The organism is Shewanella sp. GutCb (assembly GCF_002836135.1).
Taxonomy (GTDB): domain Bacteria; phylum Pseudomonadota; class Gammaproteobacteria; order Enterobacterales; family Shewanellaceae; genus Shewanella.
Genome location: NZ_PJBL01000002.1, coordinates 230,686 through 340,320 on the forward strand (window position 1 = coordinate 230,686; position 109,635 = coordinate 340,320).

At 43.1% G+C, this 109,635-nt stretch carries 95 protein-coding genes, 4 tRNA genes and 1 other annotated feature (1 of these 100 only partly in view); of the genes, 29 read left to right on the top strand and 70 right to left on the bottom strand.

Annotated features, from left to right (window positions below):
• Both mutY and CXF86_RS02765 read left to right on the top strand, forming a co-directional pair.
• Positions 1–836, top strand: the 3' portion of a protein-coding gene (mutY, locus tag CXF86_RS02760; RefSeq protein ID WP_101090414.1) for an A/G-specific adenine glycosylase. The gene continues 229 nt to the left of window position 1, outside the view; 836 of the gene's 1,065 nt are visible here — the last part of the coding sequence; the start codon falls outside the window, past its left edge; its stop codon occupies positions 834–836.
• Positions 837–838: 2 nt separating this feature from the next.
• On the top strand, positions 839–1,117 hold the full coding sequence (locus tag CXF86_RS02765) for an oxidative damage protection protein (protein WP_101090415.1): 279 nt from the start codon (positions 839–841) through the stop codon (positions 1,115–1,117).
• Between the two features lie 60 nt (positions 1,118–1,177).
• Here CXF86_RS02765 and CXF86_RS02770 read toward each other — a convergent pair whose 3' ends face one another.
• Both CXF86_RS02770 and CXF86_RS02775 read right to left on the bottom strand, forming a co-directional pair.
• Complete coding sequence (locus CXF86_RS02770) at positions 1,178–1,753, bottom strand: YceI family protein (protein ID WP_101090416.1); 576 nt, start codon at positions 1,751–1,753, stop codon at positions 1,178–1,180.
• 22 nt (positions 1,754–1,775) lie between these two features.
• A complete protein-coding gene (locus CXF86_RS02775) occupies positions 1,776–2,327 on the bottom strand; it encodes a cytochrome b (RefSeq protein ID WP_101090417.1) in 552 nt (183 codons plus the stop codon).
• A 367-nt stretch (positions 2,328–2,694) separates the two neighbouring features.
• On the opposite strand from CXF86_RS02775, the gene CXF86_RS02780 reads away from it, so the two are divergent.
• From CXF86_RS02780 to CXF86_RS02795, 4 genes are all read left to right on the top strand, one after another.
• Positions 2,695–2,770: transfer RNA gene (locus CXF86_RS02780), tRNA-Phe, on the top strand.
• Between the two features lie 52 nt (positions 2,771–2,822).
• A tRNA-Thr gene (locus tag CXF86_RS02785) sits at positions 2,823–2,898 on the top strand.
• 492 nt (positions 2,899–3,390) lie between these two features.
• Positions 3,391–3,466 (top strand) — tRNA-Phe (locus CXF86_RS02790).
• A 39-nt stretch (positions 3,467–3,505) separates the two neighbouring features.
• Positions 3,506–3,581 (top strand) — tRNA-Thr (locus CXF86_RS02795).
• A 496-nt stretch (positions 3,582–4,077) separates the two neighbouring features.
• Here the strand turns inward: CXF86_RS02795 and CXF86_RS02800 are convergent.
• The 5 genes from CXF86_RS02800 to CXF86_RS02820 form a co-directional block, all read right to left on the bottom strand.
• Positions 4,078–5,391, bottom strand: coding sequence for a sugar MFS transporter (locus CXF86_RS02800; RefSeq protein ID WP_101090418.1), 1,314 nt, complete (start codon positions 5,389–5,391; stop codon positions 4,078–4,080).
• A 262-nt stretch (positions 5,392–5,653) separates the two neighbouring features.
• Positions 5,654–6,808 (bottom strand): transmembrane glucosamine N-acetyltransferase NagX, encoded by a 1,155-nt coding sequence (gene nagX / locus CXF86_RS02805; RefSeq protein ID WP_374702316.1) that lies wholly within the window; start codon positions 6,806–6,808, stop codon positions 5,654–5,656.
• Positions 6,809–6,935: 127 nt separating this feature from the next.
• Positions 6,936–8,072 carry an N-acetylglucosamine-6-phosphate deacetylase gene (gene nagA / locus CXF86_RS02810; RefSeq protein ID WP_101090420.1) on the bottom strand — a complete coding sequence of 379 codons (1,137 nt, stop codon included), beginning with the start codon at positions 8,070–8,072 and terminating at the stop codon, positions 6,936–6,938.
• 59 nt (positions 8,073–8,131) lie between these two features.
• Entirely contained in the window at positions 8,132–9,028 is an 897-nt protein-coding gene (nagK, locus tag CXF86_RS02815) for an N-acetylglucosamine kinase (RefSeq protein ID WP_101090421.1), read from the bottom strand.
• Positions 9,029–9,250: 222 nt separating this feature from the next.
• The gene (locus CXF86_RS02820) at positions 9,251–11,914 is read right to left on the bottom strand and encodes a family 20 glycosylhydrolase (RefSeq protein ID WP_101090422.1); all 2,664 of its coding nucleotides are present in this window, start codon (positions 11,912–11,914) and stop codon (positions 9,251–9,253) included.
• Between the two features lie 1,492 nt (positions 11,915–13,406).
• On the opposite strand from CXF86_RS02820, the gene CXF86_RS02825 reads away from it, so the two are divergent.
• Entirely contained in the window at positions 13,407–14,129 is a 723-nt protein-coding gene (locus CXF86_RS02825; protein WP_102038292.1) for a SapC family protein, read from the top strand.
• Positions 14,130–14,191: 62 nt separating this feature from the next.
• On the opposite strand, the gene CXF86_RS02830 is transcribed toward CXF86_RS02825, so the two are convergent.
• Both CXF86_RS02830 and CXF86_RS02835 read right to left on the bottom strand, forming a co-directional pair.
• Positions 14,192–15,718: a tryptophan halogenase family protein gene (locus CXF86_RS02830; protein WP_102038293.1), complete on the bottom strand. Its 1,527-nt coding sequence runs from the start codon at positions 15,716–15,718 to the stop codon at positions 14,192–14,194.
• Positions 15,719–15,880: 162 nt separating this feature from the next.
• Positions 15,881–18,505 carry a TonB-dependent receptor gene (locus CXF86_RS02835; RefSeq protein WP_102038294.1) on the bottom strand — a complete coding sequence of 875 codons (2,625 nt, stop codon included), beginning with the start codon at positions 18,503–18,505 and terminating at the stop codon, positions 15,881–15,883.
• 423 nt (positions 18,506–18,928) lie between these two features.
• Between CXF86_RS02835 and CXF86_RS02840 the strand changes: the two genes are divergently transcribed.
• Positions 18,929–19,945, top strand: coding sequence for a LacI family DNA-binding transcriptional regulator (locus CXF86_RS02840; RefSeq protein ID WP_102038295.1), 1,017 nt, complete (start codon positions 18,929–18,931; stop codon positions 19,943–19,945).
• A 56-nt stretch (positions 19,946–20,001) separates the two neighbouring features.
• Here the strand turns inward: CXF86_RS02840 and CXF86_RS02845 are convergent, their stop codons facing one another.
• Positions 20,002–20,340 carry a P-II family nitrogen regulator gene (locus CXF86_RS02845; RefSeq protein ID WP_102038296.1) on the bottom strand — a complete coding sequence of 113 codons (339 nt, stop codon included), beginning with the start codon at positions 20,338–20,340 and terminating at the stop codon, positions 20,002–20,004.
• A 245-nt stretch (positions 20,341–20,585) separates the two neighbouring features.
• Here CXF86_RS02845 and CXF86_RS02850 point away from each other — a divergent pair, with 245 nt between their 5' ends.
• Positions 20,586–21,098: a GspH/FimT family pseudopilin gene (locus tag CXF86_RS02850; protein ID WP_102038297.1), complete on the top strand. Its 513-nt coding sequence runs from the start codon at positions 20,586–20,588 to the stop codon at positions 21,096–21,098.
• 143 nt (positions 21,099–21,241) lie between these two features.
• A complete protein-coding gene (locus tag CXF86_RS02855; protein ID WP_102038298.1) occupies positions 21,242–21,778 on the top strand; it encodes a GspH/FimT family pseudopilin in 537 nt (178 codons plus the stop codon).
• Positions 21,779–21,822: 44 nt separating this feature from the next.
• Here the strand turns inward: CXF86_RS02855 and CXF86_RS02860 are convergent, their stop codons facing one another.
• From CXF86_RS02860 to murJ, 12 genes are all read right to left on the bottom strand, one after another.
• Positions 21,823–22,122 (bottom strand): TapY2 family type IVa secretion system protein, encoded by a 300-nt coding sequence (locus tag CXF86_RS02860; protein ID WP_219622716.1) that lies wholly within the window; start codon positions 22,120–22,122, stop codon positions 21,823–21,825.
• A complete protein-coding gene (locus CXF86_RS02865) occupies positions 22,122–22,514 on the bottom strand; it encodes a type IV pilin protein (protein ID WP_102038299.1) in 393 nt (130 codons plus the stop codon). Before CXF86_RS02865 ends, CXF86_RS02860 begins: the two co-directional genes overlap by 1 nt.
• A gap of 9 nt (positions 22,515–22,523) precedes the next feature.
• The gene (locus tag CXF86_RS02870) at positions 22,524–26,108 is read right to left on the bottom strand and encodes a pilus assembly protein (protein WP_102038300.1); all 3,585 of its coding nucleotides are present in this window, start codon (positions 26,106–26,108) and stop codon (positions 22,524–22,526) included.
• 5 nt (positions 26,109–26,113) lie between these two features.
• A complete protein-coding gene (locus tag CXF86_RS02875; RefSeq protein ID WP_102038326.1) occupies positions 26,114–26,545 on the bottom strand; it encodes a pilus assembly PilX family protein in 432 nt (143 codons plus the stop codon).
• Positions 26,546–26,561: 16 nt separating this feature from the next.
• Positions 26,562–27,542 (bottom strand): PilW family protein, encoded by a 981-nt coding sequence (locus tag CXF86_RS02880; RefSeq protein ID WP_102038301.1) that lies wholly within the window; start codon positions 27,540–27,542, stop codon positions 26,562–26,564.
• Positions 27,543–27,555: 13 nt separating this feature from the next.
• Positions 27,556–28,107, bottom strand: coding sequence for a type IV pilus modification protein PilV (pilV, locus tag CXF86_RS02885; protein WP_102038302.1), 552 nt, complete (start codon positions 28,105–28,107; stop codon positions 27,556–27,558).
• A 229-nt stretch (positions 28,108–28,336) separates the two neighbouring features.
• Entirely contained in the window at positions 28,337–29,266 is a 930-nt protein-coding gene (gene ispH / locus CXF86_RS02890) for a 4-hydroxy-3-methylbut-2-enyl diphosphate reductase (RefSeq protein ID WP_101090435.1), read from the bottom strand.
• Between the two features lie 2 nt (positions 29,267–29,268).
• Positions 29,269–29,682 (bottom strand): FKBP-type peptidyl-prolyl cis-trans isomerase, encoded by a 414-nt coding sequence (gene fkpB / locus CXF86_RS02895; protein WP_374702317.1) that lies wholly within the window; start codon positions 29,680–29,682, stop codon positions 29,269–29,271.
• Between the two features lie 14 nt (positions 29,683–29,696).
• The gene (lspA, locus tag CXF86_RS02900) at positions 29,697–30,209 is read right to left on the bottom strand and encodes a signal peptidase II (protein WP_101090437.1); all 513 of its coding nucleotides are present in this window, start codon (positions 30,207–30,209) and stop codon (positions 29,697–29,699) included.
• 13 nt (positions 30,210–30,222) lie between these two features.
• Positions 30,223–33,045: an isoleucine--tRNA ligase gene (gene ileS / locus CXF86_RS02905; protein ID WP_101090438.1), complete on the bottom strand. Its 2,823-nt coding sequence runs from the start codon at positions 33,043–33,045 to the stop codon at positions 30,223–30,225.
• Between the two features lie 30 nt (positions 33,046–33,075).
• Positions 33,076–34,011: a bifunctional riboflavin kinase/FAD synthetase gene (ribF, locus tag CXF86_RS02910; RefSeq protein ID WP_101090439.1), complete on the bottom strand. Its 936-nt coding sequence runs from the start codon at positions 34,009–34,011 to the stop codon at positions 33,076–33,078.
• Between the two features lie 65 nt (positions 34,012–34,076).
• Positions 34,077–35,636, bottom strand: a complete 1,560-nt coding sequence (gene murJ, locus CXF86_RS02915) for a murein biosynthesis integral membrane protein MurJ (protein WP_102038304.1) — start codon at positions 35,634–35,636, stop codon at positions 34,077–34,079.
• 257 nt (positions 35,637–35,893) lie between these two features.
• Here murJ and rpsT point away from each other — a divergent pair, with 257 nt between their 5' ends.
• Complete coding sequence (gene rpsT, locus CXF86_RS02920) at positions 35,894–36,160, top strand: 30S ribosomal protein S20 (protein ID WP_101090441.1); 267 nt, start codon at positions 35,894–35,896, stop codon at positions 36,158–36,160.
• A gap of 648 nt (positions 36,161–36,808) precedes the next feature.
• Here rpsT and CXF86_RS02925 read toward each other — a convergent pair.
• Positions 36,809–37,123: an ArsR/SmtB family transcription factor gene (locus CXF86_RS02925; protein WP_101090442.1), complete on the bottom strand. Its 315-nt coding sequence runs from the start codon at positions 37,121–37,123 to the stop codon at positions 36,809–36,811.
• Positions 37,124–37,258: 135 nt separating this feature from the next.
• On the opposite strand from CXF86_RS02925, the gene CXF86_RS02930 reads away from it, so the two are divergent.
• The gene (locus CXF86_RS02930; RefSeq protein ID WP_101090443.1) at positions 37,259–38,659 is read left to right on the top strand and encodes a M28 family metallopeptidase; all 1,401 of its coding nucleotides are present in this window, start codon (positions 37,259–37,261) and stop codon (positions 38,657–38,659) included.
• Between the two features lie 66 nt (positions 38,660–38,725).
• On the opposite strand, the gene yaaA is transcribed toward CXF86_RS02930, so the two are convergent.
• Positions 38,726–39,499 carry a peroxide stress protein YaaA gene (gene yaaA / locus CXF86_RS02935; protein ID WP_101090444.1) on the bottom strand — a complete coding sequence of 258 codons (774 nt, stop codon included), beginning with the start codon at positions 39,497–39,499 and terminating at the stop codon, positions 38,726–38,728.
• 133 nt (positions 39,500–39,632) lie between these two features.
• Positions 39,633–41,075 (bottom strand): alanine/glycine:cation symporter family protein, encoded by a 1,443-nt coding sequence (locus tag CXF86_RS02940; RefSeq protein WP_101090445.1) that lies wholly within the window; start codon positions 41,073–41,075, stop codon positions 39,633–39,635.
• 425 nt (positions 41,076–41,500) lie between these two features.
• On the opposite strand from CXF86_RS02940, the gene CXF86_RS02945 reads away from it, so the two are divergent.
• From CXF86_RS02945 to CXF86_RS02965, 5 genes are all read left to right on the top strand, one after another.
• Positions 41,501–43,867 carry a phosphoketolase family protein gene (locus tag CXF86_RS02945; RefSeq protein WP_101090446.1) on the top strand — a complete coding sequence of 789 codons (2,367 nt, stop codon included), beginning with the start codon at positions 41,501–41,503 and terminating at the stop codon, positions 43,865–43,867.
• A gap of 234 nt (positions 43,868–44,101) precedes the next feature.
• Positions 44,102–45,199 carry an OmpA family protein gene (locus tag CXF86_RS02950; RefSeq protein ID WP_102038305.1) on the top strand — a complete coding sequence of 366 codons (1,098 nt, stop codon included), beginning with the start codon at positions 44,102–44,104 and terminating at the stop codon, positions 45,197–45,199.
• Between the two features lie 371 nt (positions 45,200–45,570).
• Positions 45,571–46,527, top strand: a complete 957-nt coding sequence (gene tal / locus CXF86_RS02955; RefSeq protein ID WP_101090448.1) for a transaldolase — start codon at positions 45,571–45,573, stop codon at positions 46,525–46,527.
• A gap of 18 nt (positions 46,528–46,545) precedes the next feature.
• Positions 46,546–48,183 (top strand): glucose-6-phosphate isomerase, encoded by a 1,638-nt coding sequence (pgi, locus tag CXF86_RS02960; protein WP_102038306.1) that lies wholly within the window; start codon positions 46,546–46,548, stop codon positions 48,181–48,183.
• Positions 48,184–48,417: 234 nt separating this feature from the next.
• Positions 48,418–48,606: a DUF3545 family protein gene (locus tag CXF86_RS02965; protein ID WP_101090450.1), complete on the top strand. Its 189-nt coding sequence runs from the start codon at positions 48,418–48,420 to the stop codon at positions 48,604–48,606.
• Positions 48,607–48,660: 54 nt separating this feature from the next.
• On the opposite strand, the gene CXF86_RS02970 is transcribed toward CXF86_RS02965, so the two are convergent.
• Positions 48,661–49,200, bottom strand: coding sequence for a hemerythrin domain-containing protein (locus CXF86_RS02970; RefSeq protein WP_180960998.1), 540 nt, complete (start codon positions 49,198–49,200; stop codon positions 48,661–48,663).
• Positions 49,201–49,421: 221 nt separating this feature from the next.
• On the opposite strand from CXF86_RS02970, the gene nfo reads away from it, so the two are divergent.
• On the top strand, positions 49,422–50,279 hold the full coding sequence (gene nfo / locus CXF86_RS02975; protein ID WP_102038307.1) for a deoxyribonuclease IV: 858 nt from the start codon (positions 49,422–49,424) through the stop codon (positions 50,277–50,279).
• A 21-nt stretch (positions 50,280–50,300) separates the two neighbouring features.
• On the opposite strand, the gene CXF86_RS02980 is transcribed toward nfo, so the two are convergent.
• From CXF86_RS02980 to thrA, 4 genes are all read right to left on the bottom strand, one after another.
• Positions 50,301–50,591, bottom strand: coding sequence for a hypothetical protein (locus CXF86_RS02980; RefSeq protein WP_101090453.1), 291 nt, complete (start codon positions 50,589–50,591; stop codon positions 50,301–50,303).
• 257 nt (positions 50,592–50,848) lie between these two features.
• Positions 50,849–52,135 carry a threonine synthase gene (gene thrC, locus CXF86_RS02985; RefSeq protein ID WP_102038308.1) on the bottom strand — a complete coding sequence of 429 codons (1,287 nt, stop codon included), beginning with the start codon at positions 52,133–52,135 and terminating at the stop codon, positions 50,849–50,851.
• 78 nt (positions 52,136–52,213) lie between these two features.
• Positions 52,214–53,146, bottom strand: coding sequence for a homoserine kinase (gene thrB, locus CXF86_RS02990; RefSeq protein WP_101090455.1), 933 nt, complete (start codon positions 53,144–53,146; stop codon positions 52,214–52,216).
• Entirely contained in the window at positions 53,143–55,608 is a 2,466-nt protein-coding gene (gene thrA, locus CXF86_RS02995; protein WP_102038309.1) for a bifunctional aspartate kinase/homoserine dehydrogenase I, read from the bottom strand. Before thrA ends, thrB begins: the two co-directional genes overlap by 4 nt.
• Before the next feature lie 712 nt (positions 55,609–56,320).
• Between thrA and slyD the strand changes: the two genes are divergently transcribed.
• A complete protein-coding gene (gene slyD, locus CXF86_RS03005) occupies positions 56,321–56,941 on the top strand; it encodes a peptidylprolyl isomerase (RefSeq protein WP_101090458.1) in 621 nt (206 codons plus the stop codon).
• A 292-nt stretch (positions 56,942–57,233) separates the two neighbouring features.
• On the opposite strand, the gene trpR is transcribed toward slyD, so the two are convergent.
• Positions 57,234–57,509, bottom strand: a complete 276-nt coding sequence (trpR, locus tag CXF86_RS03010) for a trp operon repressor (RefSeq protein ID WP_101090459.1) — start codon at positions 57,507–57,509, stop codon at positions 57,234–57,236.
• A 233-nt stretch (positions 57,510–57,742) separates the two neighbouring features.
• On the opposite strand from trpR, the gene CXF86_RS03015 reads away from it, so the two are divergent.
• A complete protein-coding gene (locus CXF86_RS03015; protein WP_101090544.1) occupies positions 57,743–58,186 on the top strand; it encodes a c-type cytochrome in 444 nt (147 codons plus the stop codon).
• 71 nt (positions 58,187–58,257) lie between these two features.
• On the opposite strand, the gene CXF86_RS03020 is transcribed toward CXF86_RS03015, so the two are convergent.
• Positions 58,258–58,935 carry a cytochrome b/b6 domain-containing protein gene (locus CXF86_RS03020; RefSeq protein WP_101090460.1) on the bottom strand — a complete coding sequence of 226 codons (678 nt, stop codon included), beginning with the start codon at positions 58,933–58,935 and terminating at the stop codon, positions 58,258–58,260.
• 308 nt (positions 58,936–59,243) lie between these two features.
• On the opposite strand from CXF86_RS03020, the gene hpf reads away from it, so the two are divergent.
• Together hpf and pheA are read left to right on the top strand one after the other, a co-directional pair.
• A complete protein-coding gene (gene hpf / locus CXF86_RS03025; protein ID WP_101090461.1) occupies positions 59,244–59,606 on the top strand; it encodes a ribosome hibernation-promoting factor, HPF/YfiA family in 363 nt (120 codons plus the stop codon).
• Positions 59,607–59,723: 117 nt separating this feature from the next.
• Positions 59,724–59,844 (top strand) — a sequence feature (Phe leader region).
• A 33-nt stretch (positions 59,845–59,877) separates the two neighbouring features.
• Positions 59,878–61,854, top strand: a complete 1,977-nt coding sequence (gene pheA, locus CXF86_RS03030) for a prephenate dehydratase (RefSeq protein ID WP_102038311.1) — start codon at positions 59,878–59,880, stop codon at positions 61,852–61,854.
• Positions 61,855–61,935: 81 nt separating this feature from the next.
• Here pheA and CXF86_RS03035 read toward each other — a convergent pair whose 3' ends face one another.
• The 11 genes from CXF86_RS03035 to ffh all read right to left on the bottom strand — a co-directional run bounded on the left by CXF86_RS03035 (position 61,936) and on the right by ffh (position 73,076).
• A complete protein-coding gene (locus CXF86_RS03035; RefSeq protein ID WP_101090463.1) occupies positions 61,936–63,222 on the bottom strand; it encodes a cation:proton antiporter in 1,287 nt (428 codons plus the stop codon).
• A gap of 44 nt (positions 63,223–63,266) precedes the next feature.
• Positions 63,267–63,605, bottom strand: a complete 339-nt coding sequence (locus CXF86_RS03040) for a hypothetical protein (RefSeq protein WP_101090464.1) — start codon at positions 63,603–63,605, stop codon at positions 63,267–63,269.
• 137 nt (positions 63,606–63,742) lie between these two features.
• Positions 63,743–64,840, bottom strand: coding sequence for an FAD-binding oxidoreductase (locus tag CXF86_RS03045; protein WP_101090465.1), 1,098 nt, complete (start codon positions 64,838–64,840; stop codon positions 63,743–63,745).
• Positions 64,841–64,935: 95 nt separating this feature from the next.
• Entirely contained in the window at positions 64,936–66,600 is a 1,665-nt protein-coding gene (hcp, locus tag CXF86_RS03050) for a hydroxylamine reductase (RefSeq protein WP_101090466.1), read from the bottom strand.
• Between the two features lie 293 nt (positions 66,601–66,893).
• Complete coding sequence (tyrA, locus tag CXF86_RS03055; RefSeq protein ID WP_101090467.1) at positions 66,894–68,033, bottom strand: bifunctional chorismate mutase/prephenate dehydrogenase; 1,140 nt, start codon at positions 68,031–68,033, stop codon at positions 66,894–66,896.
• 14 nt (positions 68,034–68,047) lie between these two features.
• Positions 68,048–69,139 (bottom strand): 3-deoxy-7-phosphoheptulonate synthase, encoded by a 1,092-nt coding sequence (locus CXF86_RS03060; protein WP_101090468.1) that lies wholly within the window; start codon positions 69,137–69,139, stop codon positions 68,048–68,050.
• A gap of 390 nt (positions 69,140–69,529) precedes the next feature.
• A complete protein-coding gene (gene rplS / locus CXF86_RS03065) occupies positions 69,530–69,883 on the bottom strand; it encodes a 50S ribosomal protein L19 (RefSeq protein WP_101090469.1) in 354 nt (117 codons plus the stop codon).
• 36 nt (positions 69,884–69,919) lie between these two features.
• Positions 69,920–70,666 (bottom strand): tRNA (guanosine(37)-N1)-methyltransferase TrmD, encoded by a 747-nt coding sequence (gene trmD, locus CXF86_RS03070; protein ID WP_101090470.1) that lies wholly within the window; start codon positions 70,664–70,666, stop codon positions 69,920–69,922.
• 15 nt (positions 70,667–70,681) lie between these two features.
• A complete protein-coding gene (gene rimM / locus CXF86_RS03075; protein ID WP_101090471.1) occupies positions 70,682–71,212 on the bottom strand; it encodes a ribosome maturation factor RimM in 531 nt (176 codons plus the stop codon).
• A 20-nt stretch (positions 71,213–71,232) separates the two neighbouring features.
• Complete coding sequence (rpsP, locus tag CXF86_RS03080) at positions 71,233–71,484, bottom strand: 30S ribosomal protein S16 (RefSeq protein ID WP_101090472.1); 252 nt, start codon at positions 71,482–71,484, stop codon at positions 71,233–71,235.
• A gap of 218 nt (positions 71,485–71,702) precedes the next feature.
• Entirely contained in the window at positions 71,703–73,076 is a 1,374-nt protein-coding gene (gene ffh, locus CXF86_RS03085; protein ID WP_101090473.1) for a signal recognition particle protein, read from the bottom strand.
• 405 nt (positions 73,077–73,481) lie between these two features.
• Between ffh and CXF86_RS03090 the strand changes: the two genes are divergently transcribed.
• Positions 73,482–74,270 (top strand): cytochrome C assembly family protein, encoded by a 789-nt coding sequence (locus tag CXF86_RS03090; RefSeq protein ID WP_101090474.1) that lies wholly within the window; start codon positions 73,482–73,484, stop codon positions 74,268–74,270.
• A gap of 122 nt (positions 74,271–74,392) precedes the next feature.
• Positions 74,393–75,667: an HlyC/CorC family transporter gene (locus tag CXF86_RS03095; RefSeq protein ID WP_101090475.1), complete on the top strand. Its 1,275-nt coding sequence runs from the start codon at positions 74,393–74,395 to the stop codon at positions 75,665–75,667.
• Between the two features lie 65 nt (positions 75,668–75,732).
• On the opposite strand, the gene CXF86_RS03100 is transcribed toward CXF86_RS03095, so the two are convergent.
• The 13 genes from CXF86_RS03100 to rpoE all read right to left on the bottom strand — a co-directional run bounded on the left by CXF86_RS03100 (position 75,733) and on the right by rpoE (position 86,621).
• Positions 75,733–76,272: an Mpo1 family 2-hydroxy fatty acid dioxygenase gene (locus tag CXF86_RS03100; protein WP_102038312.1), complete on the bottom strand. Its 540-nt coding sequence runs from the start codon at positions 76,270–76,272 to the stop codon at positions 75,733–75,735.
• Positions 76,273–76,695: 423 nt separating this feature from the next.
• Entirely contained in the window at positions 76,696–76,989 is a 294-nt protein-coding gene (locus tag CXF86_RS03105) for a hypothetical protein (protein ID WP_257982772.1), read from the bottom strand.
• 72 nt (positions 76,990–77,061) lie between these two features.
• Positions 77,062–77,457 (bottom strand): holo-ACP synthase, encoded by a 396-nt coding sequence (gene acpS, locus CXF86_RS03110; protein WP_101090477.1) that lies wholly within the window; start codon positions 77,455–77,457, stop codon positions 77,062–77,064.
• An 86-nt stretch (positions 77,458–77,543) separates the two neighbouring features.
• Entirely contained in the window at positions 77,544–78,281 is a 738-nt protein-coding gene (gene pdxJ / locus CXF86_RS03115; RefSeq protein WP_101090478.1) for a pyridoxine 5'-phosphate synthase, read from the bottom strand.
• 103 nt (positions 78,282–78,384) lie between these two features.
• A complete protein-coding gene (recO, locus tag CXF86_RS03120; protein ID WP_101090479.1) occupies positions 78,385–79,098 on the bottom strand; it encodes a DNA repair protein RecO in 714 nt (237 codons plus the stop codon).
• Between the two features lie 254 nt (positions 79,099–79,352).
• Positions 79,353–80,345: a GTPase Era gene (gene era, locus CXF86_RS03125; RefSeq protein WP_101090481.1), complete on the bottom strand. Its 993-nt coding sequence runs from the start codon at positions 80,343–80,345 to the stop codon at positions 79,353–79,355.
• Complete coding sequence (gene rnc, locus CXF86_RS03130) at positions 80,342–81,019, bottom strand: ribonuclease III (protein ID WP_101090482.1); 678 nt, start codon at positions 81,017–81,019, stop codon at positions 80,342–80,344. Before rnc ends, era begins: the two co-directional genes overlap by 4 nt.
• A gap of 1 nt (position 81,020) precedes the next feature.
• Positions 81,021–81,938, bottom strand: coding sequence for a signal peptidase I (gene lepB, locus CXF86_RS03135; protein WP_101090483.1), 918 nt, complete (start codon positions 81,936–81,938; stop codon positions 81,021–81,023).
• A 137-nt stretch (positions 81,939–82,075) separates the two neighbouring features.
• Positions 82,076–83,866 carry a translation elongation factor 4 gene (lepA, locus tag CXF86_RS03140; protein WP_101090484.1) on the bottom strand — a complete coding sequence of 597 codons (1,791 nt, stop codon included), beginning with the start codon at positions 83,864–83,866 and terminating at the stop codon, positions 82,076–82,078.
• A 132-nt stretch (positions 83,867–83,998) separates the two neighbouring features.
• The gene (locus CXF86_RS03145; protein WP_101090485.1) at positions 83,999–84,463 is read right to left on the bottom strand and encodes a SoxR reducing system RseC family protein; all 465 of its coding nucleotides are present in this window, start codon (positions 84,461–84,463) and stop codon (positions 83,999–84,001) included.
• Positions 84,464–84,475: 12 nt separating this feature from the next.
• Positions 84,476–85,408, bottom strand: a complete 933-nt coding sequence (locus CXF86_RS03150) for a MucB/RseB C-terminal domain-containing protein (RefSeq protein WP_101090486.1) — start codon at positions 85,406–85,408, stop codon at positions 84,476–84,478.
• A gap of 12 nt (positions 85,409–85,420) precedes the next feature.
• Positions 85,421–86,017: a sigma-E factor negative regulatory protein gene (locus tag CXF86_RS03155; protein WP_101090487.1), complete on the bottom strand. Its 597-nt coding sequence runs from the start codon at positions 86,015–86,017 to the stop codon at positions 85,421–85,423.
• Between the two features lie 25 nt (positions 86,018–86,042).
• Positions 86,043–86,621: an RNA polymerase sigma factor RpoE gene (gene rpoE, locus CXF86_RS03160; protein ID WP_101090488.1), complete on the bottom strand. Its 579-nt coding sequence runs from the start codon at positions 86,619–86,621 to the stop codon at positions 86,043–86,045.
• A gap of 451 nt (positions 86,622–87,072) precedes the next feature.
• On the opposite strand from rpoE, the gene nadB reads away from it, so the two are divergent.
• Positions 87,073–88,683 carry an L-aspartate oxidase gene (nadB, locus tag CXF86_RS03165; RefSeq protein ID WP_101090489.1) on the top strand — a complete coding sequence of 537 codons (1,611 nt, stop codon included), beginning with the start codon at positions 87,073–87,075 and terminating at the stop codon, positions 88,681–88,683.
• A 16-nt stretch (positions 88,684–88,699) separates the two neighbouring features.
• Here the strand turns inward: nadB and CXF86_RS03170 are convergent, their stop codons facing one another.
• The 9 genes from CXF86_RS03170 to rppH all read right to left on the bottom strand — a co-directional run bounded on the left by CXF86_RS03170 (position 88,700) and on the right by rppH (position 97,031).
• Entirely contained in the window at positions 88,700–89,125 is a 426-nt protein-coding gene (locus CXF86_RS03170; protein ID WP_102038313.1) for a protein YgfX, read from the bottom strand.
• Positions 89,106–89,357, bottom strand: coding sequence for an FAD assembly factor SdhE (locus CXF86_RS03175; RefSeq protein ID WP_232775204.1), 252 nt, complete (start codon positions 89,355–89,357; stop codon positions 89,106–89,108). The genes CXF86_RS03170 and CXF86_RS03175 overlap by 20 nt, the downstream gene beginning before the upstream one ends.
• Positions 89,358–89,437: 80 nt before the next feature.
• Positions 89,438–90,346: a transcriptional activator NhaR gene (gene nhaR / locus CXF86_RS03180; RefSeq protein ID WP_102038314.1), complete on the bottom strand. Its 909-nt coding sequence runs from the start codon at positions 90,344–90,346 to the stop codon at positions 89,438–89,440.
• Between the two features lie 64 nt (positions 90,347–90,410).
• A complete protein-coding gene (locus CXF86_RS03185; RefSeq protein ID WP_101090492.1) occupies positions 90,411–90,794 on the bottom strand; it encodes a hypothetical protein in 384 nt (127 codons plus the stop codon).
• The gene (gene nhaA, locus CXF86_RS03190) at positions 90,791–91,966 is read right to left on the bottom strand and encodes a Na+/H+ antiporter NhaA (protein ID WP_101090493.1); all 1,176 of its coding nucleotides are present in this window, start codon (positions 91,964–91,966) and stop codon (positions 90,791–90,793) included. The genes CXF86_RS03185 and nhaA overlap by 4 nt, the downstream gene beginning before the upstream one ends.
• Before the next feature lie 323 nt (positions 91,967–92,289).
• Positions 92,290–93,141 carry a thymidylate synthase gene (locus CXF86_RS03195; RefSeq protein WP_101090494.1) on the bottom strand — a complete coding sequence of 284 codons (852 nt, stop codon included), beginning with the start codon at positions 93,139–93,141 and terminating at the stop codon, positions 92,290–92,292.
• An 80-nt stretch (positions 93,142–93,221) separates the two neighbouring features.
• The gene (locus CXF86_RS03200; RefSeq protein ID WP_101090495.1) at positions 93,222–94,022 is read right to left on the bottom strand and encodes a sulfite exporter TauE/SafE family protein; all 801 of its coding nucleotides are present in this window, start codon (positions 94,020–94,022) and stop codon (positions 93,222–93,224) included.
• A gap of 234 nt (positions 94,023–94,256) precedes the next feature.
• Entirely contained in the window at positions 94,257–96,494 is a 2,238-nt protein-coding gene (gene ptsP, locus CXF86_RS03205) for a phosphoenolpyruvate--protein phosphotransferase (RefSeq protein WP_101090496.1), read from the bottom strand.
• A 15-nt stretch (positions 96,495–96,509) separates the two neighbouring features.
• Positions 96,510–97,031, bottom strand: coding sequence for an RNA pyrophosphohydrolase (rppH, locus tag CXF86_RS03210; protein ID WP_101090497.1), 522 nt, complete (start codon positions 97,029–97,031; stop codon positions 96,510–96,512).
• A gap of 691 nt (positions 97,032–97,722) precedes the next feature.
• Here rppH and mutH point away from each other — a divergent pair.
• Positions 97,723–98,394, top strand: a complete 672-nt coding sequence (gene mutH, locus CXF86_RS03215) for a DNA mismatch repair endonuclease MutH (RefSeq protein ID WP_101090498.1) — start codon at positions 97,723–97,725, stop codon at positions 98,392–98,394.
• A gap of 124 nt (positions 98,395–98,518) precedes the next feature.
• Positions 98,519–99,595, top strand: a complete 1,077-nt coding sequence (locus CXF86_RS03220; RefSeq protein ID WP_101090499.1) for an adenylate/guanylate cyclase domain-containing protein — start codon at positions 98,519–98,521, stop codon at positions 99,593–99,595.
• A gap of 92 nt (positions 99,596–99,687) precedes the next feature.
• Here the strand turns inward: CXF86_RS03220 and oxyR are convergent, their stop codons facing one another.
• The 3 genes from oxyR to CXF86_RS03235 all read right to left on the bottom strand — a co-directional run bounded on the left by oxyR (position 99,688) and on the right by CXF86_RS03235 (position 102,297).
• Entirely contained in the window at positions 99,688–100,587 is a 900-nt protein-coding gene (oxyR, locus tag CXF86_RS03225) for a hydrogen peroxide-inducible genes transcriptional activator OxyR (RefSeq protein ID WP_101090500.1), read from the bottom strand.
• Positions 100,588–100,789: 202 nt separating this feature from the next.
• Positions 100,790–101,155: an Hpt domain-containing protein gene (locus CXF86_RS03230; RefSeq protein ID WP_101090501.1), complete on the bottom strand. Its 366-nt coding sequence runs from the start codon at positions 101,153–101,155 to the stop codon at positions 100,790–100,792.
• Positions 101,156–101,382: 227 nt separating this feature from the next.
• On the bottom strand, positions 101,383–102,297 hold the full coding sequence (locus tag CXF86_RS03235; protein ID WP_101090502.1) for a tRNA modification radical SAM protein MnmL/YtqA: 915 nt from the start codon (positions 102,295–102,297) through the stop codon (positions 101,383–101,385).
• A 488-nt stretch (positions 102,298–102,785) separates the two neighbouring features.
• Here CXF86_RS03235 and gltB point away from each other — a divergent pair, with 488 nt between their 5' ends.
• Positions 102,786–107,234 carry a glutamate synthase large subunit gene (gene gltB, locus CXF86_RS03240; protein ID WP_101090503.1) on the top strand — a complete coding sequence of 1,483 codons (4,449 nt, stop codon included), beginning with the start codon at positions 102,786–102,788 and terminating at the stop codon, positions 107,232–107,234.
• 6 nt (positions 107,235–107,240) lie between these two features.
• A complete protein-coding gene (locus tag CXF86_RS03245; RefSeq protein ID WP_101090504.1) occupies positions 107,241–108,650 on the top strand; it encodes an FAD-dependent oxidoreductase in 1,410 nt (469 codons plus the stop codon).
• Between the two features lie 122 nt (positions 108,651–108,772).
• Here the strand turns inward: CXF86_RS03245 and CXF86_RS03250 are convergent, their stop codons facing one another.
• Together CXF86_RS03250 and CXF86_RS03255 are read right to left on the bottom strand one after the other, a co-directional pair.
• The gene (locus CXF86_RS03250) at positions 108,773–109,120 is read right to left on the bottom strand and encodes a DUF6404 family protein (protein WP_102038315.1); all 348 of its coding nucleotides are present in this window, start codon (positions 109,118–109,120) and stop codon (positions 108,773–108,775) included.
• A gap of 106 nt (positions 109,121–109,226) precedes the next feature.
• Positions 109,227–109,635 (bottom strand): HIT family protein (locus tag CXF86_RS03255; protein ID WP_308303111.1); only part of this gene is annotated, 409 nt, incomplete at its 5' end.

Below are 109,635 nucleotides of genomic sequence, written 5' to 3' on the forward strand. Positions count from 1 at the left end.
ACTGGACTGGCTTAGGTTATTACGCCAGAGCACGTAACCTTCATAAAGCCGCCCAACAAATAGTTGAGCAACATCAAGGTATTTTCCCTGTCGATTTTGATGATGTACTGGCATTGCCAGGTATAGGTCGCTCGACAGCTGGTGCTGTTCTGTCGTTATCGCTTGGATTAAATCACCCCATCCTTGATGGCAACGTAAAACGTGTGCTTGCAAGGCATGGCAAAATCGAAGGTTGGCCTGGCAAAAAACCGGTAGAAGATAAACTTTGGCTGCTCACGCAGCAATTAACGCCAAACGTAGAGATTCAAAAGTATAATCAAGCAATGATGGATATCGGCGCAACGGTATGCACTCGCTCTAAACCCAATTGCCCAGCTTGCCCCGTTGCAATTGACTGCCAAGCTCAACTCTCGGGCCGCCAGCTGGAATATCCAGGTAAGAAGCCTAAAAAAGTCATTCCGGTAAAAGCTGCATGGCTACTGGTATTAGAGCAGCAAAATAATGTCCATTTGCAAAAACGCCCACCGAGTGGGATTTGGGGTGGACTTTGGTGTTTTGCTCAATTTTCGACTAAAGATGAACTAGACGAGCATTTGAGCAATCAAGCGTACGATATTAGTCATCGCGAGGATTTGGTTGGCTTTAGACACACCTTTAGCCATTTCCACCTCGATATTCAACCCGTTTTAGTATCAATAAACAAGATTAGCGATAACCAGATCATGGAACAAGACTCCTCTGTCTGGTATAACTTACCTCATCCACCTAAAGTTGGTTTAGCCTCAGCGACTGAGCGGATTCTAGCGAGTTTAGGTTCTGTATTAAATAAGGAGTAATCATGGCTCGCACAGTAAATTGCGTATATTTTAAAAAAGAAGCTGAAGGCTTAGGATTTCAGCTTTACCCTGGTGATTTAGGCAAGCGTATTTTCGACAATGTGAGTAAAGAAGCTTGGACGCTTTGGCAATCAAAGCAAACCATGCTTATCAATGAAAAGAAACTCAACATGATGAATGTCGATGACCGAAAATTCCTAGAAGTGCAGATGGTTAACTTTCTGTTTGAAGGAAAAGATGTCGAGATCGAAGGCTTTGTTCCTGAAAAAGACGACGAATAGCACATATTAAAAAAGCGCCGAAAGGCGCCTTTTTTTATGGCTTACAACGTAACAATACGATTACTGACGCATACCTTCAACGACGAGGTTTAAGCTAACGTGAGAAGATGCTGGGCCTAAATCCATTTTAATGTCGTAATCTTTTAGCGCAAATTCAGTGCTACCGGTAAATCCAGCACGATATCCGCCCCAAGGGTCACTTCCCTCTCCTATTGCTTTTGCATCAATCGCTAATGGTTTGGTCACACCGTTTAAGGTGAAATTCCCCTTTAGTACAAAGTTACCATCACCTTTATCGTCAACCGAGGTAGATTCAAACGTCGCAGTAGGAAATTTTGCAGTATTTAAAAAGTCCGGACTACGTAAATGTTTATCACGTTCAGCGTGGTTTGAATCGATACTGGTTGTATTAATGGTGACATTGACCTTTGAATCCGCAATCTTGCTTTGATCAAATGAGAAGTCCCCTTCAAAAGTATTAAAACGACCTGCTACGAAGCTATAACCTAGATGGCTTACCCTAAACTCTATAGAGGCATGAGCACCTTCGGTGTCGATGACGTAATCTGCTGCTTGTGCCGTACTCACCATCATCAACGTTGTTGCCAATGCCGTTGCCAATAAACCCTTTTTCATTGTTATTTTCTCCATATAAAGATTAGTCATTTTTAATTTTGATTATTCTGAGTAGTGTTGAATCTTTATCGATAAAGTGATGTTTCAATGCACCAAGTGCATGGATCAGCACTAAACCGATTAAACTGTATGCTGCGTATTGGTGGATCACGCCGGCGATATCGGCTTGGTCTTCCATAAATACCCCAAGACTGGGTATTTCAAACCAATTAAATACCCATATACCTCGATCGTCAGCGGTAGAAATTAAGAAACCGCTAACCATAATGACAAGCAGAAGCAGGTATAAAACACCGTGCGTTATATGGCCTGCACTTCTCTCCCATCTTTTATGACTGGCTAAACTCTTTGGGTTGGGAGTGAACATTCGCCAGAATATTCTGCTAAGCGTCAGCAATAACAATATTAGCCCAACGCTTTTGTGTAGATATGGCGCCGTTTTGTACCATTCACTGTAATAAGTTAAATCAACCATCCAAAAACCAACGGCAAATAGGCCTATAACGGCTAAAGCAGAAAGCCAATGAAAAAGGATAGCGACTAGGCCGTAAGACTTTTTTGTATTTAAGAGCATTACGCCCCCTGAATTCATAAGATGAAATCATCATACATTCTATTTTAGGATATAAAATCAGCAAATATTGACCTTTACATTCTATTATTTCGAATGGTATTGCTTTTAACGGCACACATAAGCCTCACTATGCAGTGAGGTTTACGTTACTAGCGAAATAATGTGCCTTCTGCCACACCGTCAGTAATGCAGCTATTGTTCTTTTATTTAGAACTGCACACAAACTAAGCGAACAGTCACGCTAATAACAAAAAGCCCTTGCAGGATAAATCTCTGCGCTATAATATACGCGCACTCCAAACGATACAGGCTTTCAAAGCTTAGTTTGAAGTAACAAATCTAACGCATATATTTATATAGCTTAGTTGCCCGAATAGCTCAGTCGGTAGAGCAGAGGATTGAAAATCCTCGTGTCCCTGGTTCGATTCCGGGTTCGGGCACCAACATTTTATAATGAGTTTTTCTGTGTAAAGAGATAACTTATTAGCAAGATAAGCCGGCATAGCTCAGTTGGTAGAGCAACTGACTTGTAATCAGTAGGTCCCGAGTTCGACTCTTGGTGCCGGCACCATACAAACAAAAAAGCCACTCAATAGAGTGGCTTTTTTGTTTTCTAAACTTTCATTTTCTAAGCCTATCCCGTCCTCAGATAAGTTGACACTTTAGACCCCGATCCAGCAAATACCATCAATAGTAAGCATCCGCAGCTGATATTGAATATCTCGCTCCTCCACTACTCTTTTAATTAGTCGTGATATACAAGCAGAAAAAGGCTAACTGTAGTGGTCAACTAATTAGGTGGCCAAATTAACTATGCCACTACAAACTCACCTATAAACAAGCTCAAGAGCACCACTGCATTGTTTTTCTAGACTAATTAATCAGCAAAATAATAGCTTATAGTGATATTTTTGACTGTACGGCTATTTGTTAGGCAGTTATCGAAAAAAGCACTTGCGTGATTTAAAGCATCGCTATAATATACGCGCACTCCAAACGAGACAGGCTTTCAAGGCTTAGTTTGAAGTAACAAATCTAACGCATATATTTATATAGCTTAGTTGCCCGAATAGCTCAGTCGGTAGAGCAGAGGATTGAAAATCCTCGTGTCCCTGGTTCGATTCCGGGTTCGGGCACCAACATTTTATAATGAGTTGTTTAACTTATTAGCAAGATAAGCCGGCATAGCTCAGTTGGTAGAGCAACTGACTTGTAATCAGTAGGTCCCGAGTTCGACTCTTGGTGCCGGCACCATAAAAACAAAAAGGCCACTCATTAGAGTGGCTTTTTTGTATCTGGCGATTATCAGCTCAGTAACCATTATTGATGCGCTTTATAACGACTACAGACACTGCAAATTAGATTTTACTACCTCACCCCTCAATTAGCCCCAACTTCAACAGCACAACCGCCTCTCAACGCTAACATTAAACATTGCTGATATATGTATATCCAAGACAGTTGGACATTCAGTATTAAGTGGAAGTTTAATCTGCTTTAAGCAAGATCAATAACATGCCCTACACGACTGACATTCCCCCCATCCATGAAGAAAGCTTGGGTGGGTAATGATTGCAGCCTTGGAAAGGGAGCTGCATTCCTACATCCACACGCCAAGTGTTAAACTCGCGAAACGCCTCTTAAAGAAGTATTTCCAAGTCGTTTAGATATAACGGCACTTTCCTATGTTACAAAAACAAAAAAGGGAGCCAATGGCTCCCTTAAGGTTAGTGGGTTTTAACAAACATACTTACCAACTACGCATCTTATGACCCTTTAGGGCGTAGAACAAAATAAAGAGGTAGCAAGGTAAGCATACCCAATAAGCGAGCTGTGTATTCTCAGCAAAGTGAGCAACCTTACCAAATATCAAAGGTAGGATGGCTCCACCTGAAATCCCCATAATCAACAACGCTGAACCTTGCGCCGTGAACTTACCTAAGCCTTCAAGTGCTAAAGGCCAGATTGACGGCCAAACTAACGCATGAGCCAGTCCCATCATGGCTACGAAAGTAACAGTATTAGGAATAACGGGGATCCCGCTCCAGCCCCATAAAACCTCTGCAATCACAGTACTTTCTGCAGAACTCATTGTTACGCCAATAATGCATAAGATACCGGCAATCGCCGAACCTAATAACGCTTTTTCCTGACTAATGAACCTGGGGATACAAGTTACGCCAATAATGTAACCCAATACCATAAAGACCATTGTATAAGAGGTTAACGATGCGAAGTTATTCACCCCCAAACTAGCCCCATACAAACCAATCGTATCGCCAGCGATCACCTCGACCCCCACATAAGCAAAAAGAGCTAAAGCACCTAAGATAACTTGTGGGAAGTGGGTAATACTGCCTTTACTTTGATGCTCTGCAGCTTCTTCAAACTCTAATTCAGGTAATGATGAAAACTTAACTAAGCCAATGAGAAAAGTCAGTGCCACTGCCATATAAATATAGGGAGTTATCAATCTTGATGAGAGTTCGTTAATTTGCGCGGTACGTTCAACTTCGGTTAACGCCGCTAAATGATCTGCGGTAAAGTTTTCAAAACCAGACAAAACCAATGCCGTAAACAACAGCGGCACGATGACTCCTGCCCCTTTGTTAATCAAGCCCATGATACTAATACGCATCGCAGCACTTTCTTTAGGACCAATAAGCACCACATAAGGGTTAGAAGCAGTTTGCAAGATAGTTAAGCCAGTGCCTAATACAAACAATGCGCCTAAAAACAGCATAAAGTTCGCGCTCTGCGCAGCAGGAATAAACAACAACGAACCGACTGCCATGATAGCGAGGCCAATAGCCATCGCATTTTTATAACCCGTTCTTTTAAGTATCGACGACATCGGCAATGCCATCACTGTGTAGGCAATATAGAACGCAAACGTCACAAATAACGCTTGAAACTCATTTAGCTCACAAATAATTTTAAGGAATGGGATCAAAGAGCCGTTAAGCCATGTCACAAATCCGAAGATAAAAAAGAGCACACCTATAATGAACATAGGCAGAATACTGCTCTGAGGGCTGGCTTGGGCCTGAGTCGATGCTGTCATGTATTTCTACCTGCTTCTTATTGTAATTAAATTTATGATAACAGCGTGACTTGTTATCCCATCCTTCATTATATTGAATTGCCAACAACAGATTTATATCTGTTTTTAGTGTCTACCATTGGCTTTTGTTTCATTGATGTTAAAACATTGCGACCAAAAAGACAACGCTGTCATTTGTATCGTTTAACAATTTATATCCATAGAGGGACATTGCACTATCAACTATGCAACCACAACCGTTAAGCATCGTAATCACAACCCCTTAAACTTTGATGAAGATTGAGCGTTTATACATCCAATAAAGCACCAGCCATTGCACTAGTAATAACGCTATCACAGCGATAAGACTTTGAGCAGAAACGGGGAACCATTTTATCACCCCACCAAACAAGCTATCCGCGGTGTACTGCCAATTGACAATGCTTGTCGCTAAGTAGATCACAATAGCATTACAGCCAATCACGATAAAAGGAAATGCCCATCTGCTTAGCCTCATAACATCAATAACACCAAAAAATAGCGCTAACAGCAGCAAGCTCCATCCAGAAGTCACCAGTACAAAACTACTGGTCCACAATGTTTTATTGACAGGAATGATGGGAGAGATCAACCAACCAATGCCTAATAACGCTAAACCTAGCATGGTCATCACAGCGACTTTAAACCCTTCACCTTTCACATGTGATTTAACAATAAAATGACCGACAAACACGCCAAACAAGCCATTAACCACCGCCGGGATTGTCGATAAGATCCCCTCAGGATCAACGGCAGCATCTTGATAAATCACGCCAGGTAATAATAAGCTATCGATGGCCGCATTAATCGACCCTGTTGCAGTGAAGGCGCCAGAATTATCAAGGGTCAAAAAGGGGAAAAGCTGCAATAAGCTGTAACCAACCAAAATAGCGATCGTTAAGATCACTTGGGTTCTCAGGCTTGTATGCCAAACTAACAGCGCACAGAAAAACCAAGCAAAGGCAATGCGGCCCAATACACTGGCATAGCGAATATCACCAAGTGCCATTGGGAACCCCGTGCCCCAACCATGGTTATAGACCATGCCTAGCAACAACAATAAGGCTAATCGTTTAATCCCATGCTGATAAAGCGGCATACGCTCACGCATTGGCAGTTTATCTAGGCGTTTGGGCGATAGCCCAAGAGCCACACCAGATAAAAAGATAAACAGTGGGAAAATCAGGTCATAAAAAGTAAAACCATGCCAAGGGCTATGGTGCATTTGCGCGTCTAACCATTTAAAGCCACTCCATCCCGTGAGTAGCACAAGGCCTGCAAATATCGCCTCGCCGCCTAAAATCCAAAACATGTCAAAACCACGCAGTGCATCAAGAGACTTAAGCCTTACTTTTTGTTTTTTCTCGTTCGAGCAAGCCTGCGGCCGGGTGTCATTTATTATTGTCATTAGAAACACTCTTTAAGCAAGTAGATGAACTGGCTACTGCTAGCTCATCGTAGATAATAAAAAGCCCCTATAGCATGCGCTACAGAGGCTTAGAAAAAGCTAAGGCAACAAGTAGCCTTTACGAGCTTGCATAAATCAACTGACCCGCGATAAAGGTTTGCTGCACCTTAAACTGATCATTCATCACCACTATGTCTGCTCGCTTTCCTGTCGCAAGTGAGCCAAACTGCTGACTAATCCCTAAAAACTCTGCGGGATACATTGACGCCATTCTCAATGCTTCTTCTGCAGAGATATCTAACATTGAAATAGTATTTGCCACTGCACCAGCCATATCAAGGACACAGCCAGCAAGTTCGCCAGTAACGGCATTTAACCTATCACCGACACGTAATACTTGCGTGCCAAATAACTCAAAACTCACCTCGCCATCAAGCCCAACGGGTGGCATAGCATCGGTGACTAACATGACTTTTCCCCGCGGCTTGGCATTAATGGCCACTTTAGCAGCTGTAGGATGAACATGATGACCATCAACAATCAGTCCACACCAGGCATCAGTACTTTCAAGCGCCGCACCGACCATTCCAGGGTTTCGAGAACCAAAAGCAGACATCGCATTAAACAAATGAGTAAAACCAGTAGCGCCTGCATCTAATGCCGCTTTGACCGTATCATAGTCAGCATTAGAATGGCCAAGACACACTTTTACATCAGCCTTAACTAACGCTGCAATGACATCTGGAGAGACGTTTTCAGGCGCAAGTGTGACCACTTTTATGCCTAGGTCTTGACGGCTAAAAATATTAAGTTCGGCATCTGAAATACGCCTAATATGCGGCTGAGGGTGTACACCCTTTTTCGGTACCGATAGGTGTGGCCCTTCAAAGTGCACTCCAATCACACCAGCACTGCCATGCTCAATGGCATCAGCCACCGCATCCGCAGCTTGCTCCATAACACTAAAATCATCAGTAATTAAAGTGGGCAAATAAGCGGTTGTGCCAAACTTTGCGTGTGCTTGCCCAATCGCCTCAATTCCTTTCCTCGTCGGTGATGAATTAAATAATACGCCACCACCGCCATTGACTTGTACATCAATAAAACCAGGGGTAATGCTACCGTCAACCCGTGACTCTTTTGCGCCTTTTACGGTATCAAAAGCAAGAATATGTCCATCTTCAACGGTGACAGGTAGATCATGATGAAACTGCTGACCATCAAAAATACGGTCTGCGATTAATGTTTGCTTCATTTGCAACTCACTCTATGTATTGACGATACCATCAACGAAATAAAAACAGCTTATCGCGCCTATTTTTTAGCATGCTCCTGCTGGGCATAAAATGCAGCACCCCATTCTGGCGGTCTTAATGTGGGCGACATTCTAGCCGTGACGTCATCATCTAGCCATGGTGCTAGCGGCTCAGCTAGCCCACCAATCATCGAAAAACGTGGCGGTGTGATGGCAAAGAGCTTTCTCGCGAGCTCACTAATATAACTAGCACCTTCACGTACAATATCCTGAGCCACGCCATCTTTGCGCTGTGCAGACTCAAACACCATGCGCGCTAATTTGGCATAAGTACTAGAAGATTGACCTGCCAAATTCTCAACGATACCCATCGCATTATTAACATTGAAATGAGTAAATAGACGCGAGGTGAGTATGGTTTTTTCGCCGAACCCGTCCAAGTCTAATAATGCTTGTTCACTGGCTTTTTGCCCAAGCCAAGCACCACTACCTTTATCACCTAAGCCAAAACCATGGCCGCCTAAGCAAAGCTCTTTACCGCCAACATGAGCATAACCACAAGAGCCCGTTCCGGTAATGATGACTGCGCCATCGCCACCTTTGTGCGCGCCGATACAGGCAGTATGAAGATCTGTGGTGAGATACATGCAAGCAAATGGGTGTTGCCAGTCCATCACATCTTGGAAAAATCTAGAGACATTAACACCCGCTAGCCCCAGCCCCGCGATTAAACGCTTACTGTCTGTACTTTTAAGCCCTGCGTCAGCCAATGCAAGCTGAGTTGATTCTTCAATAGATTGGAATGTTTGAGCTAAACCATGCAAGGGATTTGCGCGCCCCGCAACACCGGTGCCCACAATGCTGAAATCGCCAGTATATATTGTTGCTCGACATTTACTGCCGCCACCATCAATGCCTATATACAAGGATGCTTCTTCCGCCTGGCCTATACCCATGACAAACCTCTTTATTATTTTAATATTTAGTGTTGAGCTGATCACTGCTCTTTACTAAGAAAGCCACTAAGTTAATCGTATGTTACAACACGAATGACAGCGTTGTCATTTAATTTTTCCATATTGCAATTAAAAACAATAAAAATGCAGTAGCGCCCCACCGTTACTGCATTTCAGCTTAGTAAATACTTACGTCGTTAAAGGTTTGAGGTAAATACTTTGTTACTTCACAATCAAACTACGACCTTTTCGCACACCGTCTGCAGCAATTGCTCTTACCTCAACGTCACCTTCGACCGCGACTCCGGCTTGATAGGCTTTCCATTTCTGCCCATTATCTCGATACTCAATCAATAAACCGGGATAGATTAGGTTTGCGTATAACTTGCCCTCTTTGATAACAGCGCCAACGGTGGGCACACGGTAGGCAATATTCGCCTTATCAAGCTTTATCAGTTCTTTATACCCTAAGGTATTCGCTATCGCCTGCCACTCTAACGCCTGTTGCTGACGCATTTCTGTCGTAAAGAAGCCACTTTGTTGATTGTAAACTGCACCTTGGTATTGATATGGGACTTCCCAGTTTGGTTGATGCCAAGCTTTCTCTGCCAGCATGATCACCCGGGGGAACATTAAATACTCAGCCACTTCGTCACTGCGAACCGTTTCGCTCCACAACTGGCCTTGAATACCACTGAATTTTGCAGTCTTTGATAACGGTTCGCTCAAGATTTTACCGTTTGCGTCACGCTTAACCCTGTCATCAGCTTCAAACGGCAATCCCTCAATATCGCCCCACTGCTCTGCATTGGCAGGCAAGTTCCCGCTCATAAAGCTGTGAACGCGCTGAGCATTATTATGCCTAATGCCCCAGTAGTAGCCATGCTCTTTGGGGTCGGCTTCATAGGGGAAGTCAAAGTAAAGTACTTCGGGCTGACTTAACACCACTTGCCAACCTAGATTCGCTTGTTGGTGTGCTCGCTTATGACCGCCATGGGCGACGATATCCCAAACGTTAGATTGAACATTTTTAGGCATATTTTCAGGACGAGTATGACTCATACCATCACTCCATCCTGCGGCTTTAATCCCTTTATCTGCCAACATTTGTGAAGTGCGCTCTATAAAATAGGCTCCAAGCTCACTGGTGCTTTTAACTCCTTTGTCGTTACTGGTAATAAACGCCTTACACATAGGTGATTCAAGCCACGCACCCGCAGTTTCATCAGCACCTATATGATATCGCGACAATGGAACGCCTGCAGTTTTATGCAAGTCCGCAATTTCATCAATGACTTTGTCGATAAAGTTAAACGTCGACTCCATACACACATTTAAGGTGTTATCGTCATAATATTGCACCGATGAATAAACCGTTTTGTCGTCACGGTCTGACAGTAAATATTGCTCAGCTTCTGCGGTTAAGCCAGCTTTCATCAGCTTACGATATCGCGCTTCCATTGATTTAATCGCTGCGCGTGAGTGACCAGGCATGTCCATTGATGGAATGACTTGAATTTGCCGAGCCGCTGCGTATTGCAAAATCTCAATATAATCAGCTTTAGAGTAATAACCGTTGACCTTTGTATCGCTAAAGGGCCCACTGCCCAATTGAGGCAACAAGCAGTTGTCCTCTTTTAAGTCGTGACAACGTTTGCTGCCAATATCCGTCAGTTCAGGAAGCCCATCAATCTCTAATCGCCAACCTTCATCATCAGCCATATGTAGGTGCAACTTGTTTAACTTATAAGCTGCCATTTGATCTAATAGATCGAGGATCAGTTTCTTACTGTGGAAATTTCGTGATACATCAATATGCATGCCACGAAAATCATAGCGTGGAGAGTCTTCCACCAGCATAGCGTTAACGGCCAGCGTATTGACATCAAGCAGTGATGTTAGTGAGGCTAACCCATATGAAAATCCCGCCTCATCATCGGCATAGATAGTGATCAGCTGTGGATTAATATCTAGTTGATAACTGCCAGAAACCCCTTTAATTGACAGCGGTAATAGCGTTATTGAGATACCATTTTCAGTTTCAAGCACACCCACTCGAGCCAAACGGCTAACTGCAGCGGCAATAGACTTTGGCGCTACTTCATTATAAGTTAGCTTGATCCCTTGTTTTAAAGAGACAGGTTTATCAGTACTACGAACTTCAACTTTACTCGGCGTCGGTAGAATACGGTTTTCAGCTAATTGAGGGTTCGATTCAGTCGCTATATTGTTACGATATAGAACACTCGATGTGGCCCACTCAACGGTATCGGCCGCCGTTCGCTTATAGTGTTTTACAGGGTCAGTAAAATCACTGACATAGGGACGGGTTTCCATGCCAGTTTCAGGATCTATGTGTACCTTAGTACTCTCAATTAATATTGGTTCTGAACCATTAGCAACGATATAGTAGTTCGGCATTGCGTCTGTTTCTGCCAGCTGCCAATTATCGCCTCTAAACTGAATCGTCTTTGTGTCGCCTTTGACCACACCTTTAAAGCCAATTGACGGCTCAATTTTATACAGATCACCTTTGATGTGGGAAATGGTAAATTCATCACCGACGATGGATTGAATCGGTCGCATCTGAGAAAAGTAAATGGCCCAATCTTTACTTTGAACATCGATAGGAAAAGTAAGGTCTATCTCAGCCACAAAGCACTTTCCACCACCCGCGACTTTGTCACATTGTTCATCAGCGACATTGGTTACCACGCGATAGGTCACCGCCAGAGATTGACCGATAATATCGAGTTGTTGCTGCGTCAATGCGTCAGGGGAGCTGATGCTAACATCACTAGCCACAACGGTTTCAACATCCTTTTGAGCACATGCAGTCGTTGCCAATACCAGGCTAACGGCCGCCACTATCAATCTTGTTTTCATTACTACCCTCTATTATATATTTTATAGGTGGAACGATTTCATCAAGTCTCGTAATTTCTCCCCCTGGTGAAATAACCGAACACTCGATACTGCATGTTTTTCACTATCCATTGATGCTCAACCTGACACTGCAACTAACTCACCCAAACTGCCCAATATTCCAGCTGTTACTTCAGTCTCGCAGCACTGGCGATATCTAAGTTCATATGGTTAATATTAGATACAATTATGGCCACGTTACCTAGCAAAACTTTAATCTCTTTAGAGTGAGACACCGCGTTATTAGACAAGCTTTGGCTAGATCGTATTATCGAAACCGTTTCTGTCACGCTATGCTGAACCCGCTAGATCATTTTTTGGATTTCACCCGTTGCTTGTTATGTCTGACTCGCCAAGGTTCTAGCTTCATCTATATTGCCTACCAGCGACTCTTCAACTTTACACTTTTGCTTCATCTCGGTTGCCACAACTTTAGCTTGATACTGAGATAGGTATCATTAGGCTAGCGCTATTATTAATATATAACCGAGTCAAATGGGTCTCGCTGTCCTAATAAAAAAATGGCCGAGCACTTATCAAGTACTCGGCCCACATTAGTTTCCGGGGAGAGACTATAGGAATAACAAACGCTATTTTATTTGTTAAAAAACACGAACTAGGAGACCTCATCCTATTCATGAAGACCTTACAAACAACTTGTCACACAAGCAGATGACAACGCTGTCATTGGTAAACATACACAAAGAGAAACAAGATATCTACATTTTTTTGACATCTAATGTGTGGTTTTTTAAAACAAAATCATTGATTAAAAGTAAAACTATATAAAAACAGTAACTTAATAAGTTTAAAATGATTATCTGAACACTAAAAAGCCCAATTAATAACAGTTTTGATATATCCACGTCACTTAAAAATGTGTTTATGCGGGCGTTTAATGCAACCTAGCGAAGTAATGATTGTTTCACTGATAAAATGAATACTACAGAATAAATTCCGCCCTAAAATCATAGTGTCACCAAGCAACGAAGGCATGGAACAGTCCTACTTCTTATTACCGACAGAGTATAGCCAGCGCACGAAAGCAGAACGCGGTATCTTTTCATTATTGTTGAATAGATAATTTAAAAAGGAAATAACCACTCCTAAACCAATATTTACCGGTTGTTTGGGCCTGTTCCCCGCTAAGTTAAAGCTCTTTTTCGTAATGTGGATAATTCGCTTTCGAATAAAGGTGTTGATTGATAAATAGCTACAGCGTCAATTGCTAAGCCAACACTCTTAAATTCGTTGCTTTCAGCTCTCACCTAAAGCAGTTACATTTATCATAGCACCTCAAATTGACAGCGCTGTCAAAACGCGCTACAAATACTTCACAAGCGATAAACATCTTTAGCTTATCTATTAGGTAAATAGTACTTTGAGCCCAAGTGTTATTGCATAATAAATAGAATAAAAAGCTATATAAAATAGTGAAAAGGATTAATAAACAATGAGTAAAAGTATTGCCCCATTAAACTCAGACAAACACCTTCAGATTAAGATTACCGAATCAACAGATTACCGAAGATTTGCAGATCAACACCTTATTCCAGTGGTATTCCATGAGTTTCATCATTTAGCATCAGAGTTTCCGCTAGTTTTTGTAAAAAATACTGAAACTGGGCAGTTTATTCCAGTCGCACTAATGGGGATTAAAAACGGTGTTAACTTGTATTGTCAGCAAGATAATTGGCTGCCTGTTATACGACCATTAGGTTTTAATAATGCCCCTTTGTCATTGGTAAAAACCAATGAACAAAGTGAAGATGTGATGGTTTGTATTGATGAAGATAACAAGCTGATTGTGGACAATAGTGGTCATAGACTTTTCAATGACAATAAAGAGCAATCTGAATATCTAAAATCCCGAACTCAAGCCCTTTTAGATATAGCATCATATAGCCAACAAACGGCCAATATTTGCCAGTTTTTAGCGTCGAAAGCGCTACTCACACCTAAGCAACTTAGCGTTAAATTATTAAAAAATGAGCAAGTCATTAATATTGATGGTGTTTATATCGTTGATGAGAAACTGCTTAATAATTTAAGCGATGAAGAGTTTTTAGTTTTGAAAAACAAAGGGCTTCTATCACTCATCTATGCTCATATCATCTCTTTGCAACAGCTTCCTAGACTAATAGAAAAACAAAACCAGTACGATAAGAGTCAATAATTTTATATCGCGTCTCTGTCGCAGTGAAAGCTTAACATTCACTGCGACTCGCGGCTTAAAAGCTAAAGCTTCTGCAATCCGTATTGTTTAATTTTCTCAAGTAGTTCTCTGTGATTGGGTAGCTCTTTAACCAATTGCCGAGTCACTTCCTCTAATCTTTGGCCCTGCTTCTCAATATGAGCTAATTCATCAGGTAGCGAAATCTTGCAGTCGGGTGTTTTATTCATTCCGAACAAAACATATAAATAGTTTTCTAAATCAAAAACTTCGAACTTACTAAAGAAATCTTCACGATTGGGAGCAAAATCTTGCCATAGTGATAGACGTTTGATTAGTTCTACAGACATGGTTTTTGGATCACGATTATCGATCCAAAATTGCGAGTCGCTGCGATCGGACAAACAATAATGCAGCTTAATAAAATCAACGACGCGTTCCCATGCATACCCCATCACATGATTAAATCGGTCTCTCACTGCCGTCAACTGGGTTGCTGATGCAGGAAATCTGTCCGCTAAAAAACCCGCTGCAAAATCAGTTAATAGAATAGAGGTGGCCTCTAAGGGTTCTAGAAAACCTTGTGCTAAACCAAGAGCAACGCAATTTTTTTCCCAAGAGCGCTCTCTATAGCCCACGGTCATTGGCAAGGTGCGATGTTGATATTCTGCGAGCTTGCCACCTAGATACTTATCTAGCTTTACAAGTGCCGTGGCATCATCCATGTACTTTGTCGAGTAGACAAAGCCCACGCCCCTTCTGTGACTTAAAGCTATGTCCCAGATCCATCCGGCTTGATGAGCGGTTGCAATGGTAAAAGGTGGAATAACAGAGTCAGCATCAGTGGGCACTTGAACCGCGATAGCCTTATCGACAAATAGCTGATCTGCTTTACTGATAAACGGCACATGCAATGCTTTATCAATCAACAGAGAGGCAAAACCACTACAGTCGATATAAAAATCAAATTCGAGAGTGCCCGCTGTATCGGTCACTAGTGATTTAATTTCTCCCTCAGTACCCATAATCACATCGTTTACATTTGCACTGATATGTTTGACATTAAAATTGGCTTTTGCATTAACGCCAAGTAACTTAGCAAACTTAGCTGCGTTTAAATGATAAGCGTAACCTAAGTGCCCTTTATATTCTGCATCACTGATTGTCTTAGGGCTTTTATAGGCTTCACAGACAGCATGTTGTGGAGAAACAGCCTCTGCGTATGTTCCGGTCTTTCTTGACAACCATAAACGGGTTAAACCTTCAGTAACAGGACCTGGCATATCGAACAGATGATGATAAAAGTTATTCTCAGGATGTTTTACTTTATCCTGCCAATTAGCGAATTTTATTGATTGCTTAAACGTCACATCACAACAGCGAATAAACTCCGTTTCACTGATCCCAAAACTCTGTAATGACTGGCGTATAGCAGGAACAGTGCCCTCTCCGACCCCTATGGTAGGAATATCGGGCGACTCGATAAGCGTAACTGAGAGATGTTCATTACTAAGTGCTGCTTTGCCTAAATGATTTGCAGCAAGCCAGCCTGCCGTTCCGCCGCCAACAATGGCGATTTTTTTAATATCCATAAGATGTCTCCATATTAATTAGCGGCTAAATCAAACAATAATGTCTGCAATCTGACTTTCAAATAACACAGATTATTGGGATGAATTCGCTTCTATTCATCATGCATATTCTCTAACAAAAAACCCAGCTAATGCTGGGCTTTTATTAAATGTAATTTATATTTAGAAACGTAGCGCTACACCAACCTTATAACGAGCTTCGCCTTCAAAGCTCCATGCTGGGTAACCGTTTTTAAGCTCTGGTTTAACTTCAGCAGCATCTGGTGCGACACCAAGTTGAACACTGTCTTCTTCAAGCAAGTTAACCACTTCAAACGTCACTGATAAGTAATCAGTAATATTGTAGTTAGCACTCAAATCGACGGTTCCATAATCTTGGTGTTCACGGTTGCCGTAGAAACCTGGTAGCTCACGGATCATGTATTCACTACGCCAGTTATAAGCAACTCGAGCAGAGAAGTCTTCCATCTCATAATAACCCACTAAGTTTACGGTGTGCTTAGAAGAGTCAGAGAAGACACTCACTTGATCAGGGTAATTGTCAGCCGGAGCATCAGAATCTGCAAACGTATAGTTAGCTGAATAGCCTAAACCATTTTCAAATGAATCTTGAAGCTGAAGTTCAACACCTTGGATTTGGCCACCAGTACCGTTTTTCTTGGTTGACTTGGTCCAGCTATCTACACCAGAATCTGGGTCAACAATACCAATGCTCTGGTTAAGAATTTGGTTTGAGGTGACGAATGAACTGATATCTTTAATAAAGTAAGTTGCCGCAACAATACCGTCTGGGCTGAAGTACCACTCGACACCTAAGTCGGCTTGAGTCGCTTTAAAAGGTTCTAGTGCTATATTACCTGTATTGACAACTTCGTTGCCCGCAGTGCCGTCTTTATAACCCGCTAAAGCGGATGAGGCAAACATATCACCATAGTTAGGACGAGAAATAACCTGTGAAGCAGAGGTACGAATAATTACATCTGGTGCAACGTCAAATGCGACGTTAACACTTGGAAGTACATCGCTATAACTTGATTCCAGAGTGCTTAAACCATCTGCGTAAGAACCGTCTGATTGGAGGTTATAGTAATCAGAGGTTGCATCAGTAGAGATATAACGTAGACCAAAGTTACCGCGGATCCCGTCAGCTTCAAAATTAGCCATTAAGTATAATGCTAAGTTCTCTTCGCTAATCGTACCGTAACCTGACTTATAAACGGTGTTGTCTTTATCAAATCCAGAGATTGCCGCATTCGCATCTTTAAGCATTGCATCTAAATTTGGCTTAGGCAGTGTAAAACCGGCACCTGATGACACGGTACCTGAGTAATACTCAGATGCATCTTTTGCTGCAACATCAGCATTCACTATCCCAGGGAATGTTTCCTGCTTTACATCGTGGTCAGTCCAGCGCACACCCGTCTTGAATGAAGTAATAGCACCAAGGTCTACAGGAACAGTAACATCAAATTGTGCGTATGTTTCTTCATCTGAATTAGGCTGTTTCTTTAAAGACCAACCCGCTGGTGCCAGTTGGCCTTTAAAGTCTTCAGCGCCAAATGATTTATTTGCGATATCAATATTAATCACATCGCCAGTAGCATCGTATGTACCAACAAAATCAGATACGTCACCAATCCAACCACCATAATTTGATGTCATCTCAGTACCACCTTCAGACTTGGTGTTACCGACACGGCCTTCTAACGTATAGCTGTCAGCATCGTACTTGAAATCCAAATCATATGTGTTTGAATCCATGCTCGCTTTACGGGCCCAAGTCTGAGCCCAACCAGGATTCGCGGCCAAACCATCACGACGGTAGAAGGTACAAGTGCCAGATGAATTTTTCTGCTCACAAATTTCATCTTTACGATTATCGCCATCTACGATGCTAGGGAACATAGTAAACAACGATGTATTTGCATTATTCGCTTTCATATCAAGCGTCATGATATTTAAGCCAAACTCCAAATTGTCTGTTGGGCGGTATTGGAATGCACCATTGATAGCTGTACGTTCTCTATCTTGCTCAAAAGTTGTTGGAACAATGTCACCCCAACCGACGAGAGATTCGATACCATTGCGCTGATAAGATGTTTCTGACGCTGCTGCAGAGACTAAGAAACCAAAGCTCTCATTTTCATTTTTCCAGCTATATAAGCCAGAAAGTTCTGGATCTGTCTCTTCAGAAATAGTGCCGTAGTCGGCTTTAGCGCTGATGAAAATTGAATTGGAATCAAGATCTAACGGCTTACGGGTTTTAACAATTACCGTACCACCGATACCGCCTTCTGCGATATCAGCTTGAGAAGACTTGTATACTTCAATTGCACCGACCATTTCTGGTGGTAGAAGTGAATAGTTGAAACTACGGTCAATAGCTTGTTGGTCATACCAACCCGTAGAGGCAACTGAATGTCCGTTAAGCAATGTGCGTGTCAACTGGCTAGAAGCGCCACGAATTGAAACTTGCTGGCCTTGTCCAAACTGACGGTTTACAGCAACACCAGGAATACGAGCCAGTGACTCACCAACATCACCGTCTGGGAACTTACCGATATCTTCAGCAGTTACCGCATCAACAACTGAATCTGAAAATCTTTTTGCGTTAATTGACGCTTTCATTGATGCACGCATACCACGTACTTCAATTTTTTCGATATTTTCATCTGCTGCGACAGTTGCATCAGCATCAGCTGCCATGGCAGACATAGATACTGCGCTTCCGAGGAGTAGCGCAATGTTTGTAGCTAGTACATTTTTCTTAAAAGTAGATGGTCGCATCTCGTTTCCCTTCCATAACTTATTATATTTATTTTTATATCCATAACCATTCCCCAACCGGAATGACAACGCTGTCATGACTAGAGCAAACATTACACAATATTTAACAGCGACGCCACAACAAAATAACCATCGCGTCGATTATATTTATAAAAAACAACATGCGAGTAGAATGCAAAACATCATTAATCTTTAAATACAATCAGTTATACTGGGTGCGAGATTCAATTTTAGCTGTGATGTTTTTTTATATATGGGTAATAGATGCAAAAAATAGCCGCTGATGATTGCTAATTACTTCAAAAGTTCGCACTATACGGCTAAATTCGATAACAAATATTGTCGCCACACCTTCAAATGTTAGCGGTATGTTATCTACAAAATATAATTGCCATGCTCTCTTATTAACGAGAAATCAGCTTTATGAAAGTCACTATTAATGATGTCGCTAAACACGCTGGCGTATCGATAAAAACCGTCTCTCGCGTCACCAATAACGAGCCTTCGGTAAAGCAAGCAACGATAGATAAAGTTAATGAAGCCATTCAAGCATTAAATTATCAACCCAACCTTGCGGCAAGAAGCCTAGCAGGAACAAGCTCTTACGTTATTGGTTTTGTTTATGACAATCCTAACGCCTACTATATTATTGATATGCAAAATGGTATTTTGTCTGCATGTAAAGATCTTGGCTATGAGCTGTTGATCCACCCTTGTGACTCAAAGTCTGCAGATATTTGCGATGAACTAATAAAGCTGGTTAAGCACAATAGGTTATCGGGTTTAGTCCTCACTCCTCCTTTATCAGAGGACCCGGAAATATTGGCCGCACTTGATAAAATAGATGCCAGTTATGTACGCATCATTGCAGGTGAAAAGCTTGAAGATAATAATGGCCTAGCAGTGCTGGTGGATGATAAATCTGGCGCAATATCTATCACACAACATTTAATCGATCTCGGTCATAAACAGATCGCATTCTTAAGTGGTGATGAACAACATGAATCGACTAAAGAGCGTTTAGCCGGTTTTAAGCAAGCACTAAGCAACAATAATATTGCGATTAATAATAGCTTCATCATTGATGGACAATATTCGTTTGAATCGGGGGTCGAAGGCGCTAAAAAGCTATTAAGGCAGTCAAAAAAACCTACCGCTATCGTCGCTTGTAACGATGAAATTGCCGCAGGGGCATTGTTTGCAGCACGACTTGAGGGAGTTGATATACCAGCAGACATTTCGATTGTCGGCTTTGAGGATAGTCCTTTTTCACGTCAAACCTGGCCTAAACTGACCACAGTACATCAGCCCAACGAAAAAATTGCACATATCGCTACTGAGTTATTAATCGCCAAGCGTCGCGCTCAAGCGTCAGATCAATCGAGAGTATTTGTGCCAGAGCCAGTGATTAGAGATTCTTCAACCTCGCCTAAAAAGTAATCGCCGTCTTTTCGCATGACTTGCTCGCTAAATCATGTGAAAGGACAGTAATATTGTTATACCGCTTCTTCGTTTTCTTCGCCTGTACGTATACGAATGACTCTTTCAACATCAGTCACAAAAATCTTACCATCACCGATTTTTCCCGTACGAGCAGTATCAACAATAACGTCAATCGCTTGATCGAGTTGTTCATCTTGAATAACCAGTTCAATTTTTACTTTAGGTAAAAAATCGACCATATACTCCGCGCCGCGATACAGCTCAGTATGACCTTTTTGACGTCCAAAGCCTTTAACCTCAGACACCGTCATTCCATTAATTCCAATATCAGCAAGTGACTCACGTACATCATCTAACTTAAATGGTTTAATAATAGCTTCGACCTTTTTCATCGTAAAACTCCTAACAACCTGCTGAATTAACTAATTTAGTAACTATCTAGCTTAACATGCAGCCACAAAACTCTGTAGTCTAAAGTGATTTTGTGCCGACTTTAAAAATGAATGCTGTCTTCTTATAACGGAACAATCTAAAAAATCAACCTAGGTTGAGCTAACACGATCACTATACTGCCTAAAGTTATTCAAAAGCTATCTAGTCGCAGGATGCGATATAGCTTGTTCAGGGAAGATACAACATGATTAAAAAGAAGCATGGCTTTACGTTAATCGAGCTTATGGTCACACTTGTGGTAGCAACAATTTTAACTGTAATTGCAGTTCCGTCCTTCAATACGCTATACGCACAAATCCGTTCAGACTCAAGCATACGTAAAATTCAACAATCAGTGCAACTGGCAAGAAATCATGCAATTGCATATGGTTTAAGAGTGACAGTTTGCCCAATATCCGAACAAGGTTGTAGCGATGACTGGCATAATAACATTACAGTATTCACAGACTCTGGCACATTAAACTTGATAGATGGGCAAGATAAAATTATTTACATCATAGGGCCATTTAACGCAAAAGACTTTGTCAGCTATAACCGAACAGCAATTAGATTTCAAGCAGAAGGACTAGCGTCAGGAACCAATGGAACCTTGAGTTATTGCCCTGATACCATCAATAATTCATATTCGCGTGCCATAATTGTCAGTCAATCTGGTCGCGTTAGATTTTCTAAAAAGAAGAATATTGAATGTGATTAATTGTACATATTTAAAAGGCGAACATTATTAGTCAAGAAAGGCTTTTAAGCCAATATTTTGGCGGGTTCTTTGTATTATTTAGCTACTGAAAGTCATCACAATTTGTAATATACTGCTGATGTTGTTAGGTAAAGGATATCGCCATGAGACACTATAAAAAAAGAATAAATGCTTTCACTCTTGTGGAACTAATGGTGACGATTGCTATCGCGACTATTTTAATTAGTATTGCCATCCCCTCCTTTACCGTTTTCTACGAAGATTCAAGAAGTGAAGCTGCAATAAGAAATATTCAACAATCTCTTCAGTTGGCGCGCAATCAAGCTATCAGTTATGGTGCAAGAGTAACCGTTTGTCCCCTTTCAGGTACTACTTGTGGGGATGATTGGGAAAATGGCTTTAAAGTATTCATTGATAATGGCACTATTGCAAAACTAGATAGCACTAATGGTGTTGATGATAAAGTGATAATTGTGGTCGATCCCTTTCATAGTAGCGACTTTGTTTCCTATGACAGAAATTCAATTAGTTTCTCTTCAGAAGGAAGTATTACAGGAACATATACTTCCGGCATATTTTCATACTGCCCCACCAGTAAGTCGAATGAAAATACCAAAGCTATAGAAGTTACCCGAACAGGTAGAATGAAGCTTTCTACGAATACGCTAACCTGTAGTTAGAATTAGTTAACTATTTGCTAACTAACTCTAACGACAAGGTCTAATCATCTAACGGTTAAACCATCTAGCTTTTGCGCTTCTACATTGATAAATGTCTCGTCGAGCCCAACACACTCAACAACCTCTTTTATGTACGCATTGTTCCCATCATTTCTGTTAGGAACCTTCCTGGCTGGCAGCGTTGCCATACTAAGTTCTAATTTTTCCACCTGCCAATTATAAAAAGCAATCTGCTCAACGGTGGTTGTTTTCAAAAAACACTTATAATCTTTTTTTTCACCGTTACTTGCCATTGCATTAGGTATAACCGAAGCTACAAGTATAAATAAAACAGAATTTCTCATTACCAACACCCCTTTGGCGTTTTTTCCCCTGTCTCGGTAATCTGCAGAACCCCACAAGAACTATCGCGTGTAGCTTGAGCCCCTTTTGCAGTTGCCTTAACTTTAAACGTACCCGTTCCTACTATCGTAGCGCTTACGCTATAGTTCTCGCCATCGGTAATAAAAGGGTTAGCGTCAAAGCCTAAATCTGACATATTTCCAGTATAAGTCCTGTTATCGAAATAAAATTGTTCCTGCAAATTTGCAGCATCAGCCAGAATTGTTAAGCCTTCAGCCCTCGCGCCTTTTGCAACGTAATCGACATATGATGGATAAGCGATTGTCGCCAAAATCCCTATAATAGCGACAGCTATCATTAACTCGATTAATGAAAAACCTTTTATTCTATACATCAATTAACCTTACTCATCCACATGGTAATAAATACGGTTTATTCCTAAACCGCCACCTACACATTTAACATCATTTTCCCCGCATGGCGGTGGTGGGCAATTAACATCTCCAGCTTCACATTCTTGTCTTTCAACATTATCGAGAGGCAGTTCAGGAAAATACATTTTGTCGCCAGGAATTGACAGTTGTGGGGTATCAGGGACCCTTTCTCCTAACTCAATATACTCTTTAGTGTAAGTACGCGTACCTTTATGTAAAGCAAAAGAGTAAAGTCGACCTTGACCTGAAATCAAACATTGGTTGCTCGATGAAGTATCACCGGGAACGTAAGATGTAAAATACACTCGGCCTTGAATAATAGCTGCTCCAGCTAAACTTTTCTCGCCAACTGCACTTAGGTTATAGTACCACCCGAGTTTTTTACCGAATGCAATATTTTCATCTTCTGTGGTAGCTGCTTTAGACGTTACATTGTATAAATTTTCTAAGATTATCGGCGCTGGAATCGAGTTCCCATTTGAACCATCAAACGAACGGGTAACAACATTGCGATCTTGCATTGTAAAAAACTTATCATCTCTTGATTTATCTGACGGATGCGGTCTATGGCCGGAACCAATGACAACGGCATCATAAGGTACATTTTGATAATTTTTAGTCGTTGTTGTTGAACCCTCAATGACGACACTCACCTCAGAAATATTTGTAAATACTGTTTGTGCAACTGCTGGCTCAGCAAAAAACCGCCTATCAGATGCAAGCGTCCCACCACCTAAATCTGCAAATTTAAAAGCGGTCCATGGCGCTATCGCATCATTTGGGTAACCACTAGGTAAATCAAGCCGCCATACATGCCCCCCAGTATCAGATGCATAGATTCTGTCGGTTAGACGATCATTATTACTGTCTAGTACCGCGACTGAATTAGGTATACTGTCAGTGATCCCGGGGATTTGAGTAATATTAGAACCCGATGTAGGACCAAAAGAATGCACTAACTTGCCGGTAGCAGCATCTACGATAAATACACCGCGCGCTTCCGAATCAGATGATCCGACTGCAGCACCATCCTTTGTTGATGGAGAATAACCAGCGCCAAAAATAAGCACAGGCTTAGCATTAGCGGGATCTGTATTACCGATAGGCCAGCCTGGAATTCGAGTGACGACGGGTTCAGACCATGTTTGACCCAGTTCAGACATTCCCGAACTATCTGCATCAATTTTCCACATAAAACTAGGCGAATCAGGTGACGTTACGTCGAACGCATAGTATGACTTCCCACCTCGACGCATACCTATGAACACCCAAGCCTTTTCAACTCCTGAGCTACCAGTCTCAACATAACTAACAGGTGAACTATCCAAACCATAAACTGAATGAACTCCAGTCGGAATATTAGATTTTAATTCTCGTAAATTGGGGAACAATTCATATGGTATAAATGCCCATGATTCAGAGACGCTATCTCCACTATCTTTAAACATATGCAAGAAGCCGTGATTGGTCCCCATAAAAATTCGAACATCGGGCGTTGCTGTCGTTCCAAAATTAATAGCTAGAGGCTTAGAATGTAGTGGGTCACCTAATATATCGGCACGATTATCCGTAATAAAGCCGTCACCATCATCGTCATCAACATCGATACCCTTAGCCCAATTAAAAGTATCGCTCAGCTGAGACTCATCAATCCCCATGTAACTGGCTAAATCTCCATCCCCACCAGCATAGTTTGAAGCATTGTTCTTCGTGAAATTAACCATTGCACTGTTAGTGCCTATGTTACTGAGCAATTTACGACTCGTGCCGCGCTTTAGCATATCTGCCACGCCCCCGACTTTAACATCATTGCCATCTCCACCATCGCTAGCAGCAGAACACACTGAATCTAACGTCCAATAAGAACAAACTGAAGACTTGATACTACCGTCACTCGCTAATGCATTGTTACCTTTTTTATCAATAATATCGCCTCCAGCCGTTACCTTAAACTTCTTTAGGTTACCCGACCAGCGAGGGCCTTTATTCGGTAAAAACATAGAGTAATAAACTGAATCAAATGTTTTTGTTCTATCAAAATTATTACTTGCTATCGAAGGGGATGTAAAGCTAGCGTTAACTTCTAAAATTTGTGAGAACACTTGCTGTAAAGCAGACTGTAAAGCTGTTGCGTTGGCCGCGGGGAAATACTTCCCTCCACCTTTTTCAGCCGTTTTTAGTAATAAATCAGCAGCATCATCAGCTCCCTCACTAAAGCCAATGGTAAATGTAGTAACATTTTGGTCATCAGGAAAAGCTGAAGTAGTATTCACATCATTAGTGTTCATCCAACCCGCAAGTGCCGGAAGATAACTTGTAAAAGATGGGCTTGCGTTAGTAAATATGTCCGTAGTGCTTACGCCTGGTAATCCAAGCACTTTGTCATCGGCTGCATGATCAACCGTTGGAACACCATCTGTAATATAGACAATATAGGCTCTGTTTTGACATTCTTTAAACGGAGATAAGTACTTACCTCCCGATTGTGCTGTAAAATCTTGAGGTGGATTATTCTTAGTATATGACAAATGTCTAGGTTTATAGTCTTTGTCACCAAAATATACATTCTTACCTGCAAAATATCGATACGCTTCATATAAAGTTTCACATAGTGGTGTATTTGTTGATGCTGGAAGGTTATCAATTGTCGACAACAACGAAACTTTATTCGCTTCAGTCATACTCTTAATGCCTGAAATAATTCTCCCACCATCACCATAGCCATCTTCAGGATAGTTAATGTTAAAAATAGCCAAGCCAAAATCAACACTCGGGGTAGTGACAATCGTATTCTTAATCACTTCTTTTGCTATTTCGAGACGAGACTTGGGGACTGTAGTTTGATCGCCGTGATACCAGCGCAAATAATTGTCAGTATAGAGTGTTATTGCCTGCCCAGTGCCGAATCCTGTTTGTTCTGCTTTTTTGTATGCATCATCAATTTCTGATGTTGTCGAACTCCCATCAACTTCAGCATAACGTACTGGGTTCTTTTTATTACCCGCACTATCTATTGGGAATCCTGATGGGTGCCCTGGTGCATTGCGCCATTTTTTGTCATCTATATCATCAAAACAATCAATATGGGTGATATTAGCCCCGTTATTATCAGGTACCTCTTGCCAAGTACCATTTTGCCCAGAAAAACTATACTCGCGAAAAAAACCAGTAAAGACACCATAGTCGCTAAGATAATCCCAAGAACTTTCACAGCCGTTAATCTCAGCTAGAAAACGTCGGCTTTCGGATGGGCTATCAGGGACAGGTATAGATGTATTATCAATCCCACCTTTAGTAAAGTAGACCATGCGCTCCTGCAAAGAGTTATCGCTGCCGGATGCTGGATAAGTAATATTAGGATTATAAAATGCTTCAGCATCATTGACCATAGTCCCCATACTACCTGAGTTATCAAATATAATTAGCACTTGAGGTCTGGCACCGGAACGTGCTGATGACTCATAAACATATAACTCAGTATCGTCACCATGACTAGCACCTGAAAGAACGATTACAGCGCAAGCTATGACAATGAAAATTCGTTTAACCCACATAATGACTAACTCCCGGTTATAACTTCTTGTTCTATTCCTGCAACGACAACCAAACGGCCCATGTCATCACGACCGAATGTTGCTGTACTAGAAACTTCAACTCTTCTACAACTAATCAAATTTGCGCCACTGGCGACAGAACTCCTCTGACAGCTGACATCACCATCAGCCATTGGTGTCATCGTGCTAGACACACTAAATACATTATCAACAACAGTTACGATTGAGTTAATATTGGCCATGATGGTACCTTGATTGGCGACAAGTACTTTATTCATGGCACCATGTGCCTCAGACATCGCTTCGACCCTCTCTGAACCGGCTCCAGCCATTCGAATTGACTGAGTAGAATTAACAGCTAATGCCACCCCAATAACCGTCATAATGAGCAGAATAATCAGCGAAAAAAATAGTACTATCCCTTGTTGTTTTTTCATTCTCATTTTCATCAAACTAGTTCCTAATCAGTATAGGGTTTTCTAATACAACTGTGGTCGAGACAACTTTACGCCTAAATCCATCATTACTGGCGGAAATAGTTTTATCACCAAGTACATAACTCTTTGTATTACTGTAACTAGTATCTTCATCTATTGAGCGAACTAATAGGAAAATCCTCAACGCTACTAAACGCCGAAACAACCCATTATCCCACATTAATGAGGTCACATTTTGCGCAGGCATAAAACTGTCGGCAGTATTATCGCCATCGCTATCAAAACCATACATCACTCTAAAATTCTCGATCCCTTCGACCAATTGCTCATAACTATTACGGGTTTTCATCCCACCTTTTCCTAACACACGTCTCATCAAGACAGGTACGCCATTATCATTTTTAATAAAATAGATATGATGCTGGTACTCCCAGAACCGTGCATTATCAATACTCGGTGCAGTTTGATCACCGGAAAATAGCACTGCCTGACTTGCTGTAGTTGCCATATAATAGCGATTAGTATTAAATGCCGTAACAGCGGGACCAATCAACCTTTTTACCTGAAGCACATCAGTATTTGCTGTGACACCTGATAAACAAGCAAAAGATTCTGTTCCTATACTCTGCTCATATCCCCATAATCGTCTAAAGTGAGCGGGTTGGTTATTGGGGAAACTAGCATTATTTGCACCACCGCCAATGCAGTCACTAGCAGCAGGAATAGCTACAGCATTGACTTGAGTATTCATACCTATAACGAAGTCTGTCCCCGTCATATCAGCCATAAAACCCAGTTGGCTAACATCTCGTTCGATTAAAGCCAAAGCGATGCGTCCATTCTCCTGCAGCTGATTAAATTGACTCGTTGTCGTGACATTCGCAGAAGACATTGCGAACATAGAAAAAAGACCAGCCGATAAAAATAAACTCACGACCATAGCAACCATCAATTCTACTAATGAATAACCACTCTGTTTATCTCTAATTAATCTCATTACATGTGCCAATTTAAATTATTACAGTACTTAAAGAATATGTTCGGCGTCGATCATTCGCTGTGCCGCACCCCTTCACGAAATCACTTTTATTCGACGCTCCATCGCTTACACTGCGAACTCCCCGCCAAGTCATGACAACAAGGACCTCACCTGTTGCTTTTACATCGACACATGCAGTAGCACCATCAAGCCCACCCACACTTTTAGTGCCTTGTAGTTCTGATGCACCACCAAATAGTTGCTCCCACTGATATAAATCCCATGTGCGTGTTTCTGCATTGCTACAGATTACAGTGGCTCCTACGCCCACATCACATGATTTACCTGGTTTTGATAGTAAGCCAGCATAGGTGCCACGGTATAGCAGGAGTTGAGAACGATTCAGTTTCATTCTATTAATAATATCGTTAGCAAGGTAAGTAGCTTGGGTTTGCTGAAAAGATTCGAAACTGCCGCGTTTCGCAATAATGTGGAGATTAAAAATACCAATTAGACCAACAACTAAAATAACTAAAGAGACCATCACTTCAATTAAAGAAAGACCCTTTTGTTGGTTTTTCATTACTGTCAATTCCTTTGCTTTAGTCATATTATTGACGTTAAATTTATGTTTTTAGTGTTTTAAATCTGTAACTTAGGAAGAGTAAATCAGCATACAGGTTAATGGTAGTTTAGTCGAATGTTAGCTTTGGTCTGGTTGTTAATTTAAACGTAAAGGTCATTGATGTGTCTGAATTATAAGCATAAAAAAAGAGGCCTAAGGCCTCTTTTTAATCAGTGCGATGTTCGCTTTAGCGTAACTCGGCGGGGACAGCAAATACGGTATCTTCCAACCGGCCTTCGACTTCGGTAATAACGCTTGGCGCCATATCCGCGATAGCATCAACAACTTGCTTAACTAACACTTCTGGTGCAGATGCTCCAGCGGTTACAGCAACACGTTGAACACCATTAAACCAATTGGGGTCCACATCATCTGCATTATCAACTAAATAGGAGTTAGTCCCTTTCTTTTGCGCCAATTCACGCAAACGATTTGAGTTAGAGCTGTTTTTAGAACCTACCACAATAAACAGCTCGACCTCTGCAGCAACATTACGTACAGCATCCTGACGATTTTGCGTTGCATAACAAATATCATCTTTGCGTGGGCCTTCTATCCCAGGGTACTTCTTCTGCAAAGAAGCTATCACATCCGCAGTATCATCCACTGATAATGTTGTTTGAGTCACAAAGCACAAGTTATCAGGATTTTTGACTTCAAGCTTAGCCACATCTGCTGGAGACTCAACTAAATGAACTCCGCCCTCTGGGTTATCATATTGACCCATAGTGCCTTCGACTTCTGGGTGACCAGCGTGACCAATAAGAATACATTCAATGCCTTTACGGCTCGCACGAGTCACCTGCAAATGAACCTTGGTAACCAGTGGGCACGTCGCATCAAACACCTTAAGACCACGAGTTTTGGCTTCAGCACGAACCGCTTGCGATACGCCATGAGCGCTAAAGATAACAATGCTGTTATCCGGCACTTGATCTAACTCTTCAACAAACACGGCACCACGATCTTTAAGGTTTTGCACCACATAACGGTTATGAACAACTTCATGTCGCACATAGATAGGTGGGGAAAAAAGCTCTAATGCCCGTTCAACAATACTAATTGCACGATCAACACCAGCGCAGAAACCGCGAGGATTTGCTAAAAGAATTTTCATAATTACAGTACCTGTACCACTTCAAGTTCAAATGTTAGCACTTGACCCGCCAATGGATGATTCAAGTCGACAGTGACAGAGTCACCAACAACATCTCGTACCATGCCAGGTATTTCGCTGCCACCTGGGCCGCCAAAACTCACAATAACACCCGCTTCAAGCTTCATATCAACAGGGAAACGGCTCTTATCCATATGGTGTACGGCATCAGGGTTAGACACGCCGAAGGTATCAGCTGGCTGCAAAGTAAAGCTATGGCTATCACCCACTGATAAATTGCTAATTTCGGCTTCAAACGCTGGGCTTAAGCTTTCATCACCAATATTAAAGCGAGCAGGTTTTCCTGCCGCCTTGGTACTTTCAGCTGTCGATCCATCTTCAAGTACTATGTTCATGTGACACAAAATTGAATGCATATCTGACACTTAGATTACCCCTTTATATCAGCTGAGTTTTTGACATCTTTACCGGAAACAAAAGAATCCAAAATGATGAGTCCGGCACCGACGCAGATGGCAGAATCAGCAATATTAAATGCTGGAAAATGACTACTGTTCCAATAGAAATCTAAGAAATCGACCACAAAACCATGTTGCAACCGATCAATTAAATTACCTAGTGCTCCGCCGATCACTAATGTGTAAGCCAGATTTAAACGCCACATTTTACTTGGTTGCTGACGCAACCAAACAGAAAGTAACACACTAAAACCAACCGCGACGAAAGTGAACAACCAACGTTGCCAACCCCCTGCATCACTTAGAAAACTAAATGCCGCGCCGTAATTACGCACATAGGTAAAGTTAAATATCGGTAATAACTTTACCGATTCATACAGCTCAAAGCTGGACAAAACCCACTGTTTAGACAGTTGGTCAGCAAGTAACACTAACACAACTATCCAATACCAACGTAGGCCACTGTCTTTCCAAGAAGTGGGCATTACAGATCCTTTATTATGCAAACTGGCGAGTTTCGCCTTCACCTTCGATATTGGTCACACAACGCGTACAAAGCGTTGGATGTTCAACGACTTGGCCAACATCTTCTCTATGATGCCAGCAACGCTCACACTTCTCAGCTTCAGACTTTTTCAGCCCTAGCTTCAGAGTCGCAAGCTCAGTGTCAATAGCATCCGCAGGTGCTTGAGAAAGTGCCACTACATCGGTCTTAGAGGTCAATAACACGAAGCGTAATTCATCACCCAAAGTGTTAAGTACGGTAGACAATGCTTCATCAGCGTATAGCGTAATTTCAGCTTCCAACGATCCACCAATCAACTTTTCACGACGAGCGCTTTCAATCACTTTATTCACTTCAGCGCGAACTGCTAGCAATTGGTCCCAGTATTCATCGTTCAGATCGGAATCAAGCGTCACAGACGTCAGGCCTTCATACCACATTTCTGTAAATACGAATTCACTACGTTCACCTGGAAGTAGTTTCCAAATCTCATCAGCAGTGAAGCTCAAGATAGGTGCCATCCAGCGCACCATAGCCTCAGAGATAAGGTACAGTGCGGATTGACAACTGCGACGAGCATTACTGTCATCTTTAGCCGTGTACTGTCTGTCTTTAATAATATCAAGGTAGAAGCTACCTAGCTCAACAGAGCAGAACTGCATCAGCTTTTGAGTCACTGAATGGAAGTTATATTCGTCGTAAGCTTCAATCAGTTCCTGTTGTAATGCAGCGGCACGGCGGACAACCCAACGATCTAAAGCAACCATGTCTTCAACGGCGACCATATCTTTTTCTGGATTAAAGCCATTGATGTTAGCCAATAGGAAACGAGCAGTGTTACGAATACGACGATAAGCATCAGCACTGCGCTTGAGGATTTCGTCAGAAACGGTCATTTCACCGCTATAATCGGTTGCAGCTATCCATAAACGAAGTATGTCAGCGCCTAGCTTGTTGGTGACATGCTGTGGAGCAATCACGTTACCAACCGATTTAGACATCTTACGACCTTTGCCATCAACAGCAAAACCATGAGTCAGCACTTGCTTATAAGGCGCTTTGCCATTCATCGCAGTAGAGATCATTAATGATGACATGAACCAACCACGATGCTGGTCGCTACCTTCTAAATAAAGGTCAACTTCATGGCCATTAAACTCTGGACGCGCTGCTACAACAGATGAGAATGTTGAGCCTGAGTCAAACCATACGTCTAACGTATCTGTCACTTTGCGGTATTGGTCAGCTTCATCACCTAGAAGCTCAGAAGCATCTAAATCCCACCAAGCTTGAATACCTTCTTGCTCGATACGGTTAGCCACTCTTTCCATTAGTGAGACGCTATCAGGATGAAGTTCATCTGTTTCGCGGTGTACGAATAAGGCAATTGGCACCCCCCAGGTACGTTGGCGTGAGATACACCAATCTGGACGGTTCTCGACCATCTTCTCTATGCGGCTTTGGCCCCAATCAGGGATCCACTGTGTTTTCTCGATTTCACCCAAGGCTTGTTGACGCAGCCCTTTTTGATCCATTGAGATAAACCACTGCGGAGTCGCGCGGAAGATAATCGGTGTTTTATGACGCCAGCAATGTGGGTAGCTATGATTAATCGCAATATGATTAAGCAATGCGCCTTTCTCTTCCAATAACGTGACGACGCTCTTGTTCGCTTTGAAGACGTGTTGTCCTGCAAAAATCTCGGTGTCGGCTTTATAAACACCATTGTCACCCACTGGGTTAGCAACTTCTAAACCATACTTTTGGCCAACAATGAAATCGTCTTGGCCATGGCCTGGTGCAGTATGAACAATACCCGTACCTGAATCGACAGTAACGTGATCCGCTAAGATAACTGGCACATCAAAAGCATAAAATGGGTGATTAAAGCGTAATAGCTCAAGTTCAGAACCGAGTACATTCGCCAGCACTTTATGCGACTCAGCACCAAATCGTTCAACACATGACTCAACTAAGTCTTCAGCTAATACCAGTGCTTGAGTTTGGCCGTCTTTTACCATCTCAACCAAAGAGTATTCGATATTGCCAGCAACAGCCAATGCGCGGTTAGCAGGCAGAGTCCAAGGCGTTGTCGTCCAGATAACCATAGAGATGTTATGTGGATATTCAGTAACACCAAACTTAGTGAGTAAAGCGCCCTTATCGACAACTGAAAAAGCCACATCGATTGCCGGAGACATCTTGTCTTCATATTCAACTTCAGCTTCAGCCAGAGCAGAACCACAATCAGTACACCAATGCACAGGCTTGACACCTTTGTGCAAGTGTCCGCTTTCAATCACTTTTGATAGTGAGCGTACAATGTTTGCTTCAGTGCCGAAATCCATAGTTAGGTAAGGGTTTTGCCAATCAGCAAATACACCTAAACGGATAAAATCATCACGTTGGCCATCAACTTGCTTAGCCGCATATTCACGGCATTTTTGACGAAACTCTGCCGCCGTAACTTTGTGGCCAGGCTTACCGACTTTTTGCTCTACTTTGAGCTCAATAGGTAGACCATGACAATCCCATCCAGGAATGTATGGCGCATCAAAACCAGACATGGTCTTTGACTTGATAATAATATCTTTAAGAATTTTATTAACTGAGTGACCAATATGAATATCACCGTTTGCATATGGAGGACCATCATGCAAAATAAACGGCTTGCTCTCTTTACGGCTCTCACGGATCTGTTGATACAGTCCTTTCTCGGTCCAGGATTTTAACATCTCTGGCTCACGATTAGCCAAGTTACCACGCATCGGAAACTCAGTTTCCGGCAAATTCAAAGTAGATTTATAGTCGCTCATTAACCCTTTACCATTTTGTTAGCTAAGCTATTAGCCTGCATCGCTGCCAAGCAGGGCTTTCGCTCTGTTGGCATCATTTTCAATTTGTTTTTTCAGCGCATCTAGTGATCCAAATGGCTGCTCGTCTCTAATCTTTGCCACCAACTCAACTTCAACGGCTTTACCATAAAGGTCACCTTCAAAATCAAATAGATGGACTTCTAACTGACATACTTGACCATTCACTGTTGGTCTAAAACCGACGTTTGCTACGCCTTCATATATATCGCTATTGTCCCAATAAAGCTTAACCGCAAAAACACCTCGAACAGGCGAGACTTTGCGCTTTAACGCGATATTAGCCGTGGGAAAACCTATGGTTCGCCCAATCTTTTGACCATGCGCAACCTTGCCACTAAGGATAAAGGGATGTCCAAGCAAACGTCTTGCTTGTTCCATATTACCGCTAGCGAGTAGCTGCCTTACCTCTGTAGAACTGACGCGCTTGTCACCTAAAATAAAGCTTTGCGTACTCACGACTGCAAAACCGTGTTTCTCACCGGCTTTACGTAGCATGTCAAAATCACCCTGACGCTGGCGACCAAAACAAAAGTCATCGCCAACCACTAAGTACTTAATACCGAGTGCTTTAACCAATAATTGTTCAATAAAATCTTCTGCGCTAAAATCAGCAAACTTCTTATTAAAGTTCACACATAACACCCGGTCAATCGCTAACTCATCGAGCAACATTAGCTTATCGCGTAATAAGCTCAAACGAGCAGGTGCATTTTCGCATCGAAAAAACTCTTGTGGTTGCGGTTCAAATGTCATTACGACTGCAGGTAAGCCCAGGTGTTGCGCTTTTTCTACAAGCCGATTAATCACTTCCGCATGGCCACGATGAACACCATCGAAGTTGCCTATTGTTAATACGCAACCATGATGCTTTGGCAAAATATTATAAATACCGCGGATTAATTCCATTATCCTACACGACACATGAGAGTAAATGGGCGGATTATATACCAGCTAGTCTTTATAATCAGCCCTCAAACTGCAGCTTTCATCTTCCAAGGGCGAATTCCGAAGCAAACTAGGCAAATAAAGTACGAGGTTGCTGCAATTACAATCAATTTAGCAAGCTCTATTCCACGTTCTGACAACGAAAAATCTAACCAAGCAGCGATGGATGGCTGCAAATAGTAAATAACCGCTAACATAATCAGTGCCGCAACCAGCGTCTTAACGGAAAACATAATCGTCGAGGTACTCAGCCGATATACATTCGCTTTATGCAACCCTCTGTATAGCAGGCAAGCATTAAGTGCCGCTGACATAGAAGTCGCAATAGCAAGACCGACATAGCCGAACGGGATGGCGAAAATGAGGTTAAACACCATATTACTTACCATGGCGATAATACCGTAACGCACTGGCGTTTTAGTATCTTGGCGAGAGTAATAACCCGGTGCCAAAATTTTAATCAACATAAAGCTCAGTAGACCACTACCGTATGCCATCAAACTGTATGATGCCATTTCAACATCATCATAGGTAAACGCACCGCGCATAAACAGCACCATCAGCATGGGTTTAGCAAGCATAATCAAGCCACACATGGCCGGTAAACCTAATAAGATAATCGCTTTAACGCCCCAATCCATTGTCTGTGAAAACCCTTCGCTCTCAGCGTTAACATGACGTTTAGATAATGCAGGCAAAATAACCGTCGCTATTGCGATACCAAACAGCCCTAATGGGAATTCAAGTAATCTATCAGAGTAATACAACCAACTGATTGAACCCGTCATTAAGAAACTAGCGATAAATGTATCGAATAACAGATTGATTTGTGACACCGACACCCCGAAAAGTGCTGGGATCATTAAAGTTCGAATCTTAGTCACCCCAGGGTGACGCCATCCCCAGCTTGGTTTAACAATCGCTTTTTCTCTGATAAGAAAAGGGATTTGAAACAAAAATTGAATCAAGCCACCAAAAAACACTCCCCATGCTAATCCTATTTCAGGCTGTTCAACATTGGGAACCAAAAACAGAGCTGCGGCAATAATGGCGATATTGAGGAACACCGGGGTGAAAGCAGAAACCGCAAAACGCCCGCGAGTATTTAGAATAGATCCCGCCAATGCGGTAAAAGTGATAAACCATAAATAGGGAAAGGTTATCTTCAACATTAACGCGGCTAGTTCAAATTTTTCTCCGCCTGGAGCATCATTCAACCAAGCAAGAAACCAACCACCACCGAACAATGCTGCCAACACGGGTGACGCTATGACGCCTACCAAGGTTACAACGCTAACTAACACACCGAGCGTACCAGCGACCTTACCCAGTAGGTCTCTTATCTCTTCATCGCTGTTTTTTTCTTGATATTCGGTTAAAACGGGGACGAATGCCTGTGCAAAAGCACCTTCAGCAAACAGACGCCTTAAAAAATTAGGAATTTTATTAGCAAAGAAAAAAACATCGGCGCTACTGCCTGCGCCCATAATATTAGCGATAACAACGTCTCTCACTAACCCTAAAACACGTGAAATTAGTGTCATAGCACTGACTATCATGCCTGACCTAAATAGCTTTCTACTCAAAACGCCCCCTGCCCCATATGTATAGAGCTAAAAAAATTGGGCGATACCACGCACTAATTAGCGCTCCCCCTATTGTCTCGTAGCAATACCTGCTAGAATTGCGCACTATATTACACGAGTTAGGTTGAAGAAAGCCAAGCTGGTTAGATTATTTTGAGTTAATCAAACTGATTTGACTATTGTCATTGACAAAATGACATAAATAGGGCATATTCCTCGACCTCAAAAATACCAAACACAGTTTTAGGAGTTGCACCTTGGCTAATAGCAAGTCTGCAAAGAAGCGCGCACTTCAGTCTGAGAAGCGTCGCCAGCACAACGCAAGCCGTGGCTCAATGCTACGTACTTACGTAAAAAAAGTAATTGCTGCAATTAATGCAGGCGACCACGAAGCAGCTACTGCCGCTTTCGTAACAGCACAACCACTTGTTGACCGTATGGCGACTAAAGGTCTTATTCACAAGAATAAGGCTGCTCGTTATAAGTCACGCTTAAACACTAAAATTAAAGCACTTGCTGCTTAAGTTTTAGTTTTAAAGCAAAAGTAAAAACCGGCTTCGGCCGGTTTTTTTATGTCTAAAATTTGAGTTTAATGCCGGAGCCATGCTTCTAATACCAATTGCATTAAGTATTTGACCCATTCAGAGCACCTCATACTTTTCAATTCAAGGCGCATTGGTGAAAAGGGTTGATCCCTTTTAAGCCACTGCAAAGCGGAAGTGGGAAATCTGAGTCGCTTAACGAGTGCGGACAACGTTTAAAGCAAATGGCAAAGCCCTTTAAGCTTCGTTGTGAGCTTTAGATATACGACTAAATGGTCTGTTTTGTCCCATACAAAATATGCCATTGCCTTCCTTCATGGAGGTCAAGTGCAGGAGGTACGAGCCCAAGAATGGACGAAGGTAGAATAATGCAGGAGCAATTATCGAGAGTCATGCATGGAGTAATTACCGAGGATGCCAGAGCCGAGAATCACTATTAGCTTCAATCCCCATCTCGCTTACAGGGCTTTGAATTCACGCTGAATGGTCAAACTTTTAATGCAACGGGTATAATGGCTGGATTCACAATTTTTAGATAAAAAAATAGAGAGGCATGCCTCTCCATTTGTAACAACGATTGAAACTGTAGCGGCGAAAATGAGATTAGCACTTGCTTGTAGCCTAGTGCTATTACGCTACCGTTTGTAAGCTATCGCTATAAATATTATTAAGTAGCTTAATGATCTCTGCAACTTCTTCACTCTTTAACGAGTAATATACCGTTTGAGCTTCTTTACGCGTTTCAACCAAATTATCTTTACGTAACCACGCAAGGTGCTGCGAAAGAGCAGATTGGCTTAATCCCAATTTCTTGTTCATTTCGCCAACGCACATTTCCCCTTCGTTAAGAAGATAGCACAAGATAAATAGGCGGCGCTCATTCGCCATTGCCTTCAATAACACAACGGCATGGTCTGCTCGTTGCTGTATTAGTTCCATATTCATTACGAACTATTTCTCCTAAAACAAACCGACCGCCTAATATAGCGCTGCCCTGCAGATATAGTCGGGACATAAAGCACACTTTTTGCTAGATTGTTTTCAAAAATGGGACATGTGTAATAAAAACAAAGGAAACTCATGAAAAGCATCTATCTAAGACTCACGGCGGGGGTCTTTTTGGCCAGTTTAATTGGTTGTCAAAATAACAAAATAAATAGCCCTGACGAACACATTGTAATGCAACTTCAGCAACGAGCACTGAGCTCAGATCTTGCTTACGATTTGGTTGAATCACTGACCGTCGAAGTCGGACCGCGACTCGCCGGTAGCGAAAAAGACCTCATTGCGGTGCAGTGGGCTGAATCTAAACTTAAGACGCTTGGCTTTGATAAAGTCTATAAAGAACCAGTACAAGTACCGGTGTGGCACCGTGGCGAAGCAAAAGCATCGATTGTAGCGCCTTTCCCTCAGCCATTAGTCATCACCGCTTTGGGCGGTAGTATATCAACTCCAAAAAATGGCATTGAAGCCAATATCATCCGCTTTGATAGTTTAGCCGCACTGCAAGCCGCCTCAACTAACGATGTCGCAGGTAAGATTGTATTTATCGACCAGATCACCGAGCGCCATATTACTGGTAAGGGTTATGGTAAAAGTGTCGGCGGACGCTCAAAAGGCGCGATTGCAGCAGCAGAGAAAGGCGCTTTAGCCATTATGATCCGCTCTATTGGAACGGATCACGACCGCATGGCACATACTGGCATGATGAAATATAAAGATGGCGTTGCCAAAATTCCGGCTGCAGCAATGTCGAACCCTGATGCCGATCTTATTAATGCAATGCTTAAGCGTGATGCAAATATCACAATCAACCTGATGTTGACGGCACAAAACCAAGGTTTTGCCACTTCATACAATGTCATTGCTGAAGTCACCGGTTCTAGCAAGCCCGACGAGATAGTACTTATTGGCGCTCACTTAGATTCTTGGGACGAAGGTACTGGCGCGATTGATGATGGTGCTGGTGTGGCTATTGTCACGGCCGCGGGCAAGCTAATTCAAGACTTACCAACAAAACCTGCTCGGACCATTAGAGTCGTTTTATATGCAGCTGAAGAACTCGGTTTAGTTGGCGGCAAAGCTTATGCCAAAGCCCATAAGGCCGAGTTAGATAAGCACTACATTGCCGCCGAGTCAGACTTTGGTGCTGGTAGGATCTATCAGATCGATTATAGAGCCAGTGAAACCGCTTATACCGAGTTATTAGCCCTTACGACACCTATGACTAATAATGGTGTTGCCTTAGGCAATAACAGAGCATCAGGAGGCCCTGATGTCTCGATGTTACCTTCACAAGGGGTGCCAGTAGCCTCATTAAGGCAAGATGGGAGCGATTACTTCGACTATCATCACACTCCAAACGATACTTTAGACAAAATTGAGCCCGCTGCGCTTCAGCAAAATGTTGCCGCATATGCGCAGTTCGCGTACTTAATGGCGCAGTCAAAAATTACTTTACGCCCCATTACTGTCAAATAATCGCGATTAACCCAATAAAAAAGCAGCCATTAGGCTGCTTTTTTATCGGCTATATACTACCGCCAACTACTGCTCTTCTCGCAAGAATACCGGGGCACTTACTGTTGAATCTGCTTCACTGTAACAATAGCCAGCGCTATCAAATTTTATCAGTGCATCTAACGTATCGACTTTGTTATCTAATAGGTAACGCACCATCATACCTCTGGCTTTCTTAGCAAAAAAGCTAATAACCTTGTATTGGCCATTCTTTTTATCTTTAAAAACAGGAGTTATAAGCGTTGCAGTTAACTGTTTATGCTTAACGGCTTTAAAGTACTCATTTGACGCTAAGTTAATAATGAACTCATCATTTTGGGCGTCTGTCGTCTGGTTGAGCTCATCGGTGATGATATCTCCCCAAAACTGATACAAGTTAGTGCCTCTACTGTTACCCAAACGAGTTCCCATCTCTAATCGATAGGCTTGCATCAAATCGAGTGGTTTCAACAGGCCATAAAGACCCGATAGGATCCGCAACTGTTGCTGCGCTTTTTGAAGACTCGCCTCAGATAATGTATCGGCATCAAGCCCGGTATAAACATCACCGCGAAAAGCAAATATGGCTTGCTTAGCATTCTCCGGAGTAAAATTAGGCTGCCAACTACCAAATCGAGCAACATTTAAGCCTGCTATTTTATCGCTAACCTTCATTAACGATGCAATATCGCTCGGGGTTAATTCACGGCAGACATCAATCAGCAATTCACTTTGCCTCAACAACGTCGGCATTGAATAACGTTCAGTACCCGCTGGGTTTTCGAAATCTAACGTTTTTGCAGGTGAAACCAAGATTAACATTATGATGTCCTATACAGAGATATTCTTAAACTGAGACAATCATACTGATCAAAAACAAAAAAACCACGCTTATAAAGCGTGGTTTTTTAGATTGTGTTAATTCAATTTACCGCACCGAGCGGTTAATCCTATATTAAGATTTGTTTGCAATAGGCTCATCATTAGTCCATTCACCCGTTTCAATCCCCTTTATTTCTGGGAATTGACTAGCATCAAACGTTGGAGAAACACCTGCTTTTATTTGACGTTCGTAATCTTTCACTACCGCAAAGGCAACCTTAGAAAGCAACACTATCGCAGAAATATTTACCAGCGCCATTAACCCCATTGATACATCGGCAAAGTTCCACACCAGTTGCAAAGAGGCCACTGAACCTGTCATCACCATCGCCAATACTAGGACGCGGAAAACATACAGCACCTTTTTACTTTTAGTCAGGAACATAATGTTGTTTTCGGCATAGCTATAGTTAGCAATAATTGACGAGAAACAAAACAGTATAATTGCGAATGCAATGAAGTAAGCAGACCAACCACCAAGCTCGTTACTTAGTGCCAATTGCAATAGACCAATCCCCTTGTGCTCACCAGGATTGTCTAACACACCTGACAACAAAATAATCGCAGCAGAAGCAGTACAGATGACGATGGTATCGACAAATACACCGATCATTTGCACAAAACCCTGTGATGCTGGGTGATTAGGGTTTGGTGTAGCTGATGCAGCAATATTTGCCGCGCTTCCCATACCCGCTTCGTTAGAGAACAAGCCACGTGCAACACCGGCCATCATCGCGCCCATCGCGCCACCAGCAGCTTCCTCCCAACCAAAGGCACTTTTAACAATCAGTGTTAGCGCTGCTGGAACCTGCTCGATATTCAATACCAATACCGCAATTGCTACAGCTAAATAAGCAACAGCCATTACCGGCACAATCAATTCAGATGCGCGAGCGACTTTTTTCAAGCCACCGCAAATAATATATGCAGATGCCATCACAATCACTAAACCAACAATGGTTTTATCCAAACCGAATGCGTTGTTCAGCGCGTCGGTCATGGTATTAGCTTGTGCGGCATTGAAGGCAAAACCGAAAGCGATAATAAGTAGAATAGAAAACAAGGTTCCCATCCATCTCTTACCTAGGCCTTTCTCCATATAATACGCAGGTCCACCACGATACTGACCTTCATCGTCTTTTACTTTATAAACTTGTGCTAATGTTGACTCAATAAATGCAGTCGCCATACCGAGCAGCGCAATCAGCCACATCCAAAAAATCGCACCCGCACCACCAACAGTTATCGCAACGGCGACTCCCGCCATGTTACCGGTGCCTACTCTTGCAGCCATCGATGTACAAAAAACCTGAAAAGAGGAGATACCATTCACTTTTTCACGGCCTTTAATCACTAATTTGACACCGTGGCCAAATAATCTGAACTGAATAAAACCTAGACGAAAAGTAAATAGCACACCCGCTGCCACTAATACATAAATTAGTAAGCTTCCCCACAGTAGGCCATTGACAGCATTGACGGCAGATTCAACTGCATTAATTAACGGTTCAAACATAATTATTCTTTATCCCCATGACAAACATAATCAAGCGCTTTCACTCTGGATTAGGTTTGGCTTGTATTTTTCCTTCCTAAAGTATTTAAATGACAACAGATTTTCTTTTCGAATTATCCTATACGTGATTAAATTACCACCACGCCTGCCGCATTCCGCGCTGCAAAATAGCATAGCATTGGTTCAACCCTGAGTGATACAGGTCACATTTCATCATTTAGCTGACAACCGAATCACACAAAACGCCAGGCATACTCAATATAATTAACTAAATTAACATGGCAATCACATCTAACTTTACTACATTAATTAGTGCAAAAAACTTTCTATAAATACGATACAGGGCACATTTTTGTAATAAAGTTACAAATATAGTATGTCATATAGAATTTGTTTAACTTTATGATTACCAAACGGGGTTGTTTATGTCACATCAACAAGAGATCGTTTCCTTAAAGAAATTTGTTAGAGCAACAAACTTTCTAGCGACATCACAAATTTACCTAAAGCAAAACGTACTACATAAACGTGCTTTAGCGCACACAGACATAAAACCAAGATTACTTGGTCACTGGGGAACTTGCCCTGGTATTAACTTTGTCTATGCTAACGTTAATAGATTAATTGCTAAGCACAATCGTTCATTCGTTTACCTTGTTGGTCCAGGTCATGGTTTTCCAGCAGTACAAGCTAACCTGTTTATGGAAGGTTCGTTAAGCCACTTCTATCCTGAAACTATTCCTTATAATGAGGAAGGTATCACGGACATTTGTCAAAAGTTCTCTGCGGCATATGGTTATCCTTCTCACGCAAACCCAGAAGCTCCGGGACAAATTCTTGAAGGTGGCGAACTTGGCTATTCTCTGTCCGTCGCTTGGGGCGCAGTGCTTGATAATCCAGATTTGATTGCAGCTTGCCTCATTGGTGATGGTGAATCAGAAACAGGTCCTCTTGCTGCATCTTGGTATGCAAACCGTCTCGTATCACCAAAGAACAATGGTGCTGTTTTACCTATTGTTCATATTAATGGCTATAAAATTTCTGGCCCTACCCGTATGGGAAGAATGGACCATGAAGAACTAGACCTTGAGTTCCGTGGTCTTGGTTACCACCCGATTATTGTTGATGATCAGCTTGAAGAAGACGTTTACGAGCAGATGCTAGCAGCGATGGACTTGTCATATAAAATGATTAATGACATTCAAACTCGCGCAAGATCTGGCGAAGATGTTGTTAAGCCTCGCTGGCCTGTCATTTTAATGCGTACCGCTAAAGGCTGGACTGGTACTGCTGAATATGGCGGTAAAAAATTAGAAGGTAACTGTGAATCTCACCAAGTTATCGTCAACAAGTGTGCTACAGATAAGGGCCACCTTGACGCGCTTAACACTTGGTTAGGCAGCTATAAGTTCGATGAGCTATACAGCATCAACGAAAAAGGCGAACTGATTTTTGACAAAGATATTCTGTCATTAATGCCACCAAAAGCGTTAGCTTGTGGTCGTCAACACTTAAGCTACGGTGGTGAAGTGGTTCGCGCTTTAACCAATCCAGATCTTGAAAAACTCGCTTATGGCGCTGAAACACCACGTGGTCAACGCGGGCTGTCAATGTTCAAGATGGGTGAATGGATGCGTGATGCATTTAAACTCAACCGTGACCAACGTAACCTGCGTATTTTCTGTCCTGATGAGACCTATTCAAACCAACTGCAAGCAGTGTTTGAAGAAACTGATCGTGCATGGCAGTGGCCTATCGAAAGCTGGGACGAAGATATGTCTCGCGACGGTCGTGTCATTGAGTTGCTATCTGAAAACTTACTCTTCGGCATGCTCCACGGTTATACGGTAACGGGTCGTCACGCGATGTTCCCAACCTATGAAGCGTTCTCGCAAGTTATTTCATCAATGGCTGACCAATATTGTAAGTACGTTTATGCAAGCCAAGGTGTACATTTCCGTAAACCAGTGCCGGCATGTAACGTAGTATTGTCTTCGCTGCTAGAGCGTCAAGATCATAATGGCTACTCGCATCAGAACCCATCTTTCTTGGGCGCAATGTTAGAGAAGCATCCTAAGATCATCTCTGCTTACTTACCAGCTGACGGTAACAGTACTTTGGTTTACACCGAACGTGCTTATGCCGATCGTGACAAGCTCAACATCATCGTTGCTGGTAAGAAAGATCTACCACAATGGTTAACACTAGATGAAGCTCGCAGTCAGGCTAAAGACGGTGTCATGGTGTGGGACTTTGCTTCAGACGAGAACCCAGATGTGGTGCTTGTTGGTTGTGGTGATTACGTTACTCAAGAAGCAATGGCTTCACTGGTACTGATCCGCGAACTATTACCTCGTGTACGCATCCGTTTCGTCAGCGTTACCGAGCTAACCAGCAGCGGTTTGGGTAGCTTAAAATTCCAAAGCAAGCCATGGTTAATGGACGAAGTGTTCACTGCTGATAAAGGTGTTGTCTTTAACTACCACGGATACCCGAATACCATTAAGAAACTTGTATTCGATTACAAAGGTAGTGACCGCTTTAGAATTAAAGGCTATGAAGAGGAAGGTTCAACGACGACTCCATTTGATATGGGTGTTCGTAATGGTACATCGCGTTACCACCTCGTTATCGACATGGCGTACAAACTGTTCCAGCAAAGCGTTATTGACGAAAGCCAACATATCGCTATAACCACAGATATGCTGCAACGTCTGGTTGACCACAGAAACTATATCAAGGCTAACGGTGTAGACCCTATAAGCATTGAAAACTGGGTGTGGACACGATAAGACCTTAATCAGGTTAGTGTATTTAGACTAAATAAAAGGGTGCTTTCCAACGAAAGCACCCTTTTTTCTTTTAACTTAAGTATTTATATTAACAATAAAGTGGAAAATGTCACATTTGCGGTTGATAATAGTGATAGCTAGCTATAAAACCAAAGGATCTCCGTAATAAGTGCTAGCACTGCTTAAGTAATGAGTAGACGGAGAGTTTTATAATTAAAACATAAGGATTTCCGAATGATGAACAAAACTTTACAAGCAGTTCTACTCACCTCAATGCTACCTTTTGCCGCTAACGCCGCAGACGGCATGAGCCCATGGTATGTCGGTGGCGGTGTCGGTATTAACAACTACGAGCCTAATTGCGATCAAAAAACCATGAAAACCTGTGGTAAAGATGATCCGTATGCCTGGGATGTTTTTGCAGGTTTTCTTTTTAATGATTACTTCGGTGTCGAGTTGGGTTACCGCGATCTCGGCCGTGCTGAATGGGTCGACTATTCAGACAAACTCAATGATGTTGGTGCTAAAGGAATGAATTTAGGTCTCGTAGCATTCTGGCCTTTCGCCAATCGCTGGAGTTTATCAGCGGAAGCAGGTGCCCTAAACTACCTTATGTCTAACAATAAGAACTACGGTAGCGAGTATTATAGTGACAGCGGCGTCGCCCCATACGTTGGCGCGGGTATTGGTTATAACATTACTGATAATTTAAAAGTCCAAGCTAAATATCGTCGTTATGAAAACCTTGACGAAGATAAGTGGAAAACACTGGAGATGGAAAGTAACTACTGGGGACTTGAACTCAGTTATCGCTTTGGTAGCAAAACAAAACCTATCGCTCCTGTAGCTGCCGTTATCATTGCCGACTCAGATAATGACGGTGTAAATGACGATATGGATCAGTGCCCCGATACACCATCTACTCATAAGGTTGATGCTAACGGATGTACAATCTACCAAGAAGCTGAAGACAAATTCGAAATTGAAGCTAAATTCGATAATAATTCAGCGACCGTAAAAGAAGCATCTTACGGGGATATTAAAGATTTAGCCGAGTATATGAGTAAGCATCCAAATGCCGAGGTTACCATTGCAGGTCATGCCTCGAATATGGGGAAGGCTGACTACAATATGGACTTGTCTGAACGCCGCGCTATTGCCGTCGCTGATGTGTTGATCAACGAGTATGGTGTTGCCCCCGGTAAAGTGTCATCTAAAGGTTATGGCATTACTCGACCTTTAATTGAAGGCAGCTCTGTAGAAGCCAATCAAGCTAACCGCCGTATTGACGCGCATGTTACAGGTACCGAAAAGGTTCCTGTATTGAAATAAGTCGATATCATTATGTAGCTATTTACGTCAGTTATTGAGTAAATTGCCAAATTTTGCTCACAACGGTTACTGTTGTGAGCATTTTTTTGTTCAAATACCAGCGACCGTCACTATAGCCGCCTACTAATGTTTAAGGCGATGACTTAATATTTATGCCAATTACTCACGTCTAAAGCTAATGTTTAATAAAACAGCAAGAATTAGACGCTAGAATTAGTAGCTATATTACCAAAAAATGCGCATTTACTGATTTTTTACAACTTTTCTGTAATTTTTTTTCATATTTAGTTGGAATGATCATAAAAATGGCTTTTAATACCTGCTAATTAACCATCAAACTTATGCTGCTCATTGAGAAGGATGTAATTCACATGGCCAACACTTTAGAACAACTTAAACCCATCACAACCATAGTTGCGGATACTGGTGATATTGAAGCCATAAAACGTTACCAGCCAGAAGACGCCACTACAAACCCATCTTTAATCCTAAAAGCATCGCAAATTCCTGAATATAGTAGCCTAATTGAAAATGCTATTGCTTGGGCAAAAAGCCAAAGCAATGATGTTGCGCAACAGATTGAAGATGCCGGTGACAAGCTAGCCGTCAATATCGGTCTAGAGATCCTAAAAATTGTTCCGGGTCGTATTTCAACAGAAGTTGACGCTCGTCTCTCTTTTGACAAAACTGCCTCAATCGCAAAAGCCCATAAACTCATCAAACTTTATCAAGAAGCAGGTATTGATAAATCACGTATTTTGATTAAGTTAGCTTCTACATGGGAAGGTATTTGCGCAGCGAAAGAACTCGAACAAGAAGGCATCAACTGTAATCTAACGCTACTTTTTTGCTTTGCTCAAGCGCGTGCATGTGCTGAAGCGGGTGTTTATCTCATTTCGCCCTTTGTTGGCCGCATTCTAGATTGGTACAAAAAAGATACTGGTCTTGAGTATTCAGCAAGTGAAGATCCGGGTGTTGTTTCTGTCACTAACATTTACAACTACTACAAACGTCATGGTTTTAATACCGTCGTTATGGGTGCAAGCTTCCGTAACACTGGTGAAATCATTGAACTAGCAGGCTGTGATAGATTAACCATTGGCCCTGCATTATTAGAAGAGTTATCTAATAGCAATACACCGATTGTTCAAAAACTACTTCCAGCAACAGAAATGGTTGCAGCAGAGCCAGCAATGTCTGAAGCACAATTCCGCTGGGCGTTTAATGAAGAACCTATGGCTGTAGAGAAGCTAGCTGAAGGGATCCGTAACTTTGCGATTGACCAAGGTAAACTCGAAGTCATGCTAAAAGCAGAACTAACGTCTTAATGAAGTAGGACTACTAAAATGACCGAACTGACTCAGCTTGCTAGTTGGCAAGCGCTAGCAAAACACAGTACAACAGTGCCGCATATGCGAGAGCTGTTCCAGCAACAACCACAGCGATTTGACGATATGTCGACCAAGGCATGTGGACTGCTTTTAGATTACTCTAAAAATAGAGCTTCAACAGAAACTCTGTCACTGCTGTTTGCATTGGCAAAAGAATCTAAGCTTGAAGAAAAAATCAAAGCAATGTTTGCTGGTAACATCATTAATAATACCGAGCAACGAGCGGTGCTTCATACCGCATTGCGAGCGCCAAAAGATAAGGTTATTCATGTTGACGGTGTCAATATTGTGGCTGAAGTTCAGCAAACCTTAGACAAAATGGAACGCTTTGTTCGCTCGGTAACGACTGGTGAATGGAAAGGCTACACCGGCAAGACTATTACTGATGTTGTGAGTATTGGAATTGGTGGGTCATTTTTAGGTCCTAAGATAATCTCTCAAGCCCTTCGTCCTTATTGGACAGGTCAGTTAAATTGTCATTTTGTTGCAAATGTTGATGGCACCTCAATTACTGAAAAGCTTAAGGGACTAGATCCTCAGACAACGCTGTTTGTTATGTCATCTAAGTCTTTTAGCACTCAAGAGACGTTGACCAACACCCTTAGTGCAAGAGAATGGTTTTTGACCCAAGGAGCAACGCAAGCGGATGTTGCTAAACACTTTGTTGCTGTTAGCTCTAATGTTGCTAAAGCCACTGAGTTTGGTATCGATGCAAGTAATATCTTCCCGATGTGGGATTGGGTTGGCGGACGTTACTCACTTTGGTCGGCGATTGGATTACCTATCGCGCTATTAGTCGGAATGGACCACTTCCGTGAGTTATTAGCCGGTGCACATGAAATGGACAATCATTTTATGCAAACACCGTTAGAGAACAATATGCCCGTCATTATGGGGCTATTCTCCTTATGGTACGGCAACTTCTTTAATGCTCAATCTCATGTTGTGCTCACCTATGATCACTATTTGCGAGGGTTACCCGCTTACTTCCAGCAGCTTGATATGGAGAGTAACGGTAAGTCAGTCACGCTAAACGGTACTGACGTGGACTACAGCACTGGACCTGTAATTTGGGGCGGTGAAGGGACCAATGGACAACATGCTTACCACCAGCTTTTACATCAAGGTACTGCACTTATCCCTGCCGATTTCATTATGCCACTTAACAGTCATAATCCACTCGGTGAGCATCATGTGCAACTTGCCTCTAACTGTTTTGGGCAAACCCAAGCATTAATGCAAGGTAGAACCTTTGATGAAGCATTAGCTGAACTTAGCAGTAGTTCACTATCAGACAGTGACAAGCAACTTATTGCTCAGCATAAAGTGATGCCAGGTAATAAGCCAAGCAATACCTTGTTAATGGATAAGCTAACACCTTCGACATTAGGCGCCCTTATTGCGTTATATGAGCACAGAACCTTTGTTCAGGGTGCGATATGGCAGATTAACTCTTTTGATCAATGGGGAGTTGAACTAGGTAAGCAATTGGGGAACGATGTTCTCGACAGGCTAACCGCCAATACCGACGCCACCGATTTAGATACATCGAGCAATGCGTTAATTAATATATTCAAACAGCACAAAATATAAGCAAACAGTACACGATTACCATTCCTTTATAAAAGCCAGTTTCGACTGGCTTTTTTAGTTTTCACAGCTAGCTACACCAAAAAACATGATTTTGATTCATGTTTATCAGCCATATATCATTTCAATCAACATTAAAACTTCACCTCCAGTTAACATAAATGAAACATTTATGTTGCACTATGCTTGAAAAATATGCTATTTATTTGAAGACAAAATAAACTATAGGAGGTTGCCATGAATAGACTTGATTATGGTAGTGCGCTAGATAGTATCGTTGAGAAGCCTACAAGCCGCTCAAAAAGCTCCAATAAAAAGCGTAAGTGGCGCGAAATTGAAGCGCTAAAAGAAAAATATCGTTTGCTTAAAGAGCTGCAAGATATGGACAACGGCTTTGACGGTGAATTAGACAGCCTCCTAATGTAAACAAGTAAACTAAAAAGAGCGCATATAGCGCTCTTTTTGATCCTAGCAACATCGTTAATCGGCTATTTCAATATACTCTTTTAGTTCCTCAAACAGCACATTGTCACTTTCACTAAATAACGGATCATCAATCAGCCTTGCATCACACATCTTCACCACCGTTTTCCAGTCCTCCTCAGTAATCACATCAGACCATTTTGGAAATACCGTCGACTCCTCAAACTCCATATGCGACAGCTGCAGTTCAACGTAACCTTCTAAGTCGCTGACGAGCTGCTCTTTAGACACCACCACATCACTCAGAATTAAATTGAGTGTCGCCATTAAAGATGCCGACGAATCAACCAACTTTCTATGCTCTGCAGTTAATGTTTCATTAATATGGGCTCTGCCTAACTTGTTCCAATAAAACTCTGAGATCACCTCCTCTAATGGGTGATGGCTGTGCTCAGCATAGCTTTGCATATATTCAACAATATCGCGGACTAAGTTATAGTTAATCCCCTCACCTGCCGCTAGCTTAATGTGTTTTGTCTTTAAAATCTTAAGCAAAATACCAATATGCTTGTGATCGTGCATCAGTCTGGCTAGCATAGTTTTCTCCACCCAAATTCGCCCCACTAGATACAATATTAGTAAACAGTACGAATAACGGCCAACTATAACAAAAAGAGAATGTGTATCATCGTGACAGAGATCAACAAAATCAGACTAATTTACAACCACTTATTTACCCAATATAGAGACTAGTACCGTTGAAACTAATGTTGTCAGGCCGTCAGCTGAATTAATCAACAAAAATACAGGAAGAAACAATGCAACCGAACTACTTTATAGGCGCACATGTTAGTGCCTCTGGCGGCATAGCAAATGCTCCCACAAATGCTGCCGCTATCGGCGCTAACGCTTTTGCGTTATTTACTAAAAATCAGCGCCGCTGGGCAAGTAAGGCGCTAGATGAAAAGCAAATAACGCTATTTAAAGAAAACTGTCACAAAGCTAACATTTCAATGGATGCTATTTTACCCCATGACAGCTATCTGATTAACTTAGGGCACCCAGATGATGAGCTACTCACTAAATCACGTGAAGCTTTTTATGATGAAATCGCCAGATGTGAACAAATAGGTTTAACCCTGCTTAATTTTCACCCCGGTAGCCACCTAAGACAAATTGACACCGATAAATGCCTCACGCGAATAAGCGAGTCGATAAACTTAGCACTGACGCGTTCAAGTACCGTGACTGCGGTGATCGAAAATACTGCAGGCCAAGGCTCAAACCTGGGTCATAGTTTTGAGCAACTCGCTCAGATAATTGACGGCGTTGAAGACAAGTCACGCGTCGGAGTTTGTATCGACACCTGCCATATGTTTGCTGCAGGGTATGATATTCGCAGTCAGATAAGCTGTAAGGCCGTTTTCGATGAATTTGATAAAATTGTTGGTAATCAATATCTCAAAGCCATGCATTTAAACGACAGTAAAACAGGACTTAACAGCCGCGTTGATCGTCATGAATCTCTGGGTAAGGGGGAAATAGGGGCAGAAGCGTTTGCGACGCTAATGACACTTGACGCTGTTAAGGGTATTCCGCTCATTCTAGAAACAACCAGTGCTGAGCTGTGGCCTGAAGAGATTAATTGGCTACGCAGTTTAACTAAAGCACCATGAATACGAGGCTAATACAGATGATTACATTAGGCATTTATAGATAACTGCGACCACTTTAGTTGGCTCGCCTAAGTCGATTTGTAACCAAACGATGTGTGTTCCTTCGAGCTCTTCACCCTGCTTTATAGCACTTAGTTTGGCATCTTCGAGCGCATTTTCTCCGTGTCCTATGCCTCTAACCATTGCAAAGCTATCGCAGTGGGTGACTTCAAAATCGTATGCTTCATTTATCCTGTGGTACAGCTGAAATTCTTCACTGGCACAACCACTTAACAAACTGAGTAACAATATACTGACGACAAAACGTAACACAGATACGACACCTTTTATAAAAACTGCGCCGCACAATATAAAATATCTTGAGTAAACAATGGGATCTAAGTCACGCTAAAGTAGATCTAACTAATACATTCCGCCCCATTTGTTAACAGCCACAACGAAGCTCAATGACATTGCAGCAGCAACCTCACTCCAAAGTCGATAAAAAAGCACATAAGCCACACTTTCACCACAAAAAAAGAGAAGCTATAACAGCTGCTCTTTTTAATGGTGAGTCGTTATAATTCCGGCTATTTTACTAAGATACTAAATAAGTGCCGCTTTAATGCGTCAAAGTCTGCTGGTAAATGGGCTGACAAAATAGTTTTAGGTACCACATTCGCAAGTGCGGGCGGCAGCGGCAACTCAATGTCCAAGATCTGCTCAACCACTTCGTTAAATTTTGCTGGGTGGGCAGTCCCTAAGAAGACACCTTTTTCACCTGTCACCATCGTTTGCTTTAAAGCAAACGCCGCAATACCGGCATGTGGCTCAGAGAGATAACCCACTGCATGAAGCCCTTTAACTGAATCGGCGGTATCCGCCTCTGACACGCCAATACCTTTAATATCGGCTAATGACCAGTTCATCGCCTTAACAATGGCTTCAACTCGAGGCCAGTTGCTTGGTTCAGCAACATCCATCGCGTTCGACATAGTCGCAACGGTCAGCTGTGGGGACCATTCCCCCTTGTCGAGATAACGTGGTACGGTATCATTGCTATTGGTTGCAGCAATAAAGCGCTTAATCGGCAATCCCATCGCTTTAGCAAATAGACCCGCTGTTAGATTACCAAAGTTACCGCTTGGCACTGCGATAACAGGATCTGAGTTATTCGTTTTCTTAAACTGCGCGACGGCTTCAAAGTAGTAACAAATCTGCGCCAATAAGCGGCTGATGTTAATTGAGTTAGCAGAGTTTAGATGTAAGCCATCACGAATATCGCTGTCTTCAAATGATTGTTTCACTAAGGTTTGGCATGCATCAAAATCAGCACTGACAGCCACAGTGTGAATATTGTCACCTAGCGTCGTAAACATCTTTTCCTGCAGTACACTGATCTTACCTTTAGGATAGAGCACGACGACGTTGATATTATCCAGCCCGTAAAATGCATCCGCTACCGCAGCGCCAGTATCGCCAGAAGTCGCGGTTAAAATATTGATTTTTTCGTCTTTTGCCAACGCATTTAAGCACTGCGCCATAAAGCGTGCGCCAAAATCTTTAAAGGCCAACGTCGGACCATGGAATAACTCTAAGCTATACAAATCCTTGTCTGCTTGTACCAGCGGCAGCTCAAAATTAAAGGCTCGCTCAACTAAACGGTCAACGGTATCCTGGCCCAACTCTTCAGCTAGCCAAGCGCCGATGACCTTCTTACTGCGCTCCACAAACGGCAGTGCCAGTAAGCCATCAATATCATCTAATGTAGGAATATTTTTTGGAAAGAAAAGCCCACGGTCTTTTCCAAGTCCAAGTTTAACCGCTTGGGTAAAGCTTACCACCTGGGATGGGTGCTTCAGATTATATAATTCCATGATGACGTCCTTTGATTCTCAATGCTGTATTGATAGTTTTTATTACACGTTATTTGCTTCACATTTGTTCTTTATAAATTAGGCTCGACGAGCCCCTAAATCATCAATTTGGCAAATATGTGAAAAGCCTAATGCTTGATCAATATAATTTTCATCTAACCACTGCTTAGCAACTCTTGCTGTTTCTATATCATCAGTAATAGTGAACAAGGTAGGCCCACTGCCAGATATCCCCGTTGTTAGCATACCTATCTCCGCAAGGGCAGACTTAGCTTGTTGGTAATGAGGGATCTCTGCTGCGCGATAAGGCTCAGCAAGCACATCTTTGAGTACCGAGATAGCCAATGCGTCGTCTTGCTTATAGCAAGCGTGCACAAAAGCACTGAGGTAACGGCCAAAATCAATTGTGGTTTGCTTTGAATACTGCTCTGGCATCAACTGGCGCATTCGTGCCGTCGATAACGAGATCCCAGGATAGGCTACCACCCAATACCACTGTTTAAACGTGGGTATCGGCTCACAAATAACCTGCGGCGTATCAAGCATTAATTGCATACCGCCAAGAAAGCATGGCGCGACATTGTCGTAATGTACCGAACCACTAATTTTGCCTTCAAAATCTCCCATTAGCCGAAGCACTTCCTGCTCAGAAAAAGGATTATCAAAATATTCATTGAGTGCTACTAGCGCTGCCACAACGGAACTGGCACTAGAGCCTAAACCACTGCCAACGGGTAAGTTCTTCTCTAGCGTGAGCTTAAGCCCGACATCTTTGCCTAAATGCTCAAGGAAAAACGTTGCACACTGATAAACAATATTCTCGCTCTGATTAGCGGGTAGCTTGTTGGCCCAATGCCCTATTACGCTCAATGTTAGTCCTTGCTCAGCCGATTCAACCGTCACTCTATCGCCAAGTAAACTACCATCTATTGGGGCTAATGCCCCACCGAGCAAGTCAAAACCGACACCCACATTGCCCATTGAAGCGGGCGCATAAATGGTTACGCTCATATTCCAACCTCACGAGTCCAATTAAGGGTTCTTAAAATATCGGCGAACGCTCCTGCTGCAGTCACATCTGTTCCTGCGCCATACCCCCTAAGCACGAATGGTATTGGCTGATAGTAGCGACTATAAAATGCTAATGCGTTCTCTCCGCCTTTAACACTGTATAGCGGATCATTTGCATCCACCTCTGCAATCTTAACTTTACAGCCTTGGTCATCAATTTGCCCGACGTAACGCAGTACTTTGCCTTCAGCCTTAGCCGTTTCAACACGCTGTGCTATTGCTTTATCTGCTGAGGGCAAATTTGCCATAAACGCTTCTACGTCACCCGATGCATCAAATGACTCAGGCAACACTGACTCAACATTGATATCCGACAGCTCTAGTTCCATACCGACTTCTCGGGCCAAAATAAGCACTTTACGAGCAACATCCATACCGCTTAAGTCCTCACGAGGATCCGGCTCTGTGAAACACTTTTCTCTTGCAATACTGGTGGCTTGAGACAGAGTCATCCCCTCATCTAACATGCCAAAAATGTACGAAAGACTGCCAGATAATACACCGTTAAAACGCAGCAGTTTATCACCCGCGAATAACAACTTTTTAAGGTTATCAATAACAGGTAATCCCGCTCCAACAGTGGTTTCATACAAGAACTGACGACGCTGTTTTAGCGCTGTTTGACGCAATGCCTTGTAGTAATCCATATCACGAGTATTGGCCTTTTTATTTGGCGTTACCACGTGTAAGCCAGAATTCATCACTGCTAAATACTGATCAGACACAAATTCACTCGAAGTACAGTCAACGAGCACAGGGTTTAGTAACTGCTGCTCTTTAGCCCATACCAGCATCTCATCGATACTCGCGGCTTGCTTTGACTCTGCTAACAGCTTTTGCCAGCTCGATAAATCGATACCTTGAGCATCGAGTAACATCTGCTTTGAATTCGCAATACCGCAAACCCGTACGGCGATATGCTGCTCTTTAAGCATTTGGCGTTGCTGTTTTATCTGTTCAAGTAGCCCCGCGCCAACATTGCCGCAGCCCACAAGGAAAACATCAAGATAGTGCTGAACATCAAAGAAAGATTGATGGCATGCCGAAATAGCATGTTTGGTTTTTCGCTGCTCAATAACGGCAGAGATTGAACGCTCTGAAGAGCCCTGGGCAATGGCGACAATATTAACGGTTGCTTGTGCAAGGGCTTGGAAAAACTTTGCCGCAACCCCTTTATGGGTGCGCATGCCATCACCAATCAGTGACACTATCGCCAACTGATGGCGCATCTCTATCGGCTCTAACAGGTCGCTTTTAAGTTCGAGCTCAAACTCTTGCTCTAGCGCATATTTGGCTTTAGCTGCGTCTTCAGTGGAGACACAGAAACTAATACTGTATTCAGACGAGCTTTGCGTAATCAGTGAAACGGAAACTCCCGAGCGTGATATCGCGCCTAATGTACGACTGGCCATGCCCACCATGCCTTTCATTCCAGGCCCCGAAACATCAAACATCGTTTGATCATCAAGGTTGGAGATCGCTTTAACATTCAGCCCTGTTTCATCAGGTGCGTTGGATACTAGCGTCCCGACAGCTTTAGGGTTGAGCGTATTACGGATATAACAAGGAATATGGTATTGCGCGATAGGAGCCACAGTCTTTGGGTGCAGCACCTTTGCACCAAAGTAAGAAACTTCCATAGCCTCTTGATAACTCATTTGAGGTAGCAGTTTAGCGTCAGCAACCACACGTGGGTCGGTATTATAAACGCCATCAACATCAGTCCAGATCTCGCAGCAACTCGCTTGTAAGCAAGCTGAGAGCACCGCCGCAGAATAGTCGGAGCCATTGCGCCCTAATGTAACAATTTTTCCTTCACTGTCTCCTGCGGTAAAACCAGGCATCACCCAAACATGAGCATCTGTTAAGTTTAATGCGTTAAAGCGTAACTTACTCGCTTCAATATCAACGGCTGACTCTAAACGTGGGCCATAACCCACCAACAATGATTCAGGGTCCAATATTGCCGATGGGTAATCAGCAGCTTTCATCACCTCAACCATCAATGCAGAAGACAATTTTTCGCCCCCCACTAACACCGCTGCTTCGACACTCTCAGGGCACTCATTAAGCAAACTCATTCCGGCCAGCTTATCGCCCCAAAACTTCATTTGCTGCAGCAAACGTTCACTGAGTCTTTTATTTTGTTCATCTGTTAGTGTGCTAGCAGCGTCACCGTACAAAGCATTAAACACTTGCTCTACTTTGGCTAACACGGCTTTATAGTCACCGCCATTAACAGCAACCTCAACCATTTCAATTAAGCCATTGGTGACCGTTGCGGGTGCGGACAGCACAACAGCTGTACTTTCTGTCTTTGCCGACTGGATAACAATATCTGCCGCTGCTCTAAATCGCTGCCAATTTGCAAGCGAGGTACCACCAAATTTCATTACTTTCATCGAAAACTCCTTGTACCGCGCCACTAAAGAAACAAAAAAGCCCGCTCCTTTGTGGGGAGCGGGCTTGATATTTAACTTATATCAGATTGTGCTTAGCCCGCCCCCACGATGGTAATCGTGGTGGTTGTAATAATCGTGGTGATCATTAAAACGTGGCTAAACATATAAATTAGGTTTCATCCAATTGGATTAATTTGTGTGCTAACAGAATTGCTTTTTAACCAAGATGTGTCAACCCCTAAATTGGGTTTATTGTCATTAATAACCATCATCTTAAATAATCAGCCAAAAAGCGGTATAAATCATGGTTTAGGAGAAGACCTCTCTGTAAATGCGACTACCACCAAAGGTTACCCTTACGTAAACACATATAGAATTAACAACTAACCAATTGTTAATAAACAATTAATTATTAAGCCCCATCTCTTACTATGATGATAAAGTGACAAACAATAGATTGGCTAGCCAGTATACCCCAACGGCTAACTTTACAATTTACACCTGAGTTTAGGCTTTTAAACTTGGCTATAACGACAAACCAAATAAAAAAGCACTGCTTATGATGTTTAGCTATAAGCAAAACCAAGTCAGCTTTGTTGAATTTATCTCAGCTCAAATAAAGATGTGGTGTAGGTAACATAAGTGAATCCAACCTGTCGCAAATTGACAAAAAGCAAGCTAGAATGCGCGCAAATTACCGATTGGAGCCAATATGAAAATCACCGAAAAATGTGCTGTAAGCATCCATTACCGATTATCAGATGCAAAAGGTCAGCTTGTTGAAAGCTCTTTTGAAGGCAAGCCGATGCTGTATTTGCACGGCGCAGAAAATATGATCCCAGGCCTTGAAGCAGCTCTTGAAGGTAAAGAGCAAGGTAACGTTCTTGACGTCACCGTTGATGCTGAGCAAGCTTATGGCGCATATCATGATGGCTTGTGCCAAGAAGTGCCAATAGCATCTTTTGGCGATATCGAAGATATCGTTCCTGGTATGCGATTTATTGCTGAAACTGAAATGGGACAACGTCCTGTTCAAGTGACTGAAGTGAAAGATGACGTTGTTATTGTTGACGGTAATCACCCACTAGCCGGTCAAACACTGAGCTTTAATGTTGAAGTGCTTGAAGTTCGTGCTGCAACCGAAGAAGAGATTGCCCACGGTCATATCCATGCAGGCGGAAGCTGTGGCGGTGGCGAACATTCACATGAAGGTGGATGCTGTGGTGGTGGCGATCATGAGCACAGTCATGAAGGCGGATGCTGCAGTGACGATGAAACGAAAGAAGTAAAAGAAGGTTGCGATGGCAACGGTGGCTGTGGTTGTAAGCACTAAGCTCATCTAACTCTTTTGACTGAAATAAAGCGCGTTTCATTTACTAAAATGAAACGCGTTTTTTTATGCGCTAAATCAGCCTATCGATATATGGCGTTTAAAAATATGATATGAAAGGCTTCCGAGCCTGCTATCGATATCAACATGTCCCATCATTGTGCTTCATTAACGTATATACCAACAAAACACAAAAGTCGTTCCCGTATTCAGGATAATCCTTTGCAGCCGGGGCGATTGTGAGTGGATAGGTTATGGTAAACGCAAGATACATGAATCCTACGGCATATAGACGCTATAACGTTAGCAACTTTACCTGCTCTCTTTGCTCTACTGACATATGCTTTAGATAATTTGAGCAGCGCGTTATTGTCGCGATACTAATTTGATACTCTTGTGCAATTTGTCGTTGGCTCATCTCTTTACGTAATAAAGTTTGAAAAACCTTTAATCGGCCTGCCACTGCACTGCGTTCCTCCTCCGTTAGCAGTAATTCAAATAACGTCACTAAAGCGCTATGATCGTTTTGAGCCATCACTTTATCTAAAACTAAATCCCACTCTGCTCGCATTTCAGCCTCAATGGTGTACTAGTGCATCATTACAGTCAGTCTATCAGGAAACCATTTCCAGTCACGTACTTTAGATACGAGCAAACAGCACTGTTAAATCAATTGATTTGTAACTAAGCGTAATTTTGGCCAAAAACGAATGGAGTCCACTAGCCAAAAGTAGGTACAATAGCGTGAATTTAGTCGCATAACATAATAAAAACGTGAGAATAACCATGAAAAAATCATTAAAGATGAGTCTAATCGCACTAGCTGCGACTGCTACTATCGCAACCAGCGTGCAAGCTAATAATTTTGAAGACGCTGACGATGCTATTCACTATCGTCAATCTGCTTTTGGGATGATTGCCTATAACTTTGGTGACATGGGCGCAATGCTAAAGGGCAAGAAAGATTACGATGCTAGCGTATTCGCGACGCGAGCAACCAATGTTGCTGCACTCTCTATGCTACCTCTTGAAGGTTTCATTGCTGGTTCAGACAAAGGTGATACTGAAGCCCTAGCAAAAGTCTGGAGCGACAAAGCAGATTTTGATGCCAAGATGAAGACTTTCCAAGAAAATGCAGCAGTGCTCGCTTTAGTCGCACAGAAAGGCGATAAGCAGGAGATAAAGAAAGCCTTTATGAATACAGGGAAAAGCTGTAAAGGTTGTCATGACGTTTACAAAAAAGATTAGTTAATAATGAGCCAGCGCTAATAGCCGCTGGCTCTTTTATTCTACATCAAGCTTTCGTCCATCAGTGACGTTTACAGCATCTGGATAATTGGTAGCATCAAATAGTTAACCACTAGCGCGCCAATGACTATTACGATAGCAAATGCCTTGAGCACAGAAGCAAACGCTAATGTCTGCTCTTGCTCTCCTGGTAAACGCTTATAGCCACTAAACATCGCTGCAAGGATCTTGTCACCTTTCAACATATGCACCCCAACAGCCAACACATGAATAGCAGCCAAGACTAATATCAAATCAAAATTCTTCTTATGTAACCACGTCAGCCATAAACTAGTATCACCACTCACAGTTGAGTACAAAGGACCCTCTGTAAATATTTCATCCGTCGCAAACAATCCAGTGAATAACTGAAGACACATTAGAGATATTAGCGCCACAACCATATAGCCTCCGATGGGGTTATGCCCTATTGAAGCTGATATGCCATGCTGCTTAGTTTTCTTCAAATAGTTAAAGACTGTTTTAGGAGAGTGTACAAAATGGCTAAACTTAGCGGTATCACTACCGATAAATCCCCAGAGTAATCGCATTCCAAGCAAGATCATTAAGCAGTAAGCCAGAAGTTGATGCCACTCCATTTCTCCCGATTCCGCCGTCCACCATAAACCGCCAAGCAAACACAACATTCCCCAATGAAAGAGTCGTGTTGGAATGTCCCATATTTTTACTTTGACAATGTTTTGCGCCATGAATGATAACTCTCACTAATTAATTGGTCTTTTGTGAGCATTATATATTGGGAATGTGGATAGAGCTATGGGGTTATTAACGCTAAGATTTTTACAAAAGGGCCTATTCAGTCGCCCCTTATCCATTCAAATATGAACTTGTTTTTTGGTATTTTCAAGGAAATATTAGCAGTTATTGACTATATTTATCTAAGTGATCAAATAAAAAGCGAACAGATTCAGAGACCCTACAAAACGTGATTCAGATCACAACTTTCATTAGCCAGATTGTTAGTCTGAATTCAAGGAAACAACAAAAGGTTCGAAATATGATAAAGATTACTAGCAAGCACTTTGAAGTTACTGAATCTATCCGCGAACGTATTGAGGCAAGACTAGAGAAATTAGCACGACATGATGTGCAGCTTATTAATCCACACGTCATCATAATACAGGAGAAACAAGGTTTTAAGATTGAAGCTACCGTCGGCATTCCAAATGCCAAGTTATTTGCCCAGGCGAAACATGAAGACCTATACGCAGCAATCACTGCAATGGGACAAAAGCTGGAGAAACAGCTCAATCGCCTAACACATAAACCAGAAAGCCAACGTCACGCCACACTTAAAAGAGAAGATGATGCGATCGATGACGGCTTTGACTACAGCCATGAGGAGGAATACGCAGCTTGATATTATTATTAATTTTTGTCCAAAAGCGCACCTCGAGTGCGCTTTTTATTACAAAATTTTCAAATTGACTAAGTTTTGATTGACAGAAAACCGACTCCGCTTTAGTTTAATTCTATGAAAAAAATCCAGACTGCCTTTTTTACTTTCTTTTTTATGCCCCCCACCCTCGGAGGCGGAATTTCGGTGTAAAAACGAAAGTAAAAATTCCAAAGCCTCCCACATGGGAGGCTTTTTTAATTCTAAGCGCGCTAAATAAGATGTAGAGGCCCAAATGAGCAAACCACAACCTTTAAACCACACTCGAGAGCAAATCACGACTCTCGACAATGACCTTTTGGCTTTATTGGCAAAACGCCGAGAGTTAAGTTTAGATGTTGCTCGCAGTAAAGAAGTGGATGTAAGGCCTATACGTGATACCACCCGTGAAAAAGAACTGCTCGCACGCCTCGTTAAACAAGGCAGAGAACAGGGGTTAGATGCACACTATGTGATTTCGTTATATCAAAGCATTATTGAAGACTCTGTACTTAACCAACAAGCCTACCTCCATGGCCGTGCGAACCCTGAAACACAGCAACAGCAGTATTGTGTCGCCTACCTTGGCGCCCGGGGCTCTTATTCATACCTAGCCGCCAGCCGTTATTGCGACAGACGCCAGGTCGAAATGCAAGACTTGGGTTGCCAAAGCTTTGATGAGATTGTTCAAGCTGTTGAATCAGGCCATGCTGATTATGGTTTCTTACCGATTGAAAACACCTCATCAGGCTCAATCAACGAAGTTTATGATGTACTGCAACATACAAGCCTCGCGATTGTCGGTGAAACCACAATCGAAGTGGGTCACTGTTTATTGGCTAATAGCGGCAGTAATATCAATGATATTAAAACGGTTTATGCTCACCCACAGCCGATCAGCCAGTGCAGTCGATATCTAAGCCAACATGGTGACTTCAAGTTAGAGTATTGCTCAAGCAGTGCCGAAGCGATGCAGATGGTGTGCAACGCAGAGAGTAATAGTGTTGCGGCGATTGGCAGCAGTGAAGGCGGCGCGTTATACCAACTCGAAGCTATCGATACCGGTTTAGCCAATCAAAAAATTAACCAAAGCCGTTTTATTGTGGTCGCACGAAAAGCAGTTGATGTGCCCGAACAGCTACCCGCAAAATGCACACTCATTATGGCCACAGGGCAAAAGCCTGGTGCCTTGGTTGAAGCGCTACTCGTTTTAAAAGCCAGAAATCTGAATATGAGTAAGCTTGAATCTCGCCCTATCCCAGGTACTCCTTGGGAGGAGATGTTCTACCTTGATATCGACGCCAATCTTTCTAGTGAACCTATGCAAGCTGCATTGAAAGAGTTAGAAAGAACCACAAGATTTATCAAAGTGCTAGGTTGCTATCCATGCGAAACGGTCAATCCAACGCAGTTAAGCAATAGCCAGTTGATGATTGAACCAATCACCTCTAAATCAATCACGACACCAAGCTCTGCAAGCAGTAAACAGAAGCGTTACAGTAAAGCTTATAAAACAACGGCGACCGAAATAATCTGCGGTCAACTTAGCATAGGTAATAATCAGTCCGGTGCGATTGCTCAACTGCAATTGCCGTTTGAAATCAGCCAATTTGAGCAGCGTGCTAAAGCACTCAAAGAATCTGGCTTTCAAGCCGTTGTGATCCAGGGATTGAGCCAGCAAAGTGATTTGCTAACCTCACTCAACAAGTTCAAACATACATTGGATCAGTTTGGGCTGGTGTGTATCTTAATGGTTGAACATGAAACTGACTTAGCCATTGCTGCACAGCTGGGTGATGTGATTATGTTGTCAGGTACACAAATGTACAACCAAGCCATATTAACTCAACTGGGTTCACTGTTACTGCCTGTGATATTGGAGCGTAACACCATGGCAAGTGTCGATGACTTCCTTAATGCTGCAGAAGTGGTATTAAGTCAAGGGAATCAGCAGCTGGTATTGTGTGAGTCGGGTGTCAGCACACTAAACAATTCAGGTAAGCCGTCTCTCGATTTAGCCGCCTTGGTTGAGCTAAAAAATGCCAGTCATTTACCAGTGTTAGTCAACCCTTGCTATGCAGTTGATACGCTACAATTACCCAGTTTTACCAAAGCCATTAAGCAATTGGGTGGTGATGGTATCGTCGTTAATATTGCCAATATAGAACAAGTTGGTACGAGTAAAGAGCAACAAACATTGCTTAATGACCTCCTTAACAACTTATATCGATAATCTATAGCGATTAGCCTAATAGAGCGGCCGCCAGCAACAATTGGCGGTCGTTATCAAACTCTATATTAAACGCTATTTTAATTAATCAGCCCCCTTCTCAGCCTCTTCAGCATTACACTTATCAATTAAGCTCGGGATTGTCGTTCCCTGTACCAAGATAGAAAAAACCACTACCGCGTAAGTCATTACCATTAATAAGTCTCGTAAATCGATAGCGTTTCCATCGGCTAACATTATCCCTGTCGGTAAGCTCATCGCCATCGCTAAGGCTAGACCGCCCCGCAGCCCTCCCCAAATAAGAACTCGCTCCGCATAAGAGTTGTAGCGCTTAAAATGACGAAAGCCAAAATAGGGTAAGTAGATACTGACTGCACGCCCTAATAATACGATAGGTACTGAGAGCAACATAAACCACCAAAGTTCGGCGTCAAAATTGATCAGCAGCAATAACAGACCCAACAGTAAGAATAATAGCGAGTTGAAGAAAGATTCAATCAGCCCCCAAAAGCTCCCTAACGTTGCACATTCGGACTCTTTTAGTAATTTAGGTATGCTGATATTGCCCGCGATGATCCCAGCCGTTACCATCGCTAGAGGCCCTGAGACACCAATCATATCCGCAACCACATACCCTGCAGTAGGGATCAGCAGTGTCATCAATAAATACTGCGTGCGATCTTCCGCAAAGCTCAACATTAAATGTAATCCGCCCGCCAGCAAAGTCCCATACAGTACCCCACCAACCGCTTCCTGCAAAAACAGTCCTGTAATACCCGCCATCGTTAAGGGTTCAGTAGAAAAGGCAACTTGTGAAATAGCAACAAAGATAACCAAACCGATACCATCATTAAATAATGACTCACCTTCAACTTGGGTAGCAATATCTTCTGGAGCGCCGAGTTGCTTAATAATGGCTAATACCGCGATTGGATCTGTTGGAGAAATAAGCGCGCCAAATAATAAGCAATAACTCAATGCAAGGGGTAAACCTAATAAGCCTGCGACTATGTACAGCACGCCGCCAATGACCACTGTCGATATTAAGGTACCAATAAATGCCAGAATGAATATTTCCCATTTCTGCTGTTTGAGCACATTCAATTTAATTTGTAAGGCGCCTGCAAAAAGTAAAAAACCTAACATTCCGTTTAACAGTAATGCTTTAAAGTCCAACTGTTCAAGATCTGTCACTAAACTCGAATAAACAGAGACTCCAAAAATCTTACCTGCGGCCAATATTAGGAGGCTAAGAAGCAGCGCAAGTGCTGTAATAGTGATGGTATCTTGCCAGCGGTGTAAGCGTGAAGAGATCAGCGATACCACTAATGACAATGCAGATAAAAGGCAAAGGATTTCGTAACTAGTCACGGCAGTACTCGTCAATGTAAGCGGAAAAATGGTTCAAGAGGGGACTAAATACAACGACCTTCGATTAAACTTAGCCAGCCTTTAAAAATACGACCACTAAACCAAACCGCACCAGCGACATAAAGTGTGGCACTTAACCAAGGTTGATTGCTTAAGTAGCCGACTAACATAAACAGCAGCATGCAGATAATCGACCAACGTTGCCATCTAAGATGTGACACAAGGACTGAACTTAGGGTGTTTTGACGCTGATTTAAGTTAATAAACAAACTCAATGCAGCTGGGAGTAACAGAATAGGAAAGCAGGCCATAAGCCCATACAGCATATGAGCAAGGCTTTTATCTTCTAGAGGTAAAGCTTCAGAATGCGTTGTTGATGTCATAGCCACTCCGCCAAGAAAGAAAAGACAGGCGCAAATTCCATCACGTCCTGTCATTAACCTTACTTTCTCATGGTGAGTTACGCAACTTTCACGCTGATTTATTTCAAATTTATTAACAAAAAATATAGCCTCTAAAGCTACAGCTCTAATGTCACATTTGACTTCAACTTCGTTGAACAAGCCAGAACATAACCTTGTGCTATTTCATCTGACGTCAATGACATTTGGCTAGAAGATTCAGTTTCACCTTCTACGACCTTACATTTACAAGCACCGCAAACACCAGAGCGACAAGCCGCAATGATAGGCAGTCCCTCAGCTTCAACGCCATCAAGTATTGTTTGTCCGCTGGTAAGTGAGCGTGTTCTATCGCCAACTCGCAGCATAAAGCCACTCGCATCGTCGCTCGAGGTGCTCTCTTTTGCTGCTGCTAGCTCGCCTAAGTCGCCTTTGAATGAACCAAAACTTTCTTGATGAAATTGCGCCATATTAAAATTAAGTGATTCAAGCAAGGCTTTTACCGCCGCCATGTATTGCTCTGGTCCACAAACAAACACGGTTCTAGATTGAAAATCTGGCACTAAGCGTTGCAAGTTATCGGCTGATAATCGGCCGGCCAGCGCGTCAACATGGGCACAAGGCTCAGCGTCAACATTTTCTAAAATATAGTTGAGCTTAAATTGACGACTGCGCTCGGCAATTTGCTCAAGTGAATCTTTAAAAATAAGGTCTTGAGTTGATTTTGCGCTGTGTAAAAAACAAACATCAGGGCTAATTTGAGTATCGGCTAACCATCGAGACATCGAGTACATCGGCGTAATGCCGCAGCCTGCGCTTAAAAACAGGTAGTTTTCAGCTTCGATATCAATAAGATTAAATGCGCCATCAGGCCCAAGTGCACGCACAACATGGCCAATGTCTAAATTATTAGCCAAGTAATTGGACACTTTGCCGCCATCGATCTGCTTGATCGTCAGCACCACAGAAAATGGACGTGAAGGTGATGAGCTTATCGTATAGCTACGACCAATTTTCTCGCCATCAATCTCTAATAATAATGTTAAAAATTGTCCTGGTTTAAAGTGGAACTTTACCGGCTTGATACCTTGAAAGCGAAAACTAACGACATCGTGAGTCTCGTTCCACTTTTCAACACACACTAACTGATGCTCGCCTGCTTGCCACTGCTTAGCTTCAAACTGCTCTGTCGCCGGCACATTTATATTATTAGCCATATCACTCTAACCTAGATGTTAAAAATATTTCTGACATAAAAATGGCCACATATGAGTGGCCATTATTACTTACTCATCACCAACTAAACAGGCGTTTAAGCTACGTTTAGAATGCGATTAAGATCCGCTTCAACTGTTGTCGTTGTACGCAGTCCAAACTTCTCTTCTAATACATTAGCCAAGTTTGCGGTTAGGAACGCTGGCGCTGTAGGGCCAGTCAAAATGTCCTTTACACCCAGTGAGAGTAGAGTAAGCAGCACTACAATCGCTTTTTGCTCAAACCAAGACAGTACTAGCGTCAATGGCAATTCATTGATATCGCATTCAAATGCTTCAGACAACGCAATCGCAAGTTGGATAGCCGAGTAAGCATCGTTACACTGGCCAACGTCCAATAGACGAGGGATACCGTTGATGTCACCAAACTCAAGTTTGTTGAACTTATACTTACCACAACCTAGCGTCAGGATGACTGAATCAGCCGGCGCTTGAGTCGCGATATCAGTAAAGTATCCACGCTCTTCTTTGTCGCCGTCACAACCGCCGACTAAGAAGAAATGCTTAATAGCACCACTCTTAACATTCTCAATCACTGTAGGCGCTGCAGCCATAAGTGCGTTACGAGCGAAACCTATAGTGATTAGATGGGGGATCTCATCATAGGCGAAGCCTTCTAAAGACTCAGCTTTAGCAATAACAGCACTAAAATCGTCACCAACAATATGACTAACACCAGGCCAACCCACAATGCTACGGGTGAAGATTCGGTCTGAATAATCGCCCACATTAGGATCGATTATGCAGTTAGACGTCATTACGACAGCACCAGGGAAGTTTGAAAATTCTTTTTGCTGGTTCTGCCATGCACTGCCGTAGTTACCGACAAGGTGTGGGAATTTCTTAAGTTCTGGGTAAGCAAGTGCAGGCAACATTTCACCGTGTGTGAATACGTTAATGCCTTTACCTTCAGTTTGTTGCAAGATAAGCTCTAGATCTTTCATGTCATGACCCGACACTAAGATAGCCTTACCTTTTATAGATTTGGTGTTCACTTGAGTTGGCTCTGGATGACCAAATGAGTGAGTTTCGCCTTCATCTAACATCGCCATTACGCGATAGTTAAGTTGACCAATCTGCATCGCAGTGTCAAACAGCTTGTCACCATCAACAGAGTCTTCACCTAGGAATGCCATAATCTCGTGGAACTCACCAGCAACTTCATCGTTGGTTTGGTCAAGTACTCGAGCATGCTCCATATATGCAGCAGCGCCTTTAAGGCCATATAAACAAAGTAAACGTAGTCCCATGATGTCTTCATGAACTTCGTCTTTTCCACGGTTAGGCGCAGCTTGTGAAGCTTGAGATAGCATCTCTGGCTTAGTAGCACCTAATACTAGCTGCATCGTTGCCGTTGGCGCTTTAGCTTCAATATTCAGTTCAGCACATTTAGTTTCATAAGCTGTTTGTAAACGGCTACGGAAAGCGTTTGCTTGCGTGGTGTATCCAATAATACGGTCATCATCGAAGTTAACGTTAGTTAGCGTTGCAAAAAACGCCTTAGGTACAAACGTATCGATTTCGTGATCGATAACACCGACTTCACGAGCACGTACAGCATATGCTGACACGCCTTGAAGAATGTAGATTAGAAGATCTTGTAGATCAGATGTATCTGACGACTTGCCACACATACCTTGAGTGTAACTACAGCCATTGCCCGCAGGCGTTCTAATTGTTTGCTCACATTGAATACAAAACACGACGTTTACTCCTAATACCTAATACATGCATTTAGATTGCATCTTTTGAAATTAGTGTACGCCGATTAAGAAATTGCAAAAGTACTTTCTATGGTTAATGGTTAAAACTATGAATGAGATCACCTTAAGCTGTCGCTAATTTTAACTAATTGGTCAAAATGTGCAGGATATTGATACGGGCTAAAAATCGCACTGATAATGCTATTTATTCTCATTGGCTTTTGGGGTGGTTTTGACCATAAAAAAGGAGCCTAAGCTCCTTTAATATTGATATGACATCCGCTCAAATCACCCTAATCGGTTTTCATATCATTGACCGATTGCAACATCGCTCTACTTTCTCTTTGGAACTGTGGTGCAAAATCACCAAACCACTGCGCCACTTGTTCGAACTGTTTAACAAACGCTTCTCGGTTACCTGACTTTAATACCGACAAGGCTTGAGAGTAGTTTTCGAGGTAATCGCTAATCGCCACCAAACTGTCCTCTTGAGCAAAAATAATATCTGCATATAATTCAGGACTCTGGGCAAATAAACGCCCTACCATAGCCAGCTCTAGACGGTATATTGGTGAGCTAAACTGCAGCAGAGATTCAATATCAGCCTCCTCTTTATAGAGGTTAAGCCCGTAAACAAAAGAGGAGAAGTGTCGCATTGCCTGCACGAGTTGCATCGCTTTATCATGCTTCTCTGGTTCGGCTTCAACGATACGCGCACCCCAGATCTCAATCTGCTCGATCAACCATTGGTATTGAGATTGGTCACGGCCATGACACACCACGACCACCTGCTTTGCTAAACTGCCCACATCAGGCCCAAACATCGGGTGCAAGCCTAAAACAGGGCCTGAGTGCGCTGCTAACATGGCTTCAACAGGTGCGGTTTTAATCGAGGTTAAGTCAGCAAGAATACAGTGGCTTGGTAATTGCGTTAGTTTGCTGGCAATCAACTCACAAGTGATGTTAATCGGCACAGTCACAATAACCAGCCCTGCTCCGTCAAAAATCGTCTGACTATTAACCCAATCATCTTTATCTAAAGATTTAACTTCATATCCTGACAGGGTCAGCATTTGCGAAAATAAGCCGCCCAGCTTGCCTTCACCGCCAACAATCACCACATGGCCGAGATCAGGATTAACCTGCTTAAATCCAACGTCCTTCTCGTTAAGATAAGACTCGCGCATTAGACGCCTTAAAATATCTTCAATTAACTGTGGCTCTACATTTATCGCTTTTGCTTCGCCGCGACGCTTTGCCAGCATTGACGCTTCACGTTGAGGAGCATAAATCGGGAGGCCAGCACCGTGCTTAACAGCACCCACTTGTGCCACTAGATCTAACCGTTTTCTCAGCAGGTGGAGTAATTGTTGGTCAACGCCATCAATTAAGTCTCTCAGGTTTTCAAGCTCTGCAGTGGTCTTCTCGTTCATCACTCTCTCTTCCATCAGCCGTTCGCAACGTTCAGCATATCAAACCTTGTTGGTAATACTGAAGCTAAGTCTGCAGCGCCAGTGCGTAATAATGCTTCTGTTGATTGCCAATCGATACAAGCATCTGTCACCGAGACACCATAAGCTAATTCGTTTAACGGTAAGTTGCTGCTTTGCTTACCCGCATTAAGGTGACTCTCTAGCATCACCCCAATAATAGACTGGTTACCATTAACGATTTGGCGGAACACATCTTCACACACAGGTACTTGCTTGTTGTGATCTTTTGATGAATTACCATGACTGCAATCCACAATTAGGCGCGCGTTCAATTTAGCGGCATGCAGTTGCTTCTCACACTCAGCGACGCTATCCGCATCGTAATTTGGCGCTTTACCCCCGCGTAAAATCACATGACCGTCTGGATTGCCAGCCGTTTGCAGTAAGGCAACTTGACCTTTTTGGTTAATCCCCATAAAACGATGGCTACTCGCAGCAGATTCAAGCGCATTGATTGCTACTCCAAGTTTTCCGTCAGTACCATTTTTAAAGCCGACAGGCATAGAGAGTCCTGATGCCATCTCGCGGTGAGTCTGCGATTCAGTGGTACGAGCTCCAATCGCTGACCAAGTGATCAGTTCCGACATGTACTGTGGACTAATGGGATCAAGCGCTTCAGTGGCGACAGGAAGTCCAAGCTCAGCCAGCCAAATCATCAATTCGCGTGCCTTACGTAATCCTTTATCAACGTTAAACGACTCATTCATATCAGGGTCGTTAATCATGCCTTTCCAGCCCACGGTAGTACGCGGCTTTTCGAAGTAAACGCGCATCAACACATAGAATTGGTCGCCTAACGCATCATGTAGCTTTTTCAGCTTAAGTGCGTACTCTTTCGCAGCATCGATATCGTGAATAGAGCAAGGTCCGGAGATCACCAAGACTCGATTATCTCGCTTATGCACGATGTCAGATACCGTTTTACGGGCCTTAAGGACATATTGGCTAGCATGAGCAGACAAGGGGAGATCGCGCTTTAACTCCTCTGGAGTCACCAACACTTTCTCTGAACTAATATGGATATTATTTATCGTATCTTGCTGCATGCTTATCACCTGATTTAAGTGTTAACTGGCTAATAATTTGCGGCATTGTCGCCTCAATTAACAGTTAATCTTACTAAATTATACGTAATTGCGTAATGCTACACCATTACACCTTGAGAGCACTATGCCTGTCCGTCTGATTAAGATCAAGTAGCAAGTGCAGTAAATGAATAATTTTGTGCTTACAGCCGGTTTTACTAAGCTCAATTAATTAAACAGATTAGCTGAGGAATCTAGGTGCAAGTATATGAAGAGAGATTTATGCGAGTAGGAGATGAAGTGTAATAGGTAAACTAAAGTGACTTTTTACTGAATCGCAGCTCACAAAAAACCGCCATATAGGCGGTCTCTCGTGCGAACACTGCATCTTTTTTATAACTAGGGACTAAATTACTTAGTTCCGAGCTTCTCACGGATACGTGCAGACTTACCTGAACGTTCACGTAGATAGTAAAGCTTAGCACGACGAACACGGCCGCGACGCTTAACTTCGATGCTAGAGATGATTGGGCTGTGAGTCTGGAACGCACGCTCAACACCTTCACCATTAGAGATTTTACGTACTGTGAATGCAGAGTGAACGCCGCGATTACGCTTAGCGATTACAACGCCTTCGAACGCCTGTAGACGCTCTTTACCGCCTTCTACAACACGTACTTTAACAACTACTGTATCACCGGCACCAAATTCTGGTACGTCGGTTTTCATTTGCTCTTCGTTGAGCATTTTGATGATGTTATTCATTAAATAAACTCCATTCTAGTAATAACTGCGCTTCGACTAATCATCTTGTTTGATGCTGTCTACAAATTCAGCTAAAAGCTGCTTTTGTTCGCCAGTCAGAGCTAGATTTTCAAGTAATTCTGGTCGTCTTAACAAAGTTCTACTGAGACTTTGTTGCAGACGCCAGCGTCTAATATGTTCGTGGTTTCCACTTAACAATACGGCTGGAACATCCAGACCATCCATACTTTCAGGACGCGTATAGTGGGGACAATCCAGTAAACCGTCAGAGAAGGAATCCTGCTCTGCCGAAGCCTTTTTTCCTAGCACGCCAGGAACCAGCCTCGATACTGAATCAATCAAAGTCATCGCTGGTATTTCACCGCCCGAAAGCACGTAATCTCCAATCGACCACTCTTCATCCACTTCAGTTTGAATAATGCGTTCATCGACACCTTCGTATCGTCCACACACTAAAATCAAACTGGATGACTTTGCTAACTCTTCAACGCCTTGCTGTGTAAGCTTACGGCCTTGAGGAGAAAGGTAGATCACCTTTGCCTCTTTTCCAGCTGCAGCTTTTGCTGCATGGATGGCATCGCGTAGAGGTTGCACCATCATTAACATGCCAGGGCCACCACCGTATGGGCGGTCATCCACTGTATTATGTTTATCATGGGTGAAATCACGAGGATTCCACGTTTGCATCTCTAGCAAACCCTTGCTAACTGCACGACCCGTTACGCCAAAGTCTGTTACGGCACGAAACATCTCCGGAAACAGGGTTACTACCCCTAACCACATCTGCTGTACCTCGACTTAAAAGTCCGGATCCCAATCCACTAAAATCTGTTTTGCCGTCAAATCCACCTTTAGGATGAACTGTTCGGTAACAAAGGGAACCATTCGTTCCGCTTTGCCAAAGCCATCTTTCGCGTTAGCCTTAACAAGAAGTACGTCATTTGATCCTGTTTCCACGATCTCCTGCACTTTACCCATGTTATAGCCTTTGGTATTAACCACTTCACATCCGATAAGATCTCGCCAGTAGAATTCATCTTCTGGCAAAACGTTCATCTGTTCAGCGGGTACGGCAATCTCACAATTTGTAAGTGCCTGAGCCTGATCCCGTGTTTCTACGCCTTCAAGACAAGCGACAACCGCTTTACCTTGCATGCGCCACTGGAGGACTTTAACCTCGCGCCATTCACCTTGCTCTTTTAACAACCAAGGAGAATAATCAAAAATACCTTCAACAGAATCGGTATAGGTAGTGATCTTCAACCAACCTTTAATGCCATGACTTGAACCTAATTTACCAAGTACGACGGGTTCTTGTTTACTGCTCATCAATCTATACCTTAACGCTATTAAGCAGCTGCTTTACGAGCGTCTTTGATCAATTTTGCTACACGATCAGATGTAGCAGCACCGTTAGCAACCCAATGCTCAACACGGTCAAGATCTAAGCGTAAAGCTTCTTCTTGGCCACGAGCTAATGGGTTAAAAAAGCCAACACGCTCAATGAAACGACCGTCACGGGCGTTACGGCTGTCAGCAACAACGATGTTATAAAATGGACGCTTTTTTGCGCCGCCACGAGCTAAACGAATGGTAACCATGCGTTTTGTATCCTCTAATGATTTGCTTTTTATCAAGCAAAAATAAAAACTGAAACTCCGTGTTCGCGGAGAGCCCCAGATAGAAAGCTGGCAGATATTACCTGACTGACCAGCGAATGCAACCGTAATCGACGTTTATTACGCCAAAAACGATTCACAGGCTAGAATGAAAACTCACCCTAGCCTGTAAAATTAGATACGGAACAATTAATAATAGACTAGCGTCCAGGCATTTTCATGCCCGGTGGTAACATACCGCTCATACCGCGCATCATCTTTTTCATGCCGCCTTTAGCCGACATTTTCTTCATCATTTTCTGCATTTGCGTAAACTGTTTAAGCAAACGGTTTACGTCTTGAATTTGTGTACCAGAACCCATCGCAATGCGGCGTTTACGTGAACCCTTAATAATATCAGGGCGCTGACGCTCACCTTTCGTCATTGAATTAATAATGGCTTCCATTTGGCCGGTCATTTTACCGTCTTGAACTTGAGCAAGCGCTTCTGGTGGTAACTGACCCACGCCAGGAAGCTTCTCAATCATGTTCATCATGCCGCCCATGTTCTTCATTTGCAGCAGCTGTTCGCGGAAATCTTCTAGATCGAAGTTACCGCCTTTCTTTACTTTTGCCGCAAGCTTCATCGCCTTGTCTTGGTCGACACCGCGCTCAACTTCTTCTATAAGCGACAATACATCGCCCATACCAAGAATACGTGAAGCAATTCTGTCAGGATGGAAAGCTTCTAGTGCGTCGGTTTTCTCACCCACACCCAAGAACTTAATTGGCTTACCGGTAATATGGCGAATCGACAGTGCAGCACCGCCTCGTGCATCACCATCAACCTTGGTCAATACGACACCCGTAAGAGGCAATGCTTCGTTAAAGGCTTTGGCCGTAGTTGCCGCATCTTGACCTGTCATGGCATCAACCACAAACAAGGTTTCGACTGGATTAACGGTAGCGTGAAGCTCTTTAATCTCATCCATCATGGCTTCATCAACATGCAAACGACCTGCAGTATCGACAATAACAACATCAATGAACTTAAGCTTAGCGTGCGCAATGGCTGCTTTAGCAATATCAACCGGTTTTTGGCTGACATCTGATGGGAAGAACTCGACTTCCACTTCTGCCGCTAACGTTTCGAGCTGCTTGATTGCAGCAGGACGATATACATCGGCACTCACAACCAGAACAGATTTCTTTTCGCGCTCGCGTAAGAACTTAGAAAGTTTCGCGACACTGGTGGTTTTACCCGCACCTTGCAGGCCGGCCATCATTATCACTGCTGGCGGTTGAGCTGACAGGTTCAAAGCTTCATTAGCTTCACCCATCGAATTTTCTAGCTCACTTTGAACAATCTTAATAAACGCCTGGCCGGGACTTAGGCTTTTGGATACCTCTTGTCCGACAGCGCGCTCTTTTACGCTATTAACAAAGTCACGTACAACTGGTAAGGCAACGTCGGCCTCAAGTAGCGCCATGCGAACTTCGCGCAAGGTTTCCTTAACGTTCTCTTCCGTTAAGCGACCACGGCCGCTGATATTTTTCAGCGTACGTGACAGTCTGTCAGTTAAGTTCTCAAACATTATCCAGTTCTTACCGTTTAAAATTGATATTGATGGCCCGTATTATAGCGATGCCCAGATATTATGCTACTCAATGCACCAAGTAACTTGGTTTACATTTGCCCCTAGAGGCAACATTTTGCGAAAAAACCGACCTAAGACATATAATCCACTCAATTATGCACCGAATGCCACTGCCCACTAACCCGAGCTCATGTTACTCTAATGGCTAGCGTTGTACGCGATTTCCGTGATTAAAACCGAGTGCGTTTAGAATGGAAACACAGCGCGTTACGATTTGTGATTCAGTAATTTAACTTCTGCATGAATCAGGTTAATATAAATGTCGTTTAGTCTGCTTTAACTTTTTGGCTCAGCCAACAAGTTAATAAAACAATAGTCAACAAAACAATAGGTTAATACTCAATGGTTATTTTTTCAGCGTCAGCCATGTTTTTTTACAGTATTGCTTTGATACTCGTCGCGACTCGTCTTTTTCACGCAGACGGACCCAACCGAAAATTAGTTGCGGGTGTCGCAGCCATTGGTGTTGTTTTACACGCGGCAGCGCTATCGCAAGCTATTTTTACGGGTAATGGACAAAACTTTAGCCTGACCAATGTCATCTCAATGGTGAATTGGATCATCGCCTTTAGTTTCACCGTCTTAATGTTCCGTCTTAAAGTCATCGTCGTTGTGCCTGTGGTATATGCCTGTTCGGTGATCTCGGTTGCCCTTTTATGGCTAGTACCACCAGAGTATATTACGCACTTTGACATCCACCCAGATGTACTCGTGCACGTAGTGCTGTCATTAATGGCCTACAGTGCCTTAATGATTGCGGCGTTATATGCCATCCAGTTAGCGATTATTCAGCGTCGACTCAAGAATAAAAAGCTCATTATGACATCAACAATGCCGCCTCTGATGACCGTTGAAAAACAGCTGTATCATCTTGTTATTGTCGGCGTAATTTTATTGAGCTTAGCGCTTGCGACTGGTTTTATCTTCCTCGATGATATGTTTGAAGAAGGCAAAGGTCACAAAGCGATTCTGTCTATCCTGGCTTGGTGCGTCTACATTGGTATGTTAGCCCAGCAATATTGGGTGGGTTGTAAAATTAGAACTGCCGTTGCCTATACCCTAACAGGGGGAGTGTTGTTGACGCTCGCGTACTTTGGTGCCCGCATCGTTAAAGAGTTAATCCTCAGCTAATTCTCATCTTAGTCAACTTTGGCTCAATCAGTTCAGCATTGAGCCAAACTTGACATGCTTTCGAAATATCTGTAATTACTAATTTTTACAGCTTTTATTTATCCACTGCGGAGCTCCAACTTTTGGACGAAATATCCACTGGCGTACTATTGTCTGTTCTGTGCGTCTTAATTCTACTTTCAGCCTATTTCTCAGGGTCTGAAACCGCGATGATGACCTTAAACCGATATCGTCTACGCCATCTAGCATCTAGCGGCCATAAAGGGGCGATTCGAGCCACTAAGCTGTTGGAGCGGCCGGATCGGCTGATTGGCCTTATTCTCATTGGCAACAACCTCGTCAATATCCTAGCCTCATCCATTGCAACGATTATAGGCCTCCGCCTATTTGGTGATGTTGGTATTGCCATCTCTACCGGTGTATTAACATTAGTGGTACTGGTTTTTGCCGAAGTCACCCCCAAAACATTTGCTGCATTGCACCCAGAACGTATCGCTTTTCCATCAAGCTTTATATTACAGTTCTTACTCATCGTGCTGTCACCATTTGTAAAAATCGTTAATGGCATCACCTCTGGAGTGCTCAAACTCGCGGGCATCAACTCGACAAAAACCTCAGACGCATTAAGCCAAGAAGAGCTGCGCACTGTTGTGCACGAAGCTGGTGCATTGATCCCAAGGCGACATCAAGAGATGCTATTGTCGATCATGGATTTAGAGAAGGTGACGGTAGAAGATGTCATGGTGCCGCGCTCAGACTTATATGCCATCAACATCAATGACGAATTTAAGAGCATTAATAAACAGGTCATTCAGAGCCCACATACTCGCGTTCTACTCTACCGCGACACAGTCGATGACGCTGTCGGCTTTGTTCATTTGCGTGATGCATTACGATTGCAGTCTAAAGAGCAGTTCAGCAAATCTTCATTACTGCGCGCCGTAAAAGAGTTGTACTTTATTCCTGAAGGCACCCCCCTCAACGTACAACTGAGCAACTTTCAGCAAAACAAAGAACGTATTGGTCTCGTCGTTGATGAGTATGGCGACATTCAAGGACTCGTTACTTTAGAGGATATTCTCGAAGAGATTGTAGGTGACTACACCACATCGATGCTTGCCACCCCGAGTGAAGATATTTGCGAACAACAAGATGGCAGTTTTCTTATTGAAGCCACCATCAACATCCGTGAATTGAATAAAGAGATGGAATGGCACTTTCCGATTGACGGCCCTAAAACCCTCAATGGTTTGATATTAGAGCATCTTGAAGAGATCCCAACAGTAAAAACCAGCATGCGTATTGCTGGTTACCCCATTGAAGTCATCAAACTGGGTGATAACATGGTCAAGACAGTGCGGGTGCTACCTCAGCATTATGAGCAACCCAAACATTAACCACTAAATCCCCCTAAAAACGCTAATCATTGATTAGCGTTTTTTTTGTGACGATTGCCGTTATGCTACTTTACCTTTTTTGCCGCTTCAATCGCTCTGCGTTTATCTCGTGCAATAGGGGTTATTTCAGCTAATAAATCTTTTTCTAAACCCAACTTAAAATACACTTCAGCCATCAAAAAGAATGGCCCTATGAGTAATTGATTAAGGTCATCAACAAAAGCGGGTTTAGCTTTCTCATATTTGTGGCCGATAAACTGAATAATCCATCCCACAATAAACGTCGCAATCGCGATATAACCAGCGCCATCATATCGAGCAACGACACTCGAGGTGTAGAGCACTGGAATGATAAACAAGGTTAAGCCGATAGCTAACTTTGCATGCAACATAAAATAGTAAGCTAAAACAATGACTGCAAAAATGGTGGCCACATTAAAGCTAATGGCTGGATCGTCAAACACCACAAAGTTGATTGGAATAAGGTTAAAACCGACAAAAGCGGACCAGATGATAAGCGGTACACCAAAGAAATGCGTCTTTATATTACTCGGATTTAAATGCACGCTTTTATAGGTCGATAACTGCTCAACGGCGGATTTCATCTTAGTGTCTCCATACTTGATCAAGTCTCATTATAGTTATTATTTAACTTATCTTTAACCTAAAGGATTTTACCCTCGATTAATAGAGCAAATATTCAGCCCGGATATCAAGTCTTGGTAAGTTTGCTCTCAAAAAGTGCAGCAAGCCTATTTCCATTGAAGTGATGTACTAAAGATCTCATCGGATGCATTAGTCATCTATCTAAATACACGCCAGTATAAATGTATGTGACTTAGTAAGAGCGTCTTGGGGGAAACCTGCAGGAGAAGCCCGCTCTTTGGCATTAAGCTACCACGGCATATATGAATCTATTCAGATCAGACGAGCAATGTTCCTTGCCCAAGTTTATGATTGAATTCCACGACGTTGGTTAAGCGGAGTTTAATAAGGTTAGCTATCTGTAAGACTGCTGAAATATAACATCAAGAAAAAGCACCACTATCAGCCATACTGCTCAACATAACCAGCGCAGCACCAAATAAGGGGATATTTGCAGCTAGCCCATAACGCCATTTTTTAAATGCGAATTTACCGACGATTAAGCTTGCAATAAATACCGTTACTACCCACAAAACACAAGTGAATAAAAACGCTAACCCCGTAGCAATACCTTCATGATCAATTCTATCGACCTCAATCAGATACATAGGCCCAATTATTTGTAATATTGGTGTGGCGATAATAAACAAACTCAGTATTAATTTATTCTCGATCATTTTTTCTATCCGGGCCTTATTCAATGCATCATCTTGCTAAACAATACTTAGCGCTCAATAATGACCTTGCAACTAAGACTCTAAAATTACCGTTGCTGTGGCATAGTGCTGCTCATCTGCAATAGACAAATGCCCTCTCACGCCACCCAGCTCAGCGAGCCTATCAGCAGCACCCGCAGTAAAAGTGACGATAGGGGCGCCATTATCATTATTGCTGATCGCTATATGTTGAAATGACACACCACGGCCTATGCCAGTTCCTAGTGCTTTGGCTGCGGCTTCTTTCGCAGCAAAGCGCTTAGCCAGATAGCGACCGGGGTTAGATGAATCAACAAACAAGGCATGCTCTGTCGGCGTGAGTACTCTTTTGGCGAGACGGTTATTGTGTAACTCTTGTTCTCCCGCTTTGGGGACTCGCGCTTCGATACGCGCAATCTCAACAATATCTGTACCTAAGCCAACAATCATAAATCCCTCAACACTCGCTGATAGTTAAACAAAAGCCGAGAATAGCTCAGTGCTACGCTCGGCTTTAAAAGCAGCTTTAAAAACCTTTACTCGCCTCGACGACCTTCGACCATTAACTGCTTCATATCACGTACGGCCGTCGCTAATCCATCGATAGCAGCGCGAGCGATAATCGAATGACCGATATTAAGCTCGTAAAGCTCAGGGATCGCGGCAATAGGCTTAACGTTATGGTAATGCAAACCATGACCCGCATTAACCACTAAACCTTTACCATGGGCATAAGTTGCCATCTCGCTGATACGGCTAAGTTCAGTTGCGGTATCGGCATCCGTTAGTGCGTCTGCGTAACAACCCGTATGGATCTCAATCACGGGAGCACCAACGGCAACAGCCGCGTCAATTTGAGTGGTATCTGCATCAATAAACAAAGAGACCTTAATGCCCTCTTGAGTCAAACGTGCTACAGCAGCTGCAATTTTGTCTTGCTGGCCCGCAACATCAAGACCACCTTCGGTTGTAAGCTCCTCACGTTTCTCTGGCACTAGGCAAACGTAAGCAGGCTTAATATCGCAAGCAATATCAAGCATCTCATCGGTGACAGCCATCTCGAAGTTCATGCGCGTCTTTAAGGTTTTCGCTAACGTATATACATCTCTGTCGATGATATGACGGCGATCTTCACGCAAATGGATGGTAATACCTTCAGCGCCAGCATGTTCGGCGACGGCGGCAGCATGAACAGGATCAGGATAGTTTGTACCGCGAGCTTGGCGTAGCGTAGCAATGTGGTCAATGTTAACGCCCAGTAGGATCCGGCTCATGTGTATTCCTTAAATAGACAACAATATAAAAAGGCTATTGTACTGGGAGATTTAACGTTTAGCTAGCGAGGGGCTGGTCGTTACGCCATTGAATTAGCCAAGATTACCCTTTCCGGACAGTGTTGCCTGAATTTGCACGTTTCTTGATAAACAAGCTGCGTGAGTGCAATGGTTTATCGCCCAGGGTAGGTGCTAATAGCTGCCGCATCAGCTTCTTGGCTTCCGTTGAATGTTGGGCTGATAGGGATTGATCCTTGAGCGCGACTAACATTGCGCCGGTAAAGAATTTGTGTTGATTAAACGCTGTCGCAACGACGGGCATAAAGCCATGTTCCATATCCAAACGGTAGAAGCCACTGGCCGTAATGAACGCCCCCGACGGATCATTTTCGAGCGATGGCATCGTGCCTAACTCTTGCAGCAATGCTAATTCAAAATAACGCAACTGGATTTGGTCAAACCCTTTTGCCATTGCGATGAGTGTTTGATGATAATTAAAAAATAGATCCTCGGCACTGTGCTGCACGGTTAGGCAGCGGATAAGCAACTCGTTAAGATAGAGACCTGAATATAAACAATCACCGCTTAACGGCACTGCTGGACTAGCCGCTTCAACTTGCTTTAAATTCTTTAAATCCGACTTGCCCTGTAATTGAAAAATGATTGGCTGGAAGGGCTGCACTATGCTGCGGATTGAATTTTTTGCGCCTCCTAGTCGTGCCACAGCGTCAACACGACCCTTACCATCAACCAATAGATTAACGAGTACACTAGACTCGCGAAAGGGTCGAGTATGAAGAACGTATCCACGCTCCATAATGATTAAATCCTAAAGGGTAAATGCATTAAAACAACAAAACATCATAGCATGTGTCATTTTATCAGTTGTATCGGTTGTATCGGCTTTATCGGCTGTATCGGCTGTATCGGCTGTATCGGCTCTATCGGCTTTACCCGGCTCTATCGGCTTTAACCGACTGTAGAGAGTTAATCACGATTCAATAAGGATAGGTATAAAAATGCCTCTTCTTATTGCTAAAAAGAGGCATTATTGTCAAGCGAAGTAAATGATTACTCGTCGCCGTAACCTAAGCTACGCAATGCGCGTTCATCATCAGCCCAACCTGATTTGACCTTAACCCACATCTCTAAGAAAACCTTATTATCAAACAGGGTTTCCATATCAACACGGGCGGCAGAACTGATGGTCTTAATACGCTCGCCTTTATTACCAATCACCATCCGCTTTTGCGTTTCACGCTCAACCAAGACTAATGCGTTGATCTGGTAAACGCCGTTTTCCATCATCTTAAACTGCTCAATCTCAACCGTACAATCGTAAGGCAGTTCGTCACCTAAAAAACGCATGAGTTTTTCACGAACGATTTCTGATGCCATAAACTTTTGCGAACGGTCCGTCACATAATCTTCAGGGAAGAAATGTGGAGACTCCGGCACAACCTCAACTGACATATCCAAGATACGTTGCACGTTAGTGCCTTGAGTCGCCGATATAGGCAGAATTTCATCAAAATCAAACTTTTTAGCTAACTCTTGCAGATACGGGAACAGTGCTTTTTTATCTTTAATATTATCCACTTTATTGATGGCTAATATTGTTTTACGGCCATCGTCACGGCTCTGTAATTTACGCAGTACCATGTCGTCATCAGCGGTCCAAGTCATGCCGTCCACCACAAAGATAACTAAGGCGACTTCGGCAAGCGAGCTGGCGGCAGCACGGTTCATTAAACGGTTAATGGCGCGCTTCTCTTCCATGTGCAAACCGGGGGTATCAATAAATACCACCTGTCGTGGACCGTCAGTATGAATTCCCATAATACGGTGTCTAGTCGTTTGAGGCTTTTTAGAGGTAATACTGACTTTTTGGCCTAACAGTTTGTTAAGCAAAGTCGATTTACCAACATTTGGTCGCCCTACTATCGCCACCATACCGCAATAAGTCACTGCATACTTAACCGCTGATGAAGGGTTATTCATCTGTGCGAGTAAGTCATCTAAACTCGGCTCATTGCTCTCTGGTAAATCTTTGTTGTTACTCATTTCTTTATTAACTCCAACACTTGAGCGGCTGCACTTTGTTCTGCTTTTCGGCGTGAACTAGCAACCCCAGCAACGGCTTGTTTCAAGTCTTCTACAACACATTCAACGGTAAAGGTTTGCTCGTGAGCATCCCCTTCAGTATGGACGACTTTATAAATAGGCAGTGGTTTTCTGAACTTCTGCAAATGCTCTTGAAGCAAAGTCTTTGGATCTTTCTGGTTAATCGGCTCGATAATGTCCAAACGCGATGCATACCAATTAAGGACTAGCCTTCGGCAATTCTCGATTTCTGAATCAAGATAGATAGCACCAATAATGGCTTCTACCGCATCGGCTAAAATAGATTCTCGTCTAAAACCGCCACTTTTGAGTTCGCCTGGGCCAAGCTTTAGGTAATCGCCGAGCTTAAACTCAATAGCAATCTCTGCGAGCATTTTCCCGCAGACTAATGTCGCTCTCATGCGGCTTAAATCGCCTTCAGTTGCTTTAGGAAACTGATGATATAGCGCATCAGAAATCACAATTGAAAGTATTGAATCACCTAAAAACTCAAGTCGTTCATTATGCTTATTAGACGCACTTCGATGTGTTAGCGCCTGATCTAAGAATGCTTGGTCTGCAAACACATAACCTAAAGTACGGCATAGTCTAGGGATATTTTTAATCGGTTCCATATTACACAATTCCGCCTACACGGTTAAAACGTACCCCTGTTGGGATCCAAGCTGGCAATAAGTCAGCAGCCGTTCTGTCAAATTCAAAACTAATCCAAATAGCGACCGCTTTACCGACTAAGTTTTGTTCGGGTACAAAGCCCCAGAAACGACTGTCTGTACTGTTGTCGCGGTTATCGCCCATTGCAAAATACTGTCCTTCTGGAACAATAAATTCAGTTAACGGTACGTTCTCTTGGCGATGATAGTAATTAATCATGTCTGGTCGAGACGGGTTAATTAAGATGTCATGAGTAACATCACCAAGCTGCTCTTTATAACGCAATAATGGCGTACCATCTTGCGAAAACTCGCCACGGTTAACCGAAACACGCTCAACCACTTTTAATTCAGGACAAGGACTTTGACCTTCAGCACAAGCAGGTTGGATAGAAAGTTGTTTATTACGGTATACAATTCTATCGCCAGGCAAACCAACAATACGCTTGATATAGTCGATTTTTGGATTTTCAGGGTACTTGAATACCGCCACATCTCCACGTTCAGGCTTACCCGTTTCCTTTAGGGTTGAGCGCCATACAGGATCTTTAATCCCGTAACTAAACTTCTCTACCAGAATAAAGTCACCGACTAATAATGTCGGCATCATTGAGCCTGATGGGATCTGAAATGGCTCATAAATAAAAGAGCGTAGAATAAGTACGAACGCAATCACGGGGAAGATTGACTTTGCCGTTTCAACAAACGCTGACTCGCGCATGATAACTTCAATACTGTCTTCATTTAGATCAACTTCTGCAGCTTGAGCCATTGCCAACTTCTCACGACGCTTAGGCGCAAATAAAAGCGCATCCGCCATCCAAACTAGACCACTGCCTAGCGTGACAAAGACTAAAATAAGAGAAAAATAGGCTGCCATTATTAATTAACTCCTGCCGAACATAATTGGGTAGCGATGAAAATACCGCTGTCACTAAGGTTATACGCCAGTAATGAAAGCGCCGCAAACTGCGGCGCAAACTCTAGCGATATATTAACAAATCTTAATCGATTAACTTAATCATTAAGTTTTAACACTGCTAAAAACGCTTCTTGTGGTACTTCAACGTTACCCACTTGTTTCATGCGTTTCTTACCGTCTTTTTGCTTCTGCAACAGCTTCTTCTTACGCGAAATATCGCCACCATAACATTTAGCGGTAACATCTTTACGTAAAGCCTTAATAGATGAACGCGCAATAATCTGACTACCAATAGCAGCCTGAATTGCAATATCGAACATCTGTCTAGGGATAAGCTCTTTCATCTTATCAACCAGAGCAAGACCGCGCTGACGAACACTACCTTTATGGGTGATCATCGCTAATGCATCAACTCTGTCACCATTGATCAAGATATCAAGGCGAACCATATCTGCAGGCTCAAAGCGGCTAAAATTGTATTCAAGTGAAGCATAACCACGACTGGTTGATTTTAAACGGTCAAAGAAGTCCATGACCACTTCAGCCATTGGCATGTCGTAGGTGATTGCCACTTGGTTACCGTGATAAACCATGTTGGTCTGCATGCCACGTTTTTCAACACATAAAGTAATAACGTTACCCAAGTACTCTTTAGGAACCAAAATATTGGTTTCTACGATAGGTTCACGCATCTCTTCGATGTTGTTAATTGCAGGCAAATCAGACGGGTTATCAACGTAAATTGTCTCGCCTTTAGTACCAATCACCTCATAAACTACCGTAGGTGCTGTGGTGATCAAATCTAGGTCGTACTCACGCTCTAAACGCTCTTGGACAATCTCCATATGGAGTAAACCCAAGAAGCCGATGCGGAAACCAAAACCAAGCGCAGATGATGTTTCAGGCTCAAAGAACAACGAAGCATCATTGAGGCTTAGCTTGTTCAATGCATCACGAAAGCTTTCGTAATCGTCAGTCGATATAGGGAAAACACCCGCGTAAACCTGTGGCTTAACTTTCTTAAATCCGGGTAATGGCTCAAGTGCACCATTTTTGGCAAGCGTCAGCGTATCACCAACTGGAGCGCCATGGATCTCTTTAATGCCGGCGATAACAAAACCAACTTCACCCGTATTGAGCGCGTCAGTATCGGTCTGTTTAGGGGTAAATATACCCACTCGGTCAGCCGTATGGTTTTGCCCCGTAGACATGACTTTAAACTTGTCGCCTTTTTTCAGCTTGCCGTGCTTAATACGAACAAGTGAAACGACACCTAAATAGCTGTCAAACCATGAGTCGATGATCAAGGCTTGAAGAGGTGCATCTGGATCGCCTTCAGGTGGCGGAATCTGTGCCACGATGACCTCAAGTACTTCAGCAATACCTACACCCGTTTTAGCGGAGCAGCGCACGGCATCAGCAGCTTCAATACCAACAATATCTTCAATCTCTTCTGCAACGCGCTCGGGATCAGCTTGTGGCAAATCGATTTTGTTTAAGACAGGGACAACGTCCAATTTCATCTCTAAGGCGGTATAACAGTTGGCGACGGTTTGTGCTTCAACCCCCTGTCCTGCGTCAACGACCAATAACGCGCCTTCACAAGCCGCTAAGGAACGTGACACCTCATAAGAGAAATCGACGTGACCTGGTGTATCAATAAAGTTGAGTTGGTAAGTTTCACCATCATTAGCCTTATAATCCAAAGTCACGCTTTGCGCTTTAATAGTAATACCGCGCTCACGTTCTAGATCCATTGAATCTAAAACCTGGGAAGCCATTTCACGATCGGATAAACCACCGCAATCTTGGATAAGGCGATCTGAGAGTGTTGATTTGCCATGGTCAATATGGGCAATAATCGAAAAGTTTCTAATATGCTTCATTATGCGGGATGACTAAACTCGAAGTTGAAAAACAATTTTTAAGGTGCAGAATTGTACCCGATTGCGGCTTTAATACCAATTTTTAAAATGATTTTACAATGGAATATTAAACCCGCGGCTACGTAACTGCGGTTATTGCGCTATATCTATCGGTGTGCCAAGCGATTTAATGATGATTGGCAGTGCCTTTTCCTCTAGCGCTTTAGCAAACTTCTTTCCTACAGCCCAAGCACTTACGCCTCCAATCAGCGCCCCTATTATCGATAACAGGTCTTGATTGACATCAACAGCAGTCGCTAAAACGTTGCCACTATAAGCGCCAATAAAGAAACCCATTAATGGCAGCATATAAACTAATAAGGCCGCTTTTAGAATAACGCTTTCAGGAAGGCCAAGCTTTAAACGCTCCCCTTTAGCTAAAACACGTTCAGTTTGAATCGAAAAACGCTGAACTTTTGAAGAAAAGGCTTTTGCGACTGCAGAAGTGCCACAGGAATCCCCACTTTCACAGTGATTACAGGCACTCTTCATCTCTACCTCTACAACGACCCAGCCAGAGTTGTTATTAGCAATAACTTTGGCAATCTCTTCCATCATCCCCAAAACTCCTTATTGCAGCATAATGCTCTTGGCAATACGGCTCAGTGTTTCCGCAGGTACTTTCCCCACAGCAACAACCTCTGCATTACCAACACGCTCAGTGGCAAATGATAAACCATTTCGGGTGACAAGTTCATCGGGTAGCGGCGCATCACCCGCTTTGGCGACATAGACAGAAATACTGGCTAAACCATCACTAATAGCAATATATTCAACCGCATCTTTACTGCCAATTAATCGATGTTGATCTTTTACGAGGATTTTAAAGCCTTCAGGCAACCAGCCGAATTTCCAATCTTCGCCAGTGGCACGCTCTGACTGCGCCATAACGGCAGGCCATTCTTGCTTGTGTGCCTCTTTCAATATCGAAGGAACATCTTCCAACACCAGGAGCTCAACCACTAAAAGCTGCTCCAAGAGCTGTTTGTCATCATTAATCATATCGAATCGTAATGGTAAATAGGTGTCCATATCCAACCAGACCTGATAACCGTAACGATTAGTATCATTAGGTATAATGCGCACTAATTGCCCAGGTCTTCCGGCTATTCGGCTACGGCCACCCAATACAAACTTATACCCCGCTTCAAGCTTAGAGACATCGTCAGCAAAGGCTGCAGGAATAACACCTTGAATGCGATTAGCGTGGACGCTATAAGCGGGTTGATCATGCTCAATGAATGTAACGGTATTACCAACACGCACCGCATTTTTGGGTGGTCCATTGAGATGCTCTAAAAATGCCACTTCTTGACCATCAACTTTGCCATGGATATACACCAATGGACGAATATGATCGGCTTGAATTTGGATAAGGGATATTTTGAATTCTTGTTCACGCAGCGCTTGGCTCATATTTTCTAGCCAAGCTTTGGCGGGTATGTCTTCCTGCGCCATCGCGGGAAGACTTATGGCTAAGATAGCCAATAGGATTAGACGCAAGCGAGCTCCTTGTTACTGATTGACAGGTATTGTATCTACCTCGCCATTGTCCTCTATATTCACACCATTATTCAATCTCTGTTGTAACATATGATCTTGAATATAGGCATTGATACGACGACGCTGGTCTACAACTTGCTCATTTGTATAGCTCTGGTTTTGCTGAACGGCACCCGTTTGCAGGCTCACCGGCGATGCACTACCCATTAATGGGCGAGTACTCAATACAGGTAATGGTGAGTTATCCAGTAACGTTTCTTGATTGTAATTTTGGACACCAACCACTGCCACCATAGCAACCGTTGCCGCAATCGCATATTGGCCAAATTGTTTGAAAAATGGCACAACGTTACTGGTTGCAGGCTTGGTTTTAACTGTCGATTGTTTAGGAGCTACAATTGCAGGCTCGTCATCAATAGCAGCCATAATACTGGCACTGAGATCAACTGATATTGTTTGTGGCAATTCACCACGCATCGCATCACCAATCATATGATAATCACGCCACTGTTCATGTGAATCTGTGTCAGCCGCTAACTCAGCTAACATTTGCTCGTCGAGTTCACCATCGACTGCAGCAGAGACCCATTCCTGACCTAATCTATCCATTTTTCACCTATCTCTATCAAGGATGCTAGCGTTCTAGCAACGGCTTAAGCTTTTTATCGATTGCCTCTCGCGCTCTGAAGATCCGAGATCTTACAGTGCCTACAGGGCAATCCATGACATTAGCAATCTCTTCGTAACTCATACCATCAAGTTCTCTCAGTGAGATTGCCATCTTCAATTCTTCTGGCAATGTGTCTAAAGTGTCGAAAACGACCTTTTGAATCTCTTCAGACAAGAGTAACCGTTCAGGAGATGCAAACTCCTTTAACGCGTCACTACCATCATAATACTCGGCTTCTTCAGCATCGATATCATTCGCAGGCGTTCGACGCCCTTGTGCGACCAGATGATTCTTTGCAGTATTAACTGCAATGCGATACAACCACGTGTAAAACGCACTCTCGCCCCTAAAGTTCGGTAACGCTCGATATGCTTTAATAAAAGCTTCTTGCGACACATCTGCAACGTCTGCCTGATTTCGCACATATCGCGATATCAGATTTGCGACCTTGTTTTGATATTTTTGTACCAAAAGGTTAAAAGCGTTCTTATCACCACGCTGTACGCGCTCAACTAACTGTTGATCACTTATTTGTCCACTCATCCGAGCCGACTACTCCTAAATCTAATACTGATTTCTCAGCCGCTCGAATCATATTCACTTATGTAGACTAGCGAGTTTCAAAAAAGTTCTATAAAAATTTGCAAAGATGTCATTTTCTTTTCAGGGGAAGCTACTAATATCCTATTTACAGCCTAATATCAGGCTAACAAATCGCTTTCGTCCACGGCTTGTTCAGACAGTCAGTTTCTTATCATCAGCATACTGACACTCAATATGCCTTCTCCCATATTCGAATCAACCATACCTTACCAATTTAAGCCACTGATACCAGCATGTTTATCACCGGGGTTTGTAACAATATGCACCTTACGCAACACATATATAATGAGTGTAAAATCTAAACCAAACAGAAATGGACCCTTGATAAGTATCCATATGAGACTTCTTGGTTTAACATAGTCCGAACTCCCCGATCACTCTATGATACCTGATGAAACAAGTAGTTGAACACCAATCTGACCTTTTGGTTATTGGCAGTGGTGCTGCCGGTCTTACTTTAGCTCTACATCTTGCTGAAAAATCGAAGGTTATTTTACTTTCCAAAGGCCCTCTCAGTGAAGGTTCTACCTATTACGCCCAGGGCGGTATAGCCTCTGTTTTCGATGAAGATGACACTATTGAGTCTCATGTTGCCGACACTTTAGTCGCTGGAGCAGGGCTTTGTGATGAGCCAGTGGTTAAATTTACCGCTGAAAATGCCAAATCAGCCATGCAATGGCTAATTGACTGTGGTGTTGCCTTTGATAAAGAAGAAACTGTCGATGGTAGTCCAGAAGAGGCGCCGTATCATTTAACGCGTGAAGGTGGTCATAGCCATCGACGTATTTTGCACGCAGCAGATGCCACAGGTAAAGAAGTGCAAATCACACTTCAAGAGCAAGCAAGCCGTCACCCCAATATTCAAGTACTAGAACGTTACAACGCTATTGATTTAATCACCACTCGAAAATTAAACCGCCCAGGCAATCGAGTACAAGGTGCTTATGTCTGGAATCGTGACTTAGAGCAGGTAGAAACAATCAAAGCACGGTTTGTCGCATTAGCGACGGGAGGTTGTTCTAAAGTATACCAATACACCTCAAACCCCGATGTCGCATCTGGCGATGGCATTGCTATGGCTTGGCGTTCAGGCTGCCGTGTTGCCAATATGGAATTTAATCAGTTTCACCCAACCTGCTTATATCACGCCGATGCGCGCAACTTTTTGATGACAGAAGCCTTAAGAGGCGAAGGCGCGTTTTTACGCCGTCCAGATGGCAGCCGCTTTATGCCTGAGTTTGACGAAAGAGCCGAGCTCGCACCGCGTGATATCGTCGCTCGCACAATAGACTATGAGATGAAACGTTTAGGCGCAGATTGTGTGTATTTAGACATTACTCACAAGCCGGCAGATTTCGTTATTAAGCATTTCCCTACCATCTATAAGCGCTGCCTTGAGTTTGGTATCGATATTACCACTGACCCGATCCCTGTCGTGCCTGCCGCGCACTATACCTGCGGTGGCGTTATGACTGATTTACACGGTCAGACAGATTTAAATGGTTTATATGCCATCGGCGAAGTCGCCTATACCGGGCTACACGGGGCCAATCGTCTTGCCAGTAATTCATTACTTGAATGTCTTGTTTTTGCCAGAGCTGCAGCTGAAGATATTGAAAGCCAGCTTGGAAAAATCCCCATGCCGGGAACACTTCCCGCTTGGGATGAAAGCCAAGTATCAAATTCAGATGAAGAGGTTGTTATCGCGCATAACTGGCATGAACTCCGGCTATTTATGTGGGATTATGTTGGTATCGTTCGCTCTGATAAACGTTTAGAGCGTGCCTTAAGACGTTGCGCCATGCTACAACAAGAGATCCAAGAGTATTACAGCAACTTTAGAGTCAGTAATAACCTGCTAGAGTTACGTAATCTTGTCCAAGTTGCCGAACTCATCATCCGCAGCGCAATGGAGCGAAAAGAGAGCCGTGGCTTGCACTACAACATTGATCATCCGAATAAAGACCCGTCACCTAAACCGACTATATTGCAGCCCAAATAGTAAAGTGTAACAAGTGCTAGTTAATCTGGCTTTGGTCAGATTGCAGTAGCAGACGACACAAATGGCGATAGTTTGTGTCGTTCAACATATCAGCCCATACCACCAGTCTCTTGACCTTAGTGTCACATTGGATATCAAACATCACCGCAAACGGAGTCACTATAGGTTTACCTTTGAGCACAAAACACTGCTGCTGATTAAGCCGACCATTGCCTTCTGCTGATAATACAAACTGACAAGACCAGTGTTTTAATTGCCAAAACTGCCAACTAAAGTAAGCGATACACAGGGTAAATAGCAGTGATTTGCTCAAAAGATAAGTGATTGATTCACCATAGGGCCAAATCAGGAAGGAAATTAAACAGATACTTGCAATAACGACCAACGAGAGTCGTTGGCCGAAAGAACTGGAAAGATAAAAACTATGCTGCTGGGCGACCACGAACTCTAATAATCATCTCAGCGAATTCAGGATCTTTACAGATTTCATGTCCCATAAACCACGCAAAAAGCTCTGGGTCTTCAGACTCTAAAAGCTTTACAAAAATATCTTTGTCAGCATTAGACATCGCTTCATAATGCAGCTCAACAAAAGGCTGTAACAACACATCTAGCTCTAACATGCCTCTACGACAAGCCCATCTAACTCTAGCTATTTTCATGGGTTCTGGCATTGATTCTGACAAGTTTATTACTCCACTCTTTTACAATGCCGTTAGTGTATACCCAAATGGCCTTTAGGAAAATAGGATGGTTATAGTTGCTGAACTTTTACATCTTTGCCGGCAAAGAGTTCTGAAAAATCGGTACTCAATAAACGCTTCACCGCTGGGTGTTGGATCATGCGTTCAGCAAACATCACGTGATACACCTCTTTAATATCGGTCGTTTCGCCAAGCAGCGTCATCCCATGGGCTAAAATGTCTTGCTTGTATATTGATGGCGCCACGAATATACCTTGCTTAAAAAACCCAAAGGCTTTCATCATAGCCGCATCATCAAACTCACCTAATATGCTGATATTTAGATTTTTCTCATCAAACCAGCGCACGAGTTGCTGTCCTAACGAGGTCCCTCTACTGGGTATGAGTAGCTTGCCTTGCTCTAAACACTCAGGAAAGGGTTTTGAATACGTCTCAGCAGAGAAAAAAGCAATACCACACTCCCCTAACTGTTTAGAGAGTATCTCTGGATATTTAAGGCTTTCACCCGCGCAATCAGATAAAATCATATCCAACTTATGGGCCCTAAGTCGCTCCATTAAGCTTTCATGCGTAGCCTCGTAACAGGCTAAATGCATCGAACCATCACTAGGAACCACTGACAATAGTACCCGGCTCGTTAGTGCTTTTGACAGCGCTGCAGCAATCCCCACTTCAAACCGTATGTTGTCGTCTTTCTGATAGTTCAGCAGATCGAGCATCTCATAGCTAAGGCTAAACATTTTATCTGCGTAACGAAATACCAGTTCACCAAGTTCAGTAGGCTCTAATGACCTGCCTACGCGCTTGAATAGGCTACCTTTAAGGCTGCTCTCCAGCACTCGGATCTGACCTGTCACTGTTTGCGGTGTTAAGCATAATGCCTCAGCGGCTTTCGCAACAGAGCCTTGCTTTTGGATCATCCAAAAATAGTACAGATGGTTATAGTTAAGATTTGCCATATAAAAATGCCATTGTTAATACGCAAATGGGGTGACTACAAAGTCACCCCATAATGCTATTGAGCTACTTTAAACGTTGGCAGTCCATAAGACCAAACATCGCCGTTGACAAATCTTCCGTATTTTCAATCTTGCCGACGCTAAACGCTTCAGCCAGTCCTGCGACTAACTCATCTCTATCAGGGATCCGGTTTTGACAGAAGGTCCGGTTTGCTTCTTGAAAACGTTTACCACCTCTATATTTGAGCGCGCGCGATTCATAATCATTGGACTCCAAACGCTCACCAACTGCCGCACCTTTAAACATAAGGGCACCATCAACGATACCTTCAAGATAATTCTGGCAATGAAAATCTTTTATATCTTCATTGCAGGCATCAATTTGTGACGCTGAAGCAGTAGTGCTAAAACCCAATGCTAATACCAGTGTTAATAGGACTATTCTCATGCTTTCTCTCCTTTCTTAGGCAACACGCTAGATAACCAAAAGTATCCTATTGTTGCCGAGGCAAATGAACCTAACAGAATGCCCAGTCTCGCATAATCACCATACATCTGCCCTTCACCAACAAAGGCAAGCGAGGAGATAAACATAGACATTGTAAAACCAATACCACACATCACTGCCACCGGCATTATCTGCTTCCAACCGACGCCATCAGGCAAAACAGCTAGCTTGAGTTTTACCGCAAGAACACTAAATAACATAATACCCAATGGCTTACCGATAAGCAGACCGAGTGCGATCCCTAATGGTACTGGCGATAGCAATGAACTTAAGCTCATGCCTCCTAAGTCGACGCCTGCGTTAGCGAAAGCAAAGATTGGCAAGATGATGAATGTACTCCACGGGTGTAAACCATGTTCTAAACTTTCTGATGGTGATGAACCATCTTTAGCGCGCAGCGGAATACAAAAAGCAATGATCACACCTGCTAAAGTGGCATGCACTCCAGATTTCAACACCGCGATCCACAAAATCATGCCTAATACACCGTAGGGACCAAGCGCAGTAATCCCCTTACGGTTAAGCCCTACCAGACCAACAATTGCCGCAGCCGCAATCAACAAACTTATGGTTGATAAGTCAGTGCTATAGAACAATGCGATAATAACAACGACGCCTAAATCATCGATAATGGCTAACGCTAACAAAAACACTTTTAAAGAAACCGGAACTCGACTGCCTAAAAGCGCCATTATCCCCAATGCAAAAGCGATATCAGTCGCAGCAGGAATAGCCCAACCCACTTGCGTAATAGGGTCAGAGTAATTAAAGATGAGATATACTGCGGCAGGGAAAACCATGCCACCGATTGCTGCAAAGGTAGGTAATGAAGCCTGTGCTCGACTCGATAATGCCCCTTCTAGCAGCTCTCTTTTCACTTCTAAACCAATAAGCATAAAGAAAAGCGCCATAAGGCCATCATTAATCCAGTGAATTAATGTTTTATCAATATCTAAACTGCCGACACGCACTTGCATCTCGGTATCAAGAAAACCCTGATACATTCCCGCTAAAGGCGAGTTTGCTAAAATCATTGCTAGCACAACAGCAATCATCAAAAGAATGCCGCCTGCTGACTCTTGGCTTAAAAAATTCCTAATAGCCCGTTCCATATTACGCTCCATAAAATCTCAATGTAACGAGTGTAGCCGATTACATACGATCTGAATATTCGTTTGCGTCAGCTTAATACATCGGAATATCCGAAGTGTCCAGTGTAAGCCTGAGATGACTAAATATCAATTAGGAAAGTAGATAATGAAAGATGAGGAAGTAATTAACGCATATTATTTTGAAAATACGCCATTTAAAGTGATGAAATGAGTAAACTATCTATGCAGTACAACTTTTTCTGCTGAAATGCTGACTAAACATTCAGTGTTACAAACTGACTCGCCTCGAAAATATCGACCAAAGCGAGTCAATAAAGCGTGAATTAGACAGAAAATGGGTATTTGATACCCTCGTGATGCTCATAACCTGTCACTTCAAAATCAGCCATTGTTACCCATGTCTCCAAATCTTCTAACGACTTAATATCAGGGTTAATAGATAACTTCGGTGATGCAAATGGACTGCGCGTTAACTGCACATTTTGCATCAGCTCTAACTGATCTTCATAAATGTGCGCATTTACTATTTTGTGATAAGCAGTACCCGCTTTAAAACCGGTAATCTGCGCAATTAACGCCAAGAGTGTAAATACTTGTACTTGATTAAAATTCAGCCCAAGCGGCACATCACAAGAGCGTTGAAAGCTGGTCAGATGCAAAGTATCACCCAGTAATGAAAAATTATGCGTGTGCATACAAGGTCTTAAACATCCCATATGAAACTCGCCTGGATTATAAAAGCTGAGTATCTCGCCTCTATCATCAATGCCTTTAGACAAGTTATCGACTATCTTACGCAATTGATCTATTGAGCCACCGTCAGGTTTATTCCAACTTCGACCTTGGACGCCGTATACCCGTCCCATATCATCAGTTCCTTTACGGTATGGGTTATCAAGCCACGCCTGATTATCGTTAGCATTAGCATCCCAAGTTTTGGCTCCAATACTACGAAAATCTGCCGCGTTGTTATAGCCACGAATGTAGCCCAGCATCTCCGCAATCGCTGCTTTCCAGAAACTCTTTCGTGTGGTAATTAACGGGAATTCGTTCTTATCTACGTGGTAAACCAAGTCAGCATTGATCACAGTAAGACACCGTTTACCGGTACGACTATTCTCAACCCATGTGCCTTCATCAATGATCCTTTGACAAAGTTCTAAATACTGTTTCATGAAAATTTACCTATAAAAACAAAGACCGATTTGAAGTCGGTTTGATTACAATGACAAGCGACTCTCATTTTGGAGTCGCATTAAGTGAGTACCAGCTTTAAACCAACAAAGGCCAAAAATACTGCAAATATTTTTTTCAACTTAGCGGTTGGCCAATTGGTCGCGGCCTTGGCACCTAATGGTGCAATTAACATCGATGTCGTTACAATACCAAGTAAGGCAGGGAGATAGATAAAGCCTAACGTCCCTTCTGGTAATGAAGCAACATTCCAGCCAGCTAATGTATAGCCAATGCTACCAAAGAGTGCGATGAGCAAACCTGTTGCTGATGAAAAGCCAATAGCATAACGCATCTGCAACCCACACCAAGTCAGGAATGGGATCAGTAATACACCACCACCAATTCCCATCAATCCAGCGATGAGCGCTATCATTACCGCAGCAAAAAAGAGAGCCGTAGTGCTAGGCATTGCACGATTAGAGTTCGGTCTGATTGGGAAAGCCATTTGAACTGCCATCAACATGACAAAAACAGCAAAGATTTGCTGTAACAGATTTGCGGCAATCAATTCAGAAATAAAACCTGAGCAGATCGCGCCAAGGACAAATCCTGGAAGCATGGTTCTAAAAAGCTGCCAAGGAATGTTTTCGCGTTTATGGTGAGCACGAGCAGAAGACAGTGATGTAAGAATAATGGCAGCAAGTGATGTTGCTATCGCAACATGTGGCAGATGTTCAGCTGGAACCCCTACTTTGGGTAATATATGCAATAGCGCTGGTACCGCTATTAGCCCACCACCAATACCTAATAACCCCGCCATGAAGCCAATAACAGCACCAAGCACAAGACATATACTAAATATAAAAAGCCAGCTTTCCACGCTAATACCCTTAAAATATTCGATTGTGCCCCAAGCTTAAAGCAATAGGCTGAGTTAGTTAATAGCTAATCATACCAATTGTATTAAGTATCTGTTCATTCCGTAGAAAGCGCTCAAGCATTCCACTTCTGCTTTGCATTGGCTCATCAGCGAATAACCATTCTTTCGCCAATGCGCATTGAATAGAAAAGCGTGGGCGTTTTTCAATTGACGAATGACTCAATGCAATTGGTATTAGTTTAGTAGAGCCAGTAAGCCCTTTTCTTCACAATAATCGCTGACAAGCGACTTTACCTCCTCTCCAGACGTCAGCGTCAGCGCTTCTTCTAAAAGCACACTGAGCTCCTGTTTGGAGACTCTGCGCAGTAGATAATTGATCCTGGATAAACTGGCCTGGTTCATGCTGAGCTGATCGTACCCCATGGCAACTAACAACATTGCCCCTATGGGCTCTCCTGCCAGTTCACCACAGACACTGATGGAAAGCTGATTAGCTTTGCATCGTTCAAGTGCAAATTTAAGTGCCCGAAGCACCCCTGGATGATAGCTATCAAAAAGAGCATTCACGTTTGGGTTATTACGATCTACCGCGAGTAAGTATTGCGTTAAGTCATTTGAACCAACAGAGACAAAGTCGACCCGTTTTGCAACTTCATCTAACTGATAAAGCAATACAGGGACCTCCAACATGATACCGACCTTAGGCATAGATATCACCCTACCCAGCTCAGTGGTGAGCTCTTGATGTGCCTGTTCAAAGTAGACTAACGCTAAGTCAATCTCCTCTAAATTACTCACCATTGGCAGTAAAACATGCAGCTGATCAGTATCACTTGCGGCTTGTAGCATTGCCCTTAACTGCACTAAAAACAACTCAGGGTGATCTAAACTAAGTCTTATTCCGCGCCAACCGAGAAACGGGTTATCTTCAACGATCGGGAAATAATCAAGCGGCTTATCACCCCCCACGTCTAATGTACGCATGACTACAGGTTTGCCTTTGGCTGCGGTCAGCACTTTGCGATAAACCTCTAACTGTTCTTGCTCTCCAGGAAAACACTGCTTCAACATGAACAAAATTTCGGTACGGTATAAACCGATACCATCAGAGTCACAGCCTGTATCAGAATCAATACTGCTAATTAAACCACTATTGATATAGAGGTAAACCCTTAAGCCATCAATCGTCACCGTTGGTAAGGGTAATTCTGCGGCATATCGGCGTTGCAGCGCTTTTTCAGCGGCTATTAGACTTTTATATTCAGATAATATAGTGGCAGAAGGCTCAACCAGCAGCTGGCCTCTATTGGCGTTAATAATCACTTGTCGCTTATCAAGCCCTGCGTTTAAAATACCATTAACCCCGATGATGGCAGGTACGCCTAACGCACGCGCTAATATTGCAGCATGGGAATTAACGCCGCCAAGTTCAGTGACAATCCCTGCCAGTTTTCGTCTAGGAAATTCAGCAAGTAAGGTTGTACTCGCTTCCCGAGCGATTAAAATAACCGGCGTATCGGGCTCAAGAATGATCTTCTCAGGCTCAATCAACTGCCTCAGCACACGTCGTCCAATATCTTTAATGTCACTGGCACGCTCTTTTAGATAGAGATCCTCCATGCTATTAAAGTGGGCAATATAATGCTTAGATACGCGACAAATAGCCGTTTCTGCACTCCAGCCTAACCGCACCTCTTTAATGTACTCGCCACCTAAACTGGCTTTTTCTAGTAACAATAATAATGCGGTAAAAATCGAAGCCGCTTCTTCATCTTTCTCTCTATCGAAACGTTGAGATAAGCTAGCAAGCAAATCCTTACAGCGACTCATTGCCAATTTAAGGCGAACCTCTTCTTGAGTAATCGCGGTTATCTTAACCTCTGAGAGATCAAACGATATCTGCCCACCAAGCAACAAAGCTTTAGCAATCGCAATCCCTTTCGATGCTGATTTACCTTCATAATAGAGTGGTTGCTGTGCGGTGTGGTTTACCACAGCCCTGCGCTTTAGTCCTTTAATCGCCATGGCGAGCTGCGCTGCCAACGTCATTAAAAAGGCTTCTTCTCCCTCGCTAAATAGCCTAGTTTGAGTCTGCTGGACAACGATGACGCCGATGACGGACTTTTGATAAACAATGGGAACTGCAAGAAATGCGTTATAAGCTTCTTCAGATACTTCAGGAAGTAATTTAAATCGAGGGTGAGCAGACGCATCAGCAAGGTTTACCGCTTCCTCACGCTGTGCGACCAAGCCGACTAACCCTTGAGTCAGTGGCAAACTAACGCGATTAACGGCATCGGGCTCAAGCCCGTCTGTTGCGGATAGGACCAGTTGTTGTTGTTCCAATATATAGACAGAGCAACATTCCGTTGCCATTGCCAGTTTGGTCTGCCGCACAAGCTGCTCCAGCGCATATTCAAGATCTCTGGCTGAAGCAACGACTTGTGTTATATCCCTAAGTGTTTTTAGCACTAACGCAAACCTCCTTTAAATTCTGCGCATACCTCTTCTTTTATGGTTCGACTCTTTAATCTGCAAAGGCAGTGTTGTCGGCGCAAACTCTTTCATGACTTTTCGATAAACATCGCGTTTAAATGAAACCACTTGTCTAACAGGGTACCAATAACTGACCCAACGCCAATCATCGAATTCAGGATGGCCACAGGCGTTTAAATTAATGGCACTTTCAGCACTTTTTAACTGTAATAAAAACCATTTTTGTTTTTGCCCGATACAAACGGGTTTACTATCTTGTCTGATCAATCGCTTCGGGAGTCTATAGCGTAACCAAGATCGTGTAGAGGTTAGGATTTGCACATGTTCTGGCTTTAATCCTACTTCTTCGTATAACTCACGATACATGGCTTCTTCTGCTGACTCACCTTCGTCAACGCCACCTTGAGGAAATTGCCAGGAATGTTGGCCAAATCTTCTAGCCCACATAACCTGCCCAGAGCGATTACAGATAATGATGCCCACATTTGCGCGAAAGCCGTCACTATCAATCACATGGACTCCAAACTATTAACTATTAATGAATTGATTGTTTCACAAAGCTCGCGTTGCAGCAAATATCTGTTCCGCATATTTGTTGGATAAATCTAAGCAAACTCAAACCTTATCAACAGGAGCAAACCTATAAATGCAATTATATCCACAAAATCTGTGGATATCTCTGTTGGAAACTCTCTAGAAGTCCAAATAACTTCACTATCAGCATGAGATAACAAAACAAAGCATCGATTTAAGCTACCTTAATTAACCTATAAAAACAAAAGCTTAATACGAAAAAAGACATCCATCGATCTTAAGCAAACCTTAACTGTACGTTATTTAACCAGCCAATTTAAAATCTAAAAACAGATAGCTGGGATAATGATGTTATTCACAAGTGCAAGTATATAGAGTCATAAAAAAGCAAATAATCGCCTTTAAATAGCATTGACAGATCACATTCATTGCAGTAGTCGTGAGGGAAACGGAAGTTATCCAATAAAACTGTGGATAACTATGTTGGAAAAATAGGGAAAGCACTGGAGTAAGTTGAACAACGCGTATTAAGCTTAAAGCCAACAATCACTTTAAATGATTATATTCAATAACTTATGCATATATATTAATTGGGATTATTTGAATTTAGATTTCAGCTTAAATTTCAACCATGCTTGCTATATAGCAAAACTGCAGTAAAATCTTTGCTATGAAAAAATCAACTCAACCACCAAGTACACTTGAAGAGCTTATGTCACGCGCTGAAGCAATGGCAGGCCTTACGCTAGGACAACTGGCAAACTACCATCAAGTGGAATCTCCCAAAGATCTAAAACGCCACAAAGGCTGGGTTGGCCAGTTAATCGAATTGGAACTTGGCGCCCTTGCAGGCTCAAGACCCGAACCCGATTTTGTTCACTTAGGGGTAGAGTTGAAAACTATCCCCGTTAACCAAGTGGGTAAAGTACTCGAAACCACTTACGTTACCGTTGCGCCGCTGACGAATATTCTCGGGCTAACTTGGGAGAACAGCGTCGTTTGCCATAAATTGCAATGTGTACTGTGGATCCCTGTTCAAGGCGCTCGAGATATCCCACTTGCAGAGCGTCAAATAGGTTCCCCCATATTGTGGCGTCCTTCCGTCGAAGAAACGGCATTATTGAAGCAAGATTGGGAAGAAATAATGGAGCTCATCGCCATGGGAAAAGTCGAAACTATCACCGCTCGCCATGGTGAAGTTCTACAATTACGCCCAAAAGCAGCCAATAGCCAAGTGCTAACCCAAAGTATTGACCACACTGGAGCTGTGTCGAAAACTAACCCTCGCGGCTTTTATTTGAAGACACAATTCACTCAAAATGTCCTTTCTGGGCTTATTTGAGTGAATTCCAACCCAAAACTCACATTCATTTGACTTAGATCACAAATACTACTGGAAATAGTAAGGTGATGTTCTATAGACTAGCGCCTCGTAAAAACAGTAGCAGTTGGATACCCCTTATACAGTGAGAGCACGTATACAAGCGAAGAAATTAGCTTTCGCTATTTTCGGTTGGACTGTAGCCATGGCGGCTTTCGTATTTTTCAGATACGCGCAGACGCCTGAACTTCCTCAGTGGGCCATTGGTTCTGCTGATTTAGCCACGCTTTCAATTTACATGGGGATTATTTTCGGCAGCCTGCACTGGATGTCTAACCTCATTGCTAACTTTAGTGCCATAAACCGCTTACCCTATGTCTTCTCCGTTCTCTTTAAAGGGCTGTTTCTACTGCTAGGAGCAACCACGCTCGCTTATATCACTCAGTATCTCAACATGTGGGCAATTGAAAACCACATGACAACCCTACGACAAATGCTCACGGCACACATTCTTTATAGTCCCGCTTTCCAAGCACTTATCGTTTACCTAGTTGTGGTCAGAGTGGGACTTGCCTTTATCGAACAAATGGCACTACTTGTGGGGCCGCGGGTGTTATTAAATATTGGCCTAGGCAAATACCATAAGCCACGATATGAGCAACGGCTGTTTCTTTACCTGGATATGGTCGCTTCTACCACTCATGCTGAATCACTAGGCGATTACCGCTTTAGCCGTTTGATCCAAGATAGCTTTAGCCTGTTAGCGGATACGGTGACCAACAACGAAGCCGAGATCTACCGTTATATGGGAGATGCAGTGCTTATCCATTGGCCACTTAAAGATGGGATTAAACAAGATCGCTGTTTTAATATCTATCATGAATTTTCGCAGCAACTTAGCTGGCAAAGACGCTATTTTGAAGAGCAATACGGTTTTGTGCCCAAGTTTAAAGCCGCAGCGCATTGTGGCCAAGTTGTGGCAGCTGTCGTTGGTGTTCAAAAACAAGAGATTAGCTTCTTTAGTGATGTACTCAATACCTTGGCAAGGCTACAAGATCAATGTAACCCTCTCGGCCAAAGAATGTTGATCTCTGGTTCGTTAAAGTCTCGCCTCGACTATGGCGAAACCCAATATAACCTCAACAACCTTGGGCCTATTAAGCTAAAAGGAAAACAGCACTCTATTGAAGTGTTTGGTGTTACCCCTAAAAATCCGGCATAAAAAAGCCGATATATCTATATCGGCTTGGTGTGAACTTGCAGTCTCGCTCAGAGGTAAACTGCGACTATCAATATTAAAGGTCTTTATTAAGCTTATTCAAGCAACTTTTGGATCTCTAAGCCTAAGGTTCTAAAAGTTAGAATACGGCTTGATGTCTGACGCCAAACAAGGCCAATATCCCTATAAGGTGTTTCACCCGGTGGTGCCATCGTGATTAAATCAGTATTGCTTAAGATCCCTGCATCTATCGCCATTTGCGGTAAAAATGTGGTCCCTAGTTTGCAATTCACCATCTGCACTAACGTATGCAAACTTGTTGCCGCGAACGGGTTGATTTTAGTACTCTCACCTAACTGACATGCGCTAATGGCATGGCCGGTAATGCAATGTTCAGCCTGCAATAAGAAGATACTCTCATCAGGTAAGTCTTGATAATCGATAGGCTCATGGATCTCGTCAGAAAGATCGGTATGCACCACCATTTTGAATGGGTCAATACCCACTTTCATACTATGGTAACCGCTAGTATCCACCGGTAACGCCAGTAGCAACAGATCCAGTTCACCTTTACCTAATGCGTCAACCAGCCTATCGGTTGTATCCTCTTTTAAAAAAAGGGTTAGATTCGGGTAGGTTTCTTTGCAATGCTGGACAACTCTGCTTAACAGAAACGGTGCAATAGTGGGAATACAACCTAAGCGAATTTCGCCGGTCATGGGCTCACCTTGATGCTTAACCAGTTCGACTAAATCATCAACATCCGTTAGTAATTTGCGTGAACGTAGTACAACCTCTTCACCAATCGCGGTGAAGATAAATGATTTATGGTCACGCTCAATAAGTTGATGCCCTAATTGCTCTTCAAGGTTTTGGATCCCACTTGAGAGCGTAGACTGGCTAACATGACAAATTTTAGCAGCGCGATTAAAATTTTGTTCTTGATGTAAATTGACCAAATAAAACAGATTTTTCAAACTCGGAAGATGTTTCATAAAGCAGATTACCAATGACGTTATTTATCGAAAGGTTCTATTTAACTCTACCACACTTTACCGAGCCTTCACTTTAAAAACGCCAACAGAGTGTGAAGCAACGCAAACTGTTTTACCAAATAGAATGAGCAGCATAATGTGTTTAAAAAAATGGCGCTGTTTAGTTACCTAAACAGCGCCATCTCAATATTTGGATCAAAGCTTATGCTTTAGATTCAAGATACTGCTTTAATTCTTGGAGGTCGTTAGAACCATGGTTAACAATTTCGTTTAGCCAAACCGAATGTTCATTCTCCCATGCTGCTTCTTCACCGTGTTGTAATAACTGTGCAAACTGTTGAATACGCTTTAAGCCAACAGAGCCAGCAGCTCCCTTAAACTTATGAGCTTCACTGCACAATGTGTCTTTATCTTTCGCTTCATAAGCGTTAACTAGATTGCCAATATATTCAGGCATTAGCTGCTCAAACAATACGACACTTTTAAGTAGCGTACCTGCGCCAATTGCACTGCAGTACTGCTCCAGTGTATTAAGATCCAAGATTGATTCTAATTCAGCTGCTGCCATCTAGGCACCTCTCAAAATGATTGCCGTGTATTTAAAAGACGATTTTACCACATAATACCCGCTAAAATGATAGGTGCAACAACTAGTGTCATATGTAGTTAAATTCGTTGGTTATTTAACCTTCTATTAACCTTTGATTAATCAAAAAACATCACCATTCGCTAAATATAGTGATTTTTACCAAGCGGTATTTAATATGCATTACAAATCGCTTACGCCATAGACAGTTAAGAGATTGCTAAATGACTACCTTGCGCACCTTTGGCTTTTAAATCATCAACAATAGCCACTAAACCATCCCAGCGAAAAGCACACCAATCAGGTGCTAAAAGCATAGGTTTTTTAGCATAGGCTGTCACTCGATGAAAGATAATGTCTTTAGGAGTACGACGGATTAACTCTCCCACACTGTAGGCATAATCCTCTATGGCTAACAACTCCATTTTGTCATTCCGCCAAGCTTTAGCCATGGTGCTACCTTCTACAATATGCAAAGGGTGTAGCTTCAAGCCATCAACACCAACTTCTAACACTTTATCTAACGTAGTGAGGTAGTCAGAATGCCCTTCTCCAGGTAACCCCAAAATCAAGTGTGTACAGACTTTAATGCCTTTTGCTCGGGCACGCTTTACCGTATCAGCATAAACCTCAAAATCATGGCCGCGATTGATCTTCTTTAAGGTTCTATTATTGGCCGTTTGCAAACCCAGCTCTAGCCAAACATCTAGCCCTTGCTGCTGATAATCAGCCAATAACGTTATCACTTCATCAGGCACACAATCAGGCCGCGTGCCGACACATAAACCGACAATATCACTGTCTTGTATCGCTTCATCGTATTTCTGCTTTAACACTAAATACTCGTCATAAGTACTGGTGTACGCCTGAAAGTAAGCAATATATTTCGAAGGTTTGGTTGATAACCTCTCACGGCCTTGGCTTAACTGAGCTTGTATCGACAACTCAGTTTTATGCTCATGGCTAAATGAGGCCACGTTGCAGTAAGTGCATCCACCTTTGCCAAGTGTGCCGTCTCGGTTTGGACAGGTAAATTTTGCATCAATTGTCAGCTTACGGATCCGCTCTCCATATCGCTGCTTACATACACTGCCAAACGTATTAACGTAACTATCCAAGCCCAAAGTAAATCACCTAACCTAAAAATTTGCGTCATTCTATTCATTTCCTCAATTCATTTATTAGCGCTAGCTCAAATAACCGTAATTTCGTTGCAATCTTTATGCTGTACACATTAACTGAGAAACAACATCAGCTTATGCATAAATAGTCAGACCCCAAAGTGATTATCATTTCACTGTATTTGCAATAAAAATCACTTTCCTCAAATAGGTTACAATCGCCAAACTTGTTGCAAATACGTAAAGCCCAATAGGCGCACAATTTAAAATTCTTTTTATTCATAAGGTTATACGGAGCATTTTACAGTTTACGTAAAGGTAAACCAAGTTAAACGAGCGTATTAAATAGTTAGACTCGTATAGACATTATGCAATAATTTGGTTTGACCTTTAGAGCGCTTAGGGTTAATTTGATTGATTCGGGTGAATATCTATAGATATTTTTTGCTTTATCTCCCGAGTAGTATCGGTTGAAGTTAGGGAGTGTACAAATGAGCTTATATCATCCAAGTTTTGAACGGGACAATTGTGGTTTTGGGCTTATAGCTCAAATGGACGGTGAAGCGAGTCACCGTATAGTACGTACCGCAATTCACGGATTGGACCGCATGAAGCACCGTGGTGGTATTGCCGCAGATGGGCGCACTGGTGATGGTTGCGGGTTATTAATGCAACTGCCGACGGAATTTTTTAAAGCAATTGCAGCAGAAAATGATTGGCATTTAAGCCGTCGTTTTGCTGTGGGTATGCTTTTTCTTAGCCAAGATGAAGAGCTGGCATCACAAACCAAGCATCTAATAGAACAAGAGCTACAGAAAGAAACCTTAAGTGTGGCTGGCTGGCGAGATGTGCCAGTTAACCCTGATGTATTGGGCCCTATCGGCAAAGCAAGTCAGCCGCAAATTGTTCAGGTACTCATTAACGCGCCTATTGGCTGGCGCGAAAAAGACTTAGAGCGTCGTCTCTATATGGCAAGACGCCGTGTAGAGCAGCAACTAAGCCACGATAAAGATTTCTATATTGCCAGTCTATCGGGGCAAGTCATCGTCTATAAAGGCTTGATGATGCCTGCAGATCTGCCATCATTTTATAGCGACTTAGCCGATATACGCCTGCAAAGCGCTATTTGTTTATTCCACCAGCGCTTCTCTACCAACACATCGCCAAAGTGGCCACTGGCGCAACCTTTTAGATATTTAGCCCACAATGGCGAGATCAATACCATTACCGGTAATCGGCAGTGGGCACGAGCCCGTGCCTATAAGTTTCACGCCCCGCTGCTGCCCGACTTGCAGCAAGCTGCGCCGTTCGTCAATGAAACAGGCTCAGATTCGTCATCATTAGATAACATGTTAGAGATGTTGCTAGCCGGCGGCATGGACTTGTACCGAGCAATGCGCTTGCTTATTCCACCAGCGTGGCAAAGTAATCCAGAGATGGATGCAGAATTAAAAGCATTCTATGACTTTAACTCCATGCACATGGAACCTTGGGATGGCCCAGCGGGCATCGTCATGACCAATGGTCGTCATGCGGCTTGCGCGGTCGACCGTAACGGTTTGCGACCATCGCGTTATGTCATCACTAAAGATCGTATTTTAACGCTGGCCTCAGAAGTCGGTATTTGGGACTACGCCCCAGATGAAGTGATTGAGAAAGGTCGCGTCGGACCTGGCGAGCTGCTGGTGCTGGATACCTTGAATGGTAAACTTTACTCTTCGTTTGAGATTGATAACGACCTTAAGCGTCGTCATCCATACAAAGAGTGGATGGCTAAAAACAGTAAAGTGTTAAAACCAGCGGAAGATTTTGGCCCTAACGAGCAAGGCTCACGAGAATACTCAGATGACCAACTACTGCAATATCAAAAGCAGTTTGGTTACTCACGTGAAGAGTTAGAGCAGGTCATTTGGGTTCTGGCGAAAAAAGGCGAAGAAGCAACGGGCTCTATGGGCGACGACACGCCTATGGCTGTGCTGTCTAAAAAGTCACGCACAATCTATGACTACTTCCGTCAAAAATTTGCTCAGGTGACTAACCCCCCTATCGATCCACTGCGCGAAAAACACGTTATGTCACTCACTACCTGCGCCGGTCGTGAGCAAAACCTGTTTAATGAAACCACCGGACATGCATATCGCGTGATGTTCAATTCGCCAGTACTGCTTTTTAGCGACTTTAGTCAGCTAATGGCATTAGATAGTACTTACTATCGCGCAAACACTATCGATTTGAATTACGACTTGAGCGAAGGTCTTGAAGCCGCGGTTAAGCGGATCTGTGATGAAGCCGAGCGCTTGGCTAGAACAGGCACCACACTGCTTATTCTGTCAGATCGAGCCACCGCTAAGTCAAAGCAGGTGATCCCCGCAGCGATGGCTGTTGGCGCCGTGCAGCAAATTTTAGTGAACAAGAGCCTGCGCTGCGACACCAACATTATTGTTGAAACCGCATCGGCCCGCGATCCACATCATTTCGCGGTATTAATTGGCTTTGGTGCCACCGCTATCTACCCCTACTTGGTGTATGAGTGCATTTCAGATTTAGCTAAACGTAACGGCGTTGAAAACACTCGCGACCTAATGCTCAACTTCCGTCTCGGCATAGACAAAGGTCTACGTAAAATAATGTCTAAGATGGGCATTAGTACTGTCGCCTCTTATCGTTGTAGTCAACAGTTTGAAGCCGTTGGCTTGGCTGATGAAGTGGTCGAACTGTGCTTCAACGGTGTGATTAGCCGTATTCAAGGGGCGAGTTTCAAGTTGATTGAACAAGATCAACAACTGCTACACAAGAACGCCTTCAGAGCTCACCAAGCACTACCACAAGGTGGATTGCTAAAATATGTTGAAGGTGGTGAATACCATTGCTTTAACCCTGATGTGGTCAATACCCTACAAGCCAGTCTTCGCGATCAAGATTACGGCAACTACAAACGCTTTACCGAGCTGGTAGATAACCGCCCTATTGCGACACTAAGAGACTTGATTGAAGTAAAGGGTGAGCTTGCCCCCGTTGATGTATCAACAGTGGAAGCCGCTAAAACACTATTCACTCGCTTTGACAGCGCAGCGATGAGTATCGGCGCACTCAGCCCTGAAGCTCATGAAGCATTAGCCGTAGCAATGAACCGCCTTGGCGGTCGCTCCAACTCGGGTGAAGGCGGAGAAGATCCACGCCGCTTTAACACTGAAGGTAACTCAGCCATTAAACAGGTTGCCTCAGGGCGTTTTGGTGTAACCGCACATTACCTGGTCAATGCTGAAGTATTACAAATTAAAATAGCCCAAGGCGCTAAGCCTGGTGAGGGTGGACAGCTCCCTGGCGATAAAGTCAGCGTTGAAATTGCCGCGCTGCGTAATGCGCGCCCCGGTGTCACGCTAATTTCACCGCCGCCACATCACGATATCTACTCTATTGAAGATTTAGCGCAGCTGATTTTTGATCTAAAGCAGATAAACCCTAAGGCCTTGGTCTCAGTCAAACTGGTTTCAGAACCCGGCGTCGGCACCATCGCCACTGGCGTGGCTAAAGCCTACGCCGATATGATCACCATATCGGGTTATGACGGCGGCACAGGGGCTAGCCCTATTACCTCGGTAAAGTATGCTGGCAGTCCATGGGAACTGGGACTTGCTGAAGTGCATCAGTCGCTAGTGACCAACGGCCTACGTCATAAAATTCGCTTGCAAGTGGATGGCGGTTTAAAAACCGGTAAAGACGTCATTAAAGCTGCGCTGCTCGGCGCTGAAAGCTTTGGTTTTGGTACCGTGCCTATGATTGCACTCGGTTGTAAATACCTGCGTATTTGCCACCTCAATAACTGTGCAACCGGCGTTGCGACGCAAAACAAACAGCTACGTAATGAGCATTACCACGGCTTACCAGAGCGCGTAATGACTTACTTTGAGTTTGTCGCCCAAGAGATCCGCGAGTACATGGCGGACTTAGGTGTTACCGAATTTGAACAGCTCGTTGGCCGTAGCGATTGGTTAGCGGCATTAGAGGGCGAAACCGCTAAGCAGCAAGGTTTAGATCTAACCCCAATTCTGTATCGCCCTGAAGTGCCAGCTGCATCGGCAGTCACATGGCGCGAAACCAATCCACCATCAGATCCAGGCACGTTAAATAAACGCCTAGTTGAAGATTGCAAAGAGGCTGTACTCGCGGGTGAATCTATTTGTGAGATGTTCAACATCAACAATACCGATCGCTCAGTGGGCGCCAGCCTTTCAGGTTATATAGCAACCCATATGGGTCGCGATGGGGCTAAATCTCCCATTATGTTGAAGTTTAATGGCAGTGCTGGCCAAAGCTTTGGCGTGTGGAATGCTCCAGGCCTCGAGCTAATGCTGTGTGGCGACGCTAACGATTACGTCGGCAAAGGCATGTCAGGCGGTAAAATTTGTGTTTATCCACCTTTAGGCAGTCCATTCAAATCAGAGCGTTCTACCATTTTAGGTAACACCTGTTTGTATGGCGCATCGGGCGGTAAATTGTTTGCCTCGGGTCAGGCTGGCGAGCGTTTCGCGGTGCGTAACTCCGGCGCAATTGCCGTAGTTGAAGGCTTAGGTGATAACGGTTGTGAATATATGACCGGTGGCATCGTTGTGGTACTAGGCTGTACAGGCGTTAACTTTGGTGCGGGCATGACGGGCGGCTTTGCTTATGTATTTGATCAGTTTGGTCGATTTAATCGCCGCGTCAATACTGAGATGGTCGACACTCACAAAGTAGAGTCCGCTATTCAGCAACAACATTTACGCGAGTTGATCGAGCAGCATGTTAAAGAAACCAACAGCGAACATGCCAAGATGATCTTAAGTGATTTTGAAAACTGGATAGATTGTTTTATTTTGGTCAAACCAAAAAATGTTGAGCTAAGCGATCTGTTAAAATTAGAGCCATCAGAACCTGCACTAGCAGTCAGAGCGGGGTAAATAAAAATGAGCAATGATTTTCAGTTTATTGAAGTTGGGCGTAAAGACCCCACTAAACACGCTGCCAAACAACGTGCTACGCAGTTTATAGAGATTTATCAACCTTTTGCTAAACAACAGGTAGTAGAGCAATCTGACCGCTGTCTCGACTGCGGTAACCCCTATTGTGAATGGAAATGCCCACTGCATAACTACATTCCTAATTGGCTGGAGTTAGCAAAACAGGGCCGTATTATGGAAGCGGCTGACTTGGTTCATGAAACCAATACTCTACCGGAGGTTTGTGGCCGCGTTTGCCCACAAGATAGGCTTTGTGAAGGTGCCTGTACGCTTAACGAAGAGTTCGGAGCTGTTACAATCGGTAATGTAGAAAAGTACATTACCGATACCGCAATATCTCAGGGATGGCGCCCTGATTTGTCAAAAGTCACTCCACGTAAAGAGCGCGTCGCCATTATTGGTGCGGGCCCTGCGGGACTAGGTTGCGCCGACATACTCGCCCGTAACGGTGTGCAAGCCATCGTTTATGATAAAAACGTGCAGATTGGCGGCCTACTCACTTATGGCATTCCCTCGTTCAAGCTCGACAAAGAGGTGATGCAAGTTCGCCGTAACGTGCTTGAGGGCATGGGCATCGAGTTTAAGCTCGGTGTTACTGTCGGCAAAGATATCGACTTTAAAGAGTTGATTGAAAACTACGACGCGGTTTTCCTCGGCATGGGCACCTATACCGCGATGAAAGCGAACCTTGTAGGTGAAGACGCCCAAGGTGTTCATCAAGCGCTGCCGTACCTTATCGGTAACACCCATAACGTGATGGGCACTGAGTGTATCGATAACCCTTATCTAAGCCTTAAAGGTAAGCGCGTTGTGGTGCTCGGTGGTGGTGATACCGCAATGGATTGTGTCCGCACCGCAGTGCGACAAGGGGCAACGACAGTCACTTGTGCCTATCGCCGTGATGAAGAAAACATGCCAGGTTCACGCCGTGAGGTTAAAAATGCGCGTGAAGAAGGCGTTGAATTTCTGTTTAACCGCCAGCCCAGTGAAATTAAAACCGTCGATGGCAAAGTGGTGGGTATCGAGTGCATTGAAACCGAGCTCGGTGAGCCCGATGCCAGTGGTCGCCGTCGCCCAGTGCCAATTGAGGGCAGTGAACAAGTCCTTGAAGCTGACGCCATCATTATCGCCTTTGGTTTCCAACCAAGCCCGGCAAAATGGTTAGCTGATTTTGATATTGAGCTTAATGACTGGGGTTTAGTCAAAGCGCCGAAAGTCGCCGACAACCCATTCCAAACCAGCAACCCTAAAGTCTTTGCTGGAGGCGATATGGTCCGAGGTTCTGATTTAGTCGTTACCGCGATAGCCGAAGGACGAGATGCCGCACTCGGCATTCTCAACACCTTCGAAGATTAAGTTCTAGGTTGTAGCTTAAGTCCAACAGTTTGTGATTGGCGCTCCGAAAGGAGCGCTTTTTTTTTACTTGTACGTAGGAGCAAAAACCAACTGTTATTTATCCTGATTGATTTGCTTGTTAGCTACAATGTATGCCAATGGCTTAAATTATTTTTCTTAGCGCTATGTTTGTAATAGAGCGCCATAAATAAGCCAAATAATATTCCAGCAAAGAAACTACCTATTAAGGCGGCTTGAATTGTCATCCCGCTAGATTGCCAAGAGGTAAACCACATAAGAAGTCCCCATACACTACCAAACCATAAAGAGGCGGTGATAAAGTTGCTTATAAATGAGCAGTAATGAAATGGACGAATATTGAATCCAAGTTTTATTAATAATACTGAAATAGGTGGATTATGATTGGATTTCCATATATTGGCTTCACTAAGCTCCTTTTGTGCAGCCTCTAATTTATCCTGAAACGACATTTAACACTCCTTGTAGCTAACGCCCTAATAATGGGCAAAAAGTTGTTGGCTGAAATGTTGAGGAACGAAAACAGCCAACTGTTTTAGTTCCGTTTTCAATGCCTTGTTATAAGCCGACGGCTTCGATTTCAAGCTGCTTTTTGTTTTGCAAACCGATTTCAGAACTTAACCAGCCAAAACTATCATTATTAAACCTTGGAAAAATATGCAAATGATAGTGTTCAAGCTCATTACAACTACCGTTGTTCTGAATAAAGCTAATTCCATCAGGGGAATATTTTTCAACCATTTTTCGATAGATACCCCTTGCGACAACGAGTATCTCATTCATGACATTTTCTGGAACATCAATAAAGTCATGAAAGGGCTTTTTTGGGCAAATTAGAACATGACCACGATTGATTGGGTCATGATCAAGAAAAGCAATTACTTCATCATTTTCAAAAATTATAACAGCCTCAATTTCTCGTTTGACTATTTGTTCAACTATGGTCACATCTAATCTCCAAGACTTA

Excerpts from the sequence above, each read along its gene's own strand:
- CXF86_RS02880 (WP_102038301.1), bottom strand. The coding sequence starts at position 27,542 with ATGAGATTAATTAGAGATAAACAGAGTGGTTATTCATTAGTAGAATTG.
- pheA (WP_102038311.1), top strand. The coding sequence starts at position 59,878 with ATGAGCAAACCACAACCTTTAAACCACACTCGAGAGCAAATCACGACT.
- ileS (WP_101090438.1), bottom strand. The coding sequence starts at position 33,045 with ATGAGCGACTATAAATCTACTTTGAATTTGCCGGAAACTGAGTTTCCG.
- ffh (WP_101090473.1), bottom strand. The coding sequence starts at position 73,076 with ATGTTTGAGAACTTAACTGACAGACTGTCACGTACGCTGAAAAATATC.
- CXF86_RS02770 (WP_101090416.1), bottom strand. The coding sequence starts at position 1,753 with ATGAAAAAGGGTTTATTGGCAACGGCATTGGCAACAACGTTGATGATG.
- yaaA (WP_101090444.1), bottom strand. The coding sequence starts at position 39,499 with ATGTTAATCTTGGTTTCACCTGCAAAAACGTTAGATTTCGAAAACCCA.
- nhaR (WP_102038314.1), bottom strand. The coding sequence starts at position 90,346 with ATGGCAAATCTTAACTATAACCATCTGTACTATTTTTGGATGATCCAA.
- CXF86_RS02970 (WP_180960998.1), bottom strand. The coding sequence starts at position 49,200 with ATGCTAGCCAGACTGATGCACGATCACAAGCATATTGGTATTTTGCTT.
- nadB (WP_101090489.1), top strand. The coding sequence starts at position 87,073 with ATGAAACAAGTAGTTGAACACCAATCTGACCTTTTGGTTATTGGCAGT.
- CXF86_RS02850 (WP_102038297.1), top strand. The coding sequence starts at position 20,586 with ATGATTAAAAAGAAGCATGGCTTTACGTTAATCGAGCTTATGGTCACA.
- mutH (WP_101090498.1), top strand. The coding sequence starts at position 97,723 with ATGAAAAAATCAACTCAACCACCAAGTACACTTGAAGAGCTTATGTCA.
- thrB (WP_101090455.1), bottom strand. The coding sequence starts at position 53,146 with ATGAGCGTAACCATTTATGCGCCCGCTTCAATGGGCAATGTGGGTGTC.
- CXF86_RS02930 (WP_101090443.1), top strand. The coding sequence starts at position 37,259 with ATGAAAAGCATCTATCTAAGACTCACGGCGGGGGTCTTTTTGGCCAGT.
- CXF86_RS02925 (WP_101090442.1), bottom strand. The coding sequence starts at position 37,123 with ATGAATATGGAACTAATACAGCAACGAGCAGACCATGCCGTTGTGTTA.
- lspA (WP_101090437.1), bottom strand. The coding sequence starts at position 30,209 with ATGCCCACTTCTTGGAAAGACAGTGGCCTACGTTGGTATTGGATAGTT.
- CXF86_RS02950 (WP_102038305.1), top strand. The coding sequence starts at position 44,102 with ATGATGAACAAAACTTTACAAGCAGTTCTACTCACCTCAATGCTACCT.
- CXF86_RS03015 (WP_101090544.1), top strand. The coding sequence starts at position 57,743 with ATGAGTCTAATCGCACTAGCTGCGACTGCTACTATCGCAACCAGCGTG.
- CXF86_RS02875 (WP_102038326.1), bottom strand. The coding sequence starts at position 26,545 with ATGAAAAAACAACAAGGGATAGTACTATTTTTTTCGCTGATTATTCTG.
- ispH (WP_101090435.1), bottom strand. The coding sequence starts at position 29,266 with ATGAAAATTCTTTTAGCAAATCCTCGCGGTTTCTGCGCTGGTGTTGAT.
- rpoE (WP_101090488.1), bottom strand. The coding sequence starts at position 86,621 with ATGAGTGGACAAATAAGTGATCAACAGTTAGTTGAGCGCGTACAGCGT.
- CXF86_RS02940 (WP_101090445.1), bottom strand. The coding sequence starts at position 41,075 with ATGTTTGAACCGTTAATTAATGCAGTTGAATCTGCCGTCAATGCTGTC.
- CXF86_RS03250 (WP_102038315.1), bottom strand. The coding sequence starts at position 109,120 with ATGTCGTTTCAGGATAAATTAGAGGCTGCACAAAAGGAGCTTAGTGAA.
- rimM (WP_101090471.1), bottom strand. The coding sequence starts at position 71,212 with ATGAGCAGTAAACAAGAACCCGTCGTACTTGGTAAATTAGGTTCAAGT.
- CXF86_RS02945 (WP_101090446.1), top strand. The coding sequence starts at position 41,501 with ATGTCACATCAACAAGAGATCGTTTCCTTAAAGAAATTTGTTAGAGCA.
- CXF86_RS03020 (WP_101090460.1), bottom strand. The coding sequence starts at position 58,935 with ATGGCGCAAAACATTGTCAAAGTAAAAATATGGGACATTCCAACACGA.
- slyD (WP_101090458.1), top strand. The coding sequence starts at position 56,321 with ATGAAAATCACCGAAAAATGTGCTGTAAGCATCCATTACCGATTATCA.
- CXF86_RS02775 (WP_101090417.1), bottom strand. The coding sequence starts at position 2,327 with ATGCTCTTAAATACAAAAAAGTCTTACGGCCTAGTCGCTATCCTTTTT.
- nfo (WP_102038307.1), top strand. The coding sequence starts at position 49,422 with ATGCAACCGAACTACTTTATAGGCGCACATGTTAGTGCCTCTGGCGGC.
- CXF86_RS03155 (WP_101090487.1), bottom strand. The coding sequence starts at position 86,017 with ATGGATAGATTAGGTCAGGAATGGGTCTCTGCTGCAGTCGATGGTGAA.
- era (WP_101090481.1), bottom strand. The coding sequence starts at position 80,345 with ATGAGTAACAACAAAGATTTACCAGAGAGCAATGAGCCGAGTTTAGAT.
- thrC (WP_102038308.1), bottom strand. The coding sequence starts at position 52,135 with ATGGAATTATATAATCTGAAGCACCCATCCCAGGTGGTAAGCTTTACC.
- CXF86_RS03185 (WP_101090492.1), bottom strand. The coding sequence starts at position 90,794 with ATGAGAATAGTCCTATTAACACTGGTATTAGCATTGGGTTTTAGCACT.
- ribF (WP_101090439.1), bottom strand. The coding sequence starts at position 34,011 with ATGGAATTAATCCGCGGTATTTATAATATTTTGCCAAAGCATCATGGT.
- CXF86_RS03040 (WP_101090464.1), bottom strand. The coding sequence starts at position 63,605 with ATGACATCAACAACGCATTCTGAAGCTTTACCTCTAGAAGATAAAAGC.
- CXF86_RS03175 (WP_232775204.1), bottom strand. The coding sequence starts at position 89,357 with ATGCCAGAACCCATGAAAATAGCTAGAGTTAGATGGGCTTGTCGTAGA.
- CXF86_RS03100 (WP_102038312.1), bottom strand. The coding sequence starts at position 76,272 with ATGAAATCCGCCGTTGAGCAGTTATCGACCTATAAAAGCGTGCATTTA.
- oxyR (WP_101090500.1), bottom strand. The coding sequence starts at position 100,587 with ATGAAACATCTTCCGAGTTTGAAAAATCTGTTTTATTTGGTCAATTTA.
- nhaA (WP_101090493.1), bottom strand. The coding sequence starts at position 91,966 with ATGGAACGGGCTATTAGGAATTTTTTAAGCCAAGAGTCAGCAGGCGGC.
- fkpB (WP_374702317.1), bottom strand. The coding sequence starts at position 29,682 with ATGCATTCAATTTTGTGTCACATGAACATAGTACTTGAAGATGGATCG.
- thrA (WP_102038309.1), bottom strand. The coding sequence starts at position 55,608 with ATGAAAGTAATGAAATTTGGTGGTACCTCGCTTGCAAATTGGCAGCGA.
- lepA (WP_101090484.1), bottom strand. The coding sequence starts at position 83,866 with ATGAAGCATATTAGAAACTTTTCGATTATTGCCCATATTGACCATGGC.
- rpsP (WP_101090472.1), bottom strand. The coding sequence starts at position 71,484 with ATGGTTACCATTCGTTTAGCTCGTGGCGGCGCAAAAAAGCGTCCATTT.
- pgi (WP_102038306.1), top strand. The coding sequence starts at position 46,546 with ATGACCGAACTGACTCAGCTTGCTAGTTGGCAAGCGCTAGCAAAACAC.
- pdxJ (WP_101090478.1), bottom strand. The coding sequence starts at position 78,281 with ATGAGCCGGATCCTACTGGGCGTTAACATTGACCACATTGCTACGCTA.
- recO (WP_101090479.1), bottom strand. The coding sequence starts at position 79,098 with ATGGAGCGTGGATACGTTCTTCATACTCGACCCTTTCGCGAGTCTAGT.
- CXF86_RS02965 (WP_101090450.1), top strand. The coding sequence starts at position 48,418 with ATGAATAGACTTGATTATGGTAGTGCGCTAGATAGTATCGTTGAGAAG.
- CXF86_RS03245 (WP_101090504.1), top strand. The coding sequence starts at position 107,241 with ATGAGCAATGATTTTCAGTTTATTGAAGTTGGGCGTAAAGACCCCACT.
- rnc (WP_101090482.1), bottom strand. The coding sequence starts at position 81,019 with ATGGAACCGATTAAAAATATCCCTAGACTATGCCGTACTTTAGGTTAT.
- CXF86_RS02855 (WP_102038298.1), top strand. The coding sequence starts at position 21,242 with ATGAGACACTATAAAAAAAGAATAAATGCTTTCACTCTTGTGGAACTA.
- CXF86_RS02865 (WP_102038299.1), bottom strand. The coding sequence starts at position 22,514 with ATGTATAGAATAAAAGGTTTTTCATTAATCGAGTTAATGATAGCTGTC.
- nagK (WP_101090421.1), bottom strand. The coding sequence starts at position 9,028 with ATGGGTATAGGCCAGGCGGAAGAAGCATCCTTGTATATAGGCATTGAT.
- nagA (WP_101090420.1), bottom strand. The coding sequence starts at position 8,072 with ATGAAGCAAACATTAATCGCAGACCGTATTTTTGATGGTCAGCAGTTT.
- CXF86_RS03060 (WP_101090468.1), bottom strand. The coding sequence starts at position 69,139 with ATGCAGCAAGATACGATAAATAATATCCATATTAGTTCAGAGAAAGTG.
- CXF86_RS03145 (WP_101090485.1), bottom strand. The coding sequence starts at position 84,463 with ATGATGGAAGAGATTGCCAAAGTTATTGCTAATAACAACTCTGGCTGG.
- hpf (WP_101090461.1), top strand. The coding sequence starts at position 59,244 with ATGATAAAGATTACTAGCAAGCACTTTGAAGTTACTGAATCTATCCGC.
- CXF86_RS02870 (WP_102038300.1), bottom strand. The coding sequence starts at position 26,108 with ATGTGGGTTAAACGAATTTTCATTGTCATAGCTTGCGCTGTAATCGTT.
- CXF86_RS02820 (WP_101090422.1), bottom strand. The coding sequence starts at position 11,914 with ATGAAAACAAGATTGATAGTGGCGGCCGTTAGCCTGGTATTGGCAACG.
- trpR (WP_101090459.1), bottom strand. The coding sequence starts at position 57,509 with ATGCGAGCAGAGTGGGATTTAGTTTTAGATAAAGTGATGGCTCAAAAC.
- gltB (WP_101090503.1), top strand. The coding sequence starts at position 102,786 with ATGAGCTTATATCATCCAAGTTTTGAACGGGACAATTGTGGTTTTGGG.
- CXF86_RS02860 (WP_219622716.1), bottom strand. The coding sequence starts at position 22,122 with ATGAGAAATTCTGTTTTATTTATACTTGTAGCTTCGGTTATACCTAAT.
- lepB (WP_101090483.1), bottom strand. The coding sequence starts at position 81,938 with ATGGCAGCCTATTTTTCTCTTATTTTAGTCTTTGTCACGCTAGGCAGT.
- rplS (WP_101090469.1), bottom strand. The coding sequence starts at position 69,883 with ATGAATAACATCATCAAAATGCTCAACGAAGAGCAAATGAAAACCGAC.
- CXF86_RS02825 (WP_102038292.1), top strand. The coding sequence starts at position 13,407 with ATGAGTAAAAGTATTGCCCCATTAAACTCAGACAAACACCTTCAGATT.
- tyrA (WP_101090467.1), bottom strand. The coding sequence starts at position 68,033 with ATGAACGAGAAGACCACTGCAGAGCTTGAAAACCTGAGAGACTTAATT.
- CXF86_RS03105 (WP_257982772.1), bottom strand. The coding sequence starts at position 76,989 with ATGATCGAGAATAAATTAATACTGAGTTTGTTTATTATCGCCACACCA.
- pilV (WP_102038302.1), bottom strand. The coding sequence starts at position 28,107 with ATGAAAAACCAACAAAAGGGTCTTTCTTTAATTGAAGTGATGGTCTCT.
- CXF86_RS02765 (WP_101090415.1), top strand. The coding sequence starts at position 839 with ATGGCTCGCACAGTAAATTGCGTATATTTTAAAAAAGAAGCTGAAGGC.
- CXF86_RS03195 (WP_101090494.1), bottom strand. The coding sequence starts at position 93,141 with ATGAAACAGTATTTAGAACTTTGTCAAAGGATCATTGATGAAGGCACA.
- CXF86_RS02830 (WP_102038293.1), bottom strand. The coding sequence starts at position 15,718 with ATGGATATTAAAAAAATCGCCATTGTTGGCGGCGGAACGGCAGGCTGG.
- tal (WP_101090448.1), top strand. The coding sequence starts at position 45,571 with ATGGCCAACACTTTAGAACAACTTAAACCCATCACAACCATAGTTGCG.
- CXF86_RS02800 (WP_101090418.1), bottom strand. The coding sequence starts at position 5,391 with ATGACAGCATCGACTCAGGCCCAAGCCAGCCCTCAGAGCAGTATTCTG.
- CXF86_RS03090 (WP_101090474.1), top strand. The coding sequence starts at position 73,482 with ATGGTTATTTTTTCAGCGTCAGCCATGTTTTTTTACAGTATTGCTTTG.
- CXF86_RS02835 (WP_102038294.1), bottom strand. The coding sequence starts at position 18,505 with ATGCGACCATCTACTTTTAAGAAAAATGTACTAGCTACAAACATTGCG.
- CXF86_RS02840 (WP_102038295.1), top strand. The coding sequence starts at position 18,929 with ATGAAAGTCACTATTAATGATGTCGCTAAACACGCTGGCGTATCGATA.
- CXF86_RS03045 (WP_101090465.1), bottom strand. The coding sequence starts at position 64,840 with ATGGCTAATAATATAAATGTGCCGGCGACAGAGCAGTTTGAAGCTAAG.
- trmD (WP_101090470.1), bottom strand. The coding sequence starts at position 70,666 with ATGTGGTTAGGGGTAGTAACCCTGTTTCCGGAGATGTTTCGTGCCGTA.
- CXF86_RS03230 (WP_101090501.1), bottom strand. The coding sequence starts at position 101,155 with ATGGCAGCAGCTGAATTAGAATCAATCTTGGATCTTAATACACTGGAG.
- CXF86_RS02845 (WP_102038296.1), bottom strand. The coding sequence starts at position 20,340 with ATGAAAAAGGTCGAAGCTATTATTAAACCATTTAAGTTAGATGATGTA.
- acpS (WP_101090477.1), bottom strand. The coding sequence starts at position 77,457 with ATGATTGTTGGCTTAGGTACAGATATTGTTGAGATTGCGCGTATCGAA.